This is a genomic window from Rhodococcus sp. DK176, assembly GCF_038447315.2.
Taxonomy (GTDB): Bacteria; Actinomycetota; Actinomycetes; order Mycobacteriales; family Mycobacteriaceae; genus Rhodococcus_F; species Rhodococcus_F jostii_A.
In genome coordinates, this window is the sequence record NZ_CP118322.2 from 171,856 (window position 1) to 287,198 (window position 115,343).

The window sequence follows — 115,343 nt, forward strand, 5'->3', positions numbered from 1 at the left end:
GACGTTCGGACGCACGATCGTCGGTGCCGCCGGGACAGCAGCTGTCCTCTACGGAGCCTGGGTACGCCCTCGGCTCGTGCGCTGGGGCGCGACGGAGGAGGAAGTCGCCGGGCCGTATCCCGGTGCCGACCTGGTTCCCGACGGTGACAGAGGCGGGGCGATGGCCGTCACGATCGACGCCCCGCCAGATCAGGTCTGGCCGTGGCTGGTACAGCTGGGCGGCGATCGTGGGGGATGGTACTCCTGGGACCACCTGGACAACGCCGGCCGCCCCAGTGCCCACAGAGTCCACCCCGAGTGGCAGGACCTCGCCCTCGGCGACTACGTGAAGTACTGGACACGCCGCCACGGCCCCGTGGACGCCTGGGAGGTCGCAGCGCTGGAACCGAATCGGTTCCTGGGACTGCGCGGGTTGAGCGATCTTCGAGGCCGCCTTCTCGATCCCCACCGGCCACGGCCGTCGGCCTACACCGAAGGACTCTGGGGCTTCCTGTTGAACGAGTTGCCCGGCGGGCGCACCCGTCTGGTGATCGCCGGTTACCAAGCCTTCCGCCCACGCTGGCTCGGGCGTTTCGTCTTCTACTGGCTCTTTCCCCCGGTGGTCTGGATCATGCAGGCACGGATGTTGGCCGTACTCAAACGAAACGTCGAACGAGCAGCCAACCGCGATGCCAGCTAGCGTAGCTATCCTCTCGTTGCGGTTACGGTCGCGGAGCTTTTCGGCGCACGATCGATGGCGCCGCGCACCGGGCCGGGTATTGCAACCCCATCAATCTGAGCCTTTGCCAGGCAGAGCGTGCCACACCACGACCTCGGCCCTTACCCGAGTGCTCTCGAGCGGACCGCCTCCACGACCTGCCCAAGTGATTCACAACAGACGGAGTGATCGCATGACCGACCTCGACCAATCCACCGCCGTGCACGAGCAGCTGGATATCCCCGCCGACATGGACGTGATCGTGTGAGCACCCCCGTCGACCTCGACGAGCAGGTCACCAAGGTCCGGGATGCGCTGCACGCCCTACGCCGTACCCTCCTCGACCTCGAGCGCACCTACGCAGCCCTCGACGCGCACACGCTCGACGTGAACGAACTCGGCGACCCGACCACCGCACCGGAAGCGTTGGAGAGCGCCGTCGACGCCCTCCGCGCCGCCCAGGACACACTCGGAATCGCCGACGCCGACCTCGACGTGGCGAAGCGGCACACCGCACGGTTGCAAGAACGCCCATGACCGCCGCTGCCGGTGCCGACCGATCCACTCGCCGATAGCAGGAAAATGCCCGCAGCAGGCCTGCTCGGAAACGCTTCGGAAGTGACCCACAGCACCACACCCACCTGGGCTGTTGCAGACTGCTACAGTGGTGTCGAGAGGAAGGTGCACGACATGGCAGCTACATCCCCGACTCGAATCGACAACGAGCTCTACGCATCGGCGAAACTGGTCGGTGGACGGATGAGTCGCAGCGCCGCGCAACAGATCGCGCACTGGGCGCGGATCGGCCGCGAACTGGAGGCCTCCCACAGCGTTTCCTACCGCGACGTCGCCGACGTGCTGGACGGCCGACGCGACTACGACGAGCTCACCGACCGCGAACAGGCGGTCGTCCGCGCCGAATGGACCGAGCGCATCACCGAGCGCCGAGAAGGACTGAACCTGGCAGAACAGTTCGCCCACTCCGGCCGTTCCTACGTCGAGCTGGACCAACACGGGAACATCGTTCGGCACCCCGCCCAAGACGGCGGGCCGGCCGACGCTTGAGCCCCGATCCCGTCCTGCACGCCATCGCCGGACCGAACGGTGCCGGCAAGACCACGTTCTACGAACACATACTCGGTCCCGTCACGCACCTGGACTTCGTCAACGCAGACGTCATCGCCGCCGCACGCTGGCCGCACGAGGCGGCAACCCACGCCTACGAAGCGGCCTCCCTCGCCGCCGAACAACGAGCACAGCGGATCGCCCAACGCCGATCGTTCGTCACCGAGACCGTGTTCTCCCACGAGTCGAAACTCGACCTGCTCCGCGACGCCCACCAGGCAGGATTCCACTTGACCTTGCACGTGGTCCTGATCCCGGAGGAGTTGGCCGTCGCGCGCGTGGTCGACCGTGTAGCGAACGGAGGTCACCATGTGCCCGAGGAGAAGATCCGGGCGCGGTTTGGGCGGTTGTGGAGTCTACTGCGGGCCGCGATCGCCGCCGCCGACCAAGCCTACGTATACGACAACACCACCACAGCCCACCCGTTCCGCCTAGTCGCAAGCTTCACCAACGGCAACCCGATCGACGACCCGACCTGGCCGTCCTGGACCCCGCCGGCACTGCGCGCGGACAGCTAGTGTCCTGAGTCATAAATAAGCCATCGGTTGTTAAGATTGGTCATGGCAACTCGCGGTCCGCGACCGACGGACATTGTGCTGACCGAGACCGAACGCGCAGAACTCGAGGGGTGGTCGCGGCGACGCAAGACCGCTGCAGGTTTGGCGGTACGGTCGCGAATCATTCTCGCTGCTGCCGGTGGTGGATCGAATACCGAAGTGGCGCAGAGGCTGGGGTTGAACCGAGGAACGGTGCGGCGGTGGCGCGACAGGTTCGTCGAGGACCGATGCGACGGGTTGCTCGACGAACCACGCCCCGGCCGTCCCCGGACAATCGACGACGACAAGATCAAGGATCTGATTACCTCGACCCTCGAAACGACACCGAAGAATGCCACACACTGGTCCACACGATCGATGGCCGAGCATCTCGATATCTCGCAATCGACGGTCTCGAGGGTGTGGCGCGCGTTCGGTTTGGCCCCGCACAAACAGGACTCATGGAAACTGTCGAAGGATCCACTGTTCACGGAGAAAGTCCGTGACGTCGTCGGCCTGTACATGAACCCGCCCGAGCGGGCTCTGGTGCTCTGCGTCGACGAAAAAACTCAGATCCAAGCACTGGACCGGACCCAACCGATATTCCCGATGCTTCCCACCACCCCGCAACGCGCCAGTCACGACTACGTCCGCAATGGCACCTCGAGCCTGTACGCCGCTCTCGACATCGCCTCGGGGAAGGTGATCGGATCACTCCATTCACGCCACCGCGCACAAGAATTCATCGCATTTCTCCGCAAGATCGACGCAGAGGTTCCCGACGATCTCGATGTCCACCTCGTGATGGACAATGCATCGACGCACAAGACTCCCGCGGTCAAACGATGGCTTCTCGCGCACCCGCGCTTCGTCATCCACTTCACACCGACCAGCTCATCGTGGATGAACCTCGTCGAACGCTGGTTCGCCGAACTGACCACCAAGAAGCTCCAACGCTCCACGCATACTTCGGTCCAACAGCTCAACAAAGACATCCGAGCATGGATCGAGACCTGGAACGACAACCCCAGACCTTACGTCTGGGTCAAGACCGCCGACCAGATCCTCGACTCCATCGCACACTACTGCGCCAGAATTAAAGACTCAGGACACTAGCCTCGGCCAGTGCCGCACCAGGCAACGTCAATGAGAAGCGCGCAATACCCACGATGCCGGTGGCCGACCCCGCCACGTCACACCGTATCGGCCTGTCCTGTTTGACGATCCGTCAAACAGGACACCGGTTGGAAGCCAACGCCGGATGGACGGTGGGGTTGTTCCGACAGAATGTGTCGCGGCGACGACCTGGCGTCGACCTGCGTACCATCCCGCACTGCATGACACGAGGCCCGACGCGCTGACCGCCCGGATCGACGTCGCGCTCGACAACGAACTCCTCGCCCACCTGGACGCCCTCCCCGACCGACTCGGGCCACACCCGGCAGGAGCGCTGGGTGTACGTCGCCGCAAAACGCCTCCGGTTCCCCACCCCCATCGAGATCCGAATGCTCGACGAGATGTTCCGAGCCCGAAATAGCCGAGAGCTGGCGCGGCACGCCTGCCGCGAGAAACGAGGCAAAGGGCCCGGCGTAATCGCCTCTCGCGGGGCAGGTTCACCAGATCGCGAGCTGGTCGTGATGGCCCGCGCCGCATCACCGCCGACCATCCGGTCATCGCGTACTGCCGCATCGGCGAACGCTCCTCCTCACACACCTAATTCGCGCTCACCGAGCTGCTCGGATACCCGAACGTCCGCAATTGGATACCGTTGATGTGGATCTCCCGGCGAGGTCCGACGACAGCAGAAGAAGGTGCACCGATGTCTCGGATTGCGCAGGTCACGGCCCTTCGATCCCTGCTCCTGGTCACCGCGCTGGCATTCGCGGTGATCTCGTGCGGTGACACCACCACTTCCGCGGACGGTCCGGCGACCCCGGCGGAGCAGACGCCGGGGCAGACCACCGACGCGTACGGCTCCTCGGTGTCCACCATCCTCGGCCGCACCGGCAAGCTCGGCGACAAGGCGGCGTGTACCGGGTCGCGCTGCCCACGGACCTGACCGTGGTTACCCGCGAGGTGACCGTGAAGCCGGGTCTGTCGCTCGGCGGCTACGTCGCCTTCGCCTGGTACGACGACGACACATTGGTGATGGGCGACCTGGTCGTCACCGAGGACGAGCTCCCCCAGGTCACCGACGCGCTGGAGGCACACGGCATCGCCCAGACCGCCATCCACAATCACCTGCTCGAACAGACCCCGCCGGTGTGGTGGACCCGCGTCCACGCCATGGGCGATCCGGCCGACCTCGCCCGCGGGATCCGGGCCGCACTCGACGTCACCGCCATCGCCCCGCCGACCCCGCCCCCGGCCCAGCAGCCGCCGGTCGACCTCGACACCGCCCTCGGACGGCACGGCACCGCGGACGGCGGCATCTACAAACTCACCATCGGCCGCCGCGACACCATCGAGGACAACGGCCATCTGCTGCCGCCCACCTTCGGCGTCACCACCGCACTGAACTTCCAACCGGTCGGCGGCGGCCGGGCCGCAGTCAACGGGGACATCGTGATGACCGCACCCGAGGTGCAGAACGTGATCGAGGCGCTCCGCGCCGGCGGCATCGACGTCGTCGAGGTCCACAACCACTCCCTCGACGAACAACCGGGCCTGTTCTACCTGCACTTCTGGGCCGTCGGCGACGCCCCCGCCCTCGCCGCCACCCTGCGGATCGCCGTCGACACCACCAACATCACAGCCGGGAACTGACCGGGCCTCGGCGCTCGACAACGCAGGCGATGAACGGCGAGGAGACGACAATGGGAACGATGCCCATGACCGGCCGCGGCGCCCGAGCAGCACGGCACCTGGTGCCCGCGCTGATGATCGGGGCGATGTGGGTCGGCGCGTGCTCGTCCGGATCGTCACCGCCGGAGGATGGGTCGCTGCCGCTGCAGCCGGTCGCGGAAATTGCCCTCCCCGGCGACAATTCACGCTTCGACTACGGAAGTCTCGACTCTGATCGGGGACTGTTGTTCATTGCCCACCTCGGCGCCAGCGAGGTCATCGAAGTCGACGTCCACACCCGGCAGGTCGTGCGGACGATCCCGAACCTGTCCCAGGCGCACGGTGTCCTAGTCGTTCCCGAACTGCGCCGGGTCTACGTCACCGCCACCGGCGACAACCGGCTGGTCATCCTCGACGAAGACACCGCCGCCGTGCTCGGGCAGGCCCCCACCGGTGATTATCCGGACGGGATCGCCCATGACCCGAAACGCGGCGCGGTGTGGACCACCAACGAATCCGGCGGCTCGGAAACGGTCATCGACGCAGTCACCGCCCAGGTACGCGGCACCGTCGACCTCGGCGGCGACGTCGGCAACGTCGCCTACGACCCGGTCGCCGACCAGATGCTGGTCGCCGTGCAAGGGAAGGGCGATCTCGCCGCCATCGACCCACAGGCTCTGACCGTCATTCGCCGGCTCCCGTTGCCCGGCTGCCGCGGCGGCCACGGCCTCGCCCTCGACCCGCAGGCGCGGCTGGCGTTCGTCGCCTGCGAGGACAATGCCACCCTGCTCACCGTCGACCTGGCGACCTGGCAGACCGCCGGCACCATCGACGTCGGCAAACACCCCGATGTCCTCGCCTACGACCAAGGAGCGCAACGCCTTTACGTTGCCTCCGAGAGCGGCACCGTCACAGTGCTCGACCAACAGGGCGGACACCTCACCGAACTCGGATCCGGTCACCTCGCCGACGGCGCACACGTCGCGGTACTCGACCCGAACACCCACCACACCTACTACCCGATTCCCGACGGAACCGGCGGCCGTCCCGCCCTCCTCGAACAGGCTCCGAATCCCTGATCCCACACCACCGTGAGTGATCACGACGCAGACGTGCACACCACCAGCGCTGCTTCTCGAGGACCTCATCGGGGTATCCACTCCACCGAGAGTTGTCGACACCCCGCTCGACGGCCACGGCACCCAAGACCACCTCGCGGGTGCCCCAGGAAAGGACCCCACGATGCTCGGACTGGGAATCATCGGCTGGATCATCATCGGCGGACTAGCCGGCTGGATCGGCAGCAAGATCATGAAGACCGATGCTCAGATGGGCATCCTCCTCAACATCGTCGTCGGCATCGCCGGCGGACTGCTCGGTGGATTCCTCCTCAAACTGCTCGGAGTCGACGTTGAAGGCGGCGGGCTGATCTTCAGCTTCCTGACCTGTCTCCTCGGCGCGGTGATCCTGTTGTTCATCGTCAAGGCCGTCACCGGTCGCCGCGTACACCACTGAACGACTCCACAAGGGGCCCGTGCCGGCGTTCAGGACGGTCGTCAACCCCAGCGGGGTGGCGAGCCGGGTGAGCGAGTGCGGCATGTCCCATCGCTGCAGTCGATCCCGGCACCACCGGACCAGAACGCCCGAGTCGGCGTTGCGGTAGATCCCGTGCTGCGCGGCCAGGGGTGGTCTCCTCACGGTGCCGGAGTGAGCGGGCCCGGTGTGCCGGCCGCGAGACCACCGCGGCGGATGTCGCCGGGGGCGGGCCTCGCGGCGGGATGGGTGACGTGTTCGGCGGAGTCCAGCAGCCAGGGCACGCTGGTGACCATCACCCCGGGGGTGTACAGCAACCGGCCCTTCAGGCGCAGGGCGCTCTGGTTGTGCAGCAGGTGTTCCCACCAGTGCCCGACGACGTACTCGGGGATGTAGATGGTGATCACCTCGCGGGGGTTGTCCCGGCGGATGGTTTTGACATAGTTGATGATCGGCCGGGTCACCTCCCGGTAGGGGGACGCGAGCACCTTCAGCGGCACCGGCATACTCTGCTTGTCCCACTCCTTCTGCAGTCGGGGGGTGTCGTCGCTCTGCACGGTGACGGCCTCGAGGATCGAGGGCCGGGTGGCGCGGGCATAGGCGAGGGCGCGGGCGGCCGGTTTGTGCAGCTGGGAGATCAGGACGATGGCGTGCACCCGGGAGGGCAGGTCGAAGCTGTCCTCGTCGAGGACGAGCGCGGCGGCCACCCGGTCGTAGTGCCGGCGGATGGCCTTCATCATCACGAAGAGGATCGGCATCGCGATCACCACCAGGTAGGCGCCCTGAGTGAACTTGGTGGCGGTCACGATGATCAGCACCAACCCGGTGAGGGCGCAGCCGACACCGTTGACGGTGCGCCGCACCCGGATGCGGTGCCGCTCGGCCCGGTCCGGTTCGGCGCGCAGCAGCCGGTTCCAGTGCCGCACCATCCCGGCCTGGCTGAGGGTGAAGGAGGTGAACACCCCGAGGATGTAGAGCTGGATCAGGTGGGTGACCGAGGCGTCGAAGACGACGATCAGGATGCCGGCGGCCAAGGCCAGCAGGATGATGCCGTTGCTGAACGCGAGCCGGTCGCCGCGGGTGTTGAGCTGGCGGGGTAGGTAGCGGTCGCGGGCCAGGATCGAGGCGAGCAGCGGGAACCCGTTGTAGGCGGTGTTCGCGGCCAGGATCAGGATCAGCACGGTGGCGGCCTGGATGTAGAAGAACCCGACGTTGGTGGTCCCCCCGAACACCGCGGCCGCGATCTGCGCGATCACGGTGCGCTGCGGATCGGTGTCACAGTTTCCGGTGAAACCAATCAGGTCACAGGTGTGTTCCGCGATGCGAACCTTGCTGATGATGGCCAGTGCGGTGATGCCGGCGAACATCACGATCGCGGTAGCCCCCATCGCGACAAGGGTCTTGGCGGCATTGGCGCTCTTGGGTTTCCGGAAGGCGGGGACCCCGTTGGAGATGGCCTCGACCCCGGTCAGCGCGGTGCAGCCGGAGGAGAAGGCGCGCAGGGCGAAGAACACCAGCGCCAGCCCGGTGAACCCGGAGTGTTCCGGGGTGATCGAGTAGGCGGCGCTCTCGGCGACCGGTGCGTCCCCGAGTAGCACCCGGATCAGGCCGGTGACGATCAGGACGAGGACGCCGGCGATGAATCCGTAGGTCGGGACGGCGAAGGTTTTGCCGGATTCGCGGACCCCGCGCAGGTTCATCGCGGTCAACAGGATCACGAAGCCGACCGCCAGTTCGACCCGATGCGGATTGAGTGAGGGTAGCGCGGAGATGAGGTTGTCCACTCCGGCGGCCACCGACACCGCCACGGTCATCACGTAGTCGACGAGCAGGGCAGCGGCGACCGTCAACCCGGCGGACGGCCCCAGGTTACGGTTCGCGACCTCGTAGGATCCGCCGCCGCTGGGGTAGGCGAAGACCACCTGCCGGTAGGACAGCACCACCACCGCCAGCAGCACCACCACCCCGGCCGCCAGATAGGGGGTGAGGTACAGGTACGCCAGCCCGCCCAGGGAGAGGACCAGCAGAATTTCCTGGGTGGCGTAGGCCACCGACGAGAGGGGGTCGGAGGCGAAGATCGGCAGCGCCAGCCGCTTGGACAGCAACTGGTCACCGAGATGCTCACTGCGCAGCGCACGCCCCAGAATCAGGCGCCGCGCCGCATGTACGGCTTTGGACACCGCCGAAGCCTAGACGCGGTTCGGGACTGCGCTCGGCTGCCGGGGCGTAAGGATTTCGCTAAGATATTTCGCTTCGCGCGCCGGTGGGCGACGCGACCTGCCGACTATCCGCGCCAGGCTGTAGTCGACCAGTCACCGATCCCATCCCGATGCCATGACCGCATCACCTCGGGAAGCTGTGCGCCAATCGATTTCGCGAATAACCCGTACCCCTTCTTCCCGTTCTGCCGCCGCAGGCCGACGCTGATCTGTACCTGTTGGTTTCTCGTGCGGGAAAGGATGCTCTCTGGTGGGCGATCTCGTGGTCACCGTCGTGATGGTCGGTTCCTTCGTCGGAGCCGCACCGATGATCCGGTACCTCAACACCCGGCCTGCCCGGCCCGGGCCAGCTCGCGTGCCGACTGCGGGCTCATCCGGGACCGGCCGGGCCGCCGACTCCCCCCACCGGTGATCCGTCCGGTACCTCTGGTGATGTCGTGTCGGGAGGGGGCACCGTGCGATCCCGGTCGCCCCGTTCGTCACCGACTGCGGCACAAGGGTTATCAGGGTGTTCCTAGCTGTAATGGAGGGGGTACCGGGGATCCCCGGATGCGCCCTCGGTGGGGGCGTCGCCGTTCTCCTCACCGGAGGGCAGGTCGACGACCATGGTCAGGCCCCCACCGGGGGTGTCGGTGGCGGTGATCGTTCCGCCCATGGCCTCGACGAACCCGCGAACCACCGACAGGCCCAGGCCGATCCCGGTGATGTTGTCCCGGTCACCGAGCCGTTGAAACGGTGCGAAGACGGCGTCCTCGGCGTCGCGGGGGATCCCCGGGCCGCGGTCGGCGACGGTAATAGTGGCGCGCGTCCCGGACCGGGCCGCCCCGATCCGGACCGGGCAGTCGTCGGCGTAGCCCAACGCATTGTCGGCCAGGTTCGCCATAACTCGTTCGAGCAGTCCCGGGTCGGCGAGCACCGACACAGCACCCACGTCGACGTGAATCCGGTCGGGGCCGGCACGCCCGTATCCGGGGGTACCGCGCCCGACCCCGACCAACGCCCGATGCACGATCTCGTCGACATACACCGGTTTCAGGACCGGGCGGATAGCCCCGGCCGCCAGGCGGGAGGAGTCGAGTAGGTTGCCGACCAGATCGGTCAGCTGGTCGGCAGACTCGTCGGCGGTGGCCAGGAGTTCGGCGGTGTCCTCGGGAGAATTCCACGTCCTGGCTTCGCAGGCTGGAGACGGCGAACTTGATCGCGGCCAGTGGGGTGCGCAGGTCGTGGCTGACCGCGGACAGGAGGGAGCGGCGCAGCCGGTCCGCCGCGGCCAACGCCCGGGCCTCGCCAGCCTCGTCGGCCAGTTGCTGCTGCCGCAGCAACATCACCGCCTGATTGGCGACCGCGGACAACACCCGGCGGTCGTGCCCAGGCAGCTCCCGGCCGGTCAGCACCAGCGCGTATTCCCCATCAGCGGCCTCGCAGACCGTGTCCGCCGCCGCCTCGGTCACCGGGGCGGCGCCCACCGAGCACACCGGGTCTCCGCGGTGCAGGACGGTCACCCCGCGTCGGCCGTAGGTTTCCCGAACCCGGTCGAGCAGAGCCGCAAGGTCGCTGCCATGGAGCACCGACCCGGCGAACAGGTTGAGCAGCTCCGCCTCGCGGGAGGCGCGGCGCGCCTGCCGGGTCCGCCGGGCAGCGGCGTCCACTAGTGCCGCCACCGCCACCGCCACCAGCAGCAACACCACCAGGGTGAGCAAGTTGTCCGGTTCGGCGATGGTGAAGGTGTGCACCGGCGGGATGAAGAAGTAGTTCAGCAGCAGCCCGGACACGATCGCCGACAGGGCCGCCGGCGCCACCCCGCCGAGCAGCGCCACCACGAAGAACAGGGCGCTCACCCCGGAGGTGCCGAGCCGATCCCCGGGCAGCGACATCAGCGCCGACGCGGCCGCTGGCAGGGCGACCGCGGCCAGCCAGCTCGCGGCGATCCGCGGCCCACCGGCACCCGCCACCGCCGGTTCGCGTGCGGGTGGGTGACCATGTGTACGTCGATGGGACCCGATTCGCGGACCACGGTGGCGCCGATGCCCTCCTCGAATATCCGGGCCAGCCGCGAGTGGCGGGAGGTTCCGAGCACCAGCTGGGTGGCGTTGACCGAGCGGGCGAATTCGAGCAGCGCGTCGGGCACGTCGTCACCGACTATGGTGTGCACACTCGCCCCGAGATCGGTCGCGAGTCGGCGGATCGTGGCCATGGTGGCCGCGGACACCCCGGCCAACCCGTCCCCGCGGACCACGTGCACCACCAGCAATTCCGCGCTAGCCTTCGACGCGATCCGGCTGGCCCGCCGAACCAGGGTCTCCGATTCCGGGCCACCGGTGACCGCGACGACCACCCGCTCCCGAGCCTCCCAGAGGTCGGTGATCTCCTGATCGGCCCAGTATTTGGCCAGGGCCGCATCGACCGTATCGCCCGCACCGGCCGACGCGCACGCCCCAGCGTGCCCGCGCGGGAGTTTCGAGTTCTGGGGTGAGATGACGAGTCCGGCGTCCTCACCTGAGCCCAGCAGACCCGTCCATGCCCCTGACAGTATCGACATGAGAGACGGCGGCGGATACGCAACGGGAGACGCGCGATGAGTTACGGTCAGGACGTACCCCGCGAAGCGCGCGAACTCATCACCCTCGCTCGGATGTGGATTCCCTACGGCGGAGTTCCTGCAGAGCTGGTCTTCCAGACTTTCGGAATCACCGAGCACCAGTTCGTCGACAGGCTATGGGCGGCAGTCCTGGATGCGCACTGCGACCCACACCTTGTCCGTGCGCTTTCGTCCGTCAATCCGCGCCGTCGGTCACCCTGGGGAGCACCCACAAAGCGAGGTAGCTCACCGGCCTGAGCAGCAGACAGCGCCCTGAACCGCAGATCCGCACTGTTCGAGGTGATCTGATTGGGGAGGCCCGCGAGGTGCAATCGGTTGTCGGGCAATGAGGTGCACCTCGCACTATTCACGGGCGCCGAATTATCGCCGTTGCCCGCTGTGGGGCGGCGGCGACACCACCGGCGATCGCGGTGGTGATTGCAACTGGGGCGATGGCTGCGACAATTCGAACGGTGGTGTGTCTCGACCCATGGTGATCACCGGCGCTCTGGTCCGTGGCCCGGTTTCGCAGCGGAGGGCGAAGCGAAACCTTGGCGTGCCGCCATTGCGCCCGCGAATGTGGTGCTGCCGATGGTGAGGAGGGCACCGAGGATCAGCGCCGAGGGTTCACCGGGCTGCAGGATATGCGTTTGCTCTCCGATTGTCGCCGCCGCGACCGGGACACCCAGCTGAGCCGAGGCCAATGCGGCAAGGGCCAGTGGCTGCCCGAGAAGGCGTATCGCGCAGTGAACGGTCACCGCTGCGAGTCCGAGCGCGACGCCGAGCAGGATCAGCGACGGGTGCGCGCGGAGGTCGCGCAGGTTCAGCGAGGCGCCCAGCCACACGAAGAACAGGGGACCGAGGAACCCTTCGGTAATCGAGAACAGCTGCTTGGCCAGGCGCCGCGGTTCGCCCACGCCCGCGACGGCCAGCCCGAGCGCGAAACCGGCGAGCATGATCGATACGTGGGTGTGAACGGCCAGCGCCGCGAGGGCGAACAGCACGCCGAGGTTGATCCGCAGCTCCAGCGCGAAGCGGCGGTCCTTCGATTCCTGGTGCAGACTGTGCAGCCAGCCGCGGCCGTCCGCATACTTCAGGAACGTGTAGAACAGTGCCGCCGATGCCGCGACGGCGGCAGCACCTATCGCGGCGCGGGGGGCCTGGGCGGGGTTGATCACGAGTGGAAGAGCGATGATGCACGCGGTGTCTGCGACCGCGACCTGGGCCATGGTCTGCACTACCGGGGTGCCCTCGAGCCGCAACGAGTCGATCAGCGGAAGTACCAGGGCGGCCGACGACGACGCGATGAGGACCGCGTACAGGGCCGCATGGCCGGTGCCGAATGCCCGGGCGATCCCGAACCCGGCTGCCGCCGCGAGGACCCCGACGATTGCGGCCCGCGCGGTGCCCTTTGCGAGAGCCGGCCGGATGGTCGCATCGCGGACGGGTACATGGGTGCCGGCAACGAACATGATCAGCGCGAATCCGATGTCCGCGAGAAAGGTGAAGGTGGGATCTTCCGGGTGGATCCATCGGAGGCCCGTCGTGCCCAGAAGAATCCCTACGAGCAACTCACCGAGCATCACCGGCAGGTGCCACCCCCGACGAACCGCGAGCAAGGGACCGGCTAGGGCGGCTGCCGAGATCAGGGCGAGGATCTCGAACGACATCGGTGGACCTCAGCTCGTCGGCGGCAAGCTCGTCAGCCGGCACGGAATCTGCGTGTTCTCATCGGTGTGATAGCTCGCGCACACGCGGTGATACCCATCTGCCACTTCGAGCGCGGTGCCTGCCGCGAGATCGCCACGCACGAGCAGGATGGGTGAAAGGGGTGTGCCGTCTGCGATCTTCCGCAGGTCGGCGGCCACATGCGCGTTGTCCGGAGGCAGCAACCGCAGCCGCGAGGCGCGCAGGATGTCCTTGGCCTTGTGGAGTGTGACCGGAGCCGTCCTCAAACCCGCCACGATACGTTCGACGGTACCTCGGGAGGTGAGCAGATCCAGGTACGCGGCAGCCGCCGGGTAATCATGTTCCTCGGGCGCCTCGCGCCACCGCACTTTCGGCATGCGGAGATTGTCCCTCACCGGGGCGCAGATCCCCGCGATTCGCGAGCGCGTGGACGACGAAACGGCGGATGAATCAGATGCGAGTTTTCCGTCGCTGAGCGTGCCGCCTCACCACCCGCCTGATCCGCGGCGGCGCGCACCCCACAACCCGGCCATGGTCGCCGTCCTCGAACAATCCGGTCACCTCGCCGGCCACCGCGGATCCGAACGCACCCGCCGCCTCGCCAGCATCACCACCTCGGCGCCGAACACACCGCCGCCGACACACCACCCCGCTACATCGTCCCAATCAGCCGCGGACTCAATAACATCGGCCCTGCGACGGACACTCGCCACAACAGAGGTCGGACGCGAATCAAGATCAACGGCCATCTGACATGCGCGATACCGAAGCAGCTCGACCAACCGAGCGCCGGTGGCGATCGTCAGGTCGGCGGATGAAGGACCCGGACCGACCGCGGAAGCGGCTGTACCGCAAGACCGCAACGCCTCGCCGCCGACACTAAAGACTCCGGACGCGGGTCCACCGGCCAGGACACCTCACCGGCCGGACCGAATACCGCGGCCGCATTCGCGGCCTGGCCCGTGGTGAACCGCGTCTGGTACCGGATGCCGTCGAACTCAACATCGAACGCCGCCGCCCACGCCCGGGGAACGTCGTACGGTGTCATCGAACACAACTCCCGGGTCAGCCCGAACCCGGCGGCCGCGTCGGCGCAGGTGTCCGCGAGGTCATGGGTGCCCGGTACCCGCAGCGTCGACAGCATCCGCTCGGCCGCGAAGTCGTGGGCGATCACCCCGAGCGAGGCCAACGCCTCCCCACCGTCTCCCGGATCGCCGTCGCCTCATCGAATGCGACATAGCACGTGCCCCGCGGCGCGGACAGATCGAATCGTCCACCACCGGACGAGGAGAACCACCACGGCCCATTCGAGACCCGGTGACCACGCGTGACCTGCCTCCTGCCGGTCACTACCAGCGCACGGAACCCGGCGAAGCCGTTGCCACAGGCGACGACCGTGGCCTGCTGGGCGACGGTCGGCGGGGTGAGGTAGCGCGCGGGTTGGTGCCGATCCGCCCCACACGCGGTGACGACGATCCAGCTGAATCCGATCGGTTCGCGCTGGGACAGAGTTACACCGTCGATGCGTATCCGATAGTGCGTGCGGCGGTACGGAGGATCGGCCGCACCCTCGGGTGATCGAGTGGTCGAGTGAACTCGAGGTCGGCGGGGAACGAGTCGGCGGCGGGGTTCCACAGGACGACGTTCGGACGGCCGGTCATGCAGCACTGCAGCCAGTGCTCGTATACGAGATACCCGGCAAGCGAACTATGCTCGGAATGCTGGTCCCGAAACGCTGTCTGGCGTGATGTAGAACCCACGGGGACCATCTGGAGCTACACCGTGTACGAGCGCGCATTGCATCCTGAGTTGAAGGACGCCGTCCCGTAGACGGTTGCGTTGATCGAACTCGCTGCCGGGCAGGTCATTCCAGGGCGCATCCTGTGCGACGAGGACAGCACACCGACAATCGGTGACCGTGTGACGGCCCTATTCACCGACATCGACCGACACGCCCGCGAAGGCCGGCCAGACCATCACCATCAGCGTCGACGCGGACGGCAACCTCACCGGCCCCATTCCCGACAGCCGAGAGAACACGGTGGTCGTGGTGGCTGCCGCCTGCGGGGTCTGGCACTCACCGCCGGCACCGTCCTCTTATTGACGGCACTCGCCCACAGACGAGATAGCCTCGAGCGACGTCACGTACTCCATCCCCCGTCGGGCGGACCGCCCACATCATCCGGCGGTAATTGTGCCGGCGATGGTCGAACGCCATTGCGTTCGAGGCACCAGCGGGATGACGTGCCGTCTCGGCCCGCATACCGCACACGATCAGTTCGGGACCCGCGGCAATCGTGCGAGGCTGTTCAGCTCGTCGAGAACCTGATCGACAGCGGTGGTCGGGAGACGGACATCCTCGCCTTCCGACGCCCGGAGACGAACACGAACGATGGCGAGCATGCGAGTTCACGCTCGAGGTCGGCTGCAGTCCGCGCGCTCACGGTCTCATCCTGCCACGAGCGGGCGGCGATCAGAATTGTGCCGATGCCACGAACCGATCCACTCGGCGTACGGGCCCAGGACCCGGAATTGACGAATGGAGGGCAGGCCTGTCCCCCACCGGTTGCAGGCGGACTGTAAACCCGAATTCACTTCGCTGCCCGAAGAGTTCACTGCACGTCACCGGTCGGCCGTAGACCATGACCGGATATCGGGCAGCGGGCGCGGCGGCTCGGGCGAGTCCGGTCGCGACGCGAACGGCCACACCACAAGCACCGCGGCGCCCACGACCAGACACCAGCACCGCATTCAGGACTCGACCGGGAGCTCTATCTCCCGAATCGTGGACCGCCGATCGGGACCGGTGCCGCGCCGTCCGCATCGGTGACGATGCCGAGCTCGCGACCCAGACCCGTGTTGGCGCAGAACATGATCGAACGCGCGCGACGCGAAGGTGCGGTTCGCGTGGCTCACCGTGGACGAGGCCTACGGGCCGATGAATTCCCTGCGGGTCTGGCTCAAGGAAACGAGATGCGTCGTACATGCTGGCCACGGCCGGGGCGACGACGTGTTCACCTGGACGGGCGCAGCGGCCGGGCGGACGAGATGATCGCCGCGGGTCCGCCGAAGCAGTGCCGCCGAATCTCCGGCGACGGCACGGGCGGACCACACGAGCATTCCTGGGTGCGGGTGCCGATGTGCATCGCGTGGGCGCCGGACGTAGGCACTGGCTGCCTGCGAGGCGCGGCCGAGTTCGGCGAGCTCGTCGACCGTGACCGCGAGTGCCTCAGCGGCCATGAGGGCGCGGGCCGCTGTGTGGGGCGTGAGGAAGCAGCCTTGCGGCGACATGCACCTCTCACTGAGGGCTGCCCTTGTCTTTCCAAACTCGACGACACACGTAATTCGGATCGCGAGTCGAGTTACCGAATCGCGATAGGTCAGCATCCAGACCGTAAATGATCTTGAATGGTCGGCTCATCCACGCGAAAGAATGACATTCATGGAATTTCCCGCGAGGAAGCGACGCGGCGGAGACACGATCGGAAGATCGGGTACAGCGAAAAGAGGTCCGCAGGTGACCTACTAACCCCATTTCCGCCACCAAAGAGCCAATTCAAGCCTCTGGCAGCGCTACTAGCCGCTGAGCGACCCAGCAGAACCCGAGAAGAAGTCGAGGGCGCCGAGAAGGGTGGAGACGTTCGAGAAGAAGTCCGCCAAGAAAGCGAGGTCCATTTGTAACTCCAGTTCGATTGTTCAGAGAATCGTGACACACGGCACACGATGTGAATATTTATACCGGCCCGATAACAATTCCGCAACGACACATTGCGGCCAACCAGCAACGAGTGGCATCCGCCCCCCGGAAGCGCAGACAGGGGCGAACCCGGCACCCCGGGACGTAGTCACTTCGGACCAGAGCTCGAATACCCGATCCGCTGACCCGGTGAACGAGGTGCACCCGGACACACGATCGAAATGGTGGAGTTCCATACCGCGGCGTACTCCGGCAGATCAGCCTCCTCTCACGCTCAGGTCGGTGACGCAGCAGTCTTCCCGGCACACACCTGGAGCAATGGCACATCCCGCGGTACGTATGCAAGCACGCAGTTCTGCGGGCCCCACACCCCACGGCCGATCTACGCCAGCCGCGGCGGCGCGCTCATCGAGACCGACTCCACCCCGTCGCCGCGGCGCAGCAGCCTCCTGGCGGGAACGACACCCGGACGCTGCCCGGCATCGGCCATTTTGACCCCGACGACACCGGGGCTCACGCACCCGCACCGGTGCGCTTGAAGCAGATCCGGTCAGCCGGCCGCACTCATCCGCCGTCGTGACCTTGCGGTCGACGGCGACGTCCGGAAGGCGCACTTATCGGTCTGCGGGGAGCATTCACAGGTCGTGTTGGCAGGCTGAGCGGACTAATCCTGACGGTCGGGCGATCCGGTGACGGGAACGTCGGTGCGGGCCGCCCGGATCCGCATCATGGCGGGGTGCCGGGTGGTCGGCATGATCCCCGGCAGCAGGAACCCCCACATCTCGTCGACCCGCTGCTCGAGGTCCGCGCGATGGGTCAGGACCTGGGACACGGTCTGGACTCCGGTGAACGCGCCAATGACGTACCGCGCGAACGTCGGTGGGTCGATGGTGTCGACAAGGTCGCCCTCGGCGACCGCGCGGGCCGCCAACGTTTGACAGGCGGCGATCCAATCCAGGTATGGGCCCGCGGGGCCACGGTCGTCGGCGCTGAGCTCGAGGGTGATGCGGATCCCGGCCCGCACGATCGGGTCCTGCACGATCTGCCGGGCCATCTCGTGGCAGAGCATCACGATCTGCTCGATCGCCGACGCCTCCTGCGCGGCGATCGCCTGCACCGCGGAGATGGAGATCCGGTGCTGCTCGGCGATGATGTGCCGGGCCAAATCCTCCTTCGACCGGAAATGAAAGTACAAGGCCCCCTTCGTCATGCCCGCCGCCTCGAGGATCTCGACGAGACTGGCACCCTCGAACCCGGACTTGTCGAACATTTCCGCTGCCCCGCGGACGATCTGCGCCCGGGTCACCGCCGCCCGTTGCTGTTGCACCATCTACCGCACCTTCCGTGCCCTTCGCCGCTGCAGCCCTTGGTCAAGATTGGGAGCGACGTCGCCCCGGGGACTTTCGATCGCACCCCTGCAGCCTGCGCGACGCTACCACCGGCACCGGTGCGCCTCACCTCCGGAAAAGACCGGCGTCCACCTGCATGTGCACCGATACCCGCTCACACGAAAAACAGACCAGCGTGCCGCTTCTTCGGTGGGCGCCGCCGGTCCGCGCCAGCGCCATCGCGGCTCCGCCGTGTGTCACTATCGGTGGTCGCGGTACTGCTCGGCGACCTCGTCGGTGTGCCGGGCCAGCCAGGTCAGCTCCCCCACCGATTCATTCCCGGGCAGGAGCAGATCCGCCCATCGGCGCTGCGGCCCGCGAACACATACCAATGCCAACCCGGAATCCGACAAGGTCTGCCACAGCTGCTCACCCGCCGACGACGCCATGTCACCCATTCAACCGCACCACACCACACTGACACGAGAAGCAGACCGGGAAGTCCGTCCTCGAATACCCGCCACACCGCGCGCTGTACACCACACGCCGACGACCTCGCTGCGCCCGGACGAGCGGGGTACGGGAGAATTGGTAGCAGGCGAGCCGACCGGTCAGGCGCCGAATCCGCCCGGCCAGAAACAACACTCGCACTCGAATGCGTGATGCCAACGCGGACGTGCTTGCACCGACGGCCGCCAGCCGCAAGTATCGCCCACCCAGAAAATCATGTGGCGTGGATCACATTGCAGCGATTGGGGCGGGCGTCGGGTCTACCATTTCCTCGCACCGGAACACGAAGAAGCAGGTCGATAACGCAACACGGCGCAAGCCGAACCTGTACTGGCTAGCAGCGATTGGTGCACATACCGCGCCTAATTCCGTCGGTCCGGTCGATATTTTCACACGCAGCACATCCGAGGAGACATCAGCGACGCCGACCACCCAGGTACACCAACGCGGAACCGCGCTTCTCGACTGGAGCGCGTCCCACCCCTTCGCGACGCGCAGTGCATGAGGAGCGCGGTCAGGGCTCACGCGGCGGGTACCTGTTGTATGTCCCGGCGAGGCCCGGCCGGAGCGGACTACACTCCGACCGGGCCGCTTCGGCCCAACTTGGGCGTGACCGCATCAAGGGAATTCTGTAGCGCGTATATCACAGCGGCCAACGTGATTTCATCTTCGTTGAACTGTCAGCTGTGGGTTCGCAGGTTGAGGGCTCAGCCCGCCCCGCACCGACGGCCACGAGCCACCACACGCACTCCCGCAATGTAGTCGCCTTCACCCGACACAGATCAGGACCCCCACGACCGCTACTGCGACCAGCGAGGCGCCGCCGCAGATCAACCACGCCCGCGTCGCCAACTGCCGCCACCGATCACACCGCTCGTCCACACCCGCGACGCCGACCGAACCCACCGGATTCGGATGGGACGCCCGGGACTCCGCAAGGCGGCGGACCCTCGCGTCCGCTCGTGCCGCCACACCCAACGAGACGGGAACCACCAGAAGCATCACCACCAGCAGAGCAACCATGAGGCTTACGCCGGTCCCGAACATCATCGTCCCTTCCACAGCAAACAGGGCCCGTCACGGGTATCGCGTGTTGATTAACGGCCACGCGGAGCCACGGGCACAACCACGCCCCTGTCAGCTCTATCGCCGAACTGCCACCGAGTGTTTCACTGGCCGCCATCGGCGCAGGGCCATGGGTCGGTGCGGGCCTACACGCCGGGCATCGGGAACTTCCACACCGCCACCACAACTACGCCCATGATCAGTCCGGCGTACAGAACAGTGCCAACCACACCGACCCGCAACGTATTCAGCAGACTGGCGCCCAGGTTCTCGGTAATCCGTGCCATGACAACTCTTCTCTCACGGGCAGATAATTTTCGGCTGCCACGTCGAATGGCGGCGTACCAGCTACCTTGGACCGACTTCGACACCTGCACATTGGCCGAACTACCTACACCCATACCCGTGTTCGGGTCTGGAGGTTTGGGTCTCAGCTCAGGGTTGCAACCGAACATCCCCGAGCGCCAGGCTTCGCCCACATATTCAGCTGTGTTCTACATCACAGTCTTGGTGCCTGAGCTGTGTCGCCCAAGCATTTCGCGTCGCAAGCACAGTTTATGCGGGGTTGCCTGCCCGCCCGCCGGCAGTGATCCGGCTGGGTCGTTGGTCGTCGGCGACAACTGTCGGTGAGCGGCTCGCCGCAGATACTCGATTGCGCAGAACAGCTGCTCATCACGACTGGACACGCTGCAGCACAGAACAATCGGTAAATGAAACGGAACTGCCCACCTAACCTCTCGCTGTCGAAGCCCGCCGGCACTGCTGCGGCGAAGCAGAACAAAATGGGTCCGGTAGCGCACCGTGTCGCTGGATCACGCAGATCGCCCTCGGAAACTCCATCCGGATCGTGCACGCACCGCAGCACGCCTCGCCGAAATCACACTTACTGGTCGGTAATCCGGAGATGCGAAAAATACTGCAATGGCATGGATCACACTCCCTGGACTTCCCTGCGCCGGCTCACGAACATCAATTGTACGCTGCTCGTTACTACGTGCAGATTGTCCGTGTAGCGCCCCTGCCAGCTGATCTACATCGTTGGCAGGGGCTGCGCTTGGCTGCGCCACAACACATCAACCGTGTCACCGCCGCTGTTCGCACCTTGTGACGCGGCGCCCCTCGGCTCAAACATATCACCCTCCGAGCGAGTCACCCCTTGCCCAAGTCTCGTTCGCGTAGTTCCATGCGCCCATTCTCGGCGCCCCTTCACACGAATTGGGCAGACGTTTCCGATTCGTACTCCGGCGACGGTGACGGCGGGGTGGGTGTGTGCGGCCGGGTCATCGGCCAACATCCAGGCGAGGGTGTTCTCGGCCGATGGTGCACGCCATCGACATCCGGGTTCGCGGCGAGGATCTCGGCGATCCACCGACGAGTGTGCAAATACCCCGAGGGGTCGCACGTGGACGTGCCATGCCCCGCGTTGCTCCGGGAGCCCGAACCCGGTCACACCCCCGACCCAGGCCATGCGGATCTCGACCCTATGGACGGCCCCGGGCACGAAAACAGGTATGTCTACCGGTCGTTCTGCCGTCGTCGGACGGACATTACGCGAGGAGTGTGGGAGTCGCACAACCCCCGAACCCTGCAAGTCGAGGCCCCCGATGCACGATCAGTTCCACCGCGATCAGCTCCCCCGCTCCCCTCTCGTCGCACGCGAGCCTTCACCATCCGCTGCTGCGATCAGTGCCACACCATGCCCGCCGCCGACGCGCCCATATGGTCGTCGTGCCGCAGCACCGAACCGGGCAAGATTCCCTCGTCGGGAACGACACGATCATGTCGTGGACGGTCATCGAGCTGTCGCCCCGTTGGACGGGCACCGACATCACCCCCGTCACGGGCACGATCGTCGCGGACGACGATCGGACCGTCGGGCATACGCCTGGGTCGACGACTCCCTCGCGCAGGGTGCCCGGGGCAAGATCCGCGTCCGCTATGACCGGATGATTCCGGGCGAGTCGGATCCGCTGTTGGTGCGGGTCTCGTCATCGCCAGTCCGACCACCGAACCGTGTGGACTGCCGCCGACCGCGCCGTTCTTCCGCACCATGCCCGTGCCCTGACGGCCTTCCCGAAAGGCGAGCCTGACGCCACCAGCGACCGGCAGACAGAGTCCCGCTACTTCCGGACCCCGACAGGTCAGCCGTGAAGAAATCATCACGCCTAGCCAGCTCGGCCACCAAGAACAAGCGGCCTACAGACAGCCCGTCGACGCCGCCAAGAAGAGAGAACCCAATTGAGAAGGCTTTACGGGTATGTTGCGTGTCTCGCCGTCACCCTCGGCGCATTCCTTGTCAACGCGCCGGCGGCATCAGCCACCGGTGTCGTGTCCAACGGCATCGCGTGGACCGACGACCTGAACCCGGTACCGCACCCGCCCGGCATCATCGAGTTCTGCACGATGGGCGTCGTCGGTACCGACTTGTTCGGCAACAAGATCGGCATCTCCGCCGCCCACTGTGTCGACGGCACACCCGACGGTGCACCCGTCTACCGCTACGCGCCGACCGGACCGCGGGAACACATCGGGAACATCGCCTACCGCAGTCCCGGCGGCGGGACCGGCGTCGACTGGGTGGTCCTCTACCTCAACGCTGACGCGGTACTCACATCGAATGGTCCCAGTGCCCGGGTCGACGGAATCGGCGCCTCCAACCCGGTCGGTCCCCATTGCAAGGACGGGGCCGGTACCGGCGTCCATTGCGGGTCGATCACCGCGCAGAACACGACACGCTTCTACAGCAACGCCCAATCAGGTGGTGGTGACTCCGGTGGTCCCGTACTGCAGAACAACACCGAGATCGTAGGCATGGTCCGCGGATTCGACACAGCGCTGTTCGCGTTCGAGTACATCAAATTCGCTGCCGTCCTCGACGGCATCAACGCCCAACCCAACCCCGTCGGGAAGGGCTTCGTCGTCACCAACAACTGATATGGGGCGCAGACTCGCCAAGAGGACCGCAGGAGGTGGAGTCCAGGACCGTCAGCGCGCTACCAGATCTGCTGCACAATCAGCCACAGCCACTCGCGGACAGGTTGGGGAAACGGGCTGTAGTACAGCCACCAATTGTCCATTGGACATCCCTTCCGCGTGGGCGCCCCCGACGGTCCGTCGATCATACGTCCGACATCCCGACCACGACGATGGCGAATATGCACACGCCCCCGAGTTCGACTGGCAGGAGTTCGTGCCGGTGTTCAGCGGCGGCGGCGACCCGTCTGCACCGCAGGTCCGGCCTGCGCGCTCAGGCCTCAGGTCGAATGGCAACCGACATCCCCATTTCCGTGTCGGTTTTCGGATGTCGCGCCGGGAGTTCGCCTGACCTCGACGACCAGTCGACAGCCGAAACCCGACACGACCGGCCGATACTTCCCTTCGTGCAGGGTGATCAGCGCTTCACTGCGTGTGACACCGGTGTTCTACGATCGCCGGCTACGAGCGGCCATCCGCTGGCCTGGGCCAACGCTTGGGAGGCGTACGGGGACCACCGAGATGGTGGTTTCAATAGTGCTGACGGGCCAGACCGGGCAGCCTGCCATTCATCGGCAATTGCTCGGGGTCGGCGGACCCCCCGGGCGCTCATACCGCCGGCGATGCGCCAGGATCACAGCGCAGGTCAGCCCCCAACTGAATGAACCGTGCGCCATCAATCCGAACATACTCGGCGGTACTGGAGCGAATTGAGCACACTCAGCTGACGCAACTCGTCATGTTGCCGACCGCCGCCGCACTTGCGCATGCTGCGGGCGTCGCCTATTCGTAAGTACTGACGATGTGGGCGTTTCTCATGGCCGGCCTCGGCACGCGCGAGTGGTGCCGGGCAGCGGCACGGTATCCATCCCAGCTATGCGAGATAGGTGGCACGTATAGGAACCCAGCTAAACAGAGCAGGACGGCCTCGAAATCACAACCGAGGGGTGCCCGTGACGACGTCCACTTCCCACCAATGGAGGGCTCGGCGAATCAGTCCCGTGAGGAGGAGGGGACGTGCCATCTTCGCAGCTCGGTTGCCTGCATCCAGGCGTTGAACATGCCGCCACTGATCCCGGATCCACCCACTCGGGTCTTCGCACCCGCTACCGTTTCCGGATATGGGGACCACCTTCCACGGACCGAGCCCGTGGCCGCCCATCACCCGCGCCGTCCGCACGCGCGGGCCCCGCCGTGCCGCGATCGCCCACCTCGGCCAAGACGCACCCACCCTGCTGCCGCTACGTGCCGGAGACGTCCTCGTCGTCAACGCCTCCCGCGCCGCGGTACGCGCACACCTGACCTCCCCGATAGCACTCGCCTACTACCTGGACGCCGGAGTTCGGGTGCTGTCGTCGCCGAACCTGCACGCCAATGTCATCGTCACCGACCGGCAGGCGGTCATCGGCTCCGCCAACGCCTCCCACAGCTCCACCATCGCCGACGAGGCCGTGGTCATCACCGACGACCCCCAGGTTGTCGCTGCCGTCCGGAAGTTCATCGACGGCATCGAGGAGATCACCGAGGTCGATCAGGCGTTCCTCGACAACGCCACCGCGCAATGGCAGATCGGGCGAGCAGTGCCGATCCCCGGCGTCAGCGGCCGCGGACAAGTCGACCCCGGGTTCCTGCCCGCCAAGATCACCCGAATGTTTTTGCGGCACATCGTCGAATATGAACCCAGCCCCACCGAACACCACACCTGGACCACCCAGGCCCGCCACCACCGCGCCCCTGCCGGGCCGGCCGCGAAATACCAGCTCGAATGGTTCCACCACGACAAGTCCGACACCCGCTTGAAGCAAGGTGACGTCCTGGTCTTCGTCACCGCCGACAACGAATGGATCTACCCGCCCGCGGTGGTGGATTCCGAGGCGATCGCGATCCCCCGCACGCCTGGCGCCATCGGTCACTTGCTGCGCAGCCGCACCGACCTCTCGCCCCTCCCGGTGCCGGACGCGGAACAAACCCTCGCCGACCTCGGACACCCCAATCCCCGGCTACGGGCCGATCACCGGATCGCCTCCGCCAGCCTGCGGACCGCTCTGCTCCAACTCTGGAACCTCTGAATCGTCCAGAGATTTATCCGCCTTCACCAGTGGGAACGACACGTCCCATCTGATCGGCGAGCCGCCTCATCGCGGACACCACCGGCCCCACCGGCAATGCTGGCAGGTCGCTTCCTCCGGTGGCGGTTCGCCGGTCCAACCCTGTGGGCCCGCGCCTGGCACCGGCTCACCCGAGTGGGGTCACGCCAGGGCCAGCACTCGGGAACGCGCCTCCAGGTAGCGGCCGAGAAGATCCAGCATCTCCGCATCCGGGTGCGCGAGTTCGGGAAGGTCCTTCGCGCCGATGATCGCCTGATCGACCGCGGCGACCTGCCGGCGGCACTCGCCGAGCACCTCCGGAGTGACGGCGGCGGCATCGAGCCGATCGGTGAGGTACCGAATCGACTGATCCAGACCCAGACCCGGGTTGCGGGTGCCGTTGCCGGCCCTGCGGGTTTCGACCATCTGCCACCACTGGTCCAGCTCGGCCAGCACCGTAGAATCGGCGACCGCGATCCTCAGCGCCCGGTCGATCGACTGCGGATCGGCGAGATCCACCTGGTCCATACCTGCTGCACGGGTGAGGATCTGGCCGAGCTGGTGGTTGGCGAGACCGTCGCCGCGGCCAGCTCCCCCATCACACCCGTTCCCTTCAACGCAAGACGAAACCTTCGAGCCCATCCTCACAGCCCGGCAACCGCCCCCGAGTTCCGGGTCAGGGCTGTGGACCGGCGATTTCAGGCTGTGCGGCGAGAGGTGTGGGCCGCCGCACACATCGGGCACCACGTGCGCTCGCCGACGATCCACCCATTCGTCTCGGCGAACGCCACCGCCTCGGGCCGGCCTGCCAACGGAGCGGCGAAGGTGCGCTCGCACAGATCACATCGCACCGTCCAGCCGCGCCTGCCTGTGGATCGCACCAACGTATGAACAGTCATGTCACCCCCGCGACTTCGACACTGTGCCCACAGCATGGCACAACCCGTCCGAGAGTGGTGGACCACGCAGACCAGGGCCCCAGCCGTCACATCCGAATCATCACCCAAAAGACGAACAGGTCGTAGATGCCGTGCGTCATGATCGCCGGCCACAACGAGCGGGTGTCCAGGGACCGATCCAGGTAACCACTCAGCGCCGTGAGGACACTCGCGGTGCCGTATTCGACGTGGCTCCAGGAGAACCTCGTGTCGAGGCGGAGATCGGCCCCTCCGGCGTCATGGTCATGCCCGGGATCACCGAGGACACCGGCGGAGCGCCGAGTTCGAGACAGTTACCGTTCCCGGACTGCGTAAGTCAGATGGGTCACCCGCCGCGTCGGCTCCGCGCGGACCTGCTCCAGGGCCACGCGGCCCGCGTCCACGCCGTCGAACAGGCGAATTCCGGAGCCGAACAGTACGGGTGACAACGCGATCGAGAACTCGTCGATCGGGCCGGCGTTCACGTACTCCAGGATCGTCGCGCCGCCGCCCGCTATGCGGACGTCCCGGTTCCCGGCGGCCTCGCGGGCCTGGTCGAGTGCGGGCTCGATGCCGTCGTTGACGAAGTGGAAGGTGGTCCCACCCGGGCGCTCCCACGGGTCACGCTTCTCGTGCGTCACGACGAAGACCTGCGTGTGAAACGGCGCCTCCTCCGGCCACGCCTGCTCGCCCGCGTCGAACATGCGCTTGCCCATCACGCTCGCGCCGGTGCGCTCGAACGTCTCCTGCACGATGTCGTTGTCGCCCCCTTCCTCGCCGCCCTCGCCGAGCTTCGGGTTCTCCCTGAAGAACCGCTGCGGGAATATCCACTGCTGCAGCTCCATCCACTGCTATCCCATCAAGTCTCCGAGGGACTCGGGCGCGATGAATCCATCGAGCGACATCGACACGCTGAAGAACAGTTTCCCGGCCATCAGCCCTCCACTTCCTTCCGAACGATCTCGGCGACGTAGGCAGCCAGGTTGCTCAGGGTCTGCTGGCCGCCCTCGATCGCGTGGTACTTCTCGATCGCCTCGTCGCGCAGCTCCTTGGTGGGGAACAGGGTGTGCATCTCGATCCGGGTGCCGCGGCGCCGTCGGACTCGAATGTCAAGACCGACTCGAAAGCGTTCGGGTCGCCGCGGGACTCACCATGTAGCAACGCGATCCGCTCCGGTGGGGCGATCTCTGTCCAGGAGATCCACTCCTGGTAGTCCGTACCGTCCGGTCCGTGCATCACGAAGTTCCACTCTCCGCCGACGCGGAACTCGAACGCTCGCGTGGTGGTGGTGAATCCATCCAGGCCCCACCACCGCGACAGGTGCCGGACTTCGGTGAACGCCTTGAACACCAGCTCCTGTGGGGCACTGATGACCCGGGTGATCACGATCTCGCGGTCGGCCGTGCCGTCGCCCACGGTTGCTCCTCGTACCGAACGCATCCGGGTTTCCCTTCGTGTGACTTTTCGTGTGGTGCTTGATCTGGGGTGTGCTGTGTTGCGTTGCTCCGGCGGAGCCGTCGTGCGGTGGTCGCTGACTGCGCCGGAGCCCCATCCTGTTGCCATCGGTCACTCCTCCTGCCTTGCCTGTTTGAGGTCGTGCACGTACGCGTCCAGCCGGTCGAACCTCTCGTTCCAGAACTGCTCGAACCCGCCGGTCCACTCGTGGACCGGTCGCAGCCCGCGGGCGTCAAGGCCGTACAGGCGCTGCTTGCCTGCCTTGCGGTCCCGCACCAGCCCGACCTCCCGGAGCACCCGCAGGTGTTTGGACGCCCCCGGCTGGGTCAACCCCAGCTCCTGGGCCAACTCGGTCACCGGCCGCTCACCCGCCCGCAGCAGTGCCAGGATCTCCCGGCGCTGCGGCTCAGCGATCGCGTTGAAGACGTCCGATGTCGTCGCTGCTCGTGCCATGAGAGCATCATATGCCGATATGGGTATGCGTCAAGCAGGAGCAGTTCAGACGGGGTCAGAACCCCTCCTTCTGTGTGGACTGTCGATGGTTCGTGCAGGTCAGAGCAGGTGGGCCCGGTTCAGCTCGGCAGCGAGGGCAGCGGGATCGCTCTCGGATTCCGCCCGCACTCACAACTCGCAGTATTCCGGCCCGGATCTCGTCGTCGTGGACCTCTTCCGCATGCGAGTAGACACGCATGATGCCCCACCGCCCCGGTGGGCCAGATGCTGCGGGTCGAGTCCCCGGTGGTTGCAATTGTGCAGGACACCGCCCTGATCGAAATCTGCGCCATAGGCATGTGCGACCCGTCCCGCCGTCATCACCGCCAGGATGGGGAGGCGAGGGGACAGCTTGGTGGCAAACGACCATGCACGGCCGTGCATGGTCGTGCGAGCAGAGTTCTAGCCGGTACGCCCGCGTCCGCTTCGGTGGTTACCGCTCTGCCGGACTAGGTGCAGAGGTCCTGCGAGACGAGTAGTTCCGGGCAGACTCGATCCCCGTGTCGTAGTTGTCGACATAGTTGGCGGCCGTATTGGTGTACTTCGAACCGATTGCTGCTGGGTCGTAGGCCATGAAGACGACGTCGGGCCGTCCGTTGTTGAAGTTCCGGTATGTGCTGTAGTTCCAGCCATCGGGTGCGTAGTCGTCGTTCCAGGCGAGGCGGGCGACCGGGACGAATCCCGATTGCGCGTAGATCTTGGGAAGCACTGTGTCGAAGCAATCCAGTCGGTGCCCGCCGATTTCGGTTGCCTGAGAGAGCAGCGCGTATGCCGCCCTTGGATGAGCACAATCGTTGTGCGCGAAGACGGAGACAACCTCATCGCCGTTGACTGCGACGCCGGCCTTCCCGTCGTCGGTGACGAGCATCCGCATTCCGCGGTACTCGTGAGTGTCGTAGACGTAGACAGAGGCCGCGTAGGGATTGTTGTTTCGGAGTGCGAGCATCTGCTCTCGATACAGGTCTGCGTCGCGTTGGTCGAGTTCGTACAGCGTTGGTGTGCTGACACCTTTTGCGGCCAGCCGCTCGCATATGGGCGATGAGAGAGTGTGTTCGGCGACGGGAGTGATCTCGCGGCCGGAGATCAGAATCCGAGGGCTTCGGCCTCCACGATCTCCGGGTCGGTCCAGTACTGCTCGATCTCCCGGCGCTTGCTGTCCGGCAGGTTCGGGCGCCACCCGTGTAGACGCCAGAACGATTCCCGTTGTTCCTGGGTCAGCATTGGTTCGTTGCTCATAGTGATTGTCCTTTGCAGTTGGGTCCTGCTGACCATTGTGCATCGCGTGTATCTGTTGTGCGCGCAACGCTTCAGCGGCGGCCATTCGTTGGTTGAGCAGGTTGCGAGCAGTGTCGTTGTTCTCGTGTGCGATTGCTTCGCGAAGTTCGTTCTGGCCGACTGGGGTGGAGTCGTACAGTGCGGCATGTTCTGCGACGGCGGCTTCGGCTCGACGAACGCGGTGCTTGAGGGTGTTGTTGTCGGGATCTTCAGCAAGTGCGTGGAGTGCATCGTTCAGTTTGGTGCGGGCGCGGATGAGTCGGATGCGCATGTGCGGGGAGCAGCGTGGCCCGGGTTTGGGTTGGCACATCAGTCGGCGGCCACTTTCGGAGTGCAGTGGGCGACGAGGGTTGCGAGCATGCTGGCGAGTGCGTCCACCTTGGCCGGGTTCGCGGCGCTCGGCGTTGCGAGGTACTGGTCGCGGCGAAGTTCGATCATCACGGCGGTCACCCGCGGGTCGTGCTGGTAGCGGTTGAGGGGGACATAGCACCCGAGCGGCGCGAAGGCGTCAAGGGCCTGTTCGCGGAGCCAGCCGGGGGTGTGGAAGTCGTCGGTGCCGAGGCAGAGCGCGGGGCGGGGCTTGTTGGGGTTCTCGAATCGGGAAGGGTGTCGCGGGTAGGAGTGGACGTCGATGATGACGGCTGCGCCGGTAGTGGCGATCCTGTCGTCGACCAGGCCGGTGAGTGCGGCGGTGTAGGGCTGGTAATAGGAGTCCATCAGTCGTTGCGCGTCCGCGGCGGGTTCGAGCCGGAGCAGCGCGCGGTTGCAGGTCCGGGTGTATACGGCTCCCCTGCCGACGGCGTTCATGGGCTCGTCGTCGCCGGGGAATCTTTCTGGGTCGATGACGAGGCGGGAAATTTGGTTGATGGCCAGCCAGGGTCGCGGGCGCCCGGATGCGAGGAGTTCCGCAGCACGTATGGCGATGTGATCTGTTGCAGTGTCGGTTGATTCGTCCAGCTCTAGCTGCAACTCGTCATTGCTCAGGAGTATTCCGGCACGGACCGTGTCGGGGATGGAGCGGGAGGCATGCGGGACGTGCAAGATGACCGGCGAATCCGCGTGGCCGGCCTGAATGTGGCAGGAGGTCATATTAGTTTCCTTGTTGAGTTCAGTTTCACCAAGCGTTGCGCGAGGTCGCCCGTGTCTTCTGATTTGCTGCAGGGTCGACTGATCGGTGAGTCTTCCTCCTCGGTGCCTTGCATAGGATCTCCTTCTTCGAGGCGCATGTGTCGAAGTCTTCGGTGGGTGCAGGCTGTTGCTGTGCTAACGCGTTGGTGGTGGGTCCCGGTCGGTGACCGACTCGGGGTCTTTGAGTGCTTGGTTACGTAGTCTGCGGCGGTCGATGGCTCCGTGGGTGAGGGCGGTGGGGCGGTGTCCGACGTGGTACTGGCCGGGATTGTGGGGGCAGGGGAACACCGAGAGTCCTTTCGATCCGTGATGGCGTCTGCGGACGCTCTTGGCGTCTGATCGGGCGAGGTAGCTTCGGAGTTTGCAGCGCCTGCACCAGATCCACCGGGCAGCGGGATTGTGTGATCGTGATGGGGCCATGGCGTTTCGCCTCTCTTCACGTGCAGGATCATTGGTAGAAGGCGGTTACGCGGCCCGGTCGATCTGGAGGTTGAGCCAGTCGGTGAGCCATTGGATGGCGGTGCGGCCGGCGTTGTCGACGACGAGGTGGTTGTAGTCGGTGTGGGCGCCGGAGGCGAAGAATGATGCGGCTTTCAACCCCTCGGCGACCAGGGCGGTGAGATCGTCGGCACCTTGGGAGTTGGCCATCGTGGTCAGCGATCCGGTCAGTCCGTTCAGGTCGAGATTCTGCCCGTTCAGGTCGAGATTCTGCGCTTGGGCGTTGATCGGGGTTGGAGCAGTGTGGGCTTGTTTGCCGAGGAGGGCCGGGTCGGTTTTGGTGGCCTTGCCGGTGAGCATGTTCACCGCGACCGAGGCGATGTCGAGGCCGACGGGCAGCAGTCCGGTCATGGCGGCTCCGGCGCCGAGTGGGTCGGGCGCCTGCCCGGGTGGTGGGAGGAGTTTCTCCACGGCTGCCCAGGCGATTTCCTGGATCTGGCCGATCAGGTTGGCGAGCCGGATGACATCGACATTGGCGAGGATCGAGGTCACCAGGGCGGCGATCTGGGTGAACCCGGAGGGGTCCGGGATGACCGAGAGAATTTGTGAGACCCACCGAAGGTCGACGCCCGCGGCGAGTTTGACCAACGGCGCAAACTGGTTGTTCAACTCCCCCGAGATCTGGTGCGCCCCGTGTGCGTCAAGAGCGGCGACCTTCTGCGGGAGGACGGTCAGGTTGTGGAGGATCCCGGGAAAATCGAGTGCAGCAACGCCGGTCACCACGTTGAGCACTTGACCAACGACGACGCTCGGCTTGAGGACCGACAGCACGCTCGATGCGGTCGTGAGTGCGTCGGCGGGTGTGGCGGCCAGCGGCGCGACCTGGGCGCTCAGTGTTCCTGCTGCGGTGGACAGTGCGGTCGCCTCCGGAGACGCGGCCGGCACGGTGGCAGTGCCGGACTGGACCAATGCCGAAGCGGTGTCGGCAAGCTTGGATGCTGTGGTCACCGCATTCGACAGGTCGGCCTGGGACGCGGCGGTCAGGAACTGTCCGGCGGCGTGCTCGGCGGTTCCCGGTGTCGCGGTGGTCAGGTGGGTGGTCGCGGCGGAGTTCGCTGCGCCGGTCGCGATCAGATCCGCGATCGGCGTGAGGGTGTGCATCAGCGACGTCGCGGAGTTCGCGAGCTGGGCGATGTCGATCGTGTCTGCGTTGCTTTGCTGCGCCAGCGTGGTGGCGTTTGCGCCGAGTGCTGGTAGATCAGCTTTGGAGAAGTCCGAGGTCAATGCCGTTGCAATACCATCACTTCCGTCGCCAGTGGACGCCCCGGGTTCGGCACTGGGCGTCTTGCTGAGGATGGAGCCGAGCGACCCGAGGAGCGGGCTTGTCCCCTTCTGGATGGAGCAGTACAGGTCCTTGCCGGTGTAGCAGATGGAGGCGACCCGGCCGGAGAGCTGGCCCATTCCCTGCGGGCGGGGGTCGGCGATGCCGGTTCCTGCGGCGCGGGGGCCGACGACGGCTTCACCCTGGGTGCCCGAGCCGGGGTCCGCCAGCAGGCCGACCGCCAGGACCCGGTCGGGTCGAATGGGGCCTTTGCCGTTACCGATGTCGGAGGCGAGGTCGCCGGCCGCGTCAGCGCCCTGGGAGTATCCGGTGATCGTAAACTTCGTTCGCGTGCACTTGCTTGCCACGTCGGTCAGCACATTGGCTGCTTTGGTGCGTGCGTCGGACTTGCTGTCGGCGTAGGTCTTTCCGTTGTCGAACGCGCGGGCCATATACGGCAGGGTGTAGACCTCCGCGCGGTCACCGTGGGTGGCTGTGATGGTGTCTGCGATCGGTTTGAGGATGCCGACCGCAACGGAGGGGTCGGCGTGCTCGTTGGTTTCCCAGGTTCCGGGGATGAAGAGGTTGAATGTCGATGCGCATCTGGCCGGGTCCGCGTGCGCCATCGCCGGGACGGTCACCGCTGCGGTTCCGGTGGCGACCGTCGCGGTGACCAGTGCGGCGAGTGCGCGTTGGGCGGTCGGACGTGTGTCGGGCATTGGCACCTCATCTACCTGGCGGACTGGGTGGATCACCGCTCGGTGAGCACAACAGTGCCCCAGCCGGTTGCGCTCGCGTCGCGTTGAGTGCCCACAGTGGCCGGTTAGTACGGTGAGATCAACGTGACCTGTGGATAACTCCACGTTGTATCGGATTTCGCCGAGGTGGTCACCGCTGCACTGGGCGCCCCGTCGATGTGGCGTCCGGTTTATGAAAGTCCATGAGTGCGGCCCTGAACCCCTGCGAAAACGATGTTGTGCCGCTATCGGGTTATCCGGCTTCGTCGCGGCTGTTGCAATGCCTCGATTGTGTCGGGCGCTAATGTCCACGGCATTCTCGGTGGGCGTTGCGCAACGGCTTTCGGAGGCACCGCTGGCGTTGCGTCAGCCGCATGCAATCTGTGGGCTGCGGCCGACCTCGTCCTGTGCCTGCCTGCCCGTGGAGCGCCGCATCTCACGCCGTGGTGGGATCAGCAGTGCGCACTGGCCATCCGGTTGCGCAAGCTGATCAGGGACCCGTTGCGTTCCCGGGAACCCGGGGAGTTAGTGAGGTCATCATGTCGGTCGAAGGCAGGGAGCGGTGGGATCGCGAATCCTGCATTGACCGCGGCTGCGACGGCCTTGTTGTACCGGCGAAGCGCGGTGCTCGGGGCTTTTGCCTCGGTGGCATCGGCGAGCTGACCCCAGGTCGTGGCCGGTTCGGTGATCTTGATTCGAGCCGTCTTCTTCACCAGCGGATCGAGACTGCTCTCCTCGATGAACGCCAGCAGTTGCGCGGTAGTCGGCACTGCCGCCCGCATCCCACTTTCATCGAGTACCTCGGTCATTGCGGTGGCAGCAACATGTTGCGCGACCTCGCCGTCTGCGGCACCCGTGCTTGCGTCAACGTTGCCAACTGCAACGCTCGCCTCCGCGCGATCGTCCCCGGCAACGCCCCGGTCGGCGTTGTTGACCAGCGTTGCATCGCCGCTGCCGAAGGCAAGCGACTGTGTGAGCGTATTGAACTCGGCGTACGCGGACCCAATCGCCTTGATGAGGACTCCGACGCCGTGCGTGAAGGCGAGGACGAGCAAGGGCGGGATGATCGCAATGAGTGAGGCACCCGTCGGCGAGAGTGGTGTGTAGCCGAGGTCAATACCGGCTGCGACAGCGCGAGCAGCTCGGAGACCGGCCTGATGTGCGTGATAGGCGTTGCCGAACACACTGATGAGCACAACGACGACGGCAAGGGACAGGAAGAATTTCTTCCCGGCCGCACCGCCGCTGATCTTGCTCAATGCAACGACCGCAATCGTGGCACCGAGAATTGCGCCATCCACTATGGCCGGGAATATCCACGCGAGCCAGTGTGGAATGCCCGCCTGTTGCGCGAGGTCTCGTTGCACCGCGAAGGACAGCACGAACGCACCGATGGTGATGCCCACCGCAATGATGATCGCAATGAGCAATGCGGCGATGAGGGCGTGGAGCTGAATTCGTGCGGCGCGGAGGTTGAGGTCGGTCATGTTCGGTTAGTCCTTCCGGTTCCGGGATGGTCGTTGCGCGCGGCCGCGCCGCGCCGGTCGCTGTCAGATTGCGGATCTCGCGAGCGTGCACGGACACCGTGGTGCATGCCGTTGCGTTGCAGTGGCGTTGCGGACCCAATGCGAAAGCTTGCACTCAAGCCCATTGGTCGGGGGGGCATTGCGCATATGTGGATTGAGGATGTTGCGGGTTGCGGCAAGGTGGCGTTCACGGGTTGCCGCAACGGAGCGTTGGTAGTCGCGGCGTTGCGCCTGGTGTACGTGTGCGGGCGCGGTCGGGTCGAACGCCCTTGCGTACCTGTTGCGGCCGGCGGTGCGGGCGAAATGTGTGTCTTGGGGTGTGCGCCATCCGGTTGCGGTTGCATCCTGCTTTCTTCCCCGGCCGAGTCGAAGGGCGCAATTGATCGGTTCGGCCTTTCGTGGGTTTCGGGTCGTGAGGTGGTGGTTGCGCAAGGCGTTCTCCCGATTGCGCGGGACGAGTGCACGTTGGCGGGATCGAGCTCGGCGTGCAAAAACGGATAAGCGTTGCTGCTTGCGTGGTGTGCCGTCGGTCGCAATTCTGTGCCTAGGACACGGTGGCGGTTGCCCGCGTTGCGCCGTATTGCGCGCCTCGAGTTGCACGTCGGTGCAACTCGAGGCGCACGGGGATGGACTCGTTGCAACGACGGTCGGCGAAGTGCGCAATGGGCCGGAGCGGCTGCGGCGAAGTTGGCGCCTCCGGCGGGTATGCAATGCCGGGTGTCCGTGTTCACGCGACCACGTCGATCAGCCAGCGCCCGGCGACATGGGTGGTGGTGATCGTCTGGGTGAATTGCGTGGCGGGTTCGCCGGGTCGCATCTCGGTGAGCACGAGCGTGTAGTGGTTGTCGTTGGTTTCGATGGTGCGGAGGCAGTAGTTGGTGCCGAGTGGGACGGTGTCGATGCCTGCTTGGATCTTGTCGGCCGTCGGGAGCGGTGAGCTTGGTGCGGCGAGGGCGCGTGCGGCTTGGCCGGATCGGAGCACGTAGTAGGCGTGTTCGAATGCGGCGATGACCCCAGTTCCGGTCTTCTGGTCGCCGCGGTCGCTCTGGCACTGGTTCTCGTCACCGCGGGGTACGGCTGAGAGGCTTTCTGCGGGATCGGAGTTCGCCGCGAGGGTAGTTGTGACCGTTTCGGGTTGTTGGGTTGTCTCCGGGGCGCCTGGGGTGGTGTTTTCGGGCTCGCCGACCCGCAGTGCGGTCCAGCCGACGATGCCTGCCGCAGCAAGAACCATCACGGCGCCGATGGCGGTCCTGGTGCCGACTCGCCGCTGCCCGGGCTTCTCTGATTTCGGCGGCGGGAGTGGTCGGGCCGGTGTGCTCGTGGCGACGCGCCCGCCGGACGACGCGGTGGTGTCGCGTCGGCCCGACGGGGTGGTGGCAGTGGGCGCTGGTCCGAGGGTGTCGATCACTGCCGGATGCCGGGTCGGTTTCCGCGCTCCGCTGTTCCGCCTGCATTTCCTCACCTGCGGTCCCTTCCGGTTTCAGCGTGCCGCGGTTTCGACGGCCGACAGGAGCGCGCCGACCTCTGCGGGCATCGCGGTGCGTAGGTCTGCGCCGGCCTGGAGCAGTTGGTTCCCGCCAGGCTGTTCGGCCACCCATGCTGCTGTCTGCGTTCCGGCGTCGACGGCCTGATCGATCACCGGTTGGCCGATGGCCTCGGGGACGGCGGATGCGGTGTTGTCAGCCCACTCGATCGCGGCGGAACCGGTGGTTGTCGTGGCGGCGGTGTCGACGGCCTGTGCCGCCGCGGGGGTGGCCTGTTCGACGAACTGGGCGGCGGGCTGCAGATCGACGACCGGCGCAGATTCGGGAGCCGGCACGGGTGCGGGTTCGGACGCCTCGCCAAGGTTCTCACCCGCCCCGTAGGCGGCGCCCGCGAGTGCACCTCCTGCCGCGGAAAGCGCCCCGACGGTGACGGCCGCCGGCGCGCCGAGTGCGAAGCCTCCGATGATCGCGCCGGTACCAGCGCCCGGACCCGCGAGGACTGGCCCGCCGATGGCGGCGCCGGCGGCGAGGCCGATCAGTGCGCCGCCGGCGGCTCCCACAGCACCGGCGGTGACCCCAGCTGCGGTCGCACCGACCACACCGGCGGTGACGGCACCTGCTGTGGCGGCGGCGGCCATGCGGTCCGAGCGGGTGGTGGGGACGCCGAGGGAGTTGAAGAATGTCGCGCCCTGAGCTTCGAGGATGGCGCTGGTGTTGTTGAGTTTGTCGGCCTCGGTCTTGGGCAGCCAGTCCGGGCGGGGTCCGGTGAGGTAGCCGAAGCGGTAGGTGTCTTCAGGGGCTTGGATCGGTGCGACCGGAGCGCCGTGTCCCGGGGCAATCTCGGGCGGCTGCTCGGGCTCGGGGACTTGCTGCTGCTCCCCTGTCGGTGACGGGGTGTCGTTGTAGTAGGTGGGCTCGGTGTGCGTGGGTGCTTGGCGGGTGGGCACGTTCTGGTACTCGGTGGGGATCGGGATGTAGGTGTCCCAGTCCGCGGTTGTGCCAGCGTCTTCGGAGCTTTGCTGTGGGGTCTGGGACGGCTCCGGGGTGGGGGTGGTGACGCCGGCCTGGCCACGGTCGCCGGTGATGCCGGCTTGGCCGGTGTTGTCGTTGATGCCGGCCTGTCCCGGTGCCGCTGCCGCGTTGGGGGCGAGAGAGATCCCTGCCGCGATGCACGCGGCCACGAGGGCGGCGGTGGTGCTCTGGCGCACGGCCTGGCGGTGGCGCCCGGTGTGGTGTGCTCGGTTCCTGGTGTGAGTCTTCGGGGCGGTCATAGTTCTTCCCTTTCGTGACTGGGTGTGTGCGGCTTCCGTAAGTGAACGGTTATGGGTTGGCGGAGGCACGGTTTAGGTCAGCCGGTGCTGGTGATCAGGTCGACGACGGTCGCGGCGATCACGGTCAAAGAGTCGGTGGTGGTACACCGCAGGCGGCTTGGGACGATGCGTTCCCCTCCGGTGAACAGCGGCTCGTAGGGCATGCGGAGTACCTGCACTCCTAGGGCAATGAATGCGTCAACGGTGTCGGATTCGACCATCGGGGTGTCCCCGGGGCCATCGGTGATGATGACCACGGTCCGGTCCAGTCGGCCGGGATGTGTGGTGGCGAGGTCGAGGAGCATGCGGTGCGCTGTGGTGGCGGCATCGCGGCGCAGAGGCACGGGCACGACGAGGGCGCCAGCCTCCGAGACGGCCCACTGCCAGCTGCCAGCGAGTGGGTTGTTCCCAGTGTCGGCGACCAGGATCTCGCGGTGGTGGGCGAGGATCGAGGCCAGTGCCGCGGCGTCGTCCCCACTTAGACCCACGTGTCGTGTTGCAGTGAGGTCGTGGTGGCCGGCGACGATGTCCTCGCCGGAGGGTTGCCGGGTCAGATGCCGGCCGAGGGCCGAGGGCCGCAGGTGCCCGGTGGCGGCCTGGTCGGCCGCGAGGAGCCCAAAGATGTTCTGCTCGCCGGGGGGTGGGACGCTGACCCGGTCGGCGAGGCTGCCGCCGCTCTCGGCCAGGTCGGCGCAGACCACGGTCGCGCCGCCGCGGTGCGTGGCCAATGTCTGCGCAAGACCGACTGCGATCGGGGTTTTGCCGACCCCGCCTTTGGTGTTGGCCACCGTGATCGTGGAGAACTCGGGGATCGGGCCGGCAATCGTCGCGGCCGCGACGCGCAGTCGCATCTCGGTCGAGGATGGTTTCGGGGACAGGCTCAGCCCCAAGACGGCGTTGAGTCGCCCCCGTATCCCCGTGCGTGCCGGTTCCGTTGCTCCCGGGATGATTCCGGGCGCCGCCAGGACAGAGACCGGTTGGCGGCGAGCATCGTATTCGGGGTGGGGCGCACTCCCCTGCCCGGCGTCATCGGGTGCCGAGTGAGCGGTGTCGCCGAGTGCGTCCAACGTGATGCTGACCGGTTCCTCCGCGATCATGTCGGCGTTTGCTGGTTCCTCACCCTGGTCGGCGCTCGTCGGGATGGGGCCTGTTGGGGCGGACCGGGACGCGGTTCCGTCGGGTGCCACGGTGACCTGGGTGCAGCGGCCGGACCGGTGGACGGCGACCTCGACGGGCGCCCCGGCGTCGACGGCACGCTTCTGGCTGTATTCGTAGATGCTGTCCTGGATCGACTTCCCAACCGGGGCGACCAGCTCGTCGCCGGTGCCGGCGACACGCGCAACTCTGTCGGAGACGATCTCGATGGTGAACTCGTGCATGCGGCTCACCCGCCGAAGGCGCCGACGGACGAGAGTTCCGTATCCATGTCGGCCACGGTCTTCTCGGCCTTGGCGAGGGCGTCGAGGGCGTCGGAGCGTGCCTTGCCTTCGGGGAGGGCCTCGATGATCTGACGTCGCATCGCCACGGCGGCCTTGATTTCCTCGAGGCGTCCCGACGTGAGTTCCTGCTCCTCGGTCAGCTTCGCCAGCCATGTCGGGACGACCGCCTTGAGGACGCGGCGCAGTTCGGCGATGACGGGATCGTTGGCGCCCTTGGCCGCGAACGGTTCACGCAGCACCGTGACGTCGTCCGTGGTGGGGGTGATCGACTGGGAGATGCGGCGGCTCATGGGTCGGGGTCCTCTCGATGGGTGGGTGCGGCGACGTGGGTGGTCAGAGGGCGTGCGGCGGCGTGCGGGTTCCTTGTGCTGCCAGGGGCGTGGTTCTCACACGGTGGTGAGGACGGTGTCGGGTTCGGGGAGCATCACGACCTCGGTGGCGTCGAAGTGGACGGTGGTTTTCACCCGTCCGCCGGTGTTGATGGACAGGACGGTTTCGAGGACGTCGCCGGTGTCCTTGTCCCGCATGACCGTGACCGTGTCGACGGTGACGGGCACCTGGTCGCCGTCGTCGTCGTCGAGCAGGATGACCATTCCCTCGGTGACCGCCGAGGCCGGGATGGCGTCGGCGAAATCGTCGGCGCCGACCGTGTCGTGGTCGGTGGCGAAGTCGGTGAGGACGGACGGTTCAGGGGCGTCGCCGTACTCGCGTGCCCGCCTGGCCAGCGCGCGCTCGGATTCGACGAATTCCCGCAGCTCCGTGGAGAAGAACTCGAATGTGGGCGACTCGGTCGGTGTCAGGCCGTGCACGATCGCCTTCTCCTCCTTCGAGAGTTGGTTCCATTTGTTGGGGTGCGGATCGACATTCGGGGTCCACCACATCTGCGCATCCACCGGGGAACCGTCGAGGGCGGTGACCACCCCGCGGCCGGGGATGGAGGTGTCCACTTCGCGGCCGACGTGGGCATCGCCCCACATCATCAGCGCGCCGTCCTGCGACAGGTTGCCGAGCGAGATCCGGGTGCCGAAGTTGTCTCGGGCATTGCCCGAGCTCGACCCGAACAAGGAGGCGTCCGGGCGTTGCACCCCGAGCAGCAGGCGGATGCCGGCCGAGCGGGCCAGGACCGCGAGGTCGGCCCACGCCCCCAGCGGGTCGAGTTGTTTGATCTGCGCGCGGATCTCCTCGTCCTCGTCTTTGGCCAGGCGCTGCCATTTTCCGGAGAGGATGAAGAACTCGTCGAGCACGGCGATCAGCAGCGGCAGTTGCGAGGGTTCGATCTTCTTCACGTGCACGTAGTGGTTGCGGGCCATCATTTCCGCGTGCAGGGCGCGTACGAGCATCGCGGAGCGGACGGCGTCGTAGACGATGGCCGCGCATCCGGGGTAGCCCTCGAGTCCGTCGAGTTCGATCATCTTCGGGTCGACTCCGAGGAAGGGGATTCCGCGGCGCGAGGCCTCGGTGAGCAGGGTGCGGATTACCGAGGTCTTGCCGCCGCCGGTGGGACCGACGATCAGGCAGTGCGGTTTGTTCGATTTGGTCGAGACGTCCCAGTACAGGCTCAGGTTCGCTGCGCCGGTGGCGTAGGGCAGGTGGCGGAGGTTCTCGTCGACCAAGGCGAGGGGGTGGTCGACGCGGGTGGGCAGCGGTGCCCGCAGGTACATCACCAGGTATCCCTCGGAGGGGGTCCATTCGGTGGCCCAGGTGCGGCCGGATTCGTGGTGGCCGGCGAGCGCGGCGAGGGCTTCGTCGACCTTGGTCTGGAAGCCGCGGGCGCCGCTGTTCAGCGAGGGGGTGAACGTGATCTTGTAGCCGGTCTCGACTCCGTCCTCGTCGCGGGAGGCGACCGTGACGGCGGGTTCTTTGAAGATGGTGCCGGCGGACAACGCGGTTTGTAGGGCCTTATGGCGTGGTGAGCGGGTGTCTGGTTCGACGGGTGTGCGGGCGATCAGGATCAGGTCGCGGTGCGCATGATGGCGAACGGTGTGGGTGTATGTGCCGGTGCGGCCGGCCGCTCCGCGGACGGCGGTGGTGAATTCGTCCATCTCCTTGGGGCGGATGATCGCACCCCTGGGGAGTCGGATCTTGGCGCTGCGCAGCGAACAGATTCCGGGTGGGAACGCGACGGTAACCTTCACTGGCAGGTGCCGGGTTGTCTGCCGTAGCTGCGATTCGAGCGCACGGCGCTGTCGGTGGCCGTGCCAGCGGAGAATGTCGAGCACGCTCCACGCGGAGGCGAGGACGGCGAGCGGCCAGCGGTAGCCGTGAACCGTCGTGATGAACTGACCGGCTTGATCGACAGTGTCTGTGAGCGCTGTGTCGGCGAGTTGGGGTGCGTAGAACGCGAGGGCCGCGGAGGCGACCGTGATCGGGGCGAAGGTCCGGTACGCGCGGACGGCAGACTCGGGTGCCGACTGAGCGTTGCGTTTGTTGCGGGTGCCGGGGTCGGGGCCGAGCAGTTCGATCAGGATGTCCTTGAGCGGATCTCGCTGTGCCATCGCCCCTCCCCTTTCCGGTTGACTTGCGCCCGTCTCCGACAGCGGTCGGGCGTGTTGGATGCGCACACTGGCAGAGTCGGGTGATCGCGCTCAACGTGATCTGTGGATAACTTCGCTTGGGGGCTGCTCACGGCCGGTGCGTGACACTCCGCCGATGCGGCGCACCCGTGTCCCGGCCGGATGGTGCAGGCGCGCTTGCTCAGATCAACCGGACCTCGTGTCACCGGTCCGGCAAGGCCTGCGCCCGGGCGACTTCCGCAACACACAACGACGTACGCGAGTCGGGCACACAGCGGCTTCGCCATGCTCGACGACCCCAGCACGCATGCGATAGCGAGGGTGGAGGTCAAGAGGGGCTTCGCGAATCGGTATGCGACAACCCTCAGAGTGGCTTCTTGAGCGCAAAAGGCAGCGTGTCGAGCCGCCCCATAATTGCGCGACAGAGCGGTCCCGACACCGGATGATCCGACCGCCCCCACACGCGATTTCATTCGCTCCTCGAGTGCGATCGGGGACCACACCCGAGCGGTCATTGCCGCGCTGCGCGAAGCGTTCCGACGAACGCGCTCCATAGCGTGTGAACAGCACGCTTTGAAATCGATTGGCGCGAAGCATTTTTCCCAGGTACACTCCCCTAGGCCCGAAGGGCCGGGGAGTGACCCCCCGAAGGGGACGGTGTTTTCACCCGCCTCTCGACACGCTCGGCCGGATCGCCGAAATCCACCCATTCCGACATCGCCCCGACCGGACGGTTGGCGGCACGGTGGGAATGCTCTACGGTTCGGGCGATGTCCTGACCCGTCTCTCGCAGCCGGTTCGCGATGCTCAACTGCGTCTCCAATGCGAGACGTCGAGGGTGTCATGTTCGATCGGTCGTGGCGATGCGCCCGAACGTGGAGGCTTCCCGGCATTCGTCCGGCTCGGTTGATCCACTGCTGGATTGGCGCGCGATCAATTGGTGTGCCGGTTTTCCGATCGCGTGATGCGCTTACGCCCGAAGCCGAGCCGCGAGCAGCACACACCTGGGTGCCCAGACCCTTTCCGGTTCCCGCCCTACTCTCATCTCGCCCCCCACGATCGCCCGACACCGCCCCGGCCCACTTCGACTCGGATCGGAAAGTTATCCACAGGTCACGTTGATTCTCGCAGCGTATGTCTCCTACGTTCCCGCACAACCACGTTCGCCCATATCGGTTACGCACCCTGTTGGAGAGGCACCATGTCCGCAATCGCTTCCACCGTCGTCGACCTCGCGAGCGCTGCGCACCCCGCCCCCGACATCTCGATCGTTGCCCAGCAAACGGAGGTCAGTACCGGCGGGCTCAGGAAGTGGATCGAGGACAACATCGTCTTCACCATCTTGGTCGTCATCGCGTGTGTCGTCCTGACCGGTGGCCTTCGCGGGAATCTGTCGAAGGTGTTCACCGTCGGCGGGTTGACGTTAGTGGGTCTGGCGTTCGTCGGTATCGCCACCTCGGAATCCGCAGCCAAGGGCCTTGGGAACTGGGTTCTCGGCCTCTTCGGCATCAACGCCTGACACCCGCGACGGTTCCTACGCGGAGAAGGGAGCGTTAGGTGATCAACAACGATGACCTGCTGTATCGGGTGGACCGCCACTATCTCGGTCCGACTGGCTACACCCTGCCGGTGCGGATTCGGTACACCGCAGGCTTGGTGGGCGCCGCGGTGTTCGTGCTGGTGTTTCTGATTGCCCGCGCCATCCTCCACGTGCCGCTCGGGTTCAAGCCATTGTTGGTGATGGTTCTCGTGACCGTGTGGGCCACTACGGGGATCGCGAAGTACGTCACTCCGGATCGGCCGCTGCGGTCGGTGTTCAAGGCTGCTGTCAACGACTTGGGCGCCCCGCGTCCCCCGAAGCCCGGGGAGACGATCAGTGTCACCCTCCCCGACCGACTAACCACCGGTACGCGACCTGACGACGCGACTGCCCGTATCGACAGTGAGGACCCACACCGATGACCACGTACGACAACGACATCGCATCGCTGTTCGATCCTCAGCTCGAAGATCCGGTGCCGGTGATCCCGCCGGGAGCGTTGCCGCCGTCATGGGCTGCGGGACAACAGACGCCGGCTTCACAACAGGGCCCGCGGGCGTGGTCTGAAGTGCAATTCCCCCCATACCCGGTCGCCGAGGCGTCCGAGGAGGTCGACCCACAGGCAGAGGACCCCGCCGTCCTGGCCGAGGACACCCGCAAGCGGGAGCGGGGACGCAAGCGCCTTAAACGACGCGGGAAGACGCCCGCCGATCGCGAGAAGGCGGCGGCAAAGAAGCGCGCCGATAGTGCCCGGAAGGCGGTGCGACTGCAACTGACCGGGACCTCCGGACACATCACCCGCACCTCACGCACGTCAATGGCATGGTTTGTGCAGAAGCAGGGGCCGTGGAATTTCCGCACTACCGGCAAGCAGCGGCGCTTCATCCGGGACGAGGCGATGGTATTGACCAACCTGCAGCAGGCCGGTGTCGAGCGACTGCACCGACGTCTGGTGCGCACGCCGTTTCCTGTCGAGCAGTGGGCAAAGGACCACGACCAGTGGGCTGCTCCGATCGACGATGTGCCAGACGCATTGTCGTGGGCGGAGTACCTGCGTGGCCAGCAGCACGCGATGCTGTGGTCGAACGCGACGATCAAGGGCCGCTACTGGGGCATCGAGCTGCCTCAGCGATCGGTGCTCGGGATCGGTCTCGACTATCTTGCCCACACCCTCGGCTACGTCGCGAACTGGCCACTCGTGGGCACCCTCTCGTCCATGATCACCGGCTGGGCCGATGACGCCTTCGCGCGCGAGGAGGCAGCGCTTCTCGATCATCTCGCCGAACTGGAGCGGATCATGGCCGGCCGAGGCGTTAACGCCGCACCAGCGTCACCGGCTGCGATCGACTACCTGCTGCGGCGGTCGGCGACCATCGGCCTGCCATTGGCTGCGGGCGGCGCAGCGGCCGGTGCCGGCGACTGGGAAAAGGACGATGTCGCCGCCCTCGAAGACCTCACTGACCTGTCCCTCACCCCAGGGGATGGCTACACCACCGTCTCCGGGGTCGTCGAGGGCCGTCGCTACACCGGCGCGGTCATCGTCCTGACCGTCGGACGGATGGCACCGCTACCGATCCCGGAGCGGATGCTGCCCTGGCAGGTCATCGGCGACCCGTCAGGTGAGCCGCTCGAATGGTCGGATCGGATCGAGCTGCACGACAAGGCAAAGACCGTCCGCACAATGCGTGCGCTCACCGGAAAGATCAAGTCCCAGTTCGACCACTACACCGTCGAACACGACGAGGACCCGCCGAAAGAGCTGGCCGAGCAGCACGCCCGCGTTCAGGACGTCATCTCCGACGTCGAGGAAGACCACTCCGGGCTATCCACCCGCACCTCAGGCTGGTACAGGGTCGCCGTCGTCGGAGCGACACCCGACGAAGCACGCAAGAAGGCGGCCGGCCTGCGGGAGATGTACAAGCCGCACATCGCCCTCGAGCAGGAGCACGGTCAGTTCCAGCTGCTGCGCGAATTCATCCCCGGCGAGCCGCTCGCGAACATCGCCAACAAACGGCACATGGACGTCGAAGCAGTTGCCGCGGGCATGGCCACCGCCGGTGACCGGATCGGTGACCGCCGCGGGGTGGTGCTCGGGGAGACGTCGTCGATCGCACCGCGCCCTGTGATTTGGGATTGCTTCGCCGCGCATGAGATCAAGCACAAGTCCGGGCTGACCCCGATCGTCGCTGTGCCCGGCTCCGGTAAGACGTTCCTGGCCGGGATGGTCGTCTACCAGGCGGTGCGCGCGGGTGCCTACGGTGTCGTCCTCGATCCCTCGGGGCCGCTGAAGGAGCTGGCGAATCTGCCCGAGTTCCGGGACATCGCCCGGGTCTACGCGCTCACCGGCCGCGACTCACGCCCCGGGGCGCTCAACCCGTACCGGGTGATCATCGACCCGCGGCGCGATGACCCCGAGTACGACACCGGCCACGCGGACTTCGCGCGGGCCGCGGACCCGTTCGCTGCGGCGCAGGCGAAGTACGACGCGGACATGCGCGCCGCGGCCGCCGAGCGGGTCGAGGTCGCGGTGTCGGTGCTGAAGATGATGCTCACCGAACGGCATCTGCATCTCGAGCACACCGAATCGGTGCTGCACCTGGCCGCCAATCGGGTCGGTGGGGATCGCGACCACAATCTGGGTGAAGTGCTCGCCGCCATCAAGGCGATCGGTGAGACCGATCCCGATCAGGCCGTGCGCACCTGCGCCGGTGGTGTGTATCAGCAGCTGGAGTTGATGTCCCGACTGGCCGAAGCCCGGGTGCTCTTCCCAGAAGCCGGCAGCGGTCGGCAGTGGCATGGACGACTTCGACGCAGACATCCGGCTCACCATTCTCACGATGCCTGGCCTGCAGCTTCCACCCGAGGGTGTTCCCTCCTCGCAGTGGACCCCGCAGCAGCGGATGACCGCCCCGTTGATGCACATGGCCGCGTGGCTGGCGAACCGGCTCGTCTACGAAAAGCCGAGGCACGTCCGCAAGGTGTTGTTCCTCGACGAGAACAAGTACCTCGAATCCACCGGTGCGGGCCGCACCCTGAACCTGCGGATCGCTCGCGACTCACGCAAGTTCAAGGTCCGCGCCCTGGTGTGCTCGCAGCTGCCCGACGACTTCCTCGGCCTCGACGGCACCGACGACAAGACCGCCCTGACCTACGAGGTTTTCGTGGGCGACGTCGGCGGCGACCCGCACGCCATCGACGGCGCCCTCAAGCTCCTCAAACTCCCTGCCGGGCAGGGTTTCGAGCAGTTCCTCGCCGAACTCGGCAGCGGCGGCGAGGACACCCTCGACGAGGACACCGACACCTCCTACCAGGATCAGGCCCGCCGGTGGATGGTCCGGATGGCCGACGACGTCGAACTGGTCCGGTCGAGCTGGGTCCACTACGTGCACCTGTCCCACGTGTTCGCCGCTTTGAACTCGAGTACCGCAAAGAACGCCCTCGGAGGTGCCGCATGACCACCACCCTGCGGCGACTCGACCTGCATTTTCGGCCCGCAGGCACTTATCGGTCCGGCAACCCCGAGGCGAGCCCGAATCGACGCCTGACGGGTCGGCTGGGGTGTCTTCTGGCAGTCCTCGCCCTGGTGCTGGCCCCGTTGCTCGTCGACCCGCTCTCCCCCGTCGCGGCGGCCAGCGGTTTCGCGTGCGACGAAGTCCCCGCCCCGGAGTACCCCAAGGGGGCGTTCCCCGGGGTCTTCGACGCGACCAGCCAGAACCGCCCCGACAACGGGGTCACCGGATACACCACCTACGGGTGGGCCGGCCTGCAGTGGTACACCTACGATCTCGGTTGCGGCATGGACCTGGTGCGCGCCCCCGGCGCCGTCACCGACACCGACTGGGGCAATAGATTCCTGACGATCGGGAAGTCCCTGGCCGCGGCCGCATTCTGGCTCGACGACCAAACCAAGACCGGTCAGGCCGCCGAAGACGCCGGGGTCGCACCCGCAATGGAACAGTTCGACCAGGTCGTCTCCTCGATCTCGAACGGCATGCTCGGCATCTACGGCCTCTGGCTCGGTATCGGACTGACCGCGGCTGCCTCGATCATGCTCTGGCACGCACTCAAGTCAAACGCTGCCGGCGTCACGAAATCCATGGCCGTCGGTGGAGCCGCTCTCGCCCTCGGCGCTCTGCTGATCGGCGCACCCCAGCAGGCAATCCGGCTCGCCGACGACACATTCGGGGCAGTAATCACCGACACCCAGAACGAGATGCTCTCGGTCTCCGGCAGCGGCAAAGGGCCTCGCGACGTACTGCTCGACGACATCTTTCTCGACGACTGGCGTAAGGGCTGGTTCGGTCCGAACTACCGCGACAACGAGAACCAGCTCGGCCCCAAGCTGCGCGATGCGCTCGCATTCTCCTACGAGGAACAGCAGCAGATCGAGAACGCACCAGATTCGGGTGTCGAGAGCGACCTGAAGGCGAAGAAGGAGGGCATCTTCCGCGACGACATCGTCAAGCCACTCAACGATGACTACGGACTGTCCTATTACACGTTCCAAGGCAAGGACTCCGGCCGCACCGGAATCGGATTCATGGCAATGGTCAAGGTCGGCATGCCGTCGCTCCTGTGGATCGGTGCATCGGTGCTGAAGCTCATCGCGCTGCTCGCCATCCGCCTGGCCATCCTGTTCGCCCCGATATGGATACCGCTCGCAGCCGCTCACGCGGGAACGCTGATGCGAGTGTGCCGGATGATCGCCAGCGCCTACATGTGGGGCGTGGCGGGTTCCGTCATCGTCGCCCTCTACCTGCTGGCCCTGGTGAAGTTGTACGTCACCGACAACGGGCAAATCGACGGGTCATGGCGGTTGTGGTTCATGGTCATCTTGACCCTGGTGTGCTGGTTCATCATGCGCCCGTTCAAACGGGTCTCTCAAACCTTCACCCAGAACCGCGCCGGCGCCCTCAACCGAAAGGCCCGTCACGCGCAGACCTCGATGAAACAGAAGGTCTTCAAGGGCGCCAGCGCGGTCATCGGTGGCCCGGCCGGCGCGATGGTCGAGGAAGGAGTCGGTGCGCTACGCAAAAAAACCAAGGACGGCTTCACCGACGAAGACTCCGACATCAACTTCGCAGCCCCAGCCCGCCCGGAGGGGCGCGAACTTAACCAGCGTCGCCGGCACGAGGCCGACCAAACTCGGATCGCCGCCCACAGAAAGATGGACCTCCTGCAACGGCTGGCTGACTCACGCAAGGAATCTCAGGACGCCCGCCACATGAACCTCGCCATGGGCGGCAAGCATCGCGAACAGGACACCGCGAACACGCGCGTCGGCCGCGGGCGACGCACGGCGCTGCAAGCGCTCGAAGCCAGCCGCTCGGGTGGCGGAGCGCGCCGCGGTGACACCCCGAGGGTCAGTGAGACATGGGACGGCGGAGCGGGTTCTGCCATCGCACCGACGAGGGTCTTCACTCCGACCCGCAAGGACACCTCACCAGGGAACGTCCCCGCCGCGTCCGCGCCCGCCAGTATTTCAGCTCCGCCGCGGTCGAATACCCGCTTGTACGCGCCGTCGCTGACTCCCGAAGTGCGCACGCACCCGAGCGAGAGTTTCACCTGATGGCCCGCCCCGCAGGCAACCCGGTCCTCGCCCCGATCCGCCGGTGGGTGCTGTACTCGCGCACCAACCTAATGATCAGCATGGCCGCCATTCTCGCCGTTCTATTCGTTGCGGGCACCGTATTCGGGGAATCCCCTCCTACAAGCCATACGCCGAGTACCGCGGCGGTGACCGGTGCACCGACGACGACTCCTGCACAAGGAAACGAGGTCACCTACGACCTCATCGAGGTGACCGAGTCGGCCATCGCAGGCCTAACGACGGCCGCGGCCGGGAAGAGCGCGCCCGCCACAGCGATGGCTTATGCGCACAGCTACGTGGACATCACACAGTCGAATACCGAGTGGAGAACCAAACTCGGCCGGTACACCATCGACACCCCCGGTGACACGATCGTCGTCGCACGTCCACAGGTGCCCGTCGCGATCACCGGGCCCACGACTAGTGAGATCGTCACTGGCGCCGGTGGCGCGCGGCGGGCAGAGGTCACCATCCCCACTCAGGCCGGCGACCTGCGCGTGTCCGGGCAGGTGGCCGAGTCCCCGAGCGGGGCGAAATGGCAGGTCCAGAACCCGTTTCCCACTCTCGACCGCGACGAGGTCAGCAAACTCGGCGCCGCGCCGACCCTAGTGAGTGTCCCCTCAACCTCCTCGCACTCGACCACGCCCCAGACTGCAACGCAGCCGATCACCAGCCAGCCGAAACCGTCGACGACGACCTCGGCCCCCGAATCTGTCACCGCACCGCCAGCGATGTCCGAGCCCGAACCGACACCCGTGCCGGTGCCCGTTCCAGAGCCCGGGCCTATCCCGATCCCCGAACTCGACACCCCGATCCCGGGAGCCCTGTGACACTTCGCCAGCGCGGGACAGCGCTGCTACTCGCGGCCGCAGCCACCACAGTCGTCAGCACGACGGCCTGCGCCCCCCAGCCGGTCATCCCCCACGATGGATGCGAGGCAACCTCCACCGATAGCGATCCGGGCACGCCCGCCGGTGGTCAGCTGCGCGCCTCCGGACCGATCACTGCACCGACGAGGGCCGGGACCACCACGTTCACCTCCGGCTTCGGGCCACGGTGGGGTACCGAACACCAGGGCGTCGACTTCGCCGGTCCCATCGGCACCCCGATCTATGCAGCCCTCGACGGCCTCGTCGTCCGTTCCGGCACCGCCACCGGATTCGGACACTGGATCGTCATCGACTCCCTCGTCGGCGACACACCGGTCTCCACCGTCTACGGACACATGTTCACCGACGGGCTAATCGCCCGCGAAGGCCAACAGGTCAGGGCCGGTGACCACATCGCCACCATCGGCGACGACGGCCAAAGCACCGGCGCCCACCTGCATTTCGAGTACTGGGAAGGCGGCCGTTTCCAAGGCGGCACCGCCGTGGACCCGATGATCAAACTGGGCAGCACGGCCTCACCTCCTGGCGCGCCGGACGGCGCGGACGTGCGGCTGGCCTCCTTGTCGTCGCCGATCAACTGCGCGGGCTTCGGGACCGTCGGCGGCGGTGAGCTGGCCGCCGGCTCGGTGCCGGCCGAATTCGATCCGTGGATCCGCAAGGCCGGCAGCATCTGCCCCGGCATTCGGCCCCCGGTCCTGTCCTCGCAGCTCCACGCCGAGAATCAGTTCAGGCACGGCGCCAACGCCCCCACCTCCCCCTCCGGTGCTCTCGGACCTGCACAGTTCATGCCCGGAACCTGGGCGACCTGGGGCAAGGACTACGACGGCGATGGCAAGGTCGACCCCAATTCGATCGGCGACGCCGTCATGGCTCAGGGGCATTTCATGTGCGCGCTCAACAACCAGGTCAACGCCGCGCTCGCGGTCGGCACCGTCATGGGAGACCCGGTCGAGCTGTCACTGGCCGCGTACAACGCAGGCTTCGGTGCGGTGCAGGCTCACCGCGGCATCCCCCCATACGCTGAGACCCAGAACTACGTCGCAAAGATCATCCTCGGCCAGGCCAAGTACACCTCCCTGAGTTCCACCGGCCGCCTGGTCCCGAACGGATCGAAAGACGGCGGCCAGGTCGTCGCGGCCGCCCGGCAGTACCTCGGCACCCCGTATGTCTGGGGTGGAGGTAGCACCGGCGGACCGTCCGGCGGGGGCTTCGATTGTTCCGGCCTGACCAGCTACGCCATCTTCACCGGCAGCGGCGGCAAGGTCACACTGCCACGCACTTCGGAGCAGCAGTGGACCGTTGGCACCGAGATTCCCATCGATCAGGCCCAACCGGGTGATCTCGTGTTCGGATCCTGGGCCGGGTCTGGGCCGGGTCACGTCGGCATCGCCCTTGGTGGCGGACGCATGATCCACGCCCCGACCACCGGCGACGTCGTGAAGGAAGCGCCGCTGATGGGCGGGATGAAAGCACGGAGGGTGATGTGATGAGTGAACTGCCCGCAACTGATGTAGGTTCTCATGATTGATGTCGCTTTTCTCATCGATCTGTCGCCCAGATGTCGCTTCCGACATTGTAGTGAGAATCGTTCTCGGCGTGTCTGCAGCCTGATCCTGGGCTTGGGCGGTTGGGTGTCCGCCATGACTGATGATGGCAGCCTGATGTGGGCTGGTTTGGCGGGAGTTGTGCCGGGGTCGGAAGTGGCCGTGCGGTTCCGGGGAGACGACGGAGCGTTCGTCGATACGACGTTGCGGCGGTTACCGGTGGAGGAGGTGCTGGCGGGCCGTCCGGTGCGGGAGTTCCGGTCGTGGCAGGGGCGGCGGCACTATTCGGGCTGGTACTGGTCGGCTACCACGGGTGGTCATGTCGTCTACGAGAGCCGTCTGGAGCTGGCGAGAATCCTTCTAGCGGACCAGGACCCGACCGTGGTGGCGGTCGCGGCGCAACCGTTCCTGCTCGAAGGTGTCGATGGCGATCGGAAACGACGGCATGTGCCGGATCTGCTGCTGGCGCACAAGGATGGAGCGCTGACGGTGGTGGACGTGAAGGCAGCTGCCCGCGTTGCCGATCCGAAGGTTGCGGCTCAATTCGCGTGGACAAGGGCGGTGTGTGAGCGACACGGTTTCGGGTTCGAGGTATGGACGGGCGCCGATGCGGTGCTGGTGGAGAACTTGCGCTTTCTGGCCGGGTATCGGCGGCCTGCCACGATCGCGACCGAACTGGTGCCGGCGGTGATCGATGCGGCGGTCATGCCGGTGACGATCTCCGCTTTGGAACGGCGGCTGGGCCTGTCGGTGCCGCAGTGGCTGGTGCGACCGGTGATCCTGCACCTGTTGTGGCGATCGTGGCTTGTGGCGGATCTGTCGCGGGTTCTCGGCGGCGACACGCTGGTGTCGGCGGAGGTGGTGGCGTGAACGCGCGCACGGTGACGGTCGCGGTCGGGGCGGGGCTGATGGTCGACGGCGACGCGGCGCGGGTCGTGGAGTTCGACGGCCGTAAGGTGGTCGTTGAGTACGCGGACGGCCGCTACGGAAGCTTCGCTTTGGCGGAGTTCGTCTCGCGGGCACGCGGTTTGGAGCCGGTCGAGGAAGGCCTGGATCCGGGGCTGGTGCTGGCGGGGCTGTCACCGGCCGAGCGGGAGCAGGCCGCAGCGCGGGGCGAGCATGTCCGGGAGGTGTTGACCGGCTACAGGTCCGGTTACGTCGAGGCCGCGCGCACAGGTGAGCCCCGCCCTGACTATGCGCCGGCGGTGGGATTGAAGGCACGCTGCGAGGCCAAGGCCGCGGAGTTGGGGGTGGCGTCGCGCACCGTCGAGCGGTGGGTGGCCGCCTACCGAGATGCCGGTGAGGCGGGGCTGGTCGATGACCGGCGCCGCCGTGGCCGCGGCTCGACGGTGGATCCGCGCTGGGAGGCGGCGGTGGCTGCGGAACTGGCGGCGGGGGTGTCGGCGTCGACACCGACCCGCTCGGCGGTGCTGATGCGAGCGGCCGAGCGGTTGGAGCGCGAGCACGGGGTCGGGGTGGTGGCGCTGCCGTCGCAGGCGACCGCCTATCGGCGGCTGGCGGAGCTGGTTAAGGGCACGAACGCGGTGAGCGGGTCGGCGAAGGCGCGGCGTTCGATCGCCCAACGCCCGAAGGGCGTTTACGGCCGGCTGCGCGCCACGCGTCCGGGTGAGTATCTGATTCTGGATACCCAGGATCTGGACGTGTTCGCGATGGAGCCGGTGACCTGTCGGTGGGTGCGGGCGCAGCTCACAGTCGCGCAGGATCTGTTCGACCGGCAGATCCTGGGGTTGAAGGTGACCCCGGTGTCCACGAAATCGGTTGATGTCGCGAGTGTGTTGTTCGAGTCGGTCACAGGCCGCAGCGCGGGGCGCCCAGCGCTGGGGCCGGTGCACGGGTTGCCGAAGCATCTGGTGTTCACCGAGGAGAACACCGGCGCCGACGCCGAGATCTGGTGCCCGCCCGAGACCCTGGTGATCGATCACGGCAAGGCGTTCCTGTCGGCCCATGTGATCGGGGTCTGCGCCCGATTGGGGATCTCGATCCAGCCGGCCCAACCGCGCAAGCCAACCGACAAGCCCACGGTCGAGAGGTACTTTCGTTCGTTGAGAGAGGGCCTGATACAACATCTTCCGGCCTACAAGGGCCCGGACCTGCACAGCCGCGGAGAAGGTCTCGAGGAGCAGGCGTTCTTGTTCCTGCACGAGCTCGAGGACGTGATCCGCGACTGGATCGTGACGGTCTACCACCCGAGTGACCATGACGGGATCGCGGTCGCCGAGTGGCCGAATCTGGCGATGTCGCCGAACGACATGTTCGCCCTGGGCATCGCCAAGGCCGGGGTGTTGCGGATCCCGGCCGCCCCGGAGCTCGCCTTGGAGTTCCTGCGGGTGGTCAAACGCACCATCCAGCATTACGGCGTCGAGATCGACGGCCGCCGCTACAACGGTCCAGCACTGGACGGCTACCGCAACGCGACCAGCCCCTACGGCGGCCTCGACGCCGGGAAATGGCCGTTCCGCGTCAACGACGACGATGTCCGCCACATCTACTTTCAAGACCCGGGCGATGGGCAGTGGCATCAGCTCGACTGGGAACACGCCCCGATGCTGGGCACACCGTTCTCCGACGAGGCCGCCCGCTACGCCCGCATCCTCGCCCGCCGCACCGACCGTTTCACCGACCCGGCCGAGACGCTGGCCACATTGCTGAGCCGGTGGGATGCCGGTGAGGTTCTCGACCGGCGCGAACGGCGCATGGCCGCCCGGCTGGCGGCCGAGCGCAGCGGCCTGGCCGCGGCAGCCGAGCTCGAACTGGCCGCCGACCCTGTTCCGGCGCTGAGGGCCGCCACCAGCTCGGGCCCGCCGGTGGTCGGCGACGACGATGACGACAGCGAGATCCTCGACGACGTCGACGACTTCTACGCCGACGCGCTGGAGGTGCTCGAGTGAGCAGCGCCTACAGCCTCTCCCGCAAGGACGGGTGGCGCCGGTTCGTCGACACCCCGGCCCGCACCCGACCCGACACCCTCACCGCTACGGCGTTGTCCACCTTGAGGAGCGACGCCCGCGAGGACTACGACGACGCCCGCCACGACTGGCACGCCAACTTCGGCACCATCGCCACCCCGCAGCTCAAGGCGGTCCGCGACGAACTGGAGCTGATCGTCGCCTCGAATCGTCAAGATCCCGATCGCGTTCGGGGCGCGGCGGTCATCGACGGGTTCCCCGGTCTGGGCAAGACGACCATCGTCAACCTGTTCGGCCGCGACTATCACCGCCAGGCGCTGCGTCGCCGCGGTCCGGTCACCGAGTCCGGTGACGAGCACATTCCGGTGTTCCGGGTCGGTCTGACCTCGAACACCACACTGCGGACGTTGAACAAGATGATCTGCCAGTTCTACGGGCATCCCGGCGCCGATCGCGGCAGCGCCGCCCAGTTGGCCGGCTACGCCCTGGACTGTGTCCTCTCATGCGATTCGCGGGTCGGGATCATCGACGACATCCACTTCATCGACCAGAACAGCCGCGACGGGCTCGCCGTCAGCAATCACCTGAAATGGCTGGCCAACGAGCTACCGGTGACATTCATCTACGCCGGAGTCGGTCTCGGAGAACGCCGGTTCTTCGAGGAGGGCCTCTCCGGGCACTCGGCCGCGCTGGCGCAGAGCGCCCGGCGCTGGACCCGCCTCGAAGTCGGCGTCTTCGCCCACGACCGTCACTGGAAATCCCTGATCAAGGCGGTCGACAAACAGTTGGTGCTCACCTGCTGGCAGCCCGGACAGCTCACCGGCCTGGCCGACTACCTGTTTGCCCGCACCGGCGGGCACATCGGGTCGCTGATGACGCTGATCAACCGCGGCTGCTTCAAAGCGATCCGCACCGGAGCCGAGGCGATGTCACAAGAGCTGCTCGACACCGTCCGCATCGACGAAGCCTCCGAAAAGGCCCGCCACCGGCTCGAAGCCGCGACCCGCACGAGAGGGAAACGCAAGCAGGTGAGGCGATGACCACGATCACCACTCTGCCATTGCGGACACCGATCACCGCCGGCGAGAGCCTCGATTCCTGGATCGACGCACTCGCCCGCCGCAACGACACCTCCCCGCTGGAAGTGCTGCGCGCCTTGGGCATCAATCACCCCGGTCAATCGATCCGCCAGCTGGTCGATGAAACTGATTCCACGCAGCTGCGCCGCATCGAAGCCGCGACCGGGCTGCCGCCCCATCATCTCGACGCCGCGACCGGCCCCGCCGCCCCCGGGATCGAACGGATATCGATGAATTCTTCACGGTTCTGCCCGCGCTGTTTGGCCGAGACCGACGGGCGCTGGCAACTATCGTGGCGGTCGAGTTGGGCGACGACCTGCAAGCGGCACCGACTGCTCCTGCACGACACCTGCCCGGAACCGAACTGCCGCGCGGCACCCCGAGTGCAGATCGTCGGCGGCGCCACCCCACCGTCGGCGGGGACCTGCAGCCGTCTCATCGACCGGTCCCGGCTGCGCTGCGGCGCCGAGCTGTTCACCGCCGCGGACCTACCCGCCCCCGACGAAGTCCTCGATGTCCAGTCCTGGATCGATCAACTGATGGCCGCGGCCCGCGCACCGGGCCCCGACCCCGCCCATGCGACGCTGACCGATTTGCACCTGGTGGTGGCCTGGTTGCTGCGTCTGGACGGCACGGCCGCGATCGCTGCGGCCCGGGCGATCAACCCGCGTCGGCACGCGACTCCGCCGCCACCACGCAACGGCAGCCCGCCCAACCTCGATGCGGCACTGACCGCGGCACTGCTGACTCGCGCACGAGTTGTTCTCGGCGACGACGAGGCCACCGCGATCGACGAGCTGCGCACACTGATCACGAAAACCCCAAGTCCGCAACGAATCCCGCCGCCGGAATTCACCGATCGCCGCTTTGCCTCCATGCCCAGCCGGTTCCCCAACCGCTACCTGCGTGCCGTCGACGCCCACCTACCCGGAGCCGTCAGGCTGCGCATGCGGACCGTCACACCCTCGGCCTCACCACCGCGCGCCAATGGAGCGGCGCGGATCCGGATGCTGCCGCAACTGTTCTGGCCCGACTGGACCGGCCGCCTGCTGCCCGTCACGGGCGGCTTCCACACCGACCTGTTCCGAGCAACTCTCAGCGTCCTGCTGACCGTCCCCGGTGATCCCTCGCAGCGGACGGACACCCACGCCGGGTTGTTGAACCCACGCGTCACAGCCGCCAACCTGAGCATCACCCTGCAAGGATTCACCAAACTTCCCACCGGATCGGCGCTGACCGATGTTCTCGCGCTGCTCTGCCGCATCACCGACCACCTCGACCAACACGGCACACCGATCGACTACCAGCGGCGACGCGAGCAGATCCCCGCCGAAACCCTCACCTGGGCCCAGTGGCGTGACCTCGCCTGTTCGGTCGGAGCGCACCCCGGCAAGCATCGCCAAGGCCGGCTGCGGCACGCCCAACGACACCTGCATCAACTGCTGTCCGGCGCCGACCTCGCCGACCGCCGCCACCCACTGGCGTTCCGCAGCCCCAATGACCGCGGCACCTTCGTCGAGTTCACCACCTCCATGGCAGCGCCGCTGCGCCAGGCCCTCCACGAACACGCCGAATCCCTGCTGGTTAACCTCGGCATCGACGAACCGCTGACCTGGTCGCCACCACCTGACCTCGCCGACGGGCTCGCTCTGCCGGGCATCAATACCGGCGACCTCGATACCGACAAGGTCAGTCGCCTGGTCGTCGAGGACCACCGTTCCTCGCGGGAGGCCGCCGAGGTTCTCGGCGTCCGCCCCGAACACGTCCGCATCGCGATGGAACGTCTCGACCAGCCACAACGGCAGTGGGCGCCCCATGCGGCACCCGCCGCATGGTTGCGTGAACAACACGCCGCCCAATTGTTCACCCGCGAGTTCTTCGACCGCGAATACATCCAAGCCGGACGCAGTCTGAACGACATCGCAGCCGACACCGGCATCGGACGCCACATCATCGCCCGATTCGCCAAACAATCCGGGATCACGCTGCGCAAGACCCGCGCGCCCTTCCACATCGACCCGGCCTGGCTGCGCGAGCAATACTGCACCCAGCTTCGTTCGACCGCCGACATCGCCGTCGAACTCGGCACCGAACAGATGCTCGTCAACAATGCCCTGCACCGGCACGGCATCCCGGTCCGGCCGCAAGGCGTCGCCAGCCGCACCGAGATGCTCATCACCTACGACCACCTCCCACCGAACATCCGCGCAGCCGTCGAGGGCACCCTGCACGGCTGGATCCGGCTGCACCGCTTCCGGATCACGATGGCGTTCCCTTCCCTGGGCACCGCCGCCGACTACCTCGGAATCAAGTCGAACAGCCTGGTCCACCAACTCCGACTCCTCGAACGTCACGTCGGAGCACCCCTGTTCCACCGATCCCGCCGCGGCACCCCGCACCAGCCCACCCCACACGGACACGCCCTGCTCCGCGAACTCGACAACGAGCACGTTCACCCACTGATGACCGCCGCCCTGCATGGCTGCAACGCCCCAGCCATGCCCGCCGCGAAGACCCTCGCACACGCGATGCGCGAAGCAATGACACCACCACGAAAACCTAGACCGCTCAATCCCTTCGGTGACATCGCAGTCGAGCGGCTGCGGATGACCCACACCACGCTCACCCTGCTACGCCACCTCACCACAACCGATGCCGAGGAGGTCTATGGCCACGGCCTATACCAAAGCACAGGCATCCACCACAGCACCCTTCACCCACTCCTGAGAAGCCTCGAACAAGCCGGATGGCTCACCAGCCGAGACGAAGACGAGGCCGACTGGCTCGCGGGCGCCCCACCCGGATGCGGACCAGGACGACGCCGCACCTACTACCGACTCACCCCAGACGGGCGCCGCGCCGCCCTCCGCGAACTCAACACGCCAAGAAAGCGACAGAACAGTGAGAAACCAAAAGCGACAAACCTATGAGAAAACGCACCATCCGCCCAGGCCGGCCACAACCAGGACGACAAGAAGGACGAGAACCTACAACTGAAGGAGGACCGAGATGAGCGTGCGCCGATTCCTGGCCGTGGTCGTGATCCTGGGTGCCCTGGTCGCCATCCTCGTATATGCGTGCCGGCCGACCCAACAGGACCCGCAGACGTCGCCTCTAGAAACGTCGTTGTCGGCGGCCGCGGCACCACCGGCAGCCACAGCACCACTTACGACCTTTGCGCCCGTACCTCCACCAACCACGGCGGCGCCAGCTCCGGACGCCGACGTGGCGGAAGACGTCGCCCGCCAGGCCCTATCGGTCGCGTTCACTTGGTACCCGGCCACCGACCAGTCCCCCAACGACGGCTTCGTGCGGGCCCGACAGTGGCTGACCGACAGGCTCGCAGCGCAAGTGGCCATTCCAGTCACGCCCGAACGCGGTCCCGGCGTGCAATGGGGACAGTGGGCCACCACGAACGCAAAGGTCGTCGCCGACGTGCTGATCGGCTGCTCCGGCTGCCCTCCCGATACCGACACCCTCATCCACCGCGTCGCCACCATCCACCAGACCGCGATCACCGGGGACAACGCCGTCCCTGTTAACCCCAACACCATCGTCTGGGTCACGCTTACCAAGACAGGGGGCAACTGGCTCATCGACACCATCCGGTACTGAACGCAGTAACCACCGCATCGAGTTCGACAAAGCCGTAATGCGGCAACAGGAGGGGAACCAAAATGTCCAGCAGCCGTGCACTCGCCGGGCTCGCGCTCATCGCCATGATCGCCGCGACCCTTGCCGCATGCTCAGGCTCGTCGAGCGATGACACTCGGCCCGGCAGCGTCACGCCCGCCGAATCGTCCGGCGGATCCGACGGGTGGGACGGCAACATCGCCATCGGCGTCGGCAACCGCAAAGGCATCGACCTCGTGACCCTTCCTACCCCGGACCAGGTCGACGTCGAGTGCCACGGCGAGGGCGACAACCTCACCATCGACATCGCCGCACCGAACGGGTGGCACGCTACCCTCACCCACGGATCCCAAACCGTCACGATCGAGAACGAGAGCCTCAACTACCCAGCACACGACTTCGCCGAATCCCCGGGAGCGATCGAGGCCGTCAGCAAAACACGACCGAAGGGCAGCACCAAGCAATTTCCTCTCGGCATTACCTGGTACAAGCCATCGGTCGGAGAAGTCGAAATTCAGGTCGACGACGACACTCCGCCCCACTGGATCGTGAACTCGCCGTATGACGAACTCGACATCTACATGCATCTCAACTGCAATGGGTAACGGAGATTTCGACTCGCCGAAGCATCAATTTCTCACATTTGCCACACCCCGTATTGCGAGTCGGCACGTATTGCAGTTGGGGGGCACCACGCGTGCCGGGCGAACCGGCACCAGCTCTGAGTAGCTATGTCACTCTGCCTGACAGTCGCCCGGCTACCGATAGGTTCGATGTTTGAGTACCGCAGTTCTGTTCTCCAGCAGCGAAACACGACTTCAGGATGGTTTCTCCACCTTCCCGCCGACTACGATTACGCGCGCAGAGCTTGGTACCGAGGTCCCAGAGACCTTCTGGTTGCAGCTATCCGCGGTGCTGATAATCTAGCCACCGCGCTCCCGCCCGGGAGTTCCCTGGAGCCCGTCGGGGCGGCTTCAGATGCAGCGTCAAGATGTGGCACACGTGTATTCATATGCGCCCCAATGGTCCCGGGTGGAGGTTGGTAATGACGAATCGTGTTTCAGAGGCTGTCGATCGACTGTTTCGCGTAGCGACCTCAGGGGAAGCATCTACGCTTGCAGGATTGATGGAGGCAGCAGCCCGGGACCGGAAGCGCCCGATCACCGTCGTTCAATCCAACAAGAACCTGCCGATAGGCGTTTTCGGCCAATGGGTTCAACATCCCGACCGGGACGAGGTTTCCTGCGCTGACTGGGTTCACGCCCGCGAGCGCACGCTTGCCCACGAACTCGGCCACATCCTGCTCGGGCATCGGGGCCGACCTGCCCGCGAGTTCGCGGAAGAGTTTCTTCCAGCAGCGGCTCATGGATTGGCGAAGATAATGCTTCGGCGCGAGTGCAGTGACGGACACGACGCTGAGGAAATTGAGGCTGAGGCGTTCGCGAGCAGACTCCTTGGGCGGGTGAATAGTAACCAAGCATCCCGCAATCCCGGTGTGCGCGCTCGCCTCGACGAGGCGATCAGGTGACGGCAACAGCGGCGGTCGCAGTCCTTCTATGGATAGCCGCAGCCAGTCGGTTCCGTAGGTGGTGGTGGGCTCGCACATGGAACCTGGTCGGTGTTCTGACTGTCTTCACCTGCATGGCCGCCCACATGACAGTCAACCTGCCGCTCTTCGAGAGCTTATTGAGAGGCGCACTTGGTCACTCAAATGGTGCTGGCGCGGTCAAAATGGTCCTGTTTAGCGGAATCTGCTTCGGTGCAGCCATACTCGTGACAGACCTTATGGCTCCGTCCGATCGACGTCGCGCACAGCTCATCCGGCTTCATGCGTTGCTGTCAATGGTCACCGCAGGCGGGTCGGTGGCCTTCTTCTTGACTGCCCCGGAAGTGCCGGAACAGCGCGACGGATATACCTTCGACGACCTGTATGCCCACACTCCCGGATATGCGGAGGCCGGCATTACCGCGATGCTCTACCCGTTCCTTCTCTGCATCGTGGTGACCATCGTGACGGCCGGCCATGCCGACACGCGGACCGCGACGGGTCGTGGCTTGATGGTGCTGTGCCCTGGGGTTTTCATGCTCACCGCCTACGCCGGCATGCGAATCACATACGTACTGGCCGCGTCTACCGGTGCAATCGATCCGACTCCCCGAGTCTTCGACATCACTCAGGTTCTTGCGCTCGTCGGGGTCCTCATGGTCACCATCGGTGTGCTGTGGCCGACGATGGCTCTCTGGACGGCCGCACGCCGGGCGTTGCGAGATTTCTTCGAACTCCATGAGGTGCTCACTGCGCGCTGGCCTGGTGTCGTTCGACCCTCCTGGAAAGGTAGCAGCGCCACGGATCGCGTTGCCGACCGCGCCACGGAAGTGATGGACGCCCTTAGCATCGCCGCCCAAGCCGCAGGCCTCCCCCATGGCGCCCCGATTCCCGAGGACGAAGCGCCAGTTGCAATAGTTGAGTGGATCCTTACCGGCTTCGCACGGGAAGAGTTGCCCCAGGAAGCTCTCGGCGCTCCGGAGGGCGTCTCAGACGTCGAGTGGGTGCGCACTCTCGGCGTCGCTTTCAACACCGCACGACAGGAAAAGTTGGTGGCCGCAGATGGCGATGACTGAGAATCAAACCCGCGGCGACCGTGTTGATCGCCTTGCCAGAGCATTGACTGAGGTGGGAGCTCCTTGGGTTCTCAACATTGTCTCGTCACTCTTCCTGGGCGTGTACCTTGAGTCGACGGCATGGGGGATCTTCGTCGCCATGATTTCCGGCGGCCTCCCCATGGCCTTCATTCTGTTCGAAATCTGGCGATCACGGATCGGCGATCACCATGTGACCGAGCACCGCGAACGTCACCTTCTGATTGTCGTTATCTTGGCAATCGTGCTTGCGGGTCTCGTCATTCAGATCTGCGCCAATGCACCCGCAGAACTAATCGCCTTCACGGCCGCAGGGTTTGCGACGTTGCTGGCCATCGGGATAATTACCAGCGTCGTTCGGTGGAAGGTCAGTGTGCACACTGCTGTCTCAGCGGGCATCACCGTGATTCTCATGCTCGCTGTCTCACCGATTTGGGTTCTGGCACTAGCGTGCACGCCCGCGATCGGTTGGTCGCGGGTGCGGCTCGGTGATCACACGACTGGTCAGGTCATCGTGGGTGCATTCGTGGGCGCCGTCATCGCTGGAGGCACGTACGCACTGTTCACCTAGTCCTATTCGGGACGCCGGAACGGGAAGTATGTTCGTGCTGCAATATTCTGGTCTTCGGCGTCTCGGAGATCTTGGATGTAGGCGATATAGCCCTTGATCTCCTCGTAGACATCGTCGTCATTGAAGTAGTCCATTGGTACTGCGAAGACTCGACATATGTCTCGCAGCGTGGTCCAGCTCGGCGAAGATCGCTTGCCGGACAGCAACTGCGACATGTATCCCGGCGTCATATTGCCGCCGGCGGCTCGGATGGCCTCGACAACCTCCGCTTGACTGTAGGGGCCTCGCCCCTTCGGATGGACCGTGTCGAATAGATGTCGCAGCCTTTCGGCGAAACTCTCGCTCACCGCACATCCTCCAAACTTCAAGCTTCGCCGGTAGTTGGACATGAGTATAGATGTCGTTGACGTCGCCTTATTGCAGTAGTTACGGAAGTGTTTACTGTTGCAAGTTTGCAGTAGTAAAGTAGGCTCAAGATCATTCACATGACCGACAGAAGGCGAGGCACCGGTGTCACGGAGTTCGGGCACGCCACCGCGCACGAGGACGTCAGGCGGGCATGCCCGGCGGCCGGCTCCGCGCCCGTTGATGCGCATCCCGCAGCTCCGCAATGGAGATGTCGAGCGCAGACGACAGGCGCTCAGCAACGTTGTCGGACAATGCCGTCTCCCCACGCTCGATGCTGCCAACCACGGCAGTGCGGACCCCGGCACGCGCACCGAGTTGCGGTTGGGTCAGCCCCAGCAGAACCCGCCAGTCGCCCGGGAAGCGCTCCGAGACTGGGATATTCACAAAGTCGGAGATGGGAACTTCAAGAACAGCGGCAACCCTCGCCAGGACGTCAACTTGGGGCGATGCAGTGCCCTTCTCCCACCTTCTAATCGTGGCGACGCCGACGTCGGAAAGCCGTGCCAAATCGGCTTGCGACCAGCCGGCGTTGCGGCGCGCGCCAACCAGGGCGGACGGAGTAAACCCGCGCATAACTCGCCGACTCACCGAAATAATCCTGCCGCACATGTGGTCACTGGTAGACACTGTGCCGCCCTCTCGTTACGATGCGCACATACGATCGGTTTTAAACGATCGCTTTTATATGATTGCACGAGAGCCGCATGGGGGTGGAGCTAAGAGTCGAACCCTATTGCAACGAGAAGCCCCCTGACCGTTAGCGGCGGCCAGGGGGCTCAAGCCTCAACGGATTAGCGGTCCGTTCAGGCACCATCAGCAGATTGGAGTCTCTGCAATGAACACGATAGCTGGCGCCCAAAGAGAGCGCGGTGAGCGGCATCCAGCCGTGGCGCGATCGTTAGCCACTGCCGACCTGGTGCGCATCACTGCCCAACACGTGTCTGCCGAGGGGCGTTGCGAGGAATGCGGCGCCATAGTCACGGCAGCTAAGCCTCTGTGCCCCCGAGCTGCGGCCGCGCTCCGCGAGCTAGCGCGGCGCGATGGAACCGCGGACACGTCGTCGAGAACGATTCGCTTTTCGGTCGCGGCGTTGCTGCGTTCGGCGAGCGCACACCGACCAACCCCTGAGGGGCGTTGCTTCCGGTGCGGCTTCGTCTACACCCCCGAGTGCCAGGACTGCCCGCAGCTGCGGCGTATCCGCCGCGAGTTGGAGGCACGCGGAATGATCCCGTTGACCGCACCTGAGCCGGGTGTTGGCACGTGCGCGGGCAAGTCCGCTTCCTGGGAACTGACGGGGCAGAACTTGGCATCGTGGCAGCGTGCGATCAATTCGTGCCACGAATGCCCGATCCTCACCCAGTGCCGCGCCACGCTTCGCGATCGAATCGTTGGGGGTGAACCGCCGCAGGATCAGGTCGTCGCGGGCGCCGCGTTCGATTACTACGGCAATCATGTACCCGCCGATCGGCTCCGGGCGTATGCAGTCCTGCGTGCCAGGACTCCCCGAGGTCCTGCCACCCACGTCGCTGCCGGTGGTGATGCCGCATGACCGCTCGCCGATCAACCCCGACGGTCCTGCCGTGCTCGATTGACCCGCAGTCGTGGGACATCGATGAGGGTTCGTACCAGGCCGGCCGCGACGCGCAGCGGGAGTGCTTCCGGTGTCCGCGGCTCGCCGCATGCCGCGCCGAAGTCGCAAAGATGATCGCGGCGGGAGATCCGCCGCGGTCGATGATCTGGGCCGGTGTCGCGTATCGCCACGACGGAACGGCCGTCGCCAGTGATCGTGAGCTGCGGGTGTACTACAACCGCGTCGTAGGGCAACGGGCAATCGAGCGGGGGTCGGCGGCATGAGCAGTCTTTCCGACCGTGTCCTCCTCATGGCGACCGGTGAGATCGAGTGCCCCGGCACCGAGGGGCTTCCTTCCCTGCGGTGGAACTGGCTCGCTGACCTGCACTCCCACCCGATGTGGGGTCTGGTCACCATTCCGGGCTTCTCCGTACCCGTGGGGTACACCGTCGCCACGTTGTGCCGCGATATGCCGACCGGCACGGTCGACCCCCTCGCTGCTCGATGGGATGCGATTGACCGGCTCGCTGCGATCGGCGCCAGCCGCGCTCAGTCAGCTGCCCTCTATGCCTGGTCCGCGGTCGCCGACTCCTCAGTTGACGCCCACGACTACCTGGGTGGCCATCAGTTCAGTGGTGCGGAAGCTGTCGCCGCCGCGTTCTGGGCGCACCTCGCCGCCAAACCGGGCTCTGTCGCCGAGGCGTGCGTCGCCGCGGCCATCGAGGCCTGGGATTCACGGCTGCACTGCCCCTCGGCGAGAGGGGCGGTCGCATGAGGGGTCTTACCGCAACCGACCGTCACGGGCGAACGTGGGAAATCATCGCGATAGAGAGCGTCATCTGCGCATTCCTCGTCACCGACACCAGGACGCCGACCGTGATGTCCGCTCCGGATCTCATCGACACGCATGGCCCAATCCGGCTCTCACCGGACAGGTGTCGTCTCAGCCCGGGATCACGCGACGCGCTCGTAGATGTCGTCGACCTCGTCGCATCGGAGCCCGAGACAGCCACGGTTGAGCAGATCCGTGAGGTTGCCGCCGCGGCGCACCTGTTGCTCGGTGTGAAGCCGGCACCGCGGTCGGCGTAACTGGCACGGCTGCGACCAAACCAACCCTTCTCCGATCCCTTTCAGCGGACACGCGCGAACCTCCACAGTTCGCGGTGACCGCGCTTGTGGATCGGCATCCACCCACGCCCAAAGCGAGGCGATGCCCCTGAACCGTAACCATCGCGCTACCCCGATAACCCAAATTTCAAAGCGCAGACCCTCAGAAAACACGAAAACCCCCTTGGTGGGGGTGGTTTCAGATTCACGAACCGCTCCGCCGGCATGTTGTTGAGGAGGACTTGCCGGTCCTCCTCAACCAAGAGGGTGAAGGCCTTGCCGCGCCGTCACATTCTCTGAGGGTGAGTGCCGGAAGTTACCCGCTTCCGACACTCGTTCTGCATTCCCCGAAGGGACATACCTGTGCCAGGTACGTCTGATGCTAACGCATGCGCTGAATCAGCTTCAACACCAATCGTTTCGTCCACCAACACCACGTCATCGACGCACGGCGGTACGCACATTCCGCAGTCGGCAGAAGTCGAGACCTGGGAAGCCTCCGTCCACGCAGCCACCCAAGCCATCAACAAACTGCACGAATACAACCGCGACACCGGGCAACGCGGCCGATCCTTCACCCTCCCGATCACACCCGGACGCGAAGCCACCATCCCCGTCTGGTCCGGCCGCACCGAATGGCTACGCCAACTCCGCCACCACATCACCCACACCGCCACTGGCCAAGCCGCACTCACCGCCCACCGCATCAGCATCGAACGCCTAATGGCCGTCGCCACAGCCCACGCCCGATTCGCGGATTCCACCACCGGCCGCGGTGTCACCGCGTCCCGGCAACTCATCGCACACCACGCCGGTGTCTCACTCTCCGTGATCAACCGGGCCCGCCGCGTCCTCAAAACCCTCCAGATGGGTGTCGAACTCGAACGCGGCCGCACCCTTCGCACCCATGAATACCTGGCCGCCGAACTCCACCACGGCGGCCAACAACACCACGCCGCCTCCGTGTGGGCACTCAGCTCACCGAAACACATCGTCGACGCCACACCCCCACCCCCACAACGACCATCGCGTCCGCGCCGCGCCCGCGCCGCCAGACGTCTCGCACGCCACCGCACCCGGCCCCAACAACCGACCACCGCGGCCAGCACCACTCATCCCCAGGCCACCGGCGCTGACACCCTATCCCCCGGTACTTACGTTCCTTCACATAATCTTTCGTTACGAAGCACTCACCAACGCGCACACGCGCGGCCCACCACACCCACCCCACAACCCCGACCACTCCACCTCCAACGAGCCGCCGCCACCCTCATCGCCCGCTCCCCCGATCTCACCCACGGCCATATCGGCACCATCTGCGACACCATCACGGCCGCCGGCATCGACACCACCCGCTGGACCGGCCACGACATCGCACAGACCCTCGACCGCGACACCACCCAACGCGGGTGGACCTGGCCCACCGCAGACCGGATCAGCTCACCGGCCGCCCTCCTCCGCTGGCGACTGACCCACATCGACTGGACCGGCCCCTCCCCCAGCCAGCACCGCACCGCAGCCGACGCCCGGCGCCGCCGCGAACAGCACGCCCGCCGCACCGCCATCCACCATCGCAACGCCATGCAAGCAACCCCGGAGCAGCGGGAAGCCGCCCTCGCACAGATCCGCCGGACCCTGCGTCACACCACACATCGCCGAGTTGATCTCCGATGAGCCGTCCAGAAGGACGTTCGCCAGTTTCGCGGGTAGTCCTCCACTGCCATCGAGCCGCCGCACCTCGGGTGACCGGCCGAGTGCTACTGCTGTGGAACAACACCGGAGGCGATCTTTGGACTATCTCGATCAGCGTTGCGGCAGTGGATCGCTGCCGCAGTGGTGCGAGTTCTCGGAAGCTGGGCGAGTCTCACGGCGTCCGCCCACCGTTGGAGTGCGTCGGCGGGGTCCGGCTCAATGTGGATACGGTGTCAGCCATGACTGACTGGGTGCAGCAAGCGCAGGACCTCACCGACGAGGTGCTGCGGCCCGCTGCGGCGGAGGTCGACAGGTCGGGGAAGATCCCGCGATCGCACTTCGCCGCACTACGCGGCCGGGGCTTCTACGGCCTCGCCTTTGCCACCACGGATCCCGTCAACACCCTCGCCGACGTCGGCGAAATCCTCGTCAGCGGATGCCTGGCGACCGCATTCGTCTGGGCCCAGCACCACGGCACCCTGCTCCGGATGGTCATGTCGAGAAACGACACCCTCAAGGCACAATTTCTCGCCGGCCTGCAGAGCGGCGCCGTCACATCCGGGGTGTCCGGCAGCGGCTACGCGAACCCGGAGAACCCCTTTATCGTCGCGACCGAAACAGACGATGGATACACCATTACCGGGCAGGCACCGTTCGTCACCGGATGGGGTCTTGTCGACGTCATCGGTGTCACCGCATACGACACCCGAGCACAGAAAACAGTCACCTTCCTCATGGACGCGACCGACGGCCCAAACGTCCACGCGAACCGAATCCCGCTGTCCGCGGCCAACGCATCCCACACCGTCGAACTGACCTTCAACGGACACCACATCCCCCACACCGCAGTCATCCACGTCCGAAAGACTCCTCGCGGCGGACTCAGCATCGCGGACCGGGCGATTCTCCGGATCAACGGCTCCCTCGCCCGCGGCGTGGCACGAGCCTGCCTGACCGAAGCCGACCGCATCGGACACCCCTGCCCACAACTGTGGGAAACCCACGCCACAATCCGCGAGGCCCTCAACAACACGGCCACCGGCGACGGAGACATCTACGACGCCCGCGCCCGCGCCAGCCAATTCGCCGTCACCGCCGCCAACTACGTCGCCACCGCCGCAGGAAGCCGATCCGTCCAACACGGCGAACCCACCGAGAGAATGGCCCGGGAAGCCACCTTCAGCATGGTCTGCACCACCACCCCGGAAATCAAGTCACGCATCCTGACCACCCGTCACCCCCAGTGAACCTGCGAGACCGAGGCGCGATGACACCCGAACCGAGTCAGACGTTCACGACAGTAGCGGCAAGCTGCTCACACATCCTCGGTCCCATCACCGGCGTCCCGCTCCCGGCACGCCGTCCACGAACAGCAGGAATCCGCACTCGCACAGATCCGCCAGGCCTGTGCCAACCCCGGCCGAAGCGACACGATCTTCGATCTATCGCAACAGGACGTCCACCCCACCCACAGGCGGGAGTCCACCACGCGGGCACCCGAGCCCTCACAACGATTGTCTGCAACACGCCCAGCGTGATGCACCGTGCATCACCAGCACCCGGATAGCGGGTGCGTCCAGTCCGGATGGCGAGCCCTCTGCAGTGTCTCGCACGGTCAATGCCCAACACGAGCGAATCAGCGATACACCTCAGGTGTCGTGCAGGAACGCTCGAAGTCGCTCGAGCACCAACTCGGGTCGTTGATCGACAACCCAGTGACCGACGCCGTCGACCGTCTCGAGCCGAAAACCATCTGCGTGCTCGGCATACCCGCGCAGCAGCGTCGGAGTGATCACCGGGTCCCCCACTCCGTGCAGGAACCGCATCGGAACATCAACGGAGGTATTCGCGAATTCACCGGCACGGATCAATTCTCGCGTCAGGAATGTGCGATACCAGCGCGAGCCGGCCACCGAATGACCGGGCAAGCGCATGCAACGCACATAGAGCCTGAAGTCATCGTCGTCGAGGTAGAACCCGGCGCCGACCCAACGGCCCGTCATCCTGATAAAGCGACCCTTCGGGTCGCTGAGAAGACGCGGCCCGATCACCGGAAGAGAAATCGGGATCTGATACCAGAACCGCCACAAATGTCGAACTGCCGTCAGATCGAACGTCAGCCACGGTCCTACCGTGTTCAGGCCGAAGAAGCCGGACACCTTCTTCGGATGTCGCAGCATCAGATGCGCCGCGATCGGACCACCCCAATCGTGCGCCACGACCCGCACCGGGGCGACGCCGAGCCGGTCGAGCACAACCGCGAGATCATCGGCCATATCGGTCTTGTAGTAGCGTCCATCGGGCGCTGAGCTCCACCCAGCCCCGCGCAGATCCGGGCACAGCACGCGGTAGCCATCGGCCGCGAGCGGTCCGATCAACTCGTGCCACGCCCACCAATTCTGCGGGAAACCGTGAACAAGCATGACCGGCGACCCGTCGGCCGGCCCGGCATCGGCGACGTGAATCGTCACACCGCCGCCTACGTCGACGAACCGGTGCTCCACCCCAGCGAGCACCGGCAATGAAGGTGAGTTCATGGCTACTCGCTCCCTGTTCGCACGACGATGCCTCACCGCGAATAATGCAGCGTTCACCCGCTACGCAGATAGGCTGCCACGTACGCAGAACCCGCGTAGGGCTAATGCGCCGATGACGGGACGCGAACAGGACGAGGTATCGCGCGGGCGAAACAGAACTCGCGAGTGTCAAGATCTCCTGGTAGTCGTCAGGTCTGGGATCGGCCTTGAAGTCCAACGGCACCTCACTGTCGTCGGGACCTTGGCGCCAGCCGCGCTTCTTGCACCGATGCGGATGACCGAGACGGGACGGGACGACCTCCACGCCGTGAAGAAGTCGATGAGCGTTCGGGCGATCAGGCCGGGCGCGTTCTCGATGGGGACGTGCCCCGCATCCGGGATACGGATCAGCGTGGTATCCGGGGACCTCCGAGGCCAACCGCTCCGGGCCAGATCAGCAACATGGGCGTTGTGGACGCCGCAGCGCGCGGACGAGGTCGAGGGTGTAGCGGCAGTCGACCGCCTTCAGCATGGTCTGCACCACCACCCCGGAAATCAAGTCACGCATCTCGAGCGCACGTCACCCCTAGAACGCTGCCAGGACGACGACACCCAGACAGCGGAGGTACAACACGATCGTCCGCATGAACGCTCTCGCTGATGCACCGTGCATCACGCTGTGCCGCCATTCGCGAGCACCCAGCCTGTACCGATCCGCTCAGCCCGCTCCATACCTTATCCGACTGACCAGGAGAATCGCTCCTGACGAGGCAGTTCGCATCGAGCGTGGCCCGCGGTTCGGGACTGACCCTCGTACCGGAAGTGAAATCGGGGCTCCGCGCATGCGCCCACTACTCGTGGTCTTGGACGGTGCTGGTCACACCGGGACGTCCTTCTGGCGGATACGGGACACGCGGGCGTAGGCGGCGGGCCGCCGAGTAACGACACAAGGATGGGTCGCTACCCGACGAGCGGGAGCGAAACCAGACCGAGGATCGGCAGAGAGTTCGCCGCCGTCGATCTTGATCAGTTCGTGGGGAGAGACGGCGATGGTGAACGCGTGCGCGGCTGGCGGGTGGTCCTGGCCGGTCTACAGCCCGAATCCGCAATTTTCCATACGGGACAACGTCATTGCGCGGATCGCGTGGAGGGGATGGGTCAGTGCGGGGTGCCGCCCGCGGCCAGGTAGGTGTCGATGGCCTGTTGCAGGCGGTCCAGGGCCGCGCCGTAGGTGGTGAAGTCGCCGGTGTGTTGCGCCTCGCGCAGGTTGGCCAGGGCGTTGTTGAGTTCGAGGACCGCGGCGGTCAGCTGGTCCGATGTCGCCGGCGGCGGGGCGGGCGGGGCGCCCGGTGGGGGCGGCGCCGGCGGTTGCCCGCCGGTAGGTGGTGGTGTGGTGGCGTCGCCGCCGGGTGCGGTGGCAACGGCGCCGGTGCCGGTGCCGAAGACCTGGTCGAGGGCCTCGGCGAGGGTGGGGGCGTACCCGATCCGCACCCCGCCGGTGCCGGGTTCGCGGTAGCTGACCAGGACCCGGGCCAGCTGCGGGAACGTGGAACTGTTGGGCGTGCTGGTCAAACGTTCGGTGAAGACCGGTTCGACATAGAGGATGCCGCCGTCGGCGATCGGCAGGGTCAGCAGGTTGGCGTAGTAGATCCGGTTGGACCGCTCGAGCAGGGTGCGCTCGGAGGCGACGCGGGTGTCGGAGATCATCGAGTTCTGGGTCTGCCGCGGGCCCTGGGTCTGGGTGTCCGTCGGCAACCGCAGAATGTCTATCCTGCCGTAGTTTTCGGGGTCGGAGTGCGCCGAGAGGTAGGCGGAGAGGAATTCGCGGTTGAAGCCGACCATGGCGCTGGTGAGCCGGAAGGACGGGGCCGCGGTGCCGGCGTCGCCGACAAGGACGTAGTACGGCGGCTGCTCCCCGCCGGTGTCGGCGGTCGGATCGCTGGGCACCGACCAGAACGCGTTGGTGGTGAAGAACTCCCGCGGATCATCGACGTGGTACTTCGCCAGCAGGTCCCGCTGCAGGCGGAACAAATCCTCGGGGTAGCGGAAGTGCGCGCGCAGCTCGGTCGGGATCGCCGTCGGCGGCTGCACGGTGCCGGGGAACACCTTCATCCACGCCCCCAGGACGGGGTCGTTCTCGTCGACCTGGTAGAGGGTGACGGTGCCGTCGTAGGCGTCGACGGTCGCCTTCACCGAATTCCTCACATAGGACACCTCCTCGCGGGCCAGGGTTCGGCCGGTGTCGTTCACGACCGGCTCAGCGAGTGAACCGACCTGCGAGTACGGGTAGTGCGCGGCGGTGGTGTAGCCGTCGACAATCCACACGATCCGGCCGCCGACCACCGCCGGATACGGGTTGGAGTCGGTGGTCAGCCACGGGGCGACGTGTTCAACCCGGGCGGCCGGGTCCCGGTTGAAGATGATCTTCGACTCGGACCCGATGGCGCCGGAGAACAAGATGTTTCGCTCGCCGTACCGGGCGGCGAACGCCAACCGGTTGACCCAACTGCCCACCGGCACCCCACCGGTGCCCGTATAGGTGTACTGGGCGGTGTCGGTGTCGTACTCGCGCGGCGGCGCACCCTCCGGGCCGCCGACGATGGCGTAGTCCGGGTCCGCCTGCGCGATCACCTCACCGAAGTAGATGCGCGGTTGCTCGACCGGGATCACCTGGTCGCCGCCCACCTGGGAGGCGATATCGCTGACCGCATAGATCGGATACCCGCTGTCACTGCTCGCGCTCTGCCCGGCGACATCGCGGACGGCGGCGTTGACCCTATTGGCGGGAGCGGCGATGAACCCGTTGCCGTGGGTGTAAACGGTGTGCCGGTTGATCCACTGGGTCTGGTTGCCGCTGAGGCTGTTCGGGGAGAGCTCGCGGGCCGCGACGATGTAGTCGGTGAGTTGTCCGTCGATGGTGTAGCGGTCGATGTTGAGGTGCTCGGGAAAGCCGTAGAAGTTCTTCAGCTGTTGCTGCTGGGTGAAGGTGCGCGAGAGCACGGTCGGGTCCAGCAGGCGGGCGTTGGCGATCGTGGTGACGTCGGCGGGAATGTCCCGGGGCGACCGGGTGCCCACCCCTGGGTAGTCGAGGTAGTCGACCCGGTCCGGGCCGATTCCGTAGGCCTGCCGGGTCGCGGCGATGTTGCGTTCGATGTAGGGACTCTCCCGGTCGGCGGCATTCGGGCGGACCGAGAACTGCTCGATCAGCGCCGGATAGATTCCGCCGACCAGGATCGCCGAGAGCACCAGCAGTGCCGTGGCCATCGCCGGGATCCGCAGGTCCTGCACCGCGATCGCGGCGAAGAACGCCACCGCGCACAGCACCGCGATCGCGACCATGATCAACCGGGCCGGCAGCACCGCGTTGATGTCGGTGTACCCGGCGCCGGTGAAAGTCGGCTCCTTCCGGCCGCTCCACAACAAGGAGTACCGGTCGAGCCAGTAGGACGCCGCCTTCAGCGCGATGAACGTGCCCGCGAACACCGCAAGCTGGATGCGCGCCGGCCGGGACACCTCGATGACGTGGTCCTTGCTCGGTGCCAGCCGGATGCCGCCGAACAGGTAGTGAGTTCCCAGGCCAATCAACAACGCCAGGAACACGGCGATGAACAGCCACGCCAGGATCAGCCGGTAGAACGGCAGATCGAAGACGTAGAAGCCGATGTCGTACCCGAACTCCGCGTCCACGGTGCCAAACGCGCCGCCGTGCAAGAACAGTTGCACCGTCTCCCAACTCGCCTGCGCGTGCAGCCCGAACGGCAGCGCCAGCAGCAATGCGATCCCCACCGTGAACGACCGCGGACGGCGCGACACCACCTCCCGGTACCGCTCGACCGGATCCTTCGCCGTGTTCGCGCCCGAGGCCGCGAACAGTGGGCGGGACCGGTACGCCCACACCACGGCCGCGAAGATCACCGCACCCACCAGCAGCGTCACCGCCGTGAACAGGATCAGGCGGGTGACCAGGACCGTCCCCCACACGCGACGGTAACCAACCTCACCGAACCACAGCCAATCGGTATACCCCACGACCAGACGCGGCCCGATCACCAGCAACGCAATGAGCGCCACCGTCACCATGATCATGACCCGGGCCCGCCGCGGCAGCGCCCGCATCCGGTCGGACGGTTGCATGGCCACCTCCCACGGGTCGGCTCACGAGCAGCCCCGCCGCGGACCACCTCGCCCGATCCAGCGAAGGCGTCCGTATCACCCCATTCTAGGCGGCGCCGGGCTCATCCTGGCCGGCGCGCACTCGGCATCGGATTGGACGAAGTGGACCCGCGAGTGGAGCGCCGCCGGGTTCGAGGGCGCGGCTCGTCGCCGGTTCCTCCTCGGCCGGTGACACATTGCTCTCCGGGGCATCGCGGTGACCGTGATCGGCAGAACCGTGGAAACGACCGTCAAGGGCACCCTGTCACTCGCCGGCCGAAACACGCCGTCCATGCGCATCAGCTGGCTGCAGCGAGAGCGTCGGTGCGGGAAGGCCGTTCGCCGGCTGAGGTGATGGCCCGTGCAGCGATTCGCATGGTGCAGGATTCCCCCAAGGTCGTCGAAGCCGATCGTCAGCAGACGCTGCCGATCGGTTCGACGGGCCAGCAGGCCGCGGTCGGTCAGGCGTCCAGCCCAGCCACCAAGACGTAGACGTTCCCCAACTCGGCGGGTTGGCCACACCTCAACCACCAATCCTGCCTACTACGCGCCCTCCCGAAACGCGGACAGTCGGAGCGTCATGCCCAGTGGACTAGAACCATTCCGCAGTCGTTGTCGACAAGCCCAGCCGCCGTGGTGAGCGCTATCAGTGTCCGAAGTGGTAACGGCAGGCAGCAATGCGGATCTGATCATCGACAATTTTATAAACCAGCCGGTGCTCATCGGTGATACGCCGGAACCAGTAGCCCTGAAAACCGTGCTTGAGGGGCTCGGGCTTGCCGATTCCGTCGTTCCCGTTGCGTTCGACATCCTTGAGTAGTGTGTTCATCCGCTTGACGATCTTCCGATCCTGCGCCTGCCACCAGACGTAGTCCTCCCACGCAGACCCGTCCCAGACAAGTTTCATTCAGCCAGATCCCGGACAGTTCCCCCGCCGGACTCCAACCGATCGATCGACGCCAACAGCCGGCGGGCGTTCTCCGGACTCCTGAGCAAGTATGCCGTTTCCTTCAACGACTCATAGTCGTCGAGCGAAACCATCACCACCGGCTCGTGACCCGCCCGCGTGATGACGATTTCTTCCCGGTCATCGACGACGGCGTTGAGGACCTCGGCGTATCGCGCGCGAGACTCCGAGTAGGTCATGGTTCGCATGAGCACACCTCCAGTCATTACGTACAAGAAATTGTACGCAACCCGACATGCTTCCGCAATCCAAGGGGACGCCCCACCGTGGTGCGAGCTCGAGAACGAAAATTCACCCCGCGGTCCGCATCCCCTCACCGCCCGCCGATCCCCCGCCGCTCCGGCGAGCGACTCATCCGGACCCGGGACCGACCGCGTCCACCAACCGGTGCGGGGCTGCGCAGCGATCCCTGGCCGACGCCCATCCGGATCGAAAAATCCGAGAGTGAGGACCCGCAGCGGGACAAATGGGCGGAGCAGCTGCTGCGCAGCCTGGACGTCGCCCCCGAGGACACTCCCGTCGTGATCTGGCACGGCGAGAAGGTGCTGCGCAATCCGACGAATGCGGAACTCGCCCGCATCGTCGGTCTTCCGGTCCCGGACTCCATCCCGGACGCGGACGCGGCGACCGTGAGCGCCAGGCTGTAGTGAGGACCGAGGACGGAGTGTGCTTGTACTCGGTCAGGTCGCCATTCGACGGGGTCAACTCCGCTTGGTGATGCTGTTCTCGGCGGAGTCCGAAGCCTTGGCTGGGTGGCGGCCGAGGAACAATGCCAGCAGCGCTCCCGCCGCGCACACCACCGACGTGATCAGAAATATCCCGGTGTACTCGGTAACCAGAGCACGGTCGACTGCCCCGGCATACTCGGCCAGCTCCCTCGCCGCCTGCTCGGGAGGTTTGCCGACGGGGAACGGCACCTGCAGGTTCGCAGTCAGGCTGTGGAAGCGGTGCAGCCCCCACGCGGATAACGCGGCAACCCCGACGAGCATCCCGGCCATCCGCGCGACCACCACACCGGCAGAGGCGATCCCGTACTGGATGGGCGACACGGCGCGGAGCACCGCAACGGAGAGCGGCGCGATCACCAGGCCGAGCCCTAGCCCAGCGACGGCCAGGTCGGTGTCCAGCCGGGGCACCACAATCGGCCCGACCTGGTACGGCACGGATAGCACGTCCATCGGCCACCGGGCCATCCGGAAGTAACCCGCCGCGGCCAGCAGCATGCCGACCGCCGCGACCACCCTGTCGCCCAACCGTGCCGCCAGCAGCCCACCGAGCAACGCGCCGACCGGGAGCGCGGCCAGGAACCGCAGCAGCAGTATGACCGCTCCCCGGTCGTCCCGATCGAGCAGCGACTGGGCGAACAGGTCGACGTCCACCAGGGTCACCATCAGCGCGACGCCTGCCGCACCGGATACCCCGAGCGCGGCGAGGAACGCGCCCATCTGCACGTCGACCGGGTCGATCAGCCGGGTCTTGGCACGCAGCTCCCAGCCGACGAAGGCGACGGTCGCGACACCGACCCCGACCAGCATCGGCCCGCCCCACGGTGGCAGCACGGCGGTGCGCGGGTCCGGGTTGTACAGGCCGACGACGGCCAGCCCAAGGGCGACCGCGAGCAGCAGCCCCCCGACCACATCCACCCGGACGGGTTCGTGCGCCGGATCGCGGCGCGACACCGAAACCTGCACCGCGATCATAGCAAGCACGCCGAGCGGTACGTTCATCCAGAACACGCCGCGCCAGCCGGCAATGCCGAACGCGCTTGACCACACGGCAAGACCTGCGATCGCCACTCCGTATAGCGGGCCCAGCACGCTGCCCAGCTCCTGCACGGCACCCACCGCGCCGAGCACGTTCGACCGCTTGTGGGTTGCCCACAGGTCGGCGGCAAGCGCCATGGTCACTGGCAGCAACGCTCCACTTGCGACACCCTGAACGACCCGCCCGGCAACGAGCATGGGCAGGTCGTCGGCGAGCGCGGTGACCACCGAGCCGACCAGGAACCCGGCGAGGCAGCTCTGCAGCACTAGCTTGCGGCCGAACCGGTCCGATGCCTGGCCGAGCAGCGGCATCGCGGCAATGTAGCCGAGCAGGTACCCGGTGACGATCGGGGTCACCCGCTCCAGTCGGTTCACCGGGATCAGCAGATCGTCCATGATCTGCCGGATCATGCTCACCACGACGTAGGTGTCCAGCGCGCCGAGCAGCACGGCGAGCGCCGCGGCGCCGATGGCGACGGTCCTGCTCCGCCCCGGGATCAGCTCGACACTCACGGCGGGGGTGTCACCGTCACGGGCTTGTCCAGCTCGGACACCACCACGTCGACGGTCGGGGCGTCTGCGCCGGCCGGCTTCGGGAACGTGACCAGCGCTCTGATCGGGAGGTGCATGCCGTCCTCGTCAAGCCACACCGTGATGTCCACCTCGGACTCGACCCCGGGAACGATGTTGCCCACCGCGTCCTTGTCCGCCCGTCCGGTGATCTTGTACGCCGGTGTCCCGTCAACCTTTTCCCTCGCCTCGGTCTTCGCATCCGTGATGCTGGTCAGCACCTTCGCGAAGCCCCGGTCCGGGTCGAGAATGGCGGTCGGGTCGTAGTACTCGGAGGTGAGCGATGACGGATACCGCTGAAAGGTGCCGGTTGGGCCCCTCAGGTACAGCGAGTCGTCGACCAGCACGAATTCACCTTCGATCAGCTGGCCGGCCAGGGTCAGCTTCACCGTGCCCTTCGCGCCACCGGCCGGACCGCCCTCCCTGGTCAGATCGCCCTCGGCGGTCTGCACGCTGATGCCGGGAATCGAGCCGTTGACGGTCATCGTGAAGTGTGCGCTCTTGATATCGCGGAGGGCGGACGCCGACTCGGCGAGCAGCCCGGCCGCGTCGGGCAGGTTCGCGCTCCCTCCCGGATTGGTGTCGGTGCTGCAGCCGGCAACTACCGCCACGCTGAACGCGAGGGTCCAGAGGAAGATACGGCGGGTGAGCATGCCCGCATCGTAGGACGCCGGCTCCGAAAACGCCCGGCTTGCGGCCAGAACCGGTGTCGTTGCGGGAACGCCGGGCGGCCACCGAATCACCGGGCACGGCAGGTGCGCCGAAATGGCCGGCGTTGCGCAAGTCCCGGTACGACGCACTTGACGGTCTCGGCGCGGGGCGCGTTCGGTGACCTTGTGGGTTCTGGCGCTTCCACATGCGCGGGTGATCGCAGTTTCCCTTCGCCCCTGCCACAGGAACCGTCTGCTCTCTACCACTGTTTACCGCCCTCTAGCGTCTACGTAAATCTCATACTTTCTGCCACCGGGGTGGCAGGCGGTGAAGATGTACGTGCTTCACGGCTACCCGTAACACCGTGCGGTGCTGCTGGTTCGACCGTGTCCCACACCGACGCTTGTGATGCAGGACGGGTAATTGATCGTGTCACCCCCACCCCGGGGTGTCGCGGTAGGAACACTGCGGCGGACACGGCGATGCCGCGGCCGAGCCGGGTGGGACCGGTCTTGTCCCGGCACTTGCGCACCGGGGCATGCTCGACCCTCCGGATCTCCGGTTTCGTGCCACGGGTGCGGACGGCGGCGCCGCGCCCCAACAATGCACGTTTGGCGAGGTTCACCTCCGCCACATGATCACGATTTCCACCAACCCGGCAGTGCGCACACCACGCATCGTGGTAGCCACCCGGCCGGGTCAGCCGTTCGTTGCAACCCTGAGCCTCCCCCGTTTCTCCGGAGACTTCCGAACCAGGTTTGATCCTGGGTAGATGGAGGAAGGACGTCACTGTGGGAACGAGGAAAGTATCCGCCGGAGCTGCGGGAGCGCGCGGTCCGGTTGTACCGGGAGTCCGATCTCAGCCCCTGGATCCATCTGCATATTGCCTGGCGGTCAGGCCGCGACTCAGGTGGGCCAAGAAACCCACAGTCCTTTATTGCGCTTATAACATACCTTGAGTATGTTTGAGGTTGACAAGTTAGCCCGACGGCGCGGAGCGGTGTTGGGCCGGCCCAGGCCATGAGTCGGCCAAGGATGTGCGAACACCGAACGGTGCCGCCCCGAGCGCCCCCATCGACGACTGAGCAACGGTTTCCAGCGGGCCCACCGATGCGGCGAACAGTCACTGACGTTGGAGGTGCCGATCGGGTAGACCACGGTCCTTGTGGAGCTGTGCCCGGAAGAGGCGTTCAGGAGACAGCCGAACGATCGAACAGTCGATACGCGGGTCACTACGAGCCCCGGTTTCGGTGCAACAACACCGAAAGGCGAACAAATGATGCATACCCACCACAGCGCGATCGCCACCGTGCCCATCGACGTCGCGTTCGACTTCATCGGCAACTACCGCAACGTCCCCACCTGGGTGTTCGGCATCTCGCGATTCGATCCCACGGGCACCCTGGACCACGGCCTCGGCGCCACGTTCGACGCCGCCATGCAGGTCGGCTTCAAAACCCTCCACTCGATCCTCACGATCACTGCCTGGGAAAGAAACCGACTGATCGCCCTCGACTCGATCGAGGGCTTCAAGAACACCTCGACTTGGCGCTTCACCGCCGTCGGGATCACCGAGACCCGACTGACCGTGGACTTCAGCTACCAACTCCCCACCGGGCTGACCGGAAAGGCCCTCGGTCGACTCTTCGAACCCTTCGCCGCCCAAGCCATCGGCTACACCGAATTGAACCTGCGACGCCGGATCGAGGACTTCAATGCCGACATCCGCACGACCCACCCCTGGGACCCGGGAAGCGCCGCGACCGGATGAACGCGCCGCCGACGCACTTCAGCGCACAAACACCCCGCGACCTTGATCAACTGCGGCCCCAGCAGCGCGCCGCCACTGTCCCCACGCCGCGGTGGCGCGCCAGACCTCGACCGCCACGGGGACGCTGAAGCGTAGCCGGCAAATCGAGGCGCGGCCCCAGCGACTTCTCCACGTCGGACCGCTCCGTCCTGCCCGCCGCGCAGGACCCCCGGGTCGCCGGAATCGCGCATCCACGGTGCGATCGCCGAGTTCTCTGGTGTCCGGACACACCGGGATGTCCGCACGAACCTTCGCTGTTGCCCGCGTGCGGCCGCACCGGCGGCGCGATTCGAATCTCGTTGTGCGCCAATTCGAAATTTTCGAGCGAAGCTCAGCGCGGATTCGGTGAACGACTTGCTCGGGCACCACGGGGGGCGCGCCGCGGCGTAGCGTTGGGGTGACGCCTTGTGGGCTCGCCCAGCACGTTGGCTCACCCAATCCAGGTAAAACCTTATGCACCAGCTCAGTTCACTCGATGCGCAGTTCCTCGACGCCGAGACATCCACCACCTGCACCCATGTCGGGATCCTGAGTGTCCTCGGCCCCACCACGCCGGGTGGCGGGCTCACGGTGCAGGCCCTCCGGGCGCTCGCCGATGGCCGATTACACCTGGTGGGGCCACTGCGGTGGCGGCTACAGCAGGTACCTCTCGGGCTCGACCGGCCCTACTGGGTGGACTCCGAGTTCCTCGACCTCGGCTATCACATCCGGGAGGTCACCCTGGCCGGTCCCGGCACCGACGAACAGCTCGCCGAGCAGATTTCCGGTCTCGCGGCACGTCCACTGAGCCGCGACCGGCCCCTGTGGGAGTGCTACCTGGTGAACGGGCTCACCGGTGGCCGGCAGGCGATCTACACCAAGGTGCACCCCGCGGTGATCGACGGCCTGACCGCGGCGCAGGCTCTCGCGGTGCTGATGGATACCACCCCGCAACCCCGCACGGTGCCGCACCGGCTCAGCGACGAGCAGTACCAGGCGGCCGGCGCCCTGGGGATGCTCGGCAACAGTGCCTGGCATCTGGCACTGTTGCCCGCGCGGCTGATGTGGTCCTCGCTCCGGCTGGCACCGCACCTGCCCGAGCTCGCCGACGCCCTCACCCACCCGGGCGCGGACCTGCTGGGCACACTCGCCCGGAGGCTGACCCCGCGCACATGGCGGCGGTCGGCCGACGAGGCGACGGCCGGGGCACCGGCACCCCCCGACACCCCATTCCCCGGCCCCGACACCGCGCGCCGACGGTTCGCGTTCACCTCGCTGCCACTCGGCGAGGTCGATGCGGTCAGGACCGCGCTGGGGTTCACCGTCGACGACGTGGTGACGGCGCTGTGCACCACCGTGCTGCGTCGCTGGCTCATCGACCACGATGCCCCGCCAAACACGGCGCTGGCCGCGGCCATGCCGATCGCGCGGCGCACCGACGCACAGTTCGCGGCCGCCGACCATCGACTCTCCCTCCTGCCCATCGCCCTTCCGATCAACGAAGCCGACCCGGCCCGCCGCCTGCACAAGGTGCACACCTCGCTCACGGCGGCACCCCAACGTTTCCGCGCCGCACCCGCCACCCTCGTCCGCGACGTCGGCGCCGCGCTGCCGCGAGCACTGCGCGGCCCGATCTCACGCACACCGCTGCGGGCACTGACCCTGCCCACGCCACCGGTCAACCTGATCATCTCCCACGCCGCCGGCCCTGCTCGGCCGCTGTACACCGCGGGCATCGAGGTAACCGGGAACTTCCCCGTCTCCGCCGTCAGCGACATGACCGGCGGCATCACCATCGCCGCCATGTCCTACGGCCGGCACCTCGACGTCGGCATCATCACCTGCCGAAACCTCGTCCCCGATGTGTGGGACGTCACCGGCCAACTACACCAGGCCCTCTCCGAACTGACCGCGTGCACCCGCAACGTCCGATACCTGCGCCCCGGCTGTCCCCCGGAGTCGAGGTAACCCCTCACATCATCGGCGCCGCCATTTCCCAACCCGAATTCGTGAAAAGTAGTGTCTCATTCCGCCTTCACGCCTGCAGTGCTCCCGTACTCCAACTCTGCCCCTAGGCTGGCAAGCAACCGTGAAGCTGTTGCGTTCTGGATTGCGATCATTTCGCTCGCGTCTGGCGCAGCGTCGGGCCCGAGGCCGAAGTAGGCCCAGCGCGGCCGCAGCGTGCATCCTCGCCAGGCCTTCGCAGCCGTGGTTCCGAGTCCGTAATGTATTCGACGCACGCCATTGCGCTGGGCCCATTTGATGACGTCGTAGTAGACAACGTTGAAGTAGCAGTAGGCACCTGAAGATGCCTCGTAGTCGAAGCCGGCGGCACGCGTATACAGTACATCGCCGTATCGGAAGGCCATCAGGTATCCGAGGATCTGTTCGGTCCCGCGGGCGCTGAACACGACAAGCCTCTCGCCTAGGGTGTCGCGGAGGGTGTCGAATTCCTTACGCGCCCACGTTCGTCCGGCCGTGTGACCATATTTTTCCCGCAAGGCCGACCGCAATCGGACATGGTCGTCGGTGAGCGCCCCTGAGCCGTAGTCGACTTCGGTTCGGGCACCGAACTCGGCGTATGCTCGGATTTCGCGACGGATGGTCCTCCGCCGCGAACTGGGCAGCATCGAGAGGTAGTCATCGAAGTGCCCGTCTGGCACGTCGAGGACGCCTTCACCGCCGAACACCGAACGGCAAAGGCCGGCGGCGCTGGCGTCCGACGCCAAAGCCGCGTCCTCCTCCGGATCGAGATACAGCAGTGCATGACTTCGGCAGCCGAGGATTTCGGCGACGACCTCTGTCAGTCTGGCCAGCGCCGGGACGATGCTTGAAACGGGGAGCGTCGTGCGATCGGGTGCGAAGGGTCGCAGTCCGAGGTTCGATCCGAATGTGCCGACCGTCAGCGACGGGTAGAGGGCCGGCCGCGCCGCATCGACCCCAGCGGTCAACCAGGGCAGCGCTTCCTGTTCGTCGGGCGCGAGATGGGAGGCCGAGCCGATCGCGGACAGGTCACCGATGATCCGCGGACCGTTGTAGAACAGCAGACCTCGGGTGTCCCGAATGATCAACGCCGGTGCTACGGCGACCGGTCGGTTGTCCGCGCCGTCGATGACCAGGTACAGCGATTCGTGGTCGGGATCGGCCTCCACAAAGCGCCACCATTCAGGCGAGGTCCACGCCGCCTCCCCGTTCAGCGCTGCCAAACCCTCCTGCACGAGTAGGTCGACCGTGGCGACTACCCGCCCGGTCAAGCCGGCACCGAGCTCGATCCGCTCGACCGGCGGTAATCCGTTGGCGCGCATCTAGGTCTCCACTCGCGGCCGGGACAGCGCCACTGCGCGCCGTAGAACGTCGCGGACATCGTCGTAGCTGACGGATCGGGCGATCGCGTAACCGAGTACGGCGCTCAATGTGTCGCCGGGCGGGAGCATGATGTTCCCACCGATTTCACGCTCGAAGACGAAGTGCTCGATTCCAAACAGGTCGAGAACATCGGCCAGACCGTCGAAGCCCGCGAATCGGCCCCGTGCCGGGCTGAGTACGCCGCGGCTGCCCGCGTACCGATTCCGCGTCGGAATCATGTCAGGCTGTTGCCCGGTTGCCACTCGAACGAGGTTTTCGTGGAAGGAAATTCCGGTGGCGAACGGAATCAGGTGGGAGGTGATGTAACCACCGGCCGGCCGGGCGGCGACCTCGAGCAGCTTGGCACTCCCGTCGGGAAGGACGCGACATTCGAGATGGAACGCGCACCAGTTCAGGCCGATCGCCTTGACCACGGCCTCGGTGAGTTCGTGCACGCTGCGCTGCACGGCTGCCGGCAGAGCGGTGGGGTGCACCTGTTCGTACTCGACGTAGTACGGCTCGGTCACCCATTTGTCCGTGATCCCAGCGATGTGCACTTTCCCGTCACTGACCAGGCCCTCGACACTGTGCTCGGTGCCGCCCAACCGCTCCTCGTAGACGAATTCGCCGTCGTAGTCGGCAAACAACGGAGAAATGTCCGTGCTGGTCAGCCGGGAGGCGTGCGCGTACAACGCGGCGAGGTCGGCGCCGTCCTCGACGTGCAGTATGGACCTGCTGCCACTGCCACCCGCCGGCTTGAGCACCGCAGGTGTGCCGATCTCCTCGTAAGCCAACTGCAGGTCCGACAGGGAACAAACATGTCTGAACCGTGGAATGAACTGCGGCTGATCGGCCATCGCGGACCTCATCGAGTGTTTGTTGCGAGCCCGGTGCGCTGCCTCGGTGCCAGGACCCGGCCATCCGCATCGCTCTGCCAACGCGGCGGCCAGCTCGACACCGATGTCCGTCCAGGACACGACGCCCTCTGCCCCGCTGCGGCTCGCGAGTGCCATGGCTGCCCGCAGGGCGGCTGGGCGGTCGAAGATGTCGACGATTTCGACATCGTCGACCAGGTTCTTGCACATCGACGGAACCGACCCCGTGACCAGGGCAACTCGATACCCGGCAGCGTGTGCGGAGAGCAATGCCGCCTGCACTTCCAGAGGGACTCGCCGAGTGCCCATGAAGACGATCGTTCGACGTACCATATTGCTAGTCCCCTTGTCGTTGTTCGGAGTGTGCATGGCAGTGGTGGTGTGCGTGCCGCCATCCGGTGCCGGCCGGTCGTTCTTTCGCCGGTGGCCGCGCGCTGTGGACGGGGCGCGCGTGGTGCCGTTGTCGCGGCCGGGTCATGAGGAGCGCATGAACGAACCGCTTGCGACGTCGCTCACCGCGGCCGCGGCGGACGTGGCAGGCAGGATTCTCGCCCTCGAGCAACCCCAGGTCGTCCTTTTCGGTCACAGCATCGGGGCGACGGTGGCGTTCGAGGCCGCCCGACTGCTCGCCGACGACGCGGTCGACGTCGAGTTGGTGGTGTCCGCCCGGCAGGCTCCGCAGTGCGCTGGAATTGCAGGAGAACTCACCCACCAGACCGATGCAGAATTGCTGGCCACGGTCCAGTCGTGGGGCGCGCACGCACTCGACCGTTCGGTTCAGGACATGCTGATTCCGTTGCTGCGCGCCGATTTCGAGCTCAGCGCACGCTACTCGTGGGATGGTGTCCGGGTGTCCGCACCGGTCACAGCGCTGAGCTACATCGACGATGTAGTGGTCGATGCCGCCGCAGTTCGTCGGTGGTCGGCGGCCACCTCGGCCTCTCATACCCATCTCATCCTGCCGGGCGGCCACTTCGCGGCAAGCGATCCGACGGATTCACTCATCGCGGTCCTCCGTGACGCCGTGTCCCGGCTGCGATCGCGTCAGCCACGCGTCTGAGTGTTCTGTCACCGATATCCCCGTCGCGAGGAAACGCTCGAGAAGTGCATCCGCCTTCCCGTCGGCCAGAACTTCGTGGGCGTAGTGAACACCGGCTCCCAGGCCGCATGCTGCCCGAATGGCAGCGGCGTGCACCGCCCCGGTCAGTCGTCCCATACCGGTGACGCCGGTGACGGGGTCGGTCTCGGCGATAGTCACGGTCGACCTGTTCGAGGGCGTTCCACCCGAAGTACCGCTCGACTGGACGGCCAGCACGGTGACGTCGGTGTCCCCGTGCTGAGCGGAAATGTGCGGAGCGAGTACGGCGTCGAGCAGCGCACGGGGACGGACCGGGCCGTCGACGGTCTGGACCGGCAGCTCCCCCAGCAGGCCAATCTCTGCGAGTAGCCGGACACGATCGGCATATCCCCGCCACCGCAGCGTTTTGGCCGTGTAGTCGGCCAGCGAGCCGAGCACGGCATCGGCGCCGACGTAGGGCGCCAGACCGTCGTGGAAAGCTTCCAGCGAGCCGAGGCCGGGGACGTCGACCATTTCGACTCCACTGAATCGTTCGACCTGGCGGAGCACACCGCCGCGAAGCCGGTAGGTCGGTCGCGCGTCGATCGTCATGCGCGTGCCGTACCAGGACACGTGATGCATCGGCGGTCGCGGTGACCGTGGGACCCCGCCACAGTATGAGTGCACGGTTCCGCCCACATCGAGGTCACGTGCCAATCGCCGCGCCAGGATTTCGGTCAAACCGGGCTCGAGACCGGCGCCGACAACGATCGAAGCACCGGATACCGATGCGCGACTAGCCAGTTCTGTTCGTGGATCTGCTGGTGGGCGACCGATACCCACCAGACGAAGTCCGTGCTCCAGCGTAAGATCGAGCGCCGGTGCGGCGTCGACCCACGACAGGGCGGTGGCCAACACCGTTTGCTCGGCGAGTAGTTGCCGGGTGCGATGGTGTGCCGCGTCGCCGTGGTGCGCTTCGACCGCAACGCCGGCCGATGCCGGTAGGGCCGCTGCGAGCGCATGGAGCCGTCTCGCGTCGCGGTCGACCAGAGTCAGCTGCAGCGGCGCCCCATGGTGGGGCCAGGAAAGCACCAACTCGCGGGCGGTGGCGGCGCCCATCGGACCACAGCCGATCAGCGCGCACCTGACGGGATCGCTCATCCTCGGCCTCCACTCGTGCGCTGTGCGGCACCATCGAAACGTGTTCGCGGCACCGCGAAGGCGCTGGCCAAGCGGGCCGCGGTGTCCGGGACAAGCACTGCCCCATTGACGAGGACGTTCAGGACCGCGTCCCGGAACCTGTCACCGTGGGATGCTCCGGCCAACCCGGTCAGGGTGAGCACCGCCCGCGCCGCGTTCTGGCAGGACAAGCGCTCGGGCTGCAGCGCATCAGCAAGTTCGGAGGTGGCGTGCTCGAGCTCGATGCAGGGATCTCTGGAAGAGTCCTCCTCCGCGCGTGGAATCTCGCCGGTATCCGCCCACTCTCGCAGCCGACGTACCGCGGAGACCTCTGCCGACCCCTCGAATGCCGATCGGGTGAAGTTGGTCGGCGAACGCTCGGGCCGGTTCGCAGCGAGGTACAGGCGGGCCGCATCCGCGCCCGCCACTCCGACAAGTTCTGCGACGCCGACGGTGTGGCGGCGGGACGTGGAGAATTTGGCCCCGTCGAGCATGTAGAAGTAGGTCAAGTGCATGACGTCCGGAAAGGGAGCGTGTGTTTCGGTCAGCCCGCGCAGTACTGCGGGGAAAAGGAATACTCGCTCGAACGCGTTGTCGACACCGAACACCATGCTGGTCCTGGTGCGTGCGGGTTCGTAGACACTGCCAGCGCTGTGTCGCGCGGTCATGACGACATAGCGGGGTGCCAACTCGAATGCCGGGTAGATGGTCTGACCTGGCAACTCCTCGTCCAAGGCCGGGATCCCCGGTCCGCCGAGGACCGTGACGGCAACGGACGGCAGCGCCTCCGACATCACGGACTCGGCGTATTCGCGGACCGGGTCGCCGAGTGTGATGCTGCCCAGGTATTGCTCGAACCAGGCACGCTGTGGTTCCAGCTCGAGGAACGCACGGCGCAGGGACCGAAGTTCTGTCGGCTCGTGGCACACGGTGCACACGGCGTCGAGCAGTTCGGCGTCGTCGTGGTACAGACCGCACTGTTCACAGTCGATGCCGTACGCGTCAGACGACCCGCAACGCGGGCAGCGACCGGCAACGAGTCCCTGGAAGCGCCACGCTCGGCATGGCGAGCAGTAGTGTGCGACGGAATCCCGCACCGCGATCATGCCGAGCTCACGTAGCGTCGACCATGCGCGCCGGGTCATCTGTTCGATCGACGGCATGTCCTCGTGTCGAAGCATCACGTCGTACCCGATATCTGCTGCGGCGAAGGACTCCTCGATCTGGGCGGCGAACTCGCTCGCGACGGCAAGGACGTCACGACCCTGCCGGCGGGCGGCCAACAGCACATGCGTTTGCTGCCAGGCGGTGCCGAGCAGGACAGCGGCGTCTTCACCCCGGGCGATGGCCGCACGCCGTAGTGCGTCCGCACCGATGTACGGTCCAGCGATGTGCCCGATGTGCAGGTCCCCGTTCGGCGTGGGATTGCTCGGCACGATGAGGTGCTGGGTCATTGTCGGCTACTTTCCGTGAGCAGGTCGACGCCGGAATCCACCGGCGGATGGGTGGCAGCACGATCCGCGACGTCCCACGAACACGTCGAGCTACGCAGGTCGGGATATAACGGGGTCTCGGTGATCGTGTTCAAGACGGTGGCCGCACGCCACGAGGCGAGACTGAGATTGGGATCCGCGATGCCGTGACTGAGCTTTCCGGCGTTGAGGAAGAACATCTTGTTTCCGGCTGGGCCCGCCCATGAAACCGAGTAGTCGGCTGCAAGCTGGGGCAGGCCGCAATTGGTACGCGCGATGCGACCCCCGAGGGTATGGAGGAACTCGGGAAGGGGGAAATGGTATCCGGTGGCGAGGACCACGATGTCGGCACCGACCGAATCGATTTCTCCGGTATCGATGTGGGTCAGGGTTGTCCGCCAGCCCTTGCCGCCCGGCCCGCGACAGAGCCCGGTCAGTTCACGACCAGGCAGCAGGGTTGTCCGGATGCGGTCCGAATCGACGAAATCGTTGTGGTACAGCCTGCGGTAGATCGATTCCAGCAGCCCCTTCGAAATGCCGTCGCTGGCGAGCTGCTGGGCGTCGAGCAACTGGCTACGACGGCTCTGCGACAGACCGTGGAAATACCGAACATAGTCCGGATGGAACCACTCGTTGGTGAACGGCGACTCGTCGAGCGGCTGGAACCCGATCCGCCTGCTCGCCCAGGTGAGCGAGCCGACTGCATCCCGGCCCGAACGCTGCAGAAGGTGTTCCACTACCTCGGCGCCGCTCTGCCCACCCCCGACTACCACGACGTCGCGGCCGGCGAGTGAATCGGTGTGGTAGCCGAAGTCAGATGAGTGGAACACATCCTCACCGAGCGTGCCTGTGGCGAGCTCCGGCACGTACGGTCGCGGGCCGACCCCGATCGACAGGTGTTGTGTCGCATACGTACCTCGGGTGGATTCCACCCTGAACGCCTGCCCGTCGAATGTCACTTCCTCGACCGCACACCCGAACTGCACCTCATCCAACTGGTCGCTGACCCAGCGCAGGTAGCTCTCGTATTCTCGGCGAGCGATCAGCGGGGTATGCAAACTGGCGAAGCGGTGGAGCCGCCCCGTGCGCGCGAGGAAGTTCAGGAAGGTGTACCGGCTCGTCGGATCGACCAAGGTCACGAGGTCTTTCAGGTGCGAAACCTGCAGCACCGCGGCGGACAGCATCAGCCCGGGGTACCAACGTTGTGTCGGTTGCCGGTCCAAGAACTTGCACCGCAGCCGACCGACCGGCGCGGAAAGCGCTGCGACGCTGAGATTGGACGGACCTGCACCAATACCAACCAGATCAAGGTGTTCCAACATTGACAGCTCCCTCGACTTCGGGGTGGAGAAGCGGTGCGAGACGATTCAGGCCGTCCAGAACGAGCTGCCTCGAAGGACCGAAGTCGATGAGGCACGCAACCTCGTCCACTCCGGCGGCGGCGACCGCCTCGAGCATCGCCAGACACTTGGGCACGGCGCCCAGCAAGCTGGCATCGTCGAAGAAGCGGCGCGTGCGTTCGTCGAGCAATTCCTCCACAACCGCCTCGGACAACGCGGGCACCGCAATTCGTCTGCCGCCGCTCACCCGGCCACCACCAGCTGACGCCCGCAGCTCCAGCTCCAGCGCCGATCGCAGATACGACCGCAACGGTGCGCGAGCTGCCGTCCACGCATGCGCGTCGTCGGCCGTTGCCAGCGTATGCAGCATCAGGGTGACCCGGCCAGAGTCGGGGTCGTGGCCCGCGGTCGCTCGTGCGTCACGGTAGAGTTTGATCTTGCACGCCAGCTCGCCCAGGTCCTGGCCCAAGAGGTGCGTAAGTAGGTTGGTTCCCAATCGCCCTGCCGCAGTGAAGGTGTCGGGATTTCCGGACGCGGTCATCCACAGGGGCAACTCACCGGAAAGCGGTTCCGGTTGGATAGCCACCTCGACCGTTCGGCCCGAACCGTTGCGCCGTGCGACCCGCCTTCCTGCCCACAGCGCGCGAAGCTCATCTATGGAGTCCCGCGAATGGGCCACCCGGGTCTCGTACCGATCAGGCGCCAATACGAAGTCGTTCGTATTCCATCCTGAACCGATCGACAGCCCGATGCGGCCACCACCGGACAGATTGTCCACCACCGACCATTCCTCGGCGATCCTTATCGGATCATGTAACGGCGCAACGACGCTCCCGGCGCGCAAGTGACACCGCTTCGTCGTGCCCGCAAGTGCGGCGGCCAGAACGGACGGATTCGGGAACAGCCCACCGAACACGTCGAAATGACGTTCGGGCAACCAGATCGCCTCGTAGCCGAGACGGTCGGCGACCGCCGCGGCGTCGTGAACCAGGCGGTAGCGGTCAGTGCGGTCCGCCGGCACCGAACCGGAGAAGAACATCACGCTCAAGCTCGGCCTGGCGTTCACGGACGCCACCAGATCGACACGATCTCGACCGGAGAGTCGCCGTCGTTGTGCAGTTGGTGGCGTCGATAGCTCTCGTAGTACAGCGTGTCGCCGGCCCGCACCCTCGACCGGACTCCGTCCAGGGTCAGAATCCCCGATCCGGACTGGACGAGCCAGATCTCGCGCACCTCATGGTGATCCTCGGCGGTGGTGACGCCCCCGGGCACACGGATGTGTGCCAGCGTGAACGGCGCCACCGAAACCTCGAGCTTCGGCAGATCGAAGATTCCGAGTTTCGCGCCCGAGGGCCTGTTCTCGAAGTCCAGTTCCGGCAGTCTTCCGTTGACACTGTGAGCGACGCCCTGGGTGACCGAGTCTGTGGTCATCGGCTAACTCCTTCAATGGGTTCGAATTGGATGCGATCGCGAGATGATTCCCACGGCCATGACGTGGACAGAGCAGGGGTCAAATGGTCGATCCAGACTGCGCTGTCGCTGTGCCTGGCGAAGAACAGCGTGCCGGCAAGAGCGTCGTCACGGGCCTGCAGCAGGCGCAGCACGAACAAACGTTCGCCGTTCACGACCGTTTCCCCATCGATAGCGATTTTGCCGGGGGTCGCCGACATGACGGGGCCGCGAGCAGTGCGCGCCAGCCCGGATACCGCACGCTGCGCCTCCTGGTAAATGGTCAGCGCACGGGCCAGCGGAACCTCGAAGAACGAGCTCGCACCGGTATCGCGCTCGACGAAGGTGTAGTACGGCTGGATACCGAGCCGCACCATGTGCCGCCACATGGTTGCCCACGCCTGAGGTGAGTCGTTCACGTGGCGAATGATCGGCGCCTGCGCTCGGACTACGGCCCCCGCGGAACGCAACCTCGCTACTGCGGCCGCTGCCGCCTCGTTCTCGAGCTCGCGTGGGTGCGAGACGTGCAGCATGATCGCGACGCTCTTTCCCGCGGCAGTGCACGCCTCGATCAGCCGCAGCAGCTCGTCGGCGTCAGGCCCGGACGTGACGCGGTACGGCCACTGCACCACAGCCTTGGTGCCGATGCGGATGTTCGTCACGTGCTCCAGATCGGGCGCTAGAAGCGGCGTGACCCACCGGGCCAGGACCGGAGTCGACATGATCAGTGGATCGCCGCCGGTGAGCAGCACGTCGGTGACCTCCCGGTGGCCACGGAGGTAATCGATCATCCGACCTGGACCAGGTGCGGCGAACTTCAGGTCCGCATCACCGACGAATTGTGCCCAACGAAAGCAGTACGAGCAGTACGAGTGACACGTCTGACCCTGGGATGGAAATACCAGAAGCGTTTGTCGGTACTTGTGCTGGAGCCCAGCAACCGGCTCGCCGTCGAGCAGTGGCACATTGTGCTCACGCTGACCGGAGGGATGCGGGTTGAGGTCTTGGCGGCACTTCTGGGCGATTGCTTGCAGCTGCTTCCGGTCGACGCCGTTCGAGAGCGCGTCCGACACCAGATCGTATATGCGTGGAGGCACCATTTCTCGGGCCGGAAAAGTCATCCGAAAGATTGGGTCGTCGGGAGCCGACGACCAATCGATCAACTCATCCAGAACATAGTTGTTGACTCTGAACGGCAATAGGTTTGCGACGACGCGCATTTCGTGCCGTTCCTGCTCCGTGAACTGGTCAAGCTGCGGAAGGTCGGCCAGCTGCACGCCGCGGAAGGTTCGCATTCGGTTCTTCATGTAGCTTGCCCCGATCCATTCGACGCGCCTGCTGGACACATTTCCGAGCAAGATCGCCCGACCAACAGATCGGACCCGGTTTCGACGGAGACACCGTCGGCGAGTTCGATTGTGGCAGGTCGTTCGTCCTCATCTCGAGACCGACTCCTCGGCGGCCTGGGATGAATCATGGGTGGCTCGCCCAGTCACCGATAGACACCCTTGGGTGCAAAGTGACCCATCCACAGGCCTCCCGTTCGGGCGCGAAACCTTCATGCCCCACCGCGGCCGATCGCCGCGTGCACAGGGGTACCGTGCGCAATCCCGAACGCGACTGGTGTGCACGCGGTGAGCGACGCGGAACGGCCCGCCTGCACGACAAGGGGTCCGACCTTCCACACCAAGGGTGGATTTACATTACGTGTGCCAGGCACCGATGATTCTCCGTGTCCATCGAGGGTGATCACCCTCCGAAACGACTGTCTCATGGAGCAATTCATCCTGGACGTTCCGCTGGAAGGGAATCACTTATGGAAGCCGTTTCAATCGCAGCTCTATGGAGTCGGCTACTCGACGGGGCTCCTGTCCGGCCCGATGACGATTTCTTCTTCGACCTCGAGGGGAACTCGTTGCTCGCTGCCTCGATCGTTTCCGAACTTTCGCTATCCACGGGATTGCCGGTTGAACTCAGAGATCTTTATCTGGCCCCGACTCCGCGTGAGTTTGCCGGCTATCTCGACCATCTGAATCGACGCCTCGGCGAGTACCGCACGAATTTGGCCGCCGGGTTCGACCTCGGCGTCATCGCAGATGCCCTGGCCGAACTCGGCGCCTCCGCGGCGGACGCCCTGTTGCCCGAAGAGGTCACGCTCGCTTACGGCGATGTCGACGGATCCCGGGTTGCGTTGTTGCGTCAGGCTCGAGGAAACGGTGCCTGCACACGCCTTCCGATGCACGGAGGCGACGTGCTGATACGACGGGGAGGTACGGTGCTGCGGTTTGATTGCGACTCTGATCCTGCCGGCGTGCGGATCCTCGTCACCGACCATCCCACCGGGTCGAGCGATGCGGTCACCGGCCACTGACGCCGCCCCCGGCTCGATCGACGTCACACTGCGTCGGGTGATCGAGTCCGGATTGTGCGGGACGGACCCGATGCACCCAGCAGTGGTGCAGGGCGATGCCGTGCTGACCTATGGTGAGTTGCACACGAAATCGAGGGAACTCGCCGCGAAACTCACCTCTGGCACGGGCCCGGTTCTGATCAGCAAACCTCGGGGCGTGGAGTCGCTCACCGAAATGGTGGGATGCATTCTGGCGGAACGCCCGTTCGTACCGGTCACTCCAGATTCCACGATCGATCCGACCACCCTCCCCGACACACCGGAAGGTTGCGGATACCTGCTGACCACCTCGGGCACGTCGGGTGAACCGAAAGTCGTCGTCGGCTCGCGTAGCGGGCTGGCTCGCTACCTACAGTGGCAGCAGGCAGAGCTGGCCCTCGACCCGAGCGACGTGGTGTCCAACACTGCGGATCCGTGGTTCGATTTCTCGTTCAAGGAAACACTCGGCGCTCTGGTCGCCGGCGCGACGATCACCGTGACACCCCCTGCTGCGCTCGCCGGCGGCACGACGTTATTGACGTGGCTCGCCGAGCATCGGCCCACAATGGTGTGCCTCCTTCCGTCGATGCTGGCCCGGTTGGTTACTGCGATGGACCGCGCCGACCCGACTACGGTCCGCTCGGCGACCGGGCGTCTACGGCGAATCCTAGTGTCCGGAGAACCTTTTCCGCAGCCGCTGTTGAGACGTTGGCGAGCACACGCCCCTCACCCGGTCGTCATCAACCTGTATGGACCCACCGAGTCCACCGTGATCAAACTTCGCCACGTGCTCCCGGCGGGCGCCGAGGTACATACCGCGATCGTGCCCGTCGGCACACCGATACCGGGTACCGCGGTCGAATTCGTGCCGGTCGATGACCTCGACGATGCCCAGGAGCTTTGTATCGTCAGTGAGGACCTCGCACTGGGTTACCTCACGCCCGTGACCGGGTCGACCCGATTCGAGCGTGATGCGGCGGGCCGACGTCGACTGCGCACCGGAGATCTCGCCTCACTCGCGCCCGATGGCAGCGTCGTTGTGGAAGGCCGACTGGACCACGTCGTCAAGCGCCGCGGCGTCAAGGTCTCGTTGCCGGCCATCGAGGCAGCGGCGGTCGCTGTCCCGGCCGTCGACGCCGCAGCCGCGGTGGTGCAGCAGGGCGACCGGATCGTGTTGTACTGCGGTGTATCCGCAGGTTCGGACACTCTCTCACTTCGCGCTATTCGGATGGCGCTGCTCGACACGCTCGCCCCCGCCCAGTTGCCGGATAAGATCCTCGTAGTCACGCGACTCCCGTTGGACAGGCGAGCCAAGGTCGATCGTGCGGCACTTCGCAATGGCACGACGGGAAACTCATGAGCGTTCCCGACGTCGCAAATGAGCCGATAACGCCGGCACGTTCGCAGCCGAGAAGCATGCAGCGCCTGGTCGCAGGCGCTGCCGTGGACTCATTCGGCACCGGAATCAGCGCTGCCGCCACGATCCTCTACTTCGTCACGATCGTCGGTTTCACCGCCAACTCGGTCGTCGCCGCAATGTCGGCCGGCGCAATCTTCGGTGTCCTCAGTCCCATCCTCGTGGGACGACTGGCGGACCGCTTCGGGCTGATCAGGGTTTACTGCACTGCCCTCGCGTTGCGCGGAATCGGATTCGTCGCCTATGCCCTGGCCACCCAGTACGTCACCTTCCTCTTGTTGACGCTTCCGTTGATGGCACTGGAGGCGGCGACGCCGCCACTACAACAGTCGCTGGTAGCGCAGTTGTTCGCCGGTGATGCCCGAATCCGAGTGATGTCCTCGATCAGGGCCGCGCGCAACGTGGCACTCGGCGCCGGGACTCTCGTCGCGGGCGCCGCATTGACGACGCACTCGCAGCCGCTGGTAGCAGCCCTCCTCGCAATAAACGGGACCTCGTTTCTCATACTTGCGTGGGTCGTGCACTCGCTTCGACGCAGTGCAATCCCACCGGCCCAACAGCAGGAGAAGGACTGCGGAAGCTCGAGACCAGCATTGCGCAACCCAGCGTTTCTCAGCCTGGCCGGGCTCAACGGTCTGCTGCTGCTACACGACTCCGTCTTGTTTGTACTGCTGCCACTGTGGATGGTGTTGGGACTGGGGGCCTCGCCACTGTGGGTCTCACTGATGCTCGCGCTGAACACCGGGCTCACGGTGGCGATGCAACTGGGGTTCGGCCGCATTCGGCGGTTGACGACCGCGACGAACTCGACGTTGTTCGTCGCCGCCAGCGCCCTCGTCGCCGCATGTTTCTGCTGTCTCACCGCCGAACGACTCACCGGATCAGCGGCAATTGCCCTCTGCGCGGCGGCAGTTGCGTTACTCACCCTCGGTGAGAACCTCCATAGCATCGCGGCGTGGCAGGTGTCTTTCGAACTGGCTCCGGATGCCCGCCGCAGCGAGTACCTCAGCGCATTCAACAGCGGCTCCGGCCTCCAGCGAATCGTTGGGCCGGTGCTCATGACCGGTGTGGTTCTCGCGCTGCCCACAACCGGCTGGCTTGTTCTGGCCGTCGTCTTTGCCGCGGCCACCGCCGGCTTCACGACGATATCAACTGCCTCTCGGGGCAAAGACATTCACCCAGCGGCTTCGAAATGAGGCGAACGATGTCAGATCACGTGCTTGTCGTCGGTGGAGGCATGACCATGCCGGGGCTGTTGCGGTCCTTGGGCACCGATGTGCGGACGTCGGTCGTCTGCCAGCTAGCCATCGTGCCGAAACTGCGTGAGCAACATTTGCATCAGCGCATATTGGGGCTGCGGGCGGAGGCGAGCGACCAGGAGTGGCTGGCGATTGCGTCAGCGGTCCATCGCCTCGACCCCTTCACCAAGATCGCTTCGTTCGCCGAACGGGATCAGGATCGGGCAGCCGTGATCGCAGAGGAACTCGGCCTTCCAATGCACACCAAGCAAACCATTCACTGGGTGCACCACAAGGCAAGCATGCGGGAGCGGCTGTCCGCGCTCGGCATGGACGACACACCGCACGCCATCGTCCAGTCCGTCGCCGAGCTGCGCGAGTTTGCACGGATCCACGGATTCCCGTGCATCGCCAAGCCCGCCGTCGGCGCAGGGAGCATAGGAATCCGCCAGATAGAAACCGAGGCCGATCTGGCGACCGCCTTCGATGCAGCCGACGTCACCGGCGAGTGGACCAGCGGAGGCGTGCTGGTCGAACGGCTGCACATCGGGGTGCAAGTCAGCGTAGAGGCATTTTCCGACGAAGGCACGCACGAAATCGTTTGCGTCACCCAGAAGTACTCCGACCCATTCACCCACGTCGAGGTAGGCCACGTGCTGCCAGCCGAGGTGAGTGCCGACCAGCTAACAGCGATCAGCACCTACGTCCGCTCGGTGCTGTCGGCTCTGGAGATCGGCTTCGGCCCGACCCACACCGAGTTGGTCCTGACCGAGAACGGGCCTCGGATCATCGAGACACACACCCGGCTCGCCGGCGATTGCATCCCCCAGCTGGTCCAGGACGCTCTTGCGGTGAACCTGACCGAGTACACCGTCCGCCAGGTCCTCGGCGAACGGAATCTCCTCGACGGGCTCCGCGCCGAGCTCGCCCACGCGGCGACGCGACCACCCAGGTACGAGGCAATCTGGTTCGCGTCAAGCGAGATGGACTGCACGCTCGAGTCGATAAGCGGCCTCGAGGCGGCTCGGCTCCGCGAGGGTGTGCGCGAGGTGGAGCTGTACCGCGCTGCTGGTGCCAGGTTGGAGACACTGCGCGCTTCGAATTCACGGTTCGGACATGCTCGTGCGTATGCGGATGACCCCCGAGTAGCTGTTTTGCGAGCGCGAGAGGCCCTCGACGCGACCGAGATCCGGGTACTCCTCCCTCCCCTACGCTCAACCTCGCCTATTTGAACGGCTGCGGAATGCCTCGACCTGGGCGTCAAGGTCCTTGGCCATCACGCTGACCTGCGACTTCGACAGCGAGGTGATTCCGAGGGAATCGACGAGTTTCTCCATCCGGCGGGCGGAGGCGCCGAGCAGGTAGCAGGTGCCACCACCGAGGTCAGCGCACGCTCGGCACGCTTGCGGCGCTGGAGCAACCACGCTGGGAAATACGAACCCTGACGCAGCTTGGGGATCGCAATATCGAGAGTGCCGGCGCGGGTGTCGAAGTCGCGGTGTCGGTACCCGTTGCGGCTGTTGGTGCGGTCCTGAAGAGCGTTCGCCGTAGCGGCACCGCACAGGGTGTCGGCCTCGGCGCCCATGAGCGCCTCAATGAAGGTGGACAACAAGCTCCGCAGCAGGTCAGGGCTGGCCTCGGTGAGGCGATCGTTCGACGCGCATTCGGGCGTGATTCGGTGGGCGACCTCGCGGAGCCTGCGACCACCCCCGACGGCTGCGCCGAGGAGGCCGCCGAACAGGAACTGGTGCAGGTCGATATCGTGGGTAGTGGCCATCGCGTGCTCTTTCGTCGAGTCGAGTGTTGGTAGCTCTCTCGAAGAATCACGTGATGACCGCCTACTTTCCGGCTTGGACACGCCGGTGACGTCCTGATCCGGCTCGTACACCATTGTCATGGACGCAACCCTGCCCTGGCGGACGGCCAAACCACTGATCGGTCTCCTCGGCCAGGTTCTGCGCCCGGGCGCCAGACAATGCAGTGTGATCTAGTTCACACTGGACGATACGCTTCTTCTCGCACGGTTCAGAGCGGATGCCGGTGGCCATCGCTACACCTCCGCCACCCTGTGATCCGCGGCCACAAACAACGCTCGACCCGCCGCGCGAAGTGGTACAGCGGCGATGATCCTACGTATTGCCAGCGCAGGCACCACCTAGCGGAATGCCCGATTCCTACACACCAATGCGGTCGACGGATGCCGAACTTGACCGGCGAATTGTCCGACTTATCCCATCCGGGACTTTCGGCCTCGCGCGGTCGCCCGCTCGTCCTGTACAACTAAACAGGGATGCCGGTTTGTGACATGAACCACACCTAACCGTTATCTTACGACCCGATTACCCGGAGCTGAACGCTCAGCCCCGGAAGTACCCGCAGTGGCAGTGCGGATACTCGATCCGGACAGACGGAAGGACACCTCCCATGCTGCTGCCGATGTCGCCGACCGATTCGCTGTTCCTCCTCGGCGAATCCCGTGCGCATCCGATGCACGTCGGCGGCCTGGCGATCTTCACTCCACCGGACGGGGCCGACGCGGCCGAAATGGGGGCGATGTTCGAGACGGCGGCTGCCTCGGACGAGGTGGCCCCGCTGTTCCGCAAGCGGGCCCGCCGATCGGTGACCACCCTGGGACAGTGGGGTTGGGACACCGCGACCAACGTCGACGTCGACTATCACGTACACCGCAACGCCCTCCCCCGCCCGGGCGGCATGCCCGAACTGATGACATTGGTGTCGAGGCTGCACGGCACCCCACTCGACCGCAGCCGCCCGCTGTGGGAGATGCACCTGATCGAAGGCCTCACCGACGGCCGCTACGCGGTCTACACCAAGATCCACCACGCCCTCGCCGACGGAGCCTCCGCGATGAACCTGCTGCGCCGCAGCATGAGCGCGGACCCCACCCGCAGAAATATGCCCGCCCCCTGGCAACCCGCCGCACCCGCGACGACGACCGACCAGGCCCGGACAGCGCCACCACCATCGACGCCGACCAACCTGCGAGGCCTACCGGGCCAGGTCCTGCGCGGCGCCCGCGGCGCGGCCGGGGAGGTCGCCGGCCTGGCACCGGCGCTTGCCGGCACCGTGGACCGCGCCCTGCGCGCCGAGGGCGGACCGCTGTCGACACGGGCACCGCACACGATGTTCAACGTCGCAATCGGGGGCGCCCGGCACTTCGCCGCCCGGACCTGGCCGCTCGAACGGATCCGGCTACTCGCCAAGCACGCCGACGCCACCGTCAACGACATCATCCTGACGATGTCCGCCGGAGCACTGCGCAGCTACCTGCACGATCTCGGTGCGTTGCCCGCCGAGCCTCTGATCGCGATGGTCCCGGTGTCCCTGCGCCCCAACATCTCCGACACCGACCCGGAATCCCCGAGCGGGAACCGGATCGGGGTCCTGATGTGCAACCTCGCCACCCACCTACCCGACCCCGCCCACCGCCTCGACACCGTGCGCACCTGCATGCGCGAAGGCAAACACGCCCTGCACGCGATGAGCCCCGCCCAAGTACTGGCGATGAGCGCCCTCGGCGCCGCCCCCCTCGGCATCGAGATGCTCCTCGGCCGGCGGGGACCGCAGCGGCCGCCGTTCAACCTGGTGATCTCCAACGTCGCCGGACCCGACACCCCGCTGTATTGGAACGGCGCCCGCCTCGACTCCCTCTACCCACTGTCGATCCCGGTCACCGGACAAGCCCTGAACATCACCTGCACCAGCAGCGACGACCAACTCGTCTTCGGGTTGACCGGCTGCCGGCGCACCATCCCGAACCTGCACCCGATGCTCGACCACCTCGACACCGAACTCGACGCCCTCGAACACGTCGTCGGCCTGTAACACCACCCCTGGGCTCGCCGTGACGGCCATCGCAGGGGCGGCCGCAATGATCGAAAGCCCTACTCGACAACAGTTTTCCCGTACAGGAAGGAAGTGCGACCCTTCGATGAGCGCACCGAATACTTTTACCACCTCTCCACGACCCGGCCTCCACAGCACCTCGATCACTACCGAGGAGATCAAAACCCGGATTGCGGCCCTATTCGCCGACCGCCACTCGACCAGCACCACCGGCACAGCACCGATGTCCGCCCGGTAGGAAGGAATCCGGTGAACACCCACAAAGCACTGCTCATGCTGCTGCTCGGCGGCACCGCCGCCCTCGAGGTCCTCCTCCGCCGCCCCACCCCACGGCGCCGCGGACAGGGCGCCCCCTTCCACGCCAACGGCTGACAACCTCGGTCTCGTGGCTCGTTCACGCTGCGAGGCTATTCCGGGCAAAGGACAGGACACGCACCCTTGTTGTCCGGTCGGTCCAGCGGATCGGCGGCGGCTCGTACCGCCGCCTGTCCCCGACTGGTCACGTAGCTAGAAGTCGACCCCGTGGCCCTCCAGCCACCGCGCCGGGGTGAACCACGGGGTATCGAGGTGGTACTCCTTGTCGAGGGCGTCCAAGATCGCATGCGCGTCCGCCCCGCGGTAGCTCTCGTACATTCGAACATGAAGTCCTGAAAGCTTTTTCACTGCATCGAACAAAATGCCGTGACGGAACAGAACCGTCGAGGAAGGGCGCACCACGATGTTGCCGCCGCGGACGGCTGCATCTCCGTCCACAACCTCCAGACACAACACCATGCGGGGATCTGTCGAGGGAACAACAAGCAGCAAATCCATATCGTGAGGTTTCGTCACCCCGTGCCATGTCCTTCTCCCCTCCGTGCCGCCGACTGCAACGGAGGTTCTTTCCGCCAAGAATTTCCGTCCGACTTGTCATTTTCGATGCATGCGTGTCGAGCACAGCATTTGGCTGAGGCGAGCATTGTTCAATGGACGTAGAGTGGGTGCATGAAAGGGACGAAGGAGTTGCAATGGCGCGCCAAATAGTTGTCGAACACGTCGACGATATCGACGGAACCCCCATCGCGGAGGGAAAGGGCGAAACGATCGGCTTCTCCGTAAATGGAATCGACTACGAGATCGACTTGTCAGCGAAGAATGCGAAATAGTTCCACAAGAAACTCGATCACTACATCGATCACGCCACGAAAGTGGGTGGCCGCAAGAATCGATCCGCAGGCACACTCACATCGGGTGGTGAGGTCAAGCGGAAACCTGCGCGGCGGGACCGTGACCATATGAGGGCAGTACGAGAATGGGCTCAGGAACAGGGCTATGACATCGGGGTCCGCGGGCGAATTCCCACCGAGATCGCGGACGCGTACAACGCTGCTCACTGACGACCGCCAGAAGAGCGCCGTTGCTATTTCAGCTCCGCGATCGGGTGGATGGAATGGCAGGCTGAAGGAGAGTCGGCATTCGCGGATGGCGTATCGGCGAGAGTTCCTGCACTAAATTCTGCTCCCAGACCTGCCATTCGACGCGCATGCCCGGTCTCGGAGCAACCGCGACCAATCCCCGCCGCCCTTCCAATGAACCACTTGTCCTCAAGGAAAACCTCGATCTTCTTCACAGACTCTCGCCAGTATCCGACCACTTCTGACCAGCGCTATCAACAAAAATCGTGAAGCTGCGCCGGCGACGCAGGGGAGAAGATCTCGAAAAGAAATCGATCCACCTCACCCCGATCGAGTGGGGAGATTCCGGAACCGCTCCTCCTCAATTCCGGCACCCGTATCCACGGTCAACGACTCCTCACCGAGATTTGGCGACCCCACCAGCGGATAAGACCATCTTCATTACGTCGGGATGGCGGTCGGTAGATGATGCGGATGATGCCCTCGCCGCCGTCCTTGGTGCTCATCGCTTCCCAACAACGGCGGCGAACCTGGTAGGCGCGGTCCGGTGTTCCAATCTGGCCCAGGCTGCGTCGGCGGTGAACGGCCCGAACGTGCAACACGTCCCGTCGTGGCGGTCGACTTCGACCACCCAGTACTCGGTCACATGGAGGGCTGCTACGGCGTCGACAACGGTGTCAGTCATCGGTGCTCCTTCGGAAGAGTGAAGCCTCGCGATTGCGTCAAGATCCATTGTCCGCCGACGCAAGCTTGCAGGGCGATGACGCGATACCGACACCGCCGACCAAGTCGACGGTGCGCAGAGGTCCGGTACGACCGACAGGTCGATCGCGACCCTCGCCCGCGCCCACTCCTCCGTATGCCCATCGGCAGAGCTGACGGGTGACATCTGCATCGTCGCGCAACTCGCTGAGCTTGCCCGGTGTCTTGATGCATGTCGGCATGCAGTAGATCGGTGAGTGCAGCGACTTTGAATGATGCTCTACACAGTGCGAGAAGGCTGTTCTAGCCGATCCGATTTCTGCCAATGCCTTCGCGTAGTCAGGACCGCCCGAGATCGACGGCGCCGTCGATCCTGTCCGACCCGAAGTACCCCACCGACCGTGCGCCTGAACAGGGCGCGGGGTCGGCCGTGGAACGCAGCCGCGGGTGGCCTAGCGCCGCCTGGCGCCGATCACTCGCCCGGGAATCCGACAGGCCCGGGCGCCGACGCCGTCATCCTCGACCTCGGGGACGCGGTGCCCACCCAGCACAAAGCCGATGCACGCCGCATCGTCGCCGCAGCCACCGCCACCACGCCGGCGTGGGTACGCGTCAACGCCGTTCGATCCACCGACTGTGAATCCGACCTCGACGTCGTCGGAGCGCCTATATAAGGGGGACCACACCCACCGGATGCGGTCCCCACGTGACACTGGTCAGACAGAGCGCACGTTCGTGGCCTGCGGGCCCTTCTGCCCCTGACCGACCTCGAACTCCACACGCTGGTTCTCGTCGAGCGACTTGAAACCGCTGCCCGAGATTTCCGAGTAGTGCACGAAGACGTCCGGAGTTCCGTCGTCGGGTGCGATGAAACCGAAGCCCTTCTCACCGTTGAACCACTTCACAATGCCCTGCGCCATGCCGATACTCCCTAAATCTCGATCCGGACCCTCACATCGAGGTTCCGATCTCGATGACCTGATCCTCCCATCCTCGGTGTAGTCGCGAAGACCGCGCACCGTATTCGCATCGATCTACGACCGGTCGTCGATGCACTTCCAATGACGTGTGGTGGCGGACTGATGGTGTCGCTGGCGCACGTGACCGGTCGTTCCCGCCAACCGGCGACTCCAGGAGTGGGCGGGGATCGCGGCGACGTACTCGTGGGTTCCGCCGACATGGGTGGCGCCGATCGGCATTGCTTCTTGCTGATCCCAGTGGGGGGATTGCAATCCCATGTTTTAGTCGTTTAGACTAAAACCATGGAAGCGATGACGGAGGCATTCGACGTCGTCGGTGCGGCAATCGTGCCGAGCGACCTGTTCGGCCCAATCACCCACGATCCGGCGGCTCAGCGCGCTGCCCGTCGGCGGTTCCGCCGCTTGTCGGTTCTGATTCACCCGGATCGGGTTGATCCTGTGTACGCAGCCCGCGCGGCAGCGGCATTCACGCACGCGTCCGACCTGTACCGCCGCTGGCAGCACGATGCGACCACTACGACCTCGACCACGGCCACGGCCACGGCCACGGCCACGGCGATCGTGTTGGACGGCAATCGCGGCTCCTATCGACTCGGGCCCCGGCATGCCCGCGGTTCGATCGCCGACCTGCACCATGCCGCCGACAGCGGCGGGGCGGGCGTGGTGATCAAGGTTCCCCGCAATGTCTCCTCGAACGCTCTGATTGATGCCGAATGGGCCGCGCTTACTGGGATCGCGGCGTCCGCCGAGGGCGGGAATGATTGGCTGCGCGCGTACTTCCCACAGCTGATCGACCACCTCACCCACGCCGACCCTGTGACCGGCGCCCGGCGGCAGGTGACCGTGCTGGACTCGCTGACCACTGGATTCGTCACCCTGGCCGAGGTCCGGGCTGCGTACCCGGACGGGCTCGATCCGCGGGATTGGGTGTGGATGCACCGGCGTCTACTGCGGGCTCTTGCCGCCGCGCATCGCGCCGGTTGGGTGCACACCGCGGTGACCGCGGACAACGTGCTCATTCACCCTGAGCGGCATGGAGTGTTACTGGCCGGGTGGGCGTTCGCCACCCGCCCAGGAACGGTTCCGCTGGCGACGATCCCCTCTCGGCGTGATCACTATCCACCGGAAAGTTCCACCGGCTCCCCCGCAACCCCGGCCTGGGATGTGTTCATGGCCCACCGGTTGATGCTGACCATGCTCGCCGACACGGCCCCGGACCGCCTGCGCGCGTTCGCATGCGGCTGCCTGCAACCACAACCTGGTCTGCGCCCTGACGCCGTCGATCTGCTCGACGAGTTCGACGACCTGCTCGACACGCTCTACGGGCGGCGACGCTTCCGCCCGTTCACCATGCCCACCACGAAAGGACAGTGATCCACCATGGGATACGGCAAGTGGGATGACGACACCTACACCGCGGCCAAGACGTTCCGCGCCGCCCGCGGCGTCGACGACTTCGGCTACACCAGCGCGATGTACGCACGGCCGAGAGACCAGTGGAAGGCCGATCCGACCCTGGACCCGCTGGGTGTGACCGTGCGGGAATGCCGGGATTCGGCCGGGCACCCCGAGTCCCTACCGATCGCCGTGCTCTTCGACGTCACCGGTTCGATGGGCGCGGTACCGAGGATCATGCAGGACAAGCTCGGCAAACTGCACGGACTGCTGCAGCGCAAGGGGTATGCCGACGACCCGCAGATCCTGTTCGGCGGCATCGGGGACGCCGACTCCGACCGAGTGCCCTTGCAGGTCGGTCAATTCGAATCCGGCAACGCCATGGACGAGCAACTCCGCACCATCTTCCTCGAAGGCAACGGCGGCGGGCAGAAGTCCGAAAGCTACGAACTGGCCGCATATTTCATTGCCCGTCACACCGCCACGGACGCGTGGGACAAACGCGGCCACAAGGGGTACCTGTTCATCATCGGCGACGAACTGAACAAGGCCCGACTGTCGGCCCGCAACGTGCGGACGGTGATCGGCGACGACCTCGACCGCGATGTCACCGTCGAGTCGGTGTACCGGGAACTCGAACGGCGGTGGAACGTCTACTTCGTACTGCCGAATCAGTCGGCGTACTTCCACGATCCCGAAATCGCGGCGCACTGGCAGCAGCTACTCGGGGAACGGTTCCTCAAGCTGGACGACCCGGGCGCGGTGTGCGAGCTGATCGCGCTGACGGTCGGCATGGGCGAGGACCGCATCGACCTCGGCGAGGGTCTGGCGGACCTGCGTGACGTCGGATCCGCCGCCGAAGCGGACACCGTCGGTCACGCGCTCGCCGTCCTCAGTGCGGCACGGACCCCCGTCGCGGTAAGTCCACTGCCCATCGATCCGGCCGGCAGCGACGACGTGTCCTTCACCTGACACCCGTTCGGTAGGCGGGGCATTCGATCCCGCTTCGGGTGCGAGCCCCACCTCCCGGACGCCCCCTTCCACGACAGGAGACCCATGACCACGGTATTCGGTGACCGCGACATCATCGTCGTCGACCTGGGCTTCGGCGACGCCGGCAAAGGCGCCACCGTCGACTGGCTCTGCGCACCGGACGCCAGCCTCGACGTCGCAGCCGTCGTCCGGTTCAATGGCGGCGCACAGGCCGCGCACAACGTCGTCGTCGACGGTCGCCACCACACCTTTTCCCAGTTCGGATCCGGAACCTTCTCCGGCGTTCCCACGGTGCTGTCGAAGCATGTCCTCGTCGAACCGATCGCCCTCGCCGCCGAGGCCCGCGCCCTGGCCGCGCTGGGGGTGCCGAATCCGCTCCAGTTACTGCACATCGACGCCCACGCGCTACTGACAACCCCGATCCACGTCGCCGCCAACCGCGCCAGCGAGGACGCCCGCAGCGACGGCCGGCACGGCTCCTGCGGCAAGGGCATCGGTGAGACCGCCGCCTACGCCCTCGATCACCCGGACGCACCCACCGTCGGGGACTGCCACCGCCCATCAGTTCTGCGTGCCAAACTTGCCGCGATGGCCGACCACTACCGTCACCTGGTCTCCCCCAGCGTGCACCGGTGGCCCGACCTCGACGACCTAGTCATCATGTACTCCGAATTCGCGGCCGCGGTCCGGATCACCGACGACGGTGACCTCGCCGCCCTCGCGAATCAAGGGCGCCTGGTTTACGAGGGCGCACAAGGAGTGCTACTCGACGAGTGGCGCGGGTTCCACCCACACACCACCTGGTCCACCGTGGAACCGAGCAACGCGCGCACACTCTCAGCCGAGCAAGGCCGCGACAGCCACGTCCTCGGCGTCACCCGCACCTACACCACCCGGCACGGTGCAGGCCCGATGCCCACCGAGAACCCGACACTCGGTGCGGTCCTGCCCGAACTGCACAACGACACCGGCAGCTACCAGGGCACCTTCCGGATCGGGGACCTCGACGAGGTACTGCTGCGGTACGCGACAAAGGTATGCGGCGGGGTGGACAGTCTGGCCGTCACCCACCTCGACGCCGTCACCCGTGCCGCAGCGGCCGGCATCCCCATCCGTAGCGCACGCCGGTACCCCGGCGTCGGCGACCTGCTGCCCCTCGGGCCGTGGAAGGACCTCACGCATCAACAACACCTCACCGACGTCCTGTCCGCACTCACGCCCGACACCGTCGAGTTGCCGACACATCCAGCAGACGTCGCGGCGCACCTCGGATCGCTGGTCGGCGCACCGGTGGTGCTCACCTCCGACGGTCCCCGTCGGGCCGCTCGTCGCGTCCGAGAACCTGCTGTCGCATGATCACCGTATGGAACAGTCATCCGTCTCCGTCGACGTGGTCGCTCTCCGGTTCGGCAATCCCGAACCCGGCTCGCTGCGCTACGGCGTCGCGCCCCGCCGCTGGGAGCCGTACACCGGGCAGACGGCCCTGCCCGGTGTCCTTCTCGGCGCCGGTGAACGCCTCGAGATGGCAGCCCGTCGCGCCGTCACCACTAAGCTCGGTATCCCGGACGACGCGATCCTGGCCGTGGGACAACTCGAGGTGTTCGACGAACCCAGTCGCGACCCGCGAGGGCCGACCCTGTCGATCGCCATGTGGGCCGTGATCACCGCCGACAAAATCACCACGGACCCGGCCCCCGCGACGCAGTGGCGCGGCTTCGACGAACACGGCGACCTCGCCTTCGACCACGACCGCATCGTCGCGGCAGGACGCCGCATCCTCGCCACCAGTCTCCTCTGGCGGGACGCAACATTCACCCGGGCCCTCCTCGGCGCAGAATTTCCCGCCACCCACGCCGTCACGGTCACCTCTGCCCTCACCGGCAGCCGGCCCGATCAAGGCAATCTCAATCGCACGCTCAAGGCGATACCGGGACTCGAACGTACCGACGAGCGCGTCCGCGTGCAGGCTACCGGCCGACCGGCAGTCGTATGGCGTTGGACCACAACATAAGTGACATTCTCGCGGTCACCGTGCCACTAGCGCACCGAGCGTGGCTAGTGTCCCTGCTGACCCCGGTCGCTGATGCGAGAATGGACGTAGCGACGCCTGGTCGCCGCCGTGCGGGGCCACAGCTCAGATTCGACACCTCATCAACTGTGACCAGGTTTTGCTCGGTGCTGTTCGGGATGATCTTGGGGAAGCAGCGCCGACTCGCCGATGCGAACGTTCCCGACCACTCGTCAGTGGTGCTGCCACCTATTCGGAGTCTGCTGTGCCGATATCGACCGTGAGATCCTCGGTGTCGGCGAAGACCAGACGCCCGTCGTCAAGGGCGACCGCCCACCTATGGACAGGTGCCCAATCGTGGCCGCGTCCAGCGGTGTCCGTCAGTTCGGCGTAGTCCTCGACGATCACGCCTGTCGCTGCCTCAGGCTGCCTACGCACCAGCACCCGGGTGCCCACGCGCATCGCATCAGGTGACGCCGAATTCTTCTCGCTCTCGTCACTCATGGACTGCACCTTTCTTCGGCTGCCCTTCGGAGCATAAGCGTGACCTATCCGCGCCCACCAGACGAACTCACAACCACCGGCCGATCTGTGATCAGGCTATGTGGGTTCACAAGTGCGCCGGCCGCGTATGTGGCGAGGTGGAATGCTGCTCGCCCACGGACCGCTTTGCGGTCGGATTTCTCCGGGGCGAAGCGCGGCGTAATTCGCTGTTCCGCGGGTACTCCTGACCTACGCTGCAGCGGGTTCGACGGCCCCGGTGGCAGCCAGGCCCAACGACCAGCGCTCCCCTTTCGCTGGCTGGAGGGCCGCTCGCCGCCGAGGGATCAAGAGCTCGCCCCCGCCCGTGGCCACGGCGGCGCCCATAAAGTCTTTATCGAAACGGACACTGACCGGGTGGGTGAGCTTCGGTTTACCGGTGTGATCGGGCTGGGGACGTCTCATCAAGTAGCGAATCGACAAGGTCCGCTGCCGCGGCGGTTCTTGCGAGGTTCTTTGTTGTCCCGCTGCCGGTTGCTGTGTGGTCGAGGTAGCGGACTTCGCACGTGAACACCGGCGCGTGGGCGGCGCCCTCCATTCTCACGGCCCACTGTGGGGAGGGATGGCCGTGGTGTTCGGCGTGGCTGATCACCCAGGCGATCGGGTTCTTCTGCGCTCGCTCCCGCCGTCTCGATGCCTGGCCCGAATCCGAATCCATGGGTCCGCTGCGCGCTGATGCCGGCCGCGCCCGTACCCCTGCATGCGTGGTGCTCGGGGGCACCGGCTGCGGGTCGTCCCGCAGCGGGGAGTCGACCTCCGGATGGCTCTCCCCTGCCGCGACGGCCTTCGTCAGGCCCCACGCTGCGTCCTGCTCGGCTCGCTTCTTACTGCCCGCGGTGGCCCACGGCCCACAGACCTGACCCACCCGGACTCGTGCCGCGAACATCGGAGTGTGCGAGGGCCCGCGGTGATCGCCGTCGATCTCGGGCCGGGGCAGGTCGGGATGGGCCTGCAGCCACATCGACACCACGCTCGGCCCGAACTCCGGATGCGCCCGCGATGCCCAGTCGAAGACCTCACGTCGGATCGGCGCCCAATTCTCCCCGGCTTCGAGCAACGTCACGATCGCGGTCACGGTCACGTCGTCGGACTGCACGCGGCGGCGCAACTCGTTGACCACGTCACCGATCGGGTCACGTGCTGTTGCAGCCGCGAGCACCTTCGCCCACCGCTTCGAGTCGAGTACCTCGAGTTCGCCGGCGGCGACGACCTGCGCGGTCACCTTTCGATCACGTGCCTTGAAGTGCGCTGCCTTCTCTTCCCGGTCCGCTGCGATACGCCGGTTGATATCGGCGGCGAGGTTGCCGAGTTGCTCGCTCGTGTACGGGGCCGGAGCGGAGTCGAGGTGGGCGAAGATCACCCGCTGGGTGATCAGGTCCGACACCCGGCGCAGCGGCGACGTTGCGTGCGTGTACGCCGCCAACCGGAGCCCGTGATGGCCGTGCACCGTCGGGGCGTAGGTGGCAGCACGATACGACGATTGCAGACGCGAACGCAGCTTCTCGAACAGCACTAGATCGGTCATCGCCACCGCGACCTCCGCCGCGAGGTCCTCGGTGCTGCCCGCGGTCACCGCGCTGCGATGATTGCGGAACAGGACAGGAAGGTCCTCTTGCACACACCACATGGCGATCGCCTCGTTGGCTGCGATCATCAACTCCTGCACGATGACATATCCCACCGTGCGCACGTCCAGTGGGATCGGCGCGATTCCCCCTTCCTCGGTGGAGCCCCAGCCGTGCGCGAGATCGTAGAGGGCGAAGACACCGGACCTGCGACGTCCCTTAAGCAGCACCTGTGCGGCGTCATTTGCGGCTCGCACTCCCTCGTGTAGCGGGTCGTCAACGGACCCGAGGATTTCGGTGATTTGCCCATGATCAACCGCGACGCACCTGCCGGCCGGCACCCGCCCGCGATCGACGCTCACCCCGGACACCACCCCGTCCGCGGACAGATCAGCTAGTAACCGCAGCGTGGACCGCTCCGCTGTCTCGGTCAATGTCGCCGCCTGCTCGGTGTCGCGGCCGAGCATCGGTACTGTCCGACGAGACAGATACTTCGATTCACGGCGCAGGAATGCCGTCGCATCGGCGTCGGAACCTAGGGCCACGATGTCCGCGACCCCGGCGATGTGGACCTCCAGCTTCCAACCCGAACCGTCGGCGAGTTCGGTCACCGCGAACGCATCATCACGATCGAGGGCCTCGGACCGATCCACCATCAACAACGGCACACCACTTTCGGACACTGCGCCTCCTCAATCAGAATTCGGCAGCGACACTGCACCAGGAACCATCAGTACCGGCGAAGGTCATCAGGTCGATCACCCTCTTCCCTTGATACACCCACCTGATACACCCACCGATCCGGCCGACTTGCGCGACACCGCCGACGCCCTGTTGGGGCAACTTCTTCGCCGCCACTCTGGTGTCCCCCACACCCTTGAGGCCGGTCTCTTGTCCCTGAGTACCCGTTACTGCCGGATCTGACGAGCACCGACAGGGGAACCTCGTCTATAGGAGCGTCTCCAGCGTGCACGAACACGCCCGACCAGCACGAACATGACGACCACCTCGCTCAAAAGAGTAGATCTGGTCTAACACTCGCGCCGACAACCTAACGCGAGGCGCGCCGTGTATTCGGTGAGAGTTCACATTGCCCCTATCTGCCAGTGGACCTACGCGGCCGAGGTCCACCCAATACTCCACCCCGTCACCGCCTCCACCGCCCGGCTGGCCGCTGGCCACCGCGGATGGAAAATGCTGTCTCTGAATCGAAGTCGGTCATGACTGTTTTTTCGACGGATCCTACGAATGTGCCCGAACCGCCAGCCACAGTGGCATATTTCTGAGTATGCCCAGGTACCTGGTAACGCTCGATGATTGAACATCGAGCGAGAAGACATTCGAATCAGACTTTCACGCGATTAACGAGACGCACCGGCCCCATTCACCCCGGCGCGGCATCGCCCAGATCGACCGTTACGACAGGGACGGAAGTCGGTTCCCTGTGTGGCCGTCCTCCCCCACCAAATCCCGCTGACACGCTTCTCTCCCGGGTTCGACGGCAGGTGGACGCCGACTGATCAAATCGCCCGTGCCGACATCTTGCCGACTTCTCGGCAACGAAGCCGAGTCGCCCGGTGGCGTCCCCGCGAGTCGGCGCCACCCGCGCACCGGAGGCAGCTTTGCCGGAGACCTCCATGCGTAGCGCAAATAGGACATTTGTCCAGTTTTTACAAACTAATACCAACCTGTAGGTTTGATATGAACCAGTGGGAAATGCAGAAGGGAACGCCTTGCAGAAGCGTGCAATCGCTACGCGGCAGGCTGTAGTGGCCGCCGCGGCTGAGGTGTTTAACCGCCTGGGTTACGTGAAGGCGGGCCTACAGGAGATCATCTCCGAATCCGGGGTGACGAAGGGTTCACTGTACTTCCACTTCAGCTCGAAAGAGCAGTTGGCACGGGCAGTTATCGACGAGGGCTGCGCAAACCTCGAATCGGCATGCTCTCAACAATTCGACTCCCGCACACCAGCTCTGGAAACGTTGATCGGGATCTCGTATGTGATGATCCACCCGTCCAACAACGACGACCTGGTATTGGCCGCATTCCGCCTTCTCAACGAGATGGGCGACTTCCGGGGCACCGGGAACGTGGTCTTCGATCAATGGATCTCGACCTACCAGGCATTGGCGGCAAGGGCAGTCGAAGAAGGCGACTTCCGCGCTGACACAAATCCGGATGAGGCGGGCCGTCTGCTGCTGGAGATGGCATTCGGCACGCGTCTACTAGCATCGGCAACCGACACACTGACGGAACTGCCTGAGCGTATGACCACCGCGTGGAAGGTTTTCCTGCCCGGGCTAGTCGACGACGCGAAAGTTGACTACTTCTCCCAGTTCGCCGCTCGTCGGCTGTCCTCCTACCTCGTGCCCTCCTAGCGAATCGCGTCACCGGGTCGACCAGGTGCGGACCCGAACCCCACCTCCGTTCACTGAAAGAGACGACGGCGCCCGACATACCCCCGGGTTCCAAATTTGGACCATCGCTCCGAGCATCAACTTGTCAAGACGCTATGGGCAGCAAAGCATCGCCATCCCCGGATAGCTGCTGTCGCAACCATGCGTGCCGACAGTTCCATGTTTGTCCAACACCGTGTTGGACAAGTACGTGGGTAGGGTAACCAGCATGTCGGCGCAGTCTGCACCGTGGTTACGTGGCGGCCGCGTCGCCGACGATGAACGACTTCTCCTTCAATCGGTGAGGCGGACGCCAGTCGATTCTCGGTGGGGACGAGTTCGCGGACGTCCGCGTGCAGGATGTCGTAGGTGTAGTTTGACCATCACCAACGGAGCGGTGGTCCCGGCCAGTAACGGACGACGTTGTTGCAGCGGCCCTACTAGGCAGGAGCCAGAAGGTCGGAGCATGCTGGTCGTGGGATCCTATGCAGCAGCCGCCGCGTCGGATTGAGGGGCGCATTTCACCCGTCGCGGGAGCCCCCAAGCTCGCCACCATCACACTCCGACTCGGACCTACTATCTGGAAGTTCCTCCGAGTCAGGCCATTTAGCGAGTTTCACGCGGTGAAGGCAGGGGATCTTCCGCACGTACCCGTCCTTGGTGACACACCGTTCACCAATGCCTACGCGGCAGTGCGGACAGGGAATATGAGCAACGAACTCGAATGGATCCATCACTCACCTCCACGACCATTACCTCATATGACGACTATGACCGACCATGGCGAATCATGCCGCACCGACACACACGCCACCACCGACACCATTGCGCAATCCAGCCGAGCACACGAAAGTGAGGAACCTTCGACTGCCCCATCTAGCGCCGGCACGGATGTGGCCGATAGGTCGCGCCGGTGGACGCGCCGGATAGCACGCCGCCCCCGTGCTCATGCCGCCGAAGTATCGAGAAGCGACTTTGCGACGATGACCACCCAGACGACGTATTCTTCGAATACACCGTCGGCCACATCCGTAGACGTAAGAACAGCCATCCGGAGGTCGGTCCCAACCGCTCAGGAGGCGGACATGTCCTTTCCACCTGGCACGATGGCAAGGGACAGCCAGACGATCTGGCCGAACAACGCAACAAGGAGCACCATCATGGCACTGCCTGTCTTAACACCGGAACAACGCGCCGAGGCACTGGCGAAGGCCGCTGAAGCGCGCAAGGCGCGTAGCGAACTCCTCTCCGCAGTGAAGGCTGGAGACCTCAGCGTCGAAGCGGTGCTCACGAAGGCCGAAACAGACGAAATCGTGAAGAAGACGAAGGTCTCGGCGCTGCTCAAAGCTCTCCCCGGCGTCGGATCCGTGAAGGCCGCGAAGCTCCTCGAGGAACTGTCGATCGCCGAGACCCGTCGTATCGGCGGACTCGGAGCCAACCAGCGCCAGGCACTGATAGAAGCGTCGTCCGCCTCCTGACCGTGGAACTGCCACAGCCTCCGGCCAACTCGAAGTGAGATGGCTGGAGGCTGTTTGTCGAACTCGCGCGAAGGCGTGGACTCAGTGAGCGGCGCTGTACGCTTCCTCGATTTGAGCGGGAATACGTCCGCGCGCGGACAGCTGATAACCCTCCGTGGTAGCCCATTCCCGAATTTCCTTTGCCCGCTTGCGCCCCTGCGACGTTTCTACTGACGGAGTCGACCGACGCTTCCTTCCGCCGACCCGAGTTGCGTGCTCGATGTAGTAGTCGAGAGTCTTTTGGAATTCCCTGGCGTTCTTGACCTTCAGATCGATCTCGTAGTCGACGCCGTCGACGGAGAACGCAATGGTCTCCCCGTTACCGTTCTTGATCGGAGTTCCGTCGATGTCGTCGACGCATTCGACAACAATCTTGCGCGCCACTGTTCCACTCCTTCATCGTCGATAACCCGGGGAACACTACTGCGAAGTAAGGTTCCCGTGCCACTCCGTGACAGGTTTCGAACAGGACACCGCTGATTCCAACGTTGAGCAGGGCGGCGCAATCAGTACCCACTCGGCATAGGTCACGGCCCACAACTCGCATCGCACTGGAGCCGCGAAAAGTTCAAAGCAGTCCACATCCCGCAGGGCCTCTGGTTCACGGGCATACGCGCAACCATGACGCCCCACCGCCAGCTGATTCTCCTGGACCTACGCGGCCTGAACACCAACCGCGACAATGAATCACCGGCAGCCAGAAGTCATATTCTCGGCCAGCACGGAGCCTCGGAACCCGCGAGGAGCAACAACATGCGGCCATCGCGAGGCCTCGGATCTCCACACAGCTCAACAGGAGCCCGAACTGAAGGGCTGAATACTTCCAGTTCGCGCTGATGCGAACGGCGGGAATGCCTTCGGCCGTCTCACTGAGGACGACTGTAAATAGGACACGATCGGGCAATCAGGTGAACAGATCACCGCCGCCGGCCCGGCGGTCGCCTCACCTCCGTCTGGGTGATTTTCATGACACGCAGCCAATGTGGTTGACATCACTGAAGAAGAAGCTATGTACTTTACAAATATATGGATTCCACAGAAGGACTGATCTCGATGCGTACTCACCGGTCCGCACCCTCGGCGCTGGAGCTGTACTCAGCATTCCGGCAACAACATCCTCACACAGCGATACCCGAGAACTACGTAACTGAATGTGGCTTCCAGCTCGGTCGCTGGCAGTACCGCCAGCGCGTCGCGCGAATGCTCGGCACTCTTCCCGCGGAGCGCATTCACCAACTCGATTCAATCGGCTTCGTATGGAGCGAAGACGACGCCCCACTACCCGCGGTCACCCGGACAGACAGCAAACGACGTCGAATGCTGGCCGAGATCGCCGCTTACCGTGAGCAGCACGGCAATGCACTCGTTCCCGTGAACTATGTCAACTCCGAAGGCGAGCAGGTAGGCCAATGGCTCTACCGGGCAGTGAAGAAGTGGCGAGCAGACGCGCTACCAGACGACGAGCGTGGCCCACTCGCCGCACTCGGAGTTACGCCCGGCCCCCGCCCACGCGGACCAAGAACCGCAGCGTAGAAACCGCTCCCGACCAACAGGATCTCCGCCAGGCGATGGAGAGCGGCCTCCGCGTCTTTGATGAATTGCCCGTCGAGGAGGTCCTTGGAAGTCCAGGCGCCGGAATCGTAGCCATCCGCCGGCACGGGCGGTAGAACATTCCCCGCAGGCAATACGTACGGCCGTATTGCCTGCGGGAAGTCCACACCCGCATTCCATCTTCTCGGCGAAGGACCCGTTCCTCATACTCTCACTAGGACAGGCGGCCACCCCAGGTCTTGATCCTTCCCAGTCGTCGCACCGCCCGCGACTACGCCAGACCCATCTGCTCGAGTATCTCCTCAGTGCGACGCAGGATCGCGTCCGCCTTCCGATCGATGTCCTCGAAAGCCTCAGCCAGATCCCCCAATGCCCGGACATCCGCATACTTCCGAGCAACAGCCGCCTCATACTGCTCGATGAGAGTTTCCGGGGCGGGCGATGCGCAGTCCACCCCGCCCTCGGAGCCGTCGAACCACGGCGAGGCCACCGCCTCTTCCACCTCGACATCGGCAAGCCTGCCTGTCGGATCGGAGCGGGTATGACTCGCCGAGGCAGCTCCCGTCAGATGCGCAGTAACGATCGCCGTGACCGACTTGCCGGACACCCCTCGGCGATCACGGCGGAGTGCGGCGAAATGTCCCCACTGATCGAAGCTCGGCAGCAGGGGCCCGTCTTGGCCCTCGCGCAGACCCGGCAGCATCCCGTAGGACTCCACCATGTCATCGGCAATCTCGTGAGCACTCGCAAGACTGCGAGCGAGCACTCGGTTCGAGGGGTAGCGATCGAAGAACGCCTGAAGGCGTGCCCATCTCAGGTAGATCGCTACGGGGCAGCACTGAGGGTTGTCCGCTAGTGGCTGCAGCTCCACAGCGTGTCCGCCACCGACGGTCACAATCTTCCCGTCATACGTGACGTCGCTCCGTTGAAGTTTCCCCACCTCAGTCGCGGATATCCCGACAATGCAGTTGAGAACCAGGATGAGCGCATCCCTTCGGCCAAACAGTCCTTGTGGCCAACCGACAGTGGGCAGCGTCAACAACACCCCGCGTGCGGAGCGAGCGAGATCGTCGCGCTTACCTGCACGTGCTGACAGAACTTGGCGGATCACTCGAGCAGACCCAGGCGCGGGGTACCCGCTGGCGTTGTGCACCCAATTGATCGCTGCAACGCGCCGCCGCTGGGTGGACTGCACCGCCGGGTGCTCGTCAAGGAAGCTCGCGAGGGCAAGTGGATCAGCGGGCAGCGCCGATGCCGCGAGCGCAGTACACCAATCAGCGAACAGAGCCCAGTCGTATCGGTACTGCGCACCCTGACCGCGCCTGGAAAACAGCGCGGAAACATCCCGCACGCCTTCAATTTCCGTCTGCGCGATCATCACAGTACGAGGCTATGCAATACGATGCCGACGATCACGCACCCAAAGCCATGTGTCGCCCCGAGAGTTCGCTCCGGAGTCGGAGAGGTACCCACTCCGCACATTCGTTCGCATCGTCCCTTGGCGAGTCGCGGAACGAACGAAGATGCAACCGCACTCTCACCAAAGGCCCGCCCCATGTCACCTTCGCTAGCGTTACCGGGCCCGGAGCCCAACTATTCTTACGCTCGCCCACGAGACCATGCGAGACTAGCCCGCACGGCGCAAAGATCGGTCACGCTGCGAGTCGTTGTCCTGGCGCTCCGCAGCAGAGCCGGCCCGCAACGACTCTCCCCCGACCCTTTCGACAAACTCGTGGGAATGGCCTGCAAGAGCTGCGCGACGCCGAATCGCGGCGTGAATTGCGGCGCCCGACAGCGCCACCGCGTTGATGTTGCCGTTCGCACGGATAGCTCGGAATACCGGTAACGCCGGATCCTGGACAACTGGCGCCGCGGAAAGGCAGATGTGGCCTTCGAACTCCTCCTGCTGGTGGAGCAACCGAATCACACCGGGACGACCGAAGCCGTCGACAGCCGAAACCACCTCGAGCCAGCGCCTGTAGGCACAACAAGCGCACATCGTGTGATCCCGTGATGACTGGACATGCTTGATCAAGCTCTCGCCCAGACCCCCGCGCCGCCCAACACGCTGGATACGAAGATCGCCGTCGCGGCCCTGCGCCACGTCAGCGATGGTGAGCATTGACAGCTCGCAGCGCCGGAATGCCCCCGCGAAACCCATTAACAACAGTGCGCTATCGCGGCGCTCCCGCGCTCGCTTAACCCATGTCGTCGCGTCC

95 protein-coding genes and 9 pseudogenes (2 of these 104 only partly in view) are annotated in these 115,343 nt (G+C 65.7%); 51 read left to right on the forward strand and 53 right to left on the reverse strand.

The genetic code is table 11. From position 1 onward, the window contains the following. The 8 genes and pseudogenes from PSR88_RS37715 to PSR88_RS37750 form a co-directional block, all read left to right on the forward strand. On the forward strand, positions 1 to 679 hold the 3' portion of the coding sequence (locus tag PSR88_RS37715; RefSeq protein ID WP_016880471.1) for a hypothetical protein. 2 nt of this gene lie to the left of the window's left edge; the window shows 679 of its 681 coding nt (coding positions 3-681); the start codon is cut by the window's left edge — 1 of its three bases falls inside, at position 1; it ends in the stop codon at positions 677 to 679. Between the two features lie 282 nt (positions 680 to 961). Continuing rightward, positions 962 to 1,234, forward strand: a complete 273-nt coding sequence (locus tag PSR88_RS37720; RefSeq protein WP_011599464.1) for a hypothetical protein — start codon at positions 962 to 964, stop codon at positions 1,232 to 1,234. Positions 1,235 to 1,387: 153 nt separating this feature from the next. Then, a complete protein-coding gene (locus tag PSR88_RS37725; RefSeq protein WP_016880473.1) occupies positions 1,388 to 1,762 on the forward strand; it encodes a TA system antitoxin ParD family protein in 375 nt (124 codons plus the stop codon). Continuing rightward, the gene (locus PSR88_RS37730) at positions 1,759 to 2,340 is read left to right on the forward strand and encodes an AAA family ATPase (RefSeq protein WP_342338970.1); all 582 of its coding nucleotides are present in this window, start codon (positions 1,759 to 1,761) and stop codon (positions 2,338 to 2,340) included. Before PSR88_RS37725 ends, PSR88_RS37730 begins: the two co-directional genes overlap by 4 nt. 42 nt (positions 2,341 to 2,382) lie before the next feature. Further along, positions 2,383 to 3,474: an IS630 family transposase gene (locus PSR88_RS37735; protein WP_342338315.1), complete on the forward strand. Its 1,092-nt coding sequence runs from the start codon at positions 2,383 to 2,385 to the stop codon at positions 3,472 to 3,474. 703 nt (positions 3,475 to 4,177) lie between these two features. Further along, positions 4,178 to 5,124: pseudogene (locus PSR88_RS37740) on the forward strand (DUF1259 domain-containing protein). A 50-nt stretch (positions 5,125 to 5,174) separates the two neighbouring features. Next, positions 5,175 to 6,221, forward strand: a complete 1,047-nt coding sequence (locus PSR88_RS37745) for a YncE family protein (RefSeq protein WP_029537904.1) — start codon at positions 5,175 to 5,177, stop codon at positions 6,219 to 6,221. Positions 6,222 to 6,384: 163 nt separating this feature from the next. Continuing rightward, positions 6,385 to 6,657 (forward strand): GlsB/YeaQ/YmgE family stress response membrane protein, encoded by a 273-nt coding sequence (locus PSR88_RS37750; RefSeq protein ID WP_029537907.1) that lies wholly within the window; start codon positions 6,385 to 6,387, stop codon positions 6,655 to 6,657. Positions 6,658 to 6,836: 179 nt separating this feature from the next. Here PSR88_RS37750 and PSR88_RS37755 read toward each other — a convergent pair whose 3' ends face one another. After that, on the reverse strand, positions 6,837 to 8,855 hold the full coding sequence (locus PSR88_RS37755; RefSeq protein ID WP_016880479.1) for an APC family permease: 2,019 nt from the start codon (positions 8,853 to 8,855) through the stop codon (positions 6,837 to 6,839). Between the two features lie 289 nt (positions 8,856 to 9,144). Here PSR88_RS37755 and PSR88_RS37760 point away from each other — a divergent pair, with 289 nt between their 5' ends. Beyond that, positions 9,145 to 9,306, forward strand: a complete 162-nt coding sequence (locus PSR88_RS37760; RefSeq protein ID WP_016880480.1) for a hypothetical protein — start codon at positions 9,145 to 9,147, stop codon at positions 9,304 to 9,306. Positions 9,307 to 9,408: 102 nt separating this feature from the next. Here PSR88_RS37760 and PSR88_RS37765 read toward each other — a convergent pair. The 6 genes and pseudogenes from PSR88_RS37765 to PSR88_RS37790 form a co-directional block, all read right to left on the reverse strand. Then, a pseudogene (locus PSR88_RS37765) lies at positions 9,409 to 11,304 on the reverse strand (DUF4118 domain-containing protein); the annotation flags it as partial. Positions 11,305 to 11,969: 665 nt separating this feature from the next. Next, positions 11,970 to 13,142 (reverse strand): cation:proton antiporter, encoded by a 1,173-nt coding sequence (locus PSR88_RS37770; protein WP_016880481.1) that lies wholly within the window; start codon positions 13,140 to 13,142, stop codon positions 11,970 to 11,972. A 9-nt stretch (positions 13,143 to 13,151) separates the two neighbouring features. After that, positions 13,152 to 13,538 (reverse strand): hypothetical protein, encoded by a 387-nt coding sequence (locus PSR88_RS37775; RefSeq protein ID WP_011599451.1) that lies wholly within the window; start codon positions 13,536 to 13,538, stop codon positions 13,152 to 13,154. Positions 13,539 to 13,963: 425 nt separating this feature from the next. Further along, positions 13,964 to 14,350, reverse strand: coding sequence for a hypothetical protein (locus tag PSR88_RS37780; protein WP_016880483.1), 387 nt, complete (start codon positions 14,348 to 14,350; stop codon positions 13,964 to 13,966). Beyond that, complete coding sequence (locus PSR88_RS37785) at positions 14,332 to 14,511, reverse strand: RES domain-containing protein (protein WP_105422456.1); 180 nt, start codon at positions 14,509 to 14,511, stop codon at positions 14,332 to 14,334. The genes PSR88_RS37780 and PSR88_RS37785 overlap by 19 nt, the downstream gene beginning before the upstream one ends. Positions 14,512 to 14,672: 161 nt before the next feature. After that, positions 14,673 to 14,822 carry a hypothetical protein gene (locus PSR88_RS37790; protein ID WP_016880484.1) on the reverse strand — a complete coding sequence of 50 codons (150 nt, stop codon included), beginning with the start codon at positions 14,820 to 14,822 and terminating at the stop codon, positions 14,673 to 14,675. Positions 14,823 to 15,903: 1,081 nt separating this feature from the next. Here PSR88_RS37790 and PSR88_RS37795 point away from each other — a divergent pair. Beyond that, positions 15,904 to 16,349: pseudogene (locus tag PSR88_RS37795) on the forward strand (transposase); the annotation flags it as partial. Between the two features lie 891 nt (positions 16,350 to 17,240). Here PSR88_RS37795 and PSR88_RS37800 read toward each other — a convergent pair. The 5 genes from PSR88_RS37800 to PSR88_RS37820 all read right to left on the reverse strand — a co-directional run bounded on the left by PSR88_RS37800 (position 17,241) and on the right by PSR88_RS37820 (position 20,048). Continuing rightward, positions 17,241 to 17,375, reverse strand: coding sequence for a hypothetical protein (locus PSR88_RS37800; RefSeq protein ID WP_257226498.1), 135 nt, complete (start codon positions 17,373 to 17,375; stop codon positions 17,241 to 17,243). A gap of 147 nt (positions 17,376 to 17,522) precedes the next feature. Then, entirely contained in the window at positions 17,523 to 18,188 is a 666-nt protein-coding gene (locus PSR88_RS37805) for a ScbR family autoregulator-binding transcription factor (protein WP_016880489.1), read from the reverse strand. Positions 18,189 to 18,446: 258 nt separating this feature from the next. After that, positions 18,447 to 18,644 carry a hypothetical protein gene (locus tag PSR88_RS37810; protein ID WP_020476728.1) on the reverse strand — a complete coding sequence of 66 codons (198 nt, stop codon included), beginning with the start codon at positions 18,642 to 18,644 and terminating at the stop codon, positions 18,447 to 18,449. Between the two features lie 820 nt (positions 18,645 to 19,464). Continuing rightward, positions 19,465 to 19,746, reverse strand: coding sequence for a hypothetical protein (locus PSR88_RS37815; protein WP_011599442.1), 282 nt, complete (start codon positions 19,744 to 19,746; stop codon positions 19,465 to 19,467). 161 nt (positions 19,747 to 19,907) lie between these two features. Continuing rightward, on the reverse strand, positions 19,908 to 20,048 hold the full coding sequence (locus PSR88_RS37820; RefSeq protein WP_016880491.1) for a hypothetical protein: 141 nt from the start codon (positions 20,046 to 20,048) through the stop codon (positions 19,908 to 19,910). Between the two features lie 1,951 nt (positions 20,049 to 21,999). On the opposite strand from PSR88_RS37820, the gene PSR88_RS37825 reads away from it, so the two are divergent. Continuing rightward, on the forward strand, positions 22,000 to 22,695 hold the full coding sequence (locus PSR88_RS37825) for a hypothetical protein (RefSeq protein ID WP_011599439.1): 696 nt from the start codon (positions 22,000 to 22,002) through the stop codon (positions 22,693 to 22,695). Positions 22,696 to 23,855: 1,160 nt separating this feature from the next. Continuing rightward, positions 23,856 to 24,803: a hypothetical protein gene (locus PSR88_RS37830; protein WP_016880494.1), complete on the forward strand. Its 948-nt coding sequence runs from the start codon at positions 23,856 to 23,858 to the stop codon at positions 24,801 to 24,803. A gap of 180 nt (positions 24,804 to 24,983) precedes the next feature. On the opposite strand, the gene PSR88_RS37835 is transcribed toward PSR88_RS37830, so the two are convergent. The 13 genes and pseudogenes from PSR88_RS37835 to PSR88_RS37895 all read right to left on the reverse strand — a co-directional run bounded on the left by PSR88_RS37835 (position 24,984) and on the right by PSR88_RS37895 (position 40,838). Further along, entirely contained in the window at positions 24,984 to 25,349 is a 366-nt protein-coding gene (locus tag PSR88_RS37835) for a hypothetical protein (RefSeq protein WP_016880495.1), read from the reverse strand. Positions 25,350 to 26,052: 703 nt separating this feature from the next. Then, a pseudogene (locus tag PSR88_RS37840) lies at positions 26,053 to 26,673 on the reverse strand (dihydrofolate reductase family protein). After that, a pseudogene (locus tag PSR88_RS37845) lies at positions 26,673 to 27,178 on the reverse strand (SRPBCC family protein). Before PSR88_RS37845 ends, PSR88_RS37840 begins: the two co-directional pseudogenes overlap by 1 nt. Positions 27,179 to 27,304: 126 nt before the next feature. Beyond that, positions 27,305 to 27,646 (reverse strand): ArsR/SmtB family transcription factor, encoded by a 342-nt coding sequence (locus PSR88_RS37850; protein WP_011599431.1) that lies wholly within the window; start codon positions 27,644 to 27,646, stop codon positions 27,305 to 27,307. 472 nt (positions 27,647 to 28,118) lie between these two features. Beyond that, positions 28,119 to 29,231: a hypothetical protein gene (locus PSR88_RS37855; protein WP_237723825.1), complete on the reverse strand. Its 1,113-nt coding sequence runs from the start codon at positions 29,229 to 29,231 to the stop codon at positions 28,119 to 28,121. A 38-nt stretch (positions 29,232 to 29,269) separates the two neighbouring features. Beyond that, positions 29,270 to 30,049 carry an N-formylglutamate amidohydrolase gene (locus tag PSR88_RS37860; protein WP_016880499.1) on the reverse strand — a complete coding sequence of 260 codons (780 nt, stop codon included), beginning with the start codon at positions 30,047 to 30,049 and terminating at the stop codon, positions 29,270 to 29,272. A gap of 504 nt (positions 30,050 to 30,553) precedes the next feature. Further along, positions 30,554 to 32,566 carry a cutinase family protein gene (locus tag PSR88_RS37865; RefSeq protein WP_192815039.1) on the reverse strand — a complete coding sequence of 671 codons (2,013 nt, stop codon included), beginning with the start codon at positions 32,564 to 32,566 and terminating at the stop codon, positions 30,554 to 30,556. 470 nt (positions 32,567 to 33,036) lie between these two features. Then, a complete protein-coding gene (locus PSR88_RS37870) occupies positions 33,037 to 34,071 on the reverse strand; it encodes a DUF2637 domain-containing protein (RefSeq protein ID WP_011599425.1) in 1,035 nt (344 codons plus the stop codon). A gap of 766 nt (positions 34,072 to 34,837) precedes the next feature. Beyond that, positions 34,838 to 35,518: a hypothetical protein gene (locus PSR88_RS37875; protein WP_016880500.1), complete on the reverse strand. Its 681-nt coding sequence runs from the start codon at positions 35,516 to 35,518 to the stop codon at positions 34,838 to 34,840. Between the two features lie 72 nt (positions 35,519 to 35,590). Beyond that, positions 35,591 to 36,865 carry a hypothetical protein gene (locus tag PSR88_RS37880; RefSeq protein ID WP_011599422.1) on the reverse strand — a complete coding sequence of 425 codons (1,275 nt, stop codon included), beginning with the start codon at positions 36,863 to 36,865 and terminating at the stop codon, positions 35,591 to 35,593. A 77-nt stretch (positions 36,866 to 36,942) separates the two neighbouring features. Continuing rightward, positions 36,943 to 38,283 carry a chromosome partitioning protein ParA gene (locus PSR88_RS37885; RefSeq protein ID WP_029537922.1) on the reverse strand — a complete coding sequence of 447 codons (1,341 nt, stop codon included), beginning with the start codon at positions 38,281 to 38,283 and terminating at the stop codon, positions 36,943 to 36,945. 5 nt (positions 38,284 to 38,288) lie between these two features. Further along, positions 38,289 to 38,633: a hypothetical protein gene (locus PSR88_RS37890; RefSeq protein ID WP_011599420.1), complete on the reverse strand. Its 345-nt coding sequence runs from the start codon at positions 38,631 to 38,633 to the stop codon at positions 38,289 to 38,291. A 96-nt stretch (positions 38,634 to 38,729) separates the two neighbouring features. Continuing rightward, positions 38,730 to 40,838, reverse strand: a complete 2,109-nt coding sequence (locus tag PSR88_RS37895; RefSeq protein ID WP_016880501.1) for an FtsK/SpoIIIE domain-containing protein — start codon at positions 40,836 to 40,838, stop codon at positions 38,730 to 38,732. A 1,219-nt stretch (positions 40,839 to 42,057) separates the two neighbouring features. Between PSR88_RS37895 and PSR88_RS37900 the strand changes: the two genes are divergently transcribed. The 12 genes and pseudogenes from PSR88_RS37900 (at position 42,058) to PSR88_RS37955 (ending at position 58,664) form a co-directional block, all read left to right on the forward strand. Continuing rightward, entirely contained in the window at positions 42,058 to 42,375 is a 318-nt protein-coding gene (locus PSR88_RS37900; protein WP_016880502.1) for a hypothetical protein, read from the forward strand. A gap of 38 nt (positions 42,376 to 42,413) precedes the next feature. Continuing rightward, positions 42,414 to 42,818 carry a hypothetical protein gene (locus PSR88_RS37905; RefSeq protein ID WP_011599416.1) on the forward strand — a complete coding sequence of 135 codons (405 nt, stop codon included), beginning with the start codon at positions 42,414 to 42,416 and terminating at the stop codon, positions 42,816 to 42,818. Beyond that, positions 42,815 to 45,851 (forward strand): annotated as a pseudogene (locus PSR88_RS37910) (ATP-binding protein). The gene PSR88_RS37905 and the pseudogene PSR88_RS37910 overlap by 4 nt, the downstream one beginning before the upstream one ends. Next, positions 45,848 to 47,965 (forward strand): hypothetical protein, encoded by a 2,118-nt coding sequence (locus tag PSR88_RS37915; protein WP_011599414.1) that lies wholly within the window; start codon positions 45,848 to 45,850, stop codon positions 47,963 to 47,965. The pseudogene PSR88_RS37910 and the gene PSR88_RS37915 overlap by 4 nt, the downstream one beginning before the upstream one ends. Further along, positions 47,965 to 48,816, forward strand: a complete 852-nt coding sequence (locus tag PSR88_RS37920; RefSeq protein ID WP_029537934.1) for a hypothetical protein — start codon at positions 47,965 to 47,967, stop codon at positions 48,814 to 48,816. Before PSR88_RS37915 ends, PSR88_RS37920 begins: the two co-directional genes overlap by 1 nt. Next, complete coding sequence (locus tag PSR88_RS37925) at positions 48,813 to 50,363, forward strand: peptidoglycan DD-metalloendopeptidase family protein (protein WP_011599412.1); 1,551 nt, start codon at positions 48,813 to 48,815, stop codon at positions 50,361 to 50,363. Before PSR88_RS37920 ends, PSR88_RS37925 begins: the two co-directional genes overlap by 4 nt. 33 nt (positions 50,364 to 50,396) lie before the next feature. Beyond that, on the forward strand, positions 50,397 to 51,290 hold the full coding sequence (locus PSR88_RS37930) for a TnsA-like heteromeric transposase endonuclease subunit (protein ID WP_029539666.1): 894 nt from the start codon (positions 50,397 to 50,399) through the stop codon (positions 51,288 to 51,290). Further along, entirely contained in the window at positions 51,287 to 53,329 is a 2,043-nt protein-coding gene (locus tag PSR88_RS37935; protein ID WP_016884304.1) for a helix-turn-helix domain-containing protein, read from the forward strand. Before PSR88_RS37930 ends, PSR88_RS37935 begins: the two co-directional genes overlap by 4 nt. Beyond that, complete coding sequence (locus tag PSR88_RS37940) at positions 53,326 to 54,387, forward strand: AAA family ATPase (RefSeq protein ID WP_016884303.1); 1,062 nt, start codon at positions 53,326 to 53,328, stop codon at positions 54,385 to 54,387. The genes PSR88_RS37935 and PSR88_RS37940 overlap by 4 nt, the downstream gene beginning before the upstream one ends. Then, on the forward strand, positions 54,384 to 57,356 hold the full coding sequence (locus tag PSR88_RS37945) for a TniQ family protein (protein WP_016884302.1): 2,973 nt from the start codon (positions 54,384 to 54,386) through the stop codon (positions 57,354 to 57,356). The genes PSR88_RS37940 and PSR88_RS37945 overlap by 4 nt, the downstream gene beginning before the upstream one ends. 79 nt (positions 57,357 to 57,435) lie before the next feature. Further along, a complete protein-coding gene (locus tag PSR88_RS37950; RefSeq protein ID WP_011599411.1) occupies positions 57,436 to 58,041 on the forward strand; it encodes a hypothetical protein in 606 nt (201 codons plus the stop codon). Between the two features lie 62 nt (positions 58,042 to 58,103). Beyond that, positions 58,104 to 58,664, forward strand: coding sequence for a hypothetical protein (locus PSR88_RS37955; RefSeq protein WP_016880506.1), 561 nt, complete (start codon positions 58,104 to 58,106; stop codon positions 58,662 to 58,664). Between the two features lie 491 nt (positions 58,665 to 59,155). Here PSR88_RS37955 and PSR88_RS37960 read toward each other — a convergent pair whose 3' ends face one another. Continuing rightward, positions 59,156 to 59,665 carry a hypothetical protein gene (locus PSR88_RS37960; RefSeq protein ID WP_157180068.1) on the reverse strand — a complete coding sequence of 170 codons (510 nt, stop codon included), beginning with the start codon at positions 59,663 to 59,665 and terminating at the stop codon, positions 59,156 to 59,158. A 47-nt stretch (positions 59,666 to 59,712) separates the two neighbouring features. Here PSR88_RS37960 and PSR88_RS37965 point away from each other — a divergent pair, with 47 nt between their 5' ends. Both PSR88_RS37965 and PSR88_RS37970 read left to right on the forward strand, forming a co-directional pair. Then, positions 59,713 to 60,681 (forward strand): hypothetical protein, encoded by a 969-nt coding sequence (locus PSR88_RS37965; protein ID WP_237723826.1) that lies wholly within the window; start codon positions 59,713 to 59,715, stop codon positions 60,679 to 60,681. Further along, a complete protein-coding gene (locus tag PSR88_RS37970; RefSeq protein ID WP_237723830.1) occupies positions 60,668 to 61,270 on the forward strand; it encodes a hypothetical protein in 603 nt (200 codons plus the stop codon). The genes PSR88_RS37965 and PSR88_RS37970 overlap by 14 nt, the downstream gene beginning before the upstream one ends. A 2-nt stretch (positions 61,271 to 61,272) precedes the next feature. Here PSR88_RS37970 and PSR88_RS37975 read toward each other — a convergent pair whose 3' ends face one another. After that, on the reverse strand, positions 61,273 to 61,617 hold the full coding sequence (locus tag PSR88_RS37975) for a helix-turn-helix domain-containing protein (protein WP_011599406.1): 345 nt from the start codon (positions 61,615 to 61,617) through the stop codon (positions 61,273 to 61,275). Positions 61,618 to 61,819: 202 nt separating this feature from the next. Further along, positions 61,820 to 62,287 carry a helix-turn-helix domain-containing protein gene (locus PSR88_RS37980; RefSeq protein WP_020476731.1) on the reverse strand — a complete coding sequence of 156 codons (468 nt, stop codon included), beginning with the start codon at positions 62,285 to 62,287 and terminating at the stop codon, positions 61,820 to 61,822. 936 nt (positions 62,288 to 63,223) lie between these two features. Here PSR88_RS37980 and PSR88_RS37985 point away from each other — a divergent pair. The 5 genes from PSR88_RS37985 to PSR88_RS38005 all read left to right on the forward strand — a co-directional run bounded on the left by PSR88_RS37985 (position 63,224) and on the right by PSR88_RS38005 (position 67,294). After that, entirely contained in the window at positions 63,224 to 63,532 is a 309-nt protein-coding gene (locus PSR88_RS37985) for a hypothetical protein (RefSeq protein ID WP_016880511.1), read from the forward strand. Further along, positions 63,529 to 64,023: a hypothetical protein gene (locus PSR88_RS37990; RefSeq protein ID WP_011599403.1), complete on the forward strand. Its 495-nt coding sequence runs from the start codon at positions 63,529 to 63,531 to the stop codon at positions 64,021 to 64,023. The genes PSR88_RS37985 and PSR88_RS37990 overlap by 4 nt, the downstream gene beginning before the upstream one ends. Then, entirely contained in the window at positions 64,020 to 64,337 is a 318-nt protein-coding gene (locus PSR88_RS37995; protein WP_083853011.1) for a hypothetical protein, read from the forward strand. Before PSR88_RS37990 ends, PSR88_RS37995 begins: the two co-directional genes overlap by 4 nt. Positions 64,338 to 65,078: 741 nt before the next feature. Continuing rightward, entirely contained in the window at positions 65,079 to 66,029 is a 951-nt protein-coding gene (locus PSR88_RS38000; protein WP_016880514.1) for a hypothetical protein, read from the forward strand. A gap of 257 nt (positions 66,030 to 66,286) precedes the next feature. After that, positions 66,287 to 67,294 (forward strand): acyl-CoA dehydrogenase family protein, encoded by a 1,008-nt coding sequence (locus PSR88_RS38005; RefSeq protein ID WP_342338971.1) that lies wholly within the window; start codon positions 66,287 to 66,289, stop codon positions 67,292 to 67,294. Positions 67,295 to 67,696: 402 nt separating this feature from the next. On the opposite strand, the gene PSR88_RS38010 is transcribed toward PSR88_RS38005, so the two are convergent. Continuing rightward, positions 67,697 to 68,584, reverse strand: a complete 888-nt coding sequence (locus tag PSR88_RS38010; protein WP_029537947.1) for an alpha/beta fold hydrolase — start codon at positions 68,582 to 68,584, stop codon at positions 67,697 to 67,699. Between the two features lie 1,137 nt (positions 68,585 to 69,721). Beyond that, on the reverse strand, positions 69,722 to 72,697 hold the full coding sequence (locus PSR88_RS38015; protein ID WP_029537953.1) for a UPF0182 family protein: 2,976 nt from the start codon (positions 72,695 to 72,697) through the stop codon (positions 69,722 to 69,724). A 372-nt stretch (positions 72,698 to 73,069) separates the two neighbouring features. Between PSR88_RS38015 and PSR88_RS38020 the strand changes: the two genes are divergently transcribed. Further along, the gene (locus PSR88_RS38020) at positions 73,070 to 73,207 is read left to right on the forward strand and encodes a hypothetical protein (RefSeq protein WP_016880520.1); all 138 of its coding nucleotides are present in this window, start codon (positions 73,070 to 73,072) and stop codon (positions 73,205 to 73,207) included. Positions 73,208 to 73,361: 154 nt separating this feature from the next. Here PSR88_RS38020 and PSR88_RS38025 read toward each other — a convergent pair whose 3' ends face one another. Together PSR88_RS38025 and PSR88_RS38030 are read right to left on the reverse strand one after the other, a co-directional pair. Further along, on the reverse strand, positions 73,362 to 73,622 hold the full coding sequence (locus tag PSR88_RS38025; protein WP_016880521.1) for a Txe/YoeB family addiction module toxin: 261 nt from the start codon (positions 73,620 to 73,622) through the stop codon (positions 73,362 to 73,364). Then, positions 73,619 to 73,870 (reverse strand): type II toxin-antitoxin system Phd/YefM family antitoxin, encoded by a 252-nt coding sequence (locus tag PSR88_RS38030; protein ID WP_005569061.1) that lies wholly within the window; start codon positions 73,868 to 73,870, stop codon positions 73,619 to 73,621. The genes PSR88_RS38025 and PSR88_RS38030 overlap by 4 nt, the downstream gene beginning before the upstream one ends. Positions 73,871 to 73,948: 78 nt before the next feature. Here PSR88_RS38030 and PSR88_RS38035 point away from each other — a divergent pair, with 78 nt between their 5' ends. Beyond that, a complete protein-coding gene (locus PSR88_RS38035; protein WP_007299763.1) occupies positions 73,949 to 74,329 on the forward strand; it encodes a hypothetical protein in 381 nt (126 codons plus the stop codon). Positions 74,330 to 74,383: 54 nt separating this feature from the next. Here the strand turns inward: PSR88_RS38035 and PSR88_RS38040 are convergent, their stop codons facing one another. The 3 genes and pseudogenes from PSR88_RS38040 to PSR88_RS38050 all read right to left on the reverse strand — a co-directional run. Beyond that, positions 74,384 to 75,958 (reverse strand): MFS transporter, encoded by a 1,575-nt coding sequence (locus tag PSR88_RS38040; protein ID WP_016880522.1) that lies wholly within the window; start codon positions 75,956 to 75,958, stop codon positions 74,384 to 74,386. Next, positions 75,955 to 76,668 carry an LppX_LprAFG lipoprotein gene (locus tag PSR88_RS38045; RefSeq protein ID WP_016880523.1) on the reverse strand — a complete coding sequence of 238 codons (714 nt, stop codon included), beginning with the start codon at positions 76,666 to 76,668 and terminating at the stop codon, positions 75,955 to 75,957. Before PSR88_RS38045 ends, PSR88_RS38040 begins: the two co-directional genes overlap by 4 nt. A gap of 284 nt (positions 76,669 to 76,952) precedes the next feature. Beyond that, a pseudogene (locus PSR88_RS38050) lies at positions 76,953 to 77,387 on the reverse strand (hypothetical protein); the annotation flags it as partial. A gap of 555 nt (positions 77,388 to 77,942) precedes the next feature. On the opposite strand from PSR88_RS38050, the gene PSR88_RS38055 reads away from it, so the two are divergent. Together PSR88_RS38055 and PSR88_RS38060 are read left to right on the forward strand one after the other, a co-directional pair. After that, positions 77,943 to 78,437: an SRPBCC family protein gene (locus PSR88_RS38055; protein WP_007299760.1), complete on the forward strand. Its 495-nt coding sequence runs from the start codon at positions 77,943 to 77,945 to the stop codon at positions 78,435 to 78,437. A 492-nt stretch (positions 78,438 to 78,929) separates the two neighbouring features. Continuing rightward, entirely contained in the window at positions 78,930 to 80,423 is a 1,494-nt protein-coding gene (locus PSR88_RS38060; RefSeq protein ID WP_342338972.1) for a wax ester/triacylglycerol synthase family O-acyltransferase, read from the forward strand. A gap of 56 nt (positions 80,424 to 80,479) precedes the next feature. Here PSR88_RS38060 and PSR88_RS38065 read toward each other — a convergent pair whose 3' ends face one another. Further along, positions 80,480 to 81,760, reverse strand: coding sequence for a GNAT family N-acetyltransferase (locus tag PSR88_RS38065; protein ID WP_016880525.1), 1,281 nt, complete (start codon positions 81,758 to 81,760; stop codon positions 80,480 to 80,482). After that, complete coding sequence (locus PSR88_RS38070; protein ID WP_237723832.1) at positions 81,761 to 82,984, reverse strand: ATP-grasp domain-containing protein; 1,224 nt, start codon at positions 82,982 to 82,984, stop codon at positions 81,761 to 81,763. A gap of 58 nt (positions 82,985 to 83,042) precedes the next feature. Between PSR88_RS38070 and PSR88_RS38075 the strand changes: the two genes are divergently transcribed. Continuing rightward, positions 83,043 to 83,735, forward strand: a complete 693-nt coding sequence (locus tag PSR88_RS38075) for a thioesterase II family protein (RefSeq protein WP_081437563.1) — start codon at positions 83,043 to 83,045, stop codon at positions 83,733 to 83,735. Here PSR88_RS38075 and PSR88_RS38080 read toward each other — a convergent pair. From PSR88_RS38080 to PSR88_RS38105, 6 genes are read right to left on the reverse strand one after another with little or no spacing between them, the layout of a single operon-like run. Further along, positions 83,673 to 84,893 (reverse strand): saccharopine dehydrogenase family protein, encoded by a 1,221-nt coding sequence (locus PSR88_RS38080; RefSeq protein WP_007299755.1) that lies wholly within the window; start codon positions 84,891 to 84,893, stop codon positions 83,673 to 83,675. The two genes, PSR88_RS38075 and PSR88_RS38080, sit on opposite strands and share 63 nt — an antisense overlap. Next, positions 84,890 to 86,365 (reverse strand): class I tRNA ligase family protein, encoded by a 1,476-nt coding sequence (locus PSR88_RS38085; protein WP_016880527.1) that lies wholly within the window; start codon positions 86,363 to 86,365, stop codon positions 84,890 to 84,892. The genes PSR88_RS38080 and PSR88_RS38085 overlap by 4 nt, the downstream gene beginning before the upstream one ends. Further along, positions 86,362 to 87,705 carry a lysine N(6)-hydroxylase/L-ornithine N(5)-oxygenase family protein gene (locus tag PSR88_RS38090; RefSeq protein WP_029537962.1) on the reverse strand — a complete coding sequence of 448 codons (1,344 nt, stop codon included), beginning with the start codon at positions 87,703 to 87,705 and terminating at the stop codon, positions 86,362 to 86,364. The genes PSR88_RS38085 and PSR88_RS38090 overlap by 4 nt, the downstream gene beginning before the upstream one ends. Continuing rightward, on the reverse strand, positions 87,689 to 88,789 hold the full coding sequence (locus tag PSR88_RS38095) for a MupA/Atu3671 family FMN-dependent luciferase-like monooxygenase (protein ID WP_029537965.1): 1,101 nt from the start codon (positions 88,787 to 88,789) through the stop codon (positions 87,689 to 87,691). Before PSR88_RS38095 ends, PSR88_RS38090 begins: the two co-directional genes overlap by 17 nt. Continuing rightward, complete coding sequence (locus PSR88_RS38100) at positions 88,786 to 89,154, reverse strand: cupin domain-containing protein (RefSeq protein WP_007299751.1); 369 nt, start codon at positions 89,152 to 89,154, stop codon at positions 88,786 to 88,788. Before PSR88_RS38100 ends, PSR88_RS38095 begins: the two co-directional genes overlap by 4 nt. After that, complete coding sequence (locus PSR88_RS38105; RefSeq protein ID WP_237723834.1) at positions 89,151 to 90,449, reverse strand: KamA family radical SAM protein; 1,299 nt, start codon at positions 90,447 to 90,449, stop codon at positions 89,151 to 89,153. Before PSR88_RS38105 ends, PSR88_RS38100 begins: the two co-directional genes overlap by 4 nt. Before the next feature lie 539 nt (positions 90,450 to 90,988). Between PSR88_RS38105 and PSR88_RS38110 the strand changes: the two genes are divergently transcribed. The 4 genes from PSR88_RS38110 to PSR88_RS38125 are packed head-to-tail and all read left to right on the forward strand — an operon-like array spanning position 90,989 to position 95,448. Next, complete coding sequence (locus PSR88_RS38110) at positions 90,989 to 91,543, forward strand: acyl carrier protein (protein ID WP_016880532.1); 555 nt, start codon at positions 90,989 to 90,991, stop codon at positions 91,541 to 91,543. A gap of 37 nt (positions 91,544 to 91,580) precedes the next feature. Continuing rightward, positions 91,581 to 92,921 carry an AMP-binding protein gene (locus PSR88_RS38115; RefSeq protein WP_237723836.1) on the forward strand — a complete coding sequence of 447 codons (1,341 nt, stop codon included), beginning with the start codon at positions 91,581 to 91,583 and terminating at the stop codon, positions 92,919 to 92,921. 56 nt (positions 92,922 to 92,977) lie between these two features. After that, entirely contained in the window at positions 92,978 to 94,174 is a 1,197-nt protein-coding gene (locus PSR88_RS38120) for an MFS transporter (RefSeq protein WP_016880534.1), read from the forward strand. 8 nt (positions 94,175 to 94,182) lie between these two features. Next, positions 94,183 to 95,448, forward strand: a complete 1,266-nt coding sequence (locus PSR88_RS38125; protein WP_016880535.1) for an ATP-grasp domain-containing protein — start codon at positions 94,183 to 94,185, stop codon at positions 95,446 to 95,448. Here the strand turns inward: PSR88_RS38125 and PSR88_RS38130 are convergent. Next, positions 95,449 to 95,993, reverse strand: a pseudogene (locus tag PSR88_RS38130) (transposase); the annotation flags it as partial. A 647-nt stretch (positions 95,994 to 96,640) separates the two neighbouring features. Here PSR88_RS38130 and PSR88_RS38135 point away from each other — a divergent pair. Continuing rightward, positions 96,641 to 98,062: a WS/DGAT/MGAT family O-acyltransferase gene (locus PSR88_RS38135; RefSeq protein WP_342338973.1), complete on the forward strand. Its 1,422-nt coding sequence runs from the start codon at positions 96,641 to 96,643 to the stop codon at positions 98,060 to 98,062. Between the two features lie 270 nt (positions 98,063 to 98,332). Next, positions 98,333 to 98,455, forward strand: coding sequence for a hypothetical protein (locus PSR88_RS38140; protein ID WP_009472307.1), 123 nt, complete (start codon positions 98,333 to 98,335; stop codon positions 98,453 to 98,455). A 135-nt stretch (positions 98,456 to 98,590) separates the two neighbouring features. Here PSR88_RS38140 and PSR88_RS38145 read toward each other — a convergent pair whose 3' ends face one another. Next, positions 98,591 to 98,896, reverse strand: a complete 306-nt coding sequence (locus tag PSR88_RS38145; RefSeq protein WP_016880576.1) for a hypothetical protein — start codon at positions 98,894 to 98,896, stop codon at positions 98,591 to 98,593. 194 nt (positions 98,897 to 99,090) lie between these two features. On the opposite strand from PSR88_RS38145, the pseudogene PSR88_RS38150 reads away from it, so the two are divergent. Then, positions 99,091 to 99,459, forward strand: a pseudogene (locus tag PSR88_RS38150) (histone-like nucleoid-structuring protein Lsr2). Positions 99,460 to 99,979: 520 nt separating this feature from the next. On the opposite strand, the gene PSR88_RS38155 reads toward PSR88_RS38150, so the two are convergent. Next, positions 99,980 to 100,162, reverse strand: a complete 183-nt coding sequence (locus PSR88_RS38155) for a hypothetical protein (protein WP_007299740.1) — start codon at positions 100,160 to 100,162, stop codon at positions 99,980 to 99,982. Positions 100,163 to 100,580: 418 nt separating this feature from the next. Here PSR88_RS38155 and PSR88_RS38160 point away from each other — a divergent pair, with 418 nt between their 5' ends. Continuing rightward, positions 100,581 to 100,853, forward strand: a complete 273-nt coding sequence (locus PSR88_RS38160; protein ID WP_016880577.1) for an aldolase/citrate lyase family protein — start codon at positions 100,581 to 100,583, stop codon at positions 100,851 to 100,853. A 42-nt stretch (positions 100,854 to 100,895) separates the two neighbouring features. Here PSR88_RS38160 and PSR88_RS38165 read toward each other — a convergent pair whose 3' ends face one another. Both PSR88_RS38165 and PSR88_RS38170 read right to left on the reverse strand, forming a co-directional pair. Beyond that, positions 100,896 to 101,099 (reverse strand): cold-shock protein, encoded by a 204-nt coding sequence (locus tag PSR88_RS38165; protein ID WP_005242781.1) that lies wholly within the window; start codon positions 101,097 to 101,099, stop codon positions 100,896 to 100,898. Between the two features lie 114 nt (positions 101,100 to 101,213). Then, positions 101,214 to 101,417, reverse strand: a complete 204-nt coding sequence (locus tag PSR88_RS38170) for a hypothetical protein (protein ID WP_016880578.1) — start codon at positions 101,415 to 101,417, stop codon at positions 101,214 to 101,216. 33 nt (positions 101,418 to 101,450) lie between these two features. Between PSR88_RS38170 and PSR88_RS38175 the strand changes: the two genes are divergently transcribed. The 4 genes from PSR88_RS38175 (at position 101,451) to PSR88_RS38190 (ending at position 105,558) form a co-directional block, all read left to right on the forward strand. Next, positions 101,451 to 102,533, forward strand: coding sequence for a hypothetical protein (locus tag PSR88_RS38175; protein WP_016880579.1), 1,083 nt, complete (start codon positions 101,451 to 101,453; stop codon positions 102,531 to 102,533). A 6-nt stretch (positions 102,534 to 102,539) separates the two neighbouring features. Then, positions 102,540 to 103,526 (forward strand): hypothetical protein, encoded by a 987-nt coding sequence (locus PSR88_RS38180; RefSeq protein WP_016880580.1) that lies wholly within the window; start codon positions 102,540 to 102,542, stop codon positions 103,524 to 103,526. An 84-nt stretch (positions 103,527 to 103,610) separates the two neighbouring features. Beyond that, on the forward strand, positions 103,611 to 104,903 hold the full coding sequence (locus tag PSR88_RS38185) for an adenylosuccinate synthetase (protein WP_016880581.1): 1,293 nt from the start codon (positions 103,611 to 103,613) through the stop codon (positions 104,901 to 104,903). A 7-nt stretch (positions 104,904 to 104,910) separates the two neighbouring features. Further along, positions 104,911 to 105,558, forward strand: a complete 648-nt coding sequence (locus tag PSR88_RS38190; protein WP_016880582.1) for an NUDIX hydrolase — start codon at positions 104,911 to 104,913, stop codon at positions 105,556 to 105,558. Between the two features lie 246 nt (positions 105,559 to 105,804). Here the strand turns inward: PSR88_RS38190 and PSR88_RS38195 are convergent, their stop codons facing one another. Continuing rightward, a complete protein-coding gene (locus PSR88_RS38195; protein ID WP_029538008.1) occupies positions 105,805 to 106,059 on the reverse strand; it encodes a hypothetical protein in 255 nt (84 codons plus the stop codon). A gap of 409 nt (positions 106,060 to 106,468) precedes the next feature. Next, entirely contained in the window at positions 106,469 to 108,316 is a 1,848-nt protein-coding gene (locus PSR88_RS38200) for an RNB domain-containing ribonuclease (protein ID WP_192815041.1), read from the reverse strand. 1,077 nt (positions 108,317 to 109,393) lie between these two features. Between PSR88_RS38200 and PSR88_RS38205 the strand changes: the two genes are divergently transcribed. Together PSR88_RS38205 and mihF are read left to right on the forward strand one after the other, a co-directional pair. Next, complete coding sequence (locus PSR88_RS38205) at positions 109,394 to 110,038, forward strand: ScbR family autoregulator-binding transcription factor (RefSeq protein ID WP_272943387.1); 645 nt, start codon at positions 109,394 to 109,396, stop codon at positions 110,036 to 110,038. Positions 110,039 to 111,216: 1,178 nt separating this feature from the next. Continuing rightward, entirely contained in the window at positions 111,217 to 111,534 is a 318-nt protein-coding gene (mihF, locus tag PSR88_RS38210) for an integration host factor, actinobacterial type (RefSeq protein ID WP_005564740.1), read from the forward strand. Between the two features lie 81 nt (positions 111,535 to 111,615). Here the strand turns inward: mihF and PSR88_RS38215 are convergent, their stop codons facing one another. Then, positions 111,616 to 111,957 (reverse strand): histone-like nucleoid-structuring protein Lsr2, encoded by a 342-nt coding sequence (locus PSR88_RS38215; protein WP_016880588.1) that lies wholly within the window; start codon positions 111,955 to 111,957, stop codon positions 111,616 to 111,618. 642 nt (positions 111,958 to 112,599) lie between these two features. Between PSR88_RS38215 and PSR88_RS38220 the strand changes: the two genes are divergently transcribed. After that, positions 112,600 to 113,106 carry a helicase associated domain-containing protein gene (locus PSR88_RS38220; RefSeq protein ID WP_016880589.1) on the forward strand — a complete coding sequence of 169 codons (507 nt, stop codon included), beginning with the start codon at positions 112,600 to 112,602 and terminating at the stop codon, positions 113,104 to 113,106. A 289-nt stretch (positions 113,107 to 113,395) separates the two neighbouring features. On the opposite strand, the gene PSR88_RS38225 is transcribed toward PSR88_RS38220, so the two are convergent. Together PSR88_RS38225 and PSR88_RS38230 are read right to left on the reverse strand one after the other, a co-directional pair. Next, positions 113,396 to 114,502 (reverse strand): hypothetical protein, encoded by a 1,107-nt coding sequence (locus PSR88_RS38225; RefSeq protein ID WP_016880590.1) that lies wholly within the window; start codon positions 114,500 to 114,502, stop codon positions 113,396 to 113,398. A 249-nt stretch (positions 114,503 to 114,751) separates the two neighbouring features. Further along, a protein-coding gene (locus tag PSR88_RS38230) for an integrase (RefSeq protein ID WP_237723850.1) crosses the window boundary here: on the reverse strand, positions 114,752 to 115,343 show its 3' portion. The gene runs 503 nt beyond the window's last position; the window shows 592 of its 1,095 coding nt (coding positions 504-1,095); the start codon falls outside the window, past its right edge — the gene reads right to left on this strand; the stop codon is at positions 114,752 to 114,754.

What these genes read in the sequence shown, in the direction of transcription:
- PSR88_RS37725 (WP_016880473.1), top strand. Translation starts at nt 1,388, where the DNA reads ATGGCAGCTACATCCCCGACTCGAATCGACAACGAGCTCTACGCATCG.
- PSR88_RS37735 (WP_342338315.1), top strand. Translation starts at nt 2,383, where the DNA reads ATGGCAACTCGCGGTCCGCGACCGACGGACATTGTGCTGACCGAGACC.
- PSR88_RS37745 (WP_029537904.1), top strand. Translation starts at nt 5,175, where the DNA reads ATGGGAACGATGCCCATGACCGGCCGCGGCGCCCGAGCAGCACGGCAC.
- PSR88_RS37750 (WP_029537907.1), top strand. Translation starts at nt 6,385, where the DNA reads ATGCTCGGACTGGGAATCATCGGCTGGATCATCATCGGCGGACTAGCC.
- PSR88_RS37770 (WP_016880481.1), bottom strand. Translation starts at nt 13,142, where the DNA reads ATGTCGTTCGAGATCCTCGCCCTGATCTCGGCAGCCGCCCTAGCCGGT.
- PSR88_RS37775 (WP_011599451.1), bottom strand. Translation starts at nt 13,538, where the DNA reads ATGCCGAAAGTGCGGTGGCGCGAGGCGCCCGAGGAACATGATTACCCG.
- PSR88_RS37790 (WP_016880484.1), bottom strand. Translation starts at nt 14,822, where the DNA reads ATGACCGGCCGTCCGAACGTCGTCCTGTGGAACCCCGCCGCCGACTCG.
- PSR88_RS37805 (WP_016880489.1), bottom strand. Translation starts at nt 18,188, where the DNA reads ATGGTGCAACAGCAACGGGCGGCGGTGACCCGGGCGCAGATCGTCCGC.
- PSR88_RS37810 (WP_020476728.1), bottom strand. Translation starts at nt 18,644, where the DNA reads ATGGGTGACATGGCGTCGTCGGCGGGTGAGCAGCTGTGGCAGACCTTG.
- PSR88_RS37815 (WP_011599442.1), bottom strand. Translation starts at nt 19,746, where the DNA reads ATGATGTTCGGGACCGGCGTAAGCCTCATGGTTGCTCTGCTGGTGGTG.
- PSR88_RS37820 (WP_016880491.1), bottom strand. Translation starts at nt 20,048, where the DNA reads ATGGCACGGATTACCGAGAACCTGGGCGCCAGTCTGCTGAATACGTTG.
- PSR88_RS37830 (WP_016880494.1), top strand. Translation starts at nt 23,856, where the DNA reads ATGGGGACCACCTTCCACGGACCGAGCCCGTGGCCGCCCATCACCCGC.
- PSR88_RS37835 (WP_016880495.1), bottom strand. Translation starts at nt 25,349, where the DNA reads ATGGACCAGGTGGATCTCGCCGATCCGCAGTCGATCGACCGGGCGCTG.
- PSR88_RS37850 (WP_011599431.1), bottom strand. Translation starts at nt 27,646, where the DNA reads ATGGCACGAGCAGCGACGACATCGGACGTCTTCAACGCGATCGCTGAG.
- PSR88_RS37855 (WP_237723825.1), bottom strand. Translation starts at nt 29,231, where the DNA reads ATGCGCATCCGACTCATCCGCGCCCGCACCAAACTGAACGATGCACTC.
- PSR88_RS37860 (WP_016880499.1), bottom strand. Translation starts at nt 30,049, where the DNA reads ATGACCTCCTGCCACATTCAGGCCGGCCACGCGGATTCGCCGGTCATC.
- PSR88_RS37865 (WP_192815039.1), bottom strand. Translation starts at nt 32,566, where the DNA reads ATGCCCGACACACGTCCGACCGCCCAACGCGCACTCGCCGCACTGGTC.
- PSR88_RS37870 (WP_011599425.1), bottom strand. Translation starts at nt 34,071, where the DNA reads ATGACCGACCTCAACCTCCGCGCCGCACGAATTCAGCTCCACGCCCTC.
- PSR88_RS37880 (WP_011599422.1), bottom strand. Translation starts at nt 36,865, where the DNA reads ATGACCGCCCCGAAGACTCACACCAGGAACCGAGCACACCACACCGGG.
- PSR88_RS37885 (WP_029537922.1), bottom strand. Translation starts at nt 38,283, where the DNA reads ATGCACGAGTTCACCATCGAGATCGTCTCCGACAGAGTTGCGCGTGTC.
- PSR88_RS37890 (WP_011599420.1), bottom strand. Translation starts at nt 38,633, where the DNA reads ATGAGCCGCCGCATCTCCCAGTCGATCACCCCCACCACGGACGACGTC.
- PSR88_RS37895 (WP_016880501.1), bottom strand. Translation starts at nt 40,838, where the DNA reads ATGGCACAGCGAGATCCGCTCAAGGACATCCTGATCGAACTGCTCGGC.
- PSR88_RS37900 (WP_016880502.1), top strand. Translation starts at nt 42,058, where the DNA reads ATGTCCGCAATCGCTTCCACCGTCGTCGACCTCGCGAGCGCTGCGCAC.
- PSR88_RS37915 (WP_011599414.1), top strand. Translation starts at nt 45,848, where the DNA reads ATGACCACCACCCTGCGGCGACTCGACCTGCATTTTCGGCCCGCAGGC.
- PSR88_RS37920 (WP_029537934.1), top strand. Translation starts at nt 47,965, where the DNA reads ATGGCCCGCCCCGCAGGCAACCCGGTCCTCGCCCCGATCCGCCGGTGG.
- PSR88_RS37930 (WP_029539666.1), top strand. Translation starts at nt 50,397, where the DNA reads ATGATTGATGTCGCTTTTCTCATCGATCTGTCGCCCAGATGTCGCTTC.
- PSR88_RS37945 (WP_016884302.1), top strand. Translation starts at nt 54,384, where the DNA reads ATGACCACGATCACCACTCTGCCATTGCGGACACCGATCACCGCCGGC.
- PSR88_RS37950 (WP_011599411.1), top strand. Translation starts at nt 57,436, where the DNA reads ATGAGCGTGCGCCGATTCCTGGCCGTGGTCGTGATCCTGGGTGCCCTG.
- PSR88_RS37955 (WP_016880506.1), top strand. Translation starts at nt 58,104, where the DNA reads ATGTCCAGCAGCCGTGCACTCGCCGGGCTCGCGCTCATCGCCATGATC.
- PSR88_RS37960 (WP_157180068.1), bottom strand. Translation starts at nt 59,665, where the DNA reads ATGTGCGAGCCCACCACCACCTACGGAACCGACTGGCTGCGGCTATCC.
- PSR88_RS37965 (WP_237723826.1), top strand. Translation starts at nt 59,713, where the DNA reads ATGACAGTCAACCTGCCGCTCTTCGAGAGCTTATTGAGAGGCGCACTT.
- PSR88_RS37970 (WP_237723830.1), top strand. Translation starts at nt 60,668, where the DNA reads ATGGCGATGACTGAGAATCAAACCCGCGGCGACCGTGTTGATCGCCTT.
- PSR88_RS37980 (WP_020476731.1), bottom strand. Translation starts at nt 62,287, where the DNA reads ATGTGCGGCAGGATTATTTCGGTGAGTCGGCGAGTTATGCGCGGGTTT.
- PSR88_RS37985 (WP_016880511.1), top strand. Translation starts at nt 63,224, where the DNA reads ATGACCGCTCGCCGATCAACCCCGACGGTCCTGCCGTGCTCGATTGAC.
- PSR88_RS37990 (WP_011599403.1), top strand. Translation starts at nt 63,529, where the DNA reads ATGAGCAGTCTTTCCGACCGTGTCCTCCTCATGGCGACCGGTGAGATC.
- PSR88_RS37995 (WP_083853011.1), top strand. Translation starts at nt 64,020, where the DNA reads ATGAGGGGTCTTACCGCAACCGACCGTCACGGGCGAACGTGGGAAATC.
- PSR88_RS38000 (WP_016880514.1), top strand. Translation starts at nt 65,079, where the DNA reads ATGGCCGTCGCCACAGCCCACGCCCGATTCGCGGATTCCACCACCGGC.
- PSR88_RS38005 (WP_342338971.1), top strand. Translation starts at nt 66,287, where the DNA reads ATGACTGACTGGGTGCAGCAAGCGCAGGACCTCACCGACGAGGTGCTG.
- PSR88_RS38010 (WP_029537947.1), bottom strand. Translation starts at nt 68,584, where the DNA reads ATGAACTCACCTTCATTGCCGGTGCTCGCTGGGGTGGAGCACCGGTTC.
- PSR88_RS38015 (WP_029537953.1), bottom strand. Translation starts at nt 72,697, where the DNA reads ATGCAACCGTCCGACCGGATGCGGGCGCTGCCGCGGCGGGCCCGGGTC.
- PSR88_RS38020 (WP_016880520.1), top strand. Translation starts at nt 73,070, where the DNA reads ATGGCCCGTGCAGCGATTCGCATGGTGCAGGATTCCCCCAAGGTCGTC.
- PSR88_RS38025 (WP_016880521.1), bottom strand. Translation starts at nt 73,622, where the DNA reads ATGAAACTTGTCTGGGACGGGTCTGCGTGGGAGGACTACGTCTGGTGG.
- PSR88_RS38030 (WP_005569061.1), bottom strand. Translation starts at nt 73,870, where the DNA reads ATGCGAACCATGACCTACTCGGAGTCTCGCGCGCGATACGCCGAGGTC.
- PSR88_RS38045 (WP_016880523.1), bottom strand. Translation starts at nt 76,668, where the DNA reads ATGCTCACCCGCCGTATCTTCCTCTGGACCCTCGCGTTCAGCGTGGCG.
- PSR88_RS38055 (WP_007299760.1), top strand. Translation starts at nt 77,943, where the DNA reads ATGATGCATACCCACCACAGCGCGATCGCCACCGTGCCCATCGACGTC.
- PSR88_RS38060 (WP_342338972.1), top strand. Translation starts at nt 78,930, where the DNA reads ATGCACCAGCTCAGTTCACTCGATGCGCAGTTCCTCGACGCCGAGACA.
- PSR88_RS38065 (WP_016880525.1), bottom strand. Translation starts at nt 81,760, where the DNA reads ATGCGCGCCAACGGATTACCGCCGGTCGAGCGGATCGAGCTCGGTGCC.
- PSR88_RS38070 (WP_237723832.1), bottom strand. Translation starts at nt 82,984, where the DNA reads ATGGGCACTCGGCGAGTCCCTCTGGAAGTGCAGGCGGCATTGCTCTCC.
- PSR88_RS38075 (WP_081437563.1), top strand. Translation starts at nt 83,043, where the DNA reads ATGGCAGTGGTGGTGTGCGTGCCGCCATCCGGTGCCGGCCGGTCGTTC.
- PSR88_RS38080 (WP_007299755.1), bottom strand. Translation starts at nt 84,893, where the DNA reads ATGAGCGATCCCGTCAGGTGCGCGCTGATCGGCTGTGGTCCGATGGGC.
- PSR88_RS38085 (WP_016880527.1), bottom strand. Translation starts at nt 86,365, where the DNA reads ATGACCCAGCACCTCATCGTGCCGAGCAATCCCACGCCGAACGGGGAC.
- PSR88_RS38090 (WP_029537962.1), bottom strand. Translation starts at nt 87,705, where the DNA reads ATGTTGGAACACCTTGATCTGGTTGGTATTGGTGCAGGTCCGTCCAAT.
- PSR88_RS38100 (WP_007299751.1), bottom strand. Translation starts at nt 89,154, where the DNA reads ATGACCACAGACTCGGTCACCCAGGGCGTCGCTCACAGTGTCAACGGA.
- PSR88_RS38110 (WP_016880532.1), top strand. Translation starts at nt 90,989, where the DNA reads ATGGAAGCCGTTTCAATCGCAGCTCTATGGAGTCGGCTACTCGACGGG.
- PSR88_RS38120 (WP_016880534.1), top strand. Translation starts at nt 92,978, where the DNA reads ATGCAGCGCCTGGTCGCAGGCGCTGCCGTGGACTCATTCGGCACCGGA.
- PSR88_RS38125 (WP_016880535.1), top strand. Translation starts at nt 94,183, where the DNA reads ATGTCAGATCACGTGCTTGTCGTCGGTGGAGGCATGACCATGCCGGGG.
- PSR88_RS38135 (WP_342338973.1), top strand. Translation starts at nt 96,641, where the DNA reads ATGCTGCTGCCGATGTCGCCGACCGATTCGCTGTTCCTCCTCGGCGAA.
- PSR88_RS38145 (WP_016880576.1), bottom strand. Translation starts at nt 98,896, where the DNA reads ATGGATTTGCTGCTTGTTGTTCCCTCGACAGATCCCCGCATGGTGTTG.
- PSR88_RS38155 (WP_007299740.1), bottom strand. Translation starts at nt 100,162, where the DNA reads ATGACTGACACCGTTGTCGACGCCGTAGCAGCCCTCCATGTGACCGAG.
- PSR88_RS38165 (WP_005242781.1), bottom strand. Translation starts at nt 101,099, where the DNA reads ATGGCGCAGGGCATTGTGAAGTGGTTCAACGGTGAGAAGGGCTTCGGT.
- PSR88_RS38170 (WP_016880578.1), bottom strand. Translation starts at nt 101,417, where the DNA reads ATGGGATTGCAATCCCCCCACTGGGATCAGCAAGAAGCAATGCCGATC.
- PSR88_RS38175 (WP_016880579.1), top strand. Translation starts at nt 101,451, where the DNA reads ATGACGGAGGCATTCGACGTCGTCGGTGCGGCAATCGTGCCGAGCGAC.
- PSR88_RS38180 (WP_016880580.1), top strand. Translation starts at nt 102,540, where the DNA reads ATGGGATACGGCAAGTGGGATGACGACACCTACACCGCGGCCAAGACG.
- PSR88_RS38185 (WP_016880581.1), top strand. Translation starts at nt 103,611, where the DNA reads ATGACCACGGTATTCGGTGACCGCGACATCATCGTCGTCGACCTGGGC.
- PSR88_RS38190 (WP_016880582.1), top strand. Translation starts at nt 104,911, where the DNA reads ATGGAACAGTCATCCGTCTCCGTCGACGTGGTCGCTCTCCGGTTCGGC.
- PSR88_RS38195 (WP_029538008.1), bottom strand. Translation starts at nt 106,059, where the DNA reads ATGAGTGACGAGAGCGAGAAGAATTCGGCGTCACCTGATGCGATGCGC.
- PSR88_RS38200 (WP_192815041.1), bottom strand. Translation starts at nt 108,316, where the DNA reads ATGGTGGATCGGTCCGAGGCCCTCGATCGTGATGATGCGTTCGCGGTG.
- mihF (WP_005564740.1), top strand. Translation starts at nt 111,217, where the DNA reads ATGGCACTGCCTGTCTTAACACCGGAACAACGCGCCGAGGCACTGGCG.
- PSR88_RS38220 (WP_016880589.1), top strand. Translation starts at nt 112,600, where the DNA reads ATGGATTCCACAGAAGGACTGATCTCGATGCGTACTCACCGGTCCGCA.
- PSR88_RS38225 (WP_016880590.1), bottom strand. Translation starts at nt 114,502, where the DNA reads ATGATCGCGCAGACGGAAATTGAAGGCGTGCGGGATGTTTCCGCGCTG.